Raw genomic sequence first — 106,649 nt, 5'->3', positions numbered from 1 at the left:
GGCGGCTGCGACGGGTGCGGGTGCTGCTGCCGGGGCTGCAGCGACCGGTTCTGGTTCTGCTGCAACGGGCGCTGGTGCAGCGACTGGTGCCGCGACGGGTGCGGGTGCGGGTGCTGCAACCGGTGCCGCAACGGGCTCGGGTGCTGCAACTGGTGCCGCGACGGGTGCGGGTGCTGCAACTGGTGCCGCGACGGGCTCGGGTGCTGCAACCGGCGCGGGTGCCTCGGCAACGGGCGCCTCAGCAACCGGCGCGGGTGCCTCGGCAACGGGCGCCTCAGCAACCGGCGCGGGTGCCTCGGCAACGGGCGCCTCAGCAACCGGCGCTTCTGCAGCCGGTGCCTCAGCGACGGGTGCGGCCGCGCCCGATCCGTCGCCGATGGTGACCAGGGGGGTGCCGACCTCGACGGTCTCATCTTCCTGCACCAGGATGGCTTCAATAATGCCGGCGACCGGAGACGGGATTTCCGTGTCCACCTTGTCGGTCGATACCTCGAGCAACGGCTCGTCGACCTCCACGCGGTCGCCCACGTTCTTGAGCCAGCGGGTGACCGTGCCCTCTGTGACACTCTCTCCGAGTGCCGGGAGGCTGACGGATTCGCTCATGCGTATGTCTCCTTCAAAACCGTTTACTTATCTGAAAAATCAATGAAAATTGTGGAATCCGACTACATCGCGTGAAGCGGTTTGCCGGCAAGAGCCAGGAAGGCCTCACCCATCGCTTCGCTCTGCGTCGGGTGCGCGTGCAGGAACGGAGCGATGTCCTCCGGGTACGCTTCCCAGTTCACCACGAGCTGGCCTTCGCCGATGAGCTCGCCGACGCGAGCACCGATCATGTGGATGCCCACGATGGGGCCATCCTTGACGCGCACCAACTTGACCGAACCGGCAGTTCCCAGAATCGAGCTCTTGCCGTTTCCGCCGAGGTTGTACTCGTAGGTGGAAATCTGGTCGGCACCGAACTTGTCGGCTGCCTTGGCTTCGCTGTAGCCGACGGAGGCAACCTCGGGGTCACAGTAGGTGACCTTGGGGATGTTCACGTCTTCGACGATGATCGGGTTCAGTCCGGCGATTTCTTCGGCGACGAAGATGCCCTGCTGGAAGCCGCGGTGGGCGAGCTGCAGGCCGGGAACGATGTCGCCAACGGCGTACACGCCGGGGATGTTCGTGGCGAGGCGCTCGTCGGTGATGACGAACCCGCGGTCCATGGTGACGCCGACTTCGTCGAAGCCGAGGCCCGCGGTGACCGGTCCGCGGCCGACGGCCACGAGCAGGAGGTCGGCCTCAACGGTCGCACCGTTCTCGAGAGTGACCACGACGCCCGAATCGGACTGCGTGACACTCTGGAAGCGGATGCCGAGGGAATACTCGATACCGCGCTTGCGGAACGCACGCTCGAGTTGCTTAGAGATGGACTCTTCCTCGTTGGGCACGAGGTGCGGTAGAGCCTCGATGATCGTGACGTCGGCGCCGAAAGACTTCCAGACGCTCGCGAACTCGACGCCGATGACGCCGCCACCGAGCACGGCGACCTTCTTGGGAACGTAGTCCAGGGCGAGAGCGGTTTCGCTCGTGATGACGCGGCCGCCGATCTCGAGCCCGGGCAGCGAGCGAGAGTAGGAGCCGGTAGCCAGAATGACGTTCTTGCCGACGATCATGTCTTCGCCGACCTGAACGGTCGTGGGGGAGACCAGGTGGCCTTCGCCCTCAATCACGGTGATTCCGCGAGCTTTTACCAGGCCCTGCAATCCCTTGTACTTGCTGGCCACGATGCCCTCGCGGAACGCGGTGACAGCAGCGATATCGATGCCCTCGAACGCGGTCTTGACGCCGTATTTGGCGGCTTCACGGCTGAAATCGGCAACTTCAGCCGAGTGCAGGAGGGCCTTGGTCGGAATGCAACCGACGTGCAGGCAGGTGCCGCCGAGTTTGCCCTTCTCGATCAGACCAACGGTGAATCCCAGCTGCACGGCACGCAGCGCTGCTGCGTATCCACCGCTTCCGCCACCGAGAACGACAATGTCAAAATTCTGTTCCGACACTCAGCTACTCCCTCGCGCATTACGCTTTGTCACGACGGCCGACAGATTATGCTGCTCGACCGCGTGGTTTGACAAGCTTTTTCTTGCCCCTACGACTGTACTACGGGCGTGAAAAGTCCTCGGCCAGTCGAATCAGCGCCCGAACGGACACCCCGGTCGGGCCGGCAGCGGTGAATCCCCAGCCCGTGCCGGAGTTCTCGGCCGGTCCGGCAATGTCGAGGTGAGCCCACGGGATGGTCTGGCCGGCCGCATCCGTTCCGATGAATTCTTTCAAAAAGACCCCGGCGAGCAGCATTCCGCCGGCCGAGCTGCCGATCTTCGCGTTGGCGATGTCAGCGACGTCCGAGTTGAGGGTGGCGCGCAATTCTTCCGGGAACGGCATCGGCCAGGCGTTCTCGCCGGCCGCAGCGCTGGCCGCGAGCACGTGTTGAACGAGAGCGTCATCGCCCATGGCGCCGAAATACCGGTTGCCCAGCGCGACGACCTGGGCCCCGGTCAGGGTCGCGACGTCGATGATGGCGTCCGGGTGTTCTTCGCCGGCCGCGACGAGGCCGTCGGCGAGTACCAGGCGGCCCTCGGCATCCGTGTTGAGCACCTCGACGGTGCGGCCACCGCGCATGCGCAGCACGTCGTTGGGGCGGATAGCCGAGCCCGACGGCATGTTTTCGGCGATGCACATCCACGCGGTGATTCGCACCGGCAGCTGCAGCCGGGCCGCGGCGACCACCACGGCCAGAACAGTGGCGGCACCTGTCATGTCGTACTTCATGCCCACCATGGATGCCGGCGGCTTGAGCGAGAGTCCGCCGGTGTCGAATGTGATGCCCTTGCCGACCAGGGCGAGGTGCTTGCCGGCCCCGCTCGGGGTGTAACTGAGTTTGACCAGGCGCGGCGGGCGGGTCGAGCCGGCTCCGACCCCGGCGATGCCGCCGAACCCGTCGGCAGCGAGCTGCTGCTCGTCCCAGACCGTCACCTCGAGCTGCAGTCCGCTGGCGGCCTCGATCGCCAGATCGGCCAGCGCTGCCGGGTACAGGTCGAGCGGCGGCATGTTCACCAGGTCCTTGACCAGGGCCATGGCCTCGGCGCTGACCTGGGCGCGCTCCACAGCGGATGCCGCCGGTGTCGTCGTGTGCACCACGACGTTTCGGGCCGGAAGTTTGGTGGCGGCCAGCGAGCTGTGGCGGTAGGCAGTGTAGGAGTAGCCACCGAGCGCGGCGCCCTCGAGCACGGCCTCGACCTGGTCGGCGTCGCCCAGGGTAATGGCGAAGGCGACCGAGGTCGCGCCGGTCAGCTGCCGAACGGCAGACCCGGCCGCGTGGCGAAGGGCTGCGGTGCTGAGCACGCGCCCCAGTCCGACGACGGCGATGCTGCGCGGAGTGCCGGCACTCGACACCAGACGCACGATCTCATCGCGTGCTCCGGTGGCGTTCAGGAGCGGCAGCTGAGCCGTCACCGACGCGATCAGGGCGTCACCGAGGGTGACGTCCGCGACTAGCTGCACCCCATCATCCGTTTGCAGCGCAGCGAGGATGAGAATGTCGGCGGGGGAGCCCAGCGCGGACTCGGTGGACAGGGACAGGGTGGGAACAGTCATAACTCGATGCTATCCGGGGCCGTTACCAGGCTGTTCGCTCTGGGCACGATGGTGAAAGCCCCAAAACACAGCACAAATGTGCCCCTCGGATTAGAGTTAAGGAATGTCAGACCCCGAGGAGCTCTACGAACTCACCGCCGACGCCGCTGGCGTCCCGCAGGGGTTGCACCTGATTATGGGCCTGACTGGCTTCGCGGATGCCGGTGGTGCGGTAGCCCAGTTCACCGACTATCTGCTGACCACCCTGGATCACACCGTCGTCGCGTCGTTCGACACCGACACTCTGCTCGACTATCGGGCCCGGCGCCCGATCATCTACTTCGACCAGGATCATCTCACCAACTATCAGCCGCCGACGTTGCAGCTGTACCTGGCCCGCGATGAGATCGGGCAGCCGTTCCTGTTCTTGACCGGTTTCGAACCCGACTTCCGCTGGGAACAGTTCACTGCCGCCGTGCTGCAGCTCGTCGACCGATTCACGGTCGCCGGGGCAACCTGGGTGCACGCCATCCCCATGCCCGTTCCGCACACCCGACCGATCGGTGTCACCGTCAGCGGCAACCGTTCCGATCTCATCGAGAACCGATCGGTCTGGCGGCCGCACACGCAGGTCGCGGCCAACGTTCTGCACCTCCTGGAGTTCCGCCTGCAGGAACGTGGCGCCTCCACGGTCGGCTACGTGCTGCTCATTCCGCACTACCTGGGTGACACCGAATTTCCGGCCGCAGCCCTCACCGCGCTAGAGAGCACGAGCGCGTCGACCGGATTGATCTTTCCGACCGATCGCCTGCGGGAAGCCAATCGAGAATTCGTGGCACGCATCGATGACCAGGTGCGGAACAACCCGGAGCTGGCCAAGCTGGTGGGCACACTGGAGCAGCGCTACGACGCCTACATGGAGGGAAGCCCGCTGCGGTCGCCGCTCACCGACGAAGATGGCGAGCTGCCGTCGGCCGATGAAATCGCCGCCGAACTCGAGAACTTCCTCGCCCTGCGGCGCAGCCGCGATGACGGTGCCGCCAGCTAACGCAGCTGGAAGTATCTGGTCGCCACGCCTGACCGGCTGGTCAGGAACGCGATAGGTTAGATCGAGTGAACTCGCGTCGATCCACCCTGATCTTTATCATCGGGTCGTTCGCGTACCTGTCGGCCGTACTCCAGCGCACCTCGATGGGAATCGCCGGGGTAGCCGCCACGGAGAAATTCGGCGGCTCGGCCGCCATCCTCTCGAGCCTGGCCGTCGTGCAGCTCGTCGTCTACGCCGCCGCGCAAATTCCGGTCGGGGTGTTGATCGATCGGTACGGCCCGCGAGTGCTCATGATCACCGGAACGGCGCTCATGGTCACCGGCCAGGTGACACTGGCGCTGGCACCGGATATCTCGGTCGCCGTCATCGGCCGCATCCTGGTCGGCGCCGGAGACGCGACCATCTTCATCTCGATGATCCGCCTGATCAGCTCCTGGTTCAGCGGTCGCATCGTCCCTCTGCTGTCCCAGTGGATGGGCAACATCGGTCAACTCGGCCAGGTACTCTCCGCGGTGCCCCTGGCTTGGCTTCTCCACACCAGCGGCTGGAAACCCGCCTTCCTCTCGGCGGCATCCGTGGCCGTAATCGCCCTGATCGTGGTCATCATTTTCGTGCAGGACCGACCCAGAGACGTCACCGAGCACGTGCGTGCCAACAGCCTTGGCATCGCGCTGACCCAGCTGCGACACAGTTTTCGGCGCCCGGGCACCCAGCTCGGATTCTGGTCGCACTACGTGACGCAGTCGTCCGGCACCGTCTTCAGTCTGCTTTGGGGCTATCCCTTCATGGTCTTCGGCCTCGGCTACGAACCGGCGTTCGCCGCCGGAATGCTGACCGTGTTGGTCGGCGCCGGCCTCGTGTTCGGGCCGATCCTCGGCCTGCTGACCGCACGCTACCCACTGCGCCGCAGCAATATCGTGCTTGGTATCGTGACCGGCATCGGAATCGCGTGGGCGATCGTGCTGCTCTGGCCCGGCGTTCCACCGCTGTGGAGCATTGTGCTGCTGCTGGTCGTGCTCGGCATCGGCGGGCCGGGCTCGCTGATCGGCTTCGACTTCGCGCGCACTTTTAATCCGCAGCGCAGCCTGGGCTCGGCCAACGGCGTCGTCAACGTCGGTGGCTTCACCGCGAGCTTCGTCATGATGTACCTGATCGGGCTGCTGCTCGACCTGCAGAACGGATGGCGCGTGGCCGGGGGAGCAGCGAGCGACCTGTACGCGCTCGACGCATTTCGGGTGGCATTCACGGTGCAATACCTGGTCGTCGGAATCGGCATCGGTTTTCTCGTGCACGCCCGGCGGCGCACCAGACGCCAGCTCTCTCGCGACGAGGGAATAGAAGTCGCACCTATCTGGGTTGCACTATCACGCGCCTGGAAACGGCGTAACGAATGATCGTAGTACGTGTCGTGGCTTGTCGTCCAGACAAACCGTGCAATAATTATTTCCAGGACCCGTTCTGGTCCGGGGCACACCGAAATCATTTCGGCGTGAGCATCCCGGGACTTGACATGGGTCCAAGTTCTGCCCAAAAACGCATCTGGCACCGTCACCGGTCGCACAGAAGCAGGTACGACTCCGCATGAGAGGTGTTCGAATGGCAACCACCGTCAAGACCGAGGTGACCGACGAGTCCGTCACGACTCCGGTAGTACCGCCGGTCAAGAAGACCGTCACCAAGGCTGCAGCCGCGAAGGCAGCAGCAGCCGAGGCCGCAGCGACCAAGAAGTCCGCGGCCGCCGGTTTGGCCGCCGAGAAGCCGGCCCCGAAGAAGCGCGCGACCAAGGCGAAGGTCGTCAAGAAAGACGACGAAGCCGACGTCGACGGTGGAACGGACGCCGATGACGACGAGTCAGACGAGGACAGCACCAAGCGCACGGCATCGACCGAGCCGCTCCCCAGCGGCGCCCTCGTACTCTCCCTGGTCGACGATGACGACGAGGTCCCGGTCTATTCCAGCGCCATCACCGGCGCCACGGCCGACCCGGTCAAGGACTATCTCAAGCAGATCGGTAAGGTCGCCCTGCTGAACGCGGCCGAAGAGGTCGAACTCGCGATGCGCATCGAAGCCGGCCTGTTCGCCGAAGACAAGCTGTCGGAGATGACGGATGTCGAGAAGAAGAACGCGCTCGGCCGTGAGCTGCAGTGGGTTGCCAAGGACGGCGCCCGAGCCAAGAGCCACCTCCTCGGTGCCAACCTGCGGCTCGTCGTGTCGCTCGCCAAGCGCTACACCGGTCGTGGAATGCAGTTCCTCGACCTGATCCAGGAGGGCAACCTGGGCCTCATTCGTGCGGTCGAGAAATTCGACTACACCAAGGGCTTCAAGTTCAGCACCTACGCCACCTGGTGGATTCGCCAGGCCATCACCCGGGCCATGGCCGACCAGGCTCGCACCATCCGTATTCCGGTGCACATGGTCGAGGTCATCAACAAGCTCGCCCGTGTGCAGCGCCAGATGCTGCAGGACCTCGGTCGCGAACCCACCCCTGAAGAGCTCAGCCGCGAACTCGACATGACGCCCGAAAAGGTCGTCGAGGTTCAGAAGTACGGTCGCGAACCCATTTCGCTGCACACCCCGCTCGGTGAAGACGGCGACAGCGAATTCGGTGACCTCATCGAAGACACCGAAGCCGTCGTGCCCGCCGATGCCGTGGGTTTCACCATGCTGCAGAAACAGCTGGAGAGCCTGCTCGACTCGCTGTCCGAACGTGAAGCCGGTGTGATTCGCATGCGCTTCGGCCTCGGTGACGGCATGCCGAAAACGCTCGACCAGATCGGCGACACCTTCGGGGTCACGCGCGAGCGCATCCGCCAGATCGAGTCCAAGACGATGGCCAAGCTTCGTCACCCGTCCCGGTCGCAGTCCCTGCGCGACTACCTCGAGTAAACGTGACAGTGACAGGTCCCACCCGGATTGCGTTGTGCGGTTCGTGAGTTCCCTTCGGTACGCCCCCGCGATTCTCATCGGTCGGGCCGTTCGTGTGCTCGCGCGCTGGCGCAAACCGGGCGGTGGCTCGGCCATTCCCGGCGTCGTCGTCAACCGCATCGCCCCGGGCTTTTTGGCCGCGGCGCTGAACGGGTTTCCGCTCGGCCTGGTAATCGTGACCGGGTCCAGTGGCAAATCAACCACGACCAAGATGCTCGTCGCCGTTCTGCGCGCGCACGGCCTGTCCGTATTCACCAACCAGTCGACGGCCAACATCAGCCAGGGGCTGACCAGCGCCCTTCTGGAACAGGTCAGCCTGTCCGGCACGATTGCCGGCGACGTTGCCGTGCTTGAAATGGATGAGGGACACGGCGCGTTCATCGCCGGCTCGCTGACTCCGCGGGTCGTCGCCCTGACCAACGTCATGGTTGACCAGATCGACCGGTTCCACGACTCCGAAATGGTCGCCGCCCTGCTGGCGAAAATCGCTGCACGGGCTACGGAGTCGGTCGTACTCAACGCTGACGACCGCTACCTGGCCGATCTCGGTCACGATCTCGAACCTGGCGTTTCGGTAGCCCGCTACGGTGTAACCGCCGAGGTTCTCGCTCAGTATCCACGCGGACTCGGTTACGCCGACACCGCACCGATTCGCCTGCCGAACGGAACCGGGCTCCAGCTCACCCGGGTGGCCGGCCTGGACGCCGACGTGCAGTTTGCCACGGGCGTTCACAGCATCCGCTTGCCGGCTCGCGGCATCCACTACGCCGTCGACGCGCTGACCGCGCTGAGCACGGCCCAGTCGACCCTGGGCGTACATTTTGATCCGGCGATCGCCTGCACGGCGCTGTCGGCCATGCCGGCCGTTTTCGGACGCGGCGAGGTCGTCACCGTTGGCGGCAAGACCGTTGAGTTTGTGCTCGTGCAAAACCCGTCGAGTTTTCAGCTCAACGTGGACAGTCTCGAACCGGGAACCGAGCAGATTCTGGTGATCATCGGCTCCGACGTGCGTGACCCGTCGTACTTCTGGCCGGTGGACACCTCTGGGCTCGGCCACGTACTCATCGCCTCCGGGCTCAAGGCGCACGACATCGCCCTGCAGCTGGCCTACGACGACGTCACCGTCGACCGCATCGAGCCCGATGTCCCGACCGCTCTCGACGCGTTCCTAGCCCTGCCCGATCCCGTCTCCGGGGTGAAAACCATCATCTTCTCCGCCGACGGAATGCGGCGCACCCGCGCGCACCTCGGCCTCGTCTCCAACTCTGAGGAGCCGGTATGACTGCCACTTCGCTGGACCGCCCGTTCACGGTCGTCTCGCTGCTGCCGCGCCTTCTGAACACGAACGGTGATGCCGGCAATGCTCGTGTGCTCGCGCAGCGCGTTCGGTGGAGCGGCCACGACGCGCGGGTGGTCGATGTGCATTCCCGGGCCGACCTGCCCGAGCACGTGGATGCCGTGTCGATCGGTTCGGGAACGGATGCTGCACTTCTGCCGGCCAGGGACAACCTTCGTACCCTGGTGGAGGAACTGCGCCTCTGGTCCAATTCCGGCGTGCCCATCCTGGCCGTCGGCACCGGGTGGGAACTGCTGAGCTGGGGAAGCGACCTCCCCGACGGCAGCGTGCTGGAAGGACTCGGCCTCGTAGCCGGCCACGCCGTGCCACGCGCCGCCCGCGCTACCGACGACATCATCGTCGCCTCAAAATACGGGCGGCTAATCGGGTTCGAAAACCATGCCCGCGACTACGTCGGTGCTGAAGCCAGCCCGCTCGGCCGGGTGCTGTACGGCACCGGCAACGCGGATGCTCCGGCGAGCGGACCTCAGATTGAGGGACTGACCATGGGTGAGGTGTTTTGCACCCACCTGCACGGGCCCGTTCTTGCTCGCAATCCCGCACTCGCCGACCACCTGCTGCAGGCAGCCTTTAGCCGCCACGATCTCGAATATGCGCGCGGCGCGACGGCCGAGTCCGTCGATGACACCGCGCGGACGGCCCGCAACCAAGTGGCCGTGCGGCTGGGCCAGAACGCCGAATAGGGGCTGCGGACTGAGCGCGGTTCCGGAGACCGAAAAGTCGCAGCGACGAAAAGACCGCGCCGGCAACTGGCCTTAGCCAGCCGCCGGCGCGGCATCCGTTTTGAGTGCCTACCAGCCCGCTAGGAGCGCTGGTCTTCGAGCAGACGGCTCGATTCGTCATGCCAGCTTTCGGCAATGGTTGCCAGCTTCTCCTGGTGCTTGCGGCCGTGGTGCGCGCAGAACAGCAGCTCACTGTTTTTCACGACGACACGGATGTAAGCCTGGGCACCGCACGCGTCGCAGCGGTCGGCTGCGGTGAGCTGGTGGGGGGCGCCCTGGTTGTCTACAGCACCATTTTCGGTGGCGATCTGGGACATATTCTCCTCCTCCAGACTGAATTACATGAACCCTCTTATCTAATGTAAACACGCCGCAGGGCCAATGACGAGATGATTGGCCGGTATTTCGCTCACCGCGTAGACGTGTCGTGGGGGGGGTTGCCTGCCGCGCCGTGCCTCCATAGCGCGAAAGATTCCCGGTCGGGGCCGGTATTCTTGGTTGTTGTGAGCTCTGACTATTCCGCGCGCCACCTGTCAGTCCTTGAGGGACTCGAGGCAGTGCGCAAACGCCCCGGCATGTATATCGGTTCCACCGACTCGCGTGGACTGATGCACTGCCTGTGGGAGATCATCGACAACTCCGTCGATGAGGCCCTGGGCGGGCACGGTGCCAGCATCAATATCGAGCTGCATCCCGACCAGAGCGTCGAGGTGCGCGACACCGCCCGCGGAATCCCGGTCGATATCGAACCCAAGACCGGCCTGACCGGTGTCGAGGTCGTCTTCACCAAACTGCACGCCGGCGGAAAGTTCGGCAGCGGTTCGTATGCGGCGTCGGGTGGTCTGCACGGGGTGGGGGCCTCCGTTGTCAACGCGCTGTCCGAACGTCTCGATGTCGAGGTCGACCGCGACGGCAAGACCTGGGCCATGTCGTTCCACCGCGGTGAACCTGGCCAGTTCGCGGATTCGGGGGAGAAGAGCCCCGACGCACCGTTCACTCCGTTCGAGAACCAGAGCGAGCTGCGCGTGATCGGCAAGGTCAAGCGCGGCGTCACGGGCACTCGCATCCGCTACTGGGCTGACCGGCAGATTTTTACCAAGGGTGCAGCGTTCCAGACCGACGAGGTGTTGAACCGAGCCCGCCAGACCGCGTTCCTCGTTCCCGGCCTCGCGATCGAGGTCGCCGACCGTCGCACCGAGGAGCCCGTCACTAGCCTGTTCCAGTTCGACGGCGGCATCAGCGAATTCGTCGAACACCTCGCGACGGATGCCCCGATCACCGATACCTGGCGGCTCACCGGCAACGGCACTTTCACTGAGACCGTGCCGGTGCTCACCGACAAGGGCGCCATGGTGCCGACCGAGCTCACGCGCGACTGCCAGGTGGACATCGCCCTGCGCTGGGGCACCGGCTACGACACGATCGTGCAGAGCTTCGTCAATATCATCGCTACTCCCAAGGGCGGCACCCACCAGGCCGGTTTCGACGCCGGACTGCTGAAGTTCCTGCGCGGCCAGGTCGAACTGAACGCCCGCCGGCTCAAGGTCGGCAGCGACAAGGTCGACAAAGACGACGTGATGGCCGGACTTACCGCCGTGCTCACGGTGCGCCTGCCGGAGCCGCAGTTCGAGGGCCAGACCAAGGAGGTGCTCGGCACACCGGCGGTGCGGGCGATCGTCGCCAACGTCGTCGCGAAGGCCATGGCGGAGCGGTATGCGTCGCCGAAACGCGATGACAAGACCCAGTCAGCGCTGCTGCTCGACAAGATCGTCGCCGAGATGAAGTCACGCATCTCAGCCCGCGCCCATAAAGAAACCCAGCGGCGCAAGAACGCCCTGGAAAGTTCGTCGCTGCCGGCCAAGCTGGTCGACTGCCGCAGTAACGACGTGTCCACGAGCGAGCTGTTTATCGTGGAGGGGGACTCGGCCCTCGGAACGGCGAAGCTCGCCCGCGACAGCGAGCACCAGGCGCTATTGCCGATCCGCGGCAAGATTCTGAACGTGCAGAAGGCATCCGTCGCCGACATGCTCTCCAACGCCGAGTGTGCGTCGATCATCCAGGTGATCGGGGCCGGCTCCGGTCGCAGCTTCGACCTGTCAGCGGCGCGCTACGGCAAAGTCATCATCATGAGCGATGCCGACGTCGACGGTGCCCACATTCGTACCCTGCTGCTCACCCTGTTCTTCCGCTACATGCGCCCCATGATCACCGAGGGCCGCGTCTTCGCCGCCGTGCCGCCGCTGCACCGGGTCGTCGTGATGAACCCGGGCTCGAAGCCCAACGAGACCATCTACACCTACTCCGAAACCGAGCTGCACGGGGTGCTGAGCGCCCTCGAGAAGAAGAATCGTCGTTATCAGGACCCGATCCAGCGCTACAAGGGCCTCGGCGAAATGGATGCCGACCAGCTCGCGACCACCACGATGGAACGTGCCCACCGCACCCTGCGGCGCGTGCGTGTCGACGACGCCGAAGCCGCCGGCAAGGTTTTCGAGCTGCTTATGGGCAATGACGTCGCCCCGCGCAAGGAGTTCATCATCGACAGCTCCGACAAGCTGTCCCGCGATCGCATCGACGTCTGAGGCATCCCAGCGCCCTCGTGGCACGTATTTGAGAAGCCGGCACGTGTTCAAACCAGTGCCGCGTTCTCCAACGCGTGCCACGAGGTGCGCGGGCTTAGATTTCGGTGCCGATTGCTCCGATTGACGCGTCGAGCATGACTCCGGAGGCGTCCCGGCGGGAGCCGGAGTCCGGCAGGGTGCGGGGAGTGCCGTCCGGACCGACGGCCCGGGCCGGAGCTCGCCCGACCCAGGCCACGGCGAGGGTGTCCTCACCCTTGAGGAAGCGCTGGGCGCGAACACCGCCGGTGGCGCGACCCTTGGCGGGATACTCCGAGAAATCGCTCTGCTTCGCGCTCCCCGGGTCGGTGCCCGGGAGGGTCTGACTGCTTGACGCCACGGTGGCCACAACGGCCGCCGCCACGTCCTCGGCTGACAGGCTGGTGAAGAACACGACGGTTTCCCCCGTCGTCAGCTTGATTCCGGCCATGCCGCCGGCTGCTCGGCCCTGCGGCCGTACACCGGCGGCGGTGAAGCGCAACAGTTGCGCATCCGTCGTGATGAAGACGAGGTCGTCGTCCTCTGCACCCTGCACCGCGCCGACCACCTCGTCCTTCGGCTTGAGCGCGATGATCTCCCAGGAGGGTTTGTTGGCCCAGTCGCCGGGAGTGACCCGCTTCACGACGCCCTGACGCGTGCCGAGCGCGATCGCCCGGTCGGAGTCCAGCGAGACGATCGCGAGCACTCGCTCCTTTTGGTCGGTGAGTAGCAGATATTCGCTGATGCGCACCCCGGCGGCGAGCTGAATGGACGTCGGCGGCATCACAGGCAGGTCGACGGGGGAGAAGCGGATGAGCCGCCCCCGGTTGGTCACCGCGCCCACCTCGGTGCGGCTGGTTGTGTCGAGCGTCGAGAGCACGGCATCGTGTTTGCTGCGGCGCTGCGGTGGCTGGATCCGCGGCGGCAGCGAATCGTCGACAGCGACCAGATCGACCCGGGCGATGCGCCCGGTCACGCTCAGAAACACGCGGGTGGGGATGTCCTGCACCTCGAGCACGGCCGCCTGGCGTTTGGCGGCAGCCACCGACAGGCCGGCAATGCTCGGCTTGGCCTCGGTCAGGACTGTGCGACGTGGCGTGCCGAACTTCTCGGCGACCGCGCCCAGTTCCTCTGACACCAGGGTGCGGATCGCGGCTTTCGAGGACAGTAGTTTCTCGAGTTTCGCGATTTCAGCGAGCAACTGGTCACGTTCGGATTCGAGCTCGATGCGGGAGAATTTGGTGAGGCGCCGCAGCCGCAGTTCGAGAATGTATTCGGCCTGAATCTGACTGAGGTCGAACACGTCGATCAGTTTTGCGCGGGCCTGCTCAGTGTCATCGCTCGCGCGAATCACCTGGATCACCTCGTCGATGTCAAGGATCGCCACCAACAGGCCAAGCACGAGGTGCAGGCGTTCCTTGCGCCGGGCCAGTCGATAGGCCGAGCGACGGGTGACGACCTCGATGCGGTGGTTGACGTAGACGTGCAGCAGTTCGAGCAGCCCAAGAGTCTGCGGGGCTCCATTGACGAGGGCGACAGCGTTGATGTTGAACGAGTCTTCCAGTGGGGTGTACCGGTAGAGCTGCTCGAGCACGGCATCGGGACTGAAACCGGTCTTGATACCGATGACCAGACGCAGTCCCTTGGTGCGGTCGGTGAGATCGGTGACGTCCGAGATGCCGCTCAGCTTCTTGGAGTTGACACCATCCTTGATCTTCTCGATCACCTTTTCCGGGCCGACCAGGTAGGGGAGTTCGGTCACGACGAGCCCGGTTTTTCGGGCGCTGATCGCCTCGACCGAGACGCGGGCGCGGGTCTTGAAGCTGCCGCGGCCGGTACTGTATGCGTCCTTGATGCCGGCCAATCCCACGATGGTACCGCCGGTCGGCAGGTCCGGCCCAGGCACGAATTCCATGACGTCATCGAGTGTTGCGTTCGGGTGGGCGAGCAGGTGCCGGGCGGCCCCGACGACCTCGATCAGGTTGTGCGGCGCCATGTTGGTGGCCATCCCGACGGCGATGCCACTCGTGCCGTTGACGAGCAGGTTGGGGTAGGCAGCTGGCAGCACGTCGGGCTGGGTGAGCTGGTTGTCGTAGTTCGGCACGAAGTCGACGACGTCTTCGTCGAGGTTTTCGGTCATTGCGAGAGCGGGCGCGGCTAGGCGGGCTTCGGTGTAGCGGGGCGCGGCCGGCCCATCGTCGAGCGAGCCGAAGTTGCCGTGCCCGTCGATGAGCGGAACCCGCAGGGAGAACGACTGGGCCATGCGCACCAGGGCGTCGTAGATCGCGGTATCGCCGTGCGGATGCAGCTTCCCCATCACCTCGCCCACAACCCGGGCGCTCTTCACGTGGCCCTTGTCGGGGCGCAATCCCATTTCGCTCATCTGATACAGGATGCGACGCTGCACCGGTTTGAGACCGTCGCGGGCGTCGGGCAGAGCCCGGGAGTAGATCACCGAATAGGCGTACTCGAGGAACGACCCCTGCATCTCCACCGATACATCGACGTCTTCGATGCGCTCGGTGCTGGCTGTGCTGGCGGCTGGTGCGGTGCTGTCTGAGCGGCTCATTGAAAAATTCTGCTTCAAGCGTGCCACGGCAACCGATCGAACGGTCACCGCTGCACTGCGTAGGGAGCGCTCTCGGGAGCGCTGGAGGGCTCGGGTTCGTCCCTGTGAAAGAATGAGACCCGATGCCCACCATGCTACCGGCCCGCCAATTCAGTGCTCTGCGCCTTGCCGATGTTCTCACCAGTTCCCTCGACGCCGTCTGCGCCCGGCCGAACACGCTGGGCCTGCCCGCCGTGCGCAAGGCGGTCGTGATTCTGGCCGATGGGCTCGGCGTCAGCTCGATCCGGGCACGCGCCGGGCACGCACGATTCCTGTCGTCCCGGCTCAACAAATCGAGCATCATCGACGGAGTGTTCCCGGCCACGACGGCCGCGGGAATCGCGACGCTCACCACCGGCGTGGAACCTGGCCAGCACGGACTGGTCGGCTACCAGGTGCTCGACGGGGCCAACGACCGCGTCGTGAATCAGCTCACCGGCTGGGATGACGGCATGCAGCCGGCGACCTGGCAACGGGCCCGTACCGTCTTCGACCTGGCCGCCGATGACAACGTGCCGAGCTTCGCCATTGGTCCCAAACGATTCGTGGCCTCCGGCTTCACCCAGGCGGTACTGCGCGGCGCCCAGTACGTGCCGGCCGAGAAGGTGGCCGATCGCTTTGCCGCCACGCGGAGCATCCTGAATGAGAATCCCACCGCCCTGATCTACCTCTACGTGGCCGAGCTCGACGTGGCAGCGCACGCGCACGGGTGGGAGTCTGATCGGTGGCTGGCCCAGCTGGAGAATCTTGACTCCGAGGTGACCCGGTTCGCTGCCACTCTGCGCTCCGACGAGGGCCTGCTGCTCACCGCCGACCACGGGGTGATCGACGTGCCGAGTACCAAACACGTGCTCTTTGACACCGAGCCAGCGCTCGTGGCCGGCGTGCGCCACATTGCGGGGGACCCGCGCTGCGTGCAGCTCTACCTCGAGCCGCAGTGGTCAGCGGTCGGGTCCGACTCGAACGCCGCCGACACGCTGGCGGATGCCTGGCGGGCGTCTCAGGGGGACCGCGCCTGGGTCTACACCCGCGATGAAGCCGTGGCGGCCGGCCTGTACGGCCGGGTAGCCGACGAGGTGTTGCCGCGCATCGGCGACGTGCTGGTCGCCGCGCGCAAGTCCATCGCGTATTACGACTCCCGCCCGGCGAACCAGAAGGCACGCGGCATGATCGGACAGCACGGTTCCCTCACTGATGAGGAAGTGCGTGTGCCGCTGATCCGAGCGGGCGCCTTCGCTCGGTAACCCGCCGAAGCCGCCCGCGGAGTACCCGGTGCTAAACCGGGTACTGGCGGCGCTTTACCTGCGGCTTGGGCAGCCGCATCGGCCGCAGCTGGAGCGCGCGCATAGCCGCGTACCAACGCACGCGTTCAGCCTTGTCAGAACCGAACTTGGCCTCGATCTTCTTAGTGAGTACGAAGCCGAGTACGACGCAGTCGACGACAGCGAAGATGAAGAACGCCCACAGGGCGATGATCGAGTAGCTCGAGATGCTCGGGATCGTGGTGAGGAGGATGACCAGGAACATGATCGGGATCATCAGCTCCCCGACGTTGAACCGGGCATCAACGTAGTCGCGGGCGTAGCGTTTCTGCAAGCCGCGTTCCCGCAGTGGCAGGTACTTGTCCACACCGGCAGCCATTCCGGCACGCGCGACGTCGCGCGCGGCGGTCGACTTAGCGCGCGCCTGCTTGGCTGCGAGTTTGCGGTCATCCGGAACCAGTGGGCGCTTGTTGGCCGCTTCCTGCTTTTTGCGGGTCGGGGTTGCCTGACCTTTGCCTGCTGTGTGCGAGAGGCCGAGGCGCGCTGCGGTCTCGTCGGAACTTTCAATCGACGGCTGGGCGTCGGGGTTTACGGGAGGCTTGGCCACATCAAATCCTTGCAATTGGGTGCCTTAAGATTACCGGTATGACTGGTAACCCACAGACGAATTCCCATTCCACTGGCCGAACGCCCGACGCTGTCGCCAATTCCGGCGACAATTCAGCCGCCGATTCGGTCACCAAGGCCGGCCTCCGGGGCGCGGTCGAACGGGGTCTCCCCAGCACGATCGCCGACCTGTGCGCGCTGGTGCGCATCCCGTCGGTGTCCTGGGCGGCCTTCGATCGTTCGCACGTCGCCGCGAGTGCCGACGCCGTCGCCGCGCTGGTGCGCGGGCTTGACGTGTTCGAGTCGGTCGACATCGTGCAGGCCGCCATTGCTCCCAGCAACTCGGGCGGCGCTGCCGAACTCGGGCAGCCAGCGATTCTGGCGTCGCGCGCGGCCCGCAACGGACGACCGACCGTCCTGCTCTATGCGCACCACGACGTGCAGCCTCCCGGCCAGGACGAGGATTGGGAGTCCGATCCGTTCACGCCCACCGTGCGCGGCGACCGACTCTATGGGCGGGGAGCTGCCGACGATAAGGCTGGCGTCATGGCGCACGTCGCGTCCATCCGCGCTCTCGTTGCGACCGTCGGCACCGATTTCGATCTGGGAATCGCGCTGTTCATCGAGGGCGAGGAAGAATTCGGCAGCCGCTCCTTCGCCACGTTCCTCGACGAGAACCGCGAGGCTCTGCGCGGGGATGTCATCGTGGTAGCCGACTCCAACAACTGGGACATCAACACGCCGGCAATCACCACGGCCCTGCGCGGAAACGTGACGCTTCGGTTGACCGTGCGCACGCTCGCCCACGCTTCACACTCGGGTATGTTCGGTGGAGCCGTCCCCGATGCGATGCTCGCCACCATCAAATTGCTGTCAACGTTGTACAACGAAGACGGGTCGGTGGCCGTCGACGGCCTCACCGCCATTGACGTTCCTACACCGGACTATTCAGAGGAACAGCTACGCGCAGAAACCGGCCTGCTGCCCGGCGTCAGCCCGATCGGCCACGGCTCGATCCTGAGCCGGATCTGGTCGCAACCAGCCCTCACTGTGACCGGAATTGACGCACCCACCGTCGACAACGCTTCCAACACTCTCACCCCCGCGGTGACGGTTCGGCTCAGCACTCGCATCGCTCCCGGCCAGTCCGCGGTTGAAGCCGCCGCAGCCATCGAGGCGCACTTGCACGAGCACGCGCCGTTCGGCGCGGTTCTCGAGATCGACGATGTGGATACCGGCGAGCCCTTCCTCGTCGATATCAGCGGCTGGGCCGTGACCGAAGCTCGTTCCGCCATGACGGCTGCCTGGGGCGTTCCCCCCGTCGACATCGGCGTCGGGGGGTCGATCCCGTTCATTGCCGAGCTGGTGCGGGTCTTTCCGACGGCTCAGATCCTGGTGACTGGAGTGGAAGACCCTGACTCCCGGGCCCACAGCCCAAATGAGTCTTTGCACCTCGGCGTGTTCAAACGCGCCGTACTCAGTGAGGCATTCCTGCTCGGAAGCCTGAACGAACGCAACGGACACTGAACAAACACCGGGTCAACTGCCGACGGCCAAAGAAATGTGAGAGCGTGGGAATGCCCGCGTCGACTTTCTGGTTGTCGAAGGTAGAATTTATGACATCGTCATCTATGAGACCGCACTGAGCGTGATTGCGTGAACCGAGGAGAAGCATGACCGACACCATGACAGAAACCGTCAGCGTTGCTGACACCGCGCCTACTGACACCGCACACGCTGCACACGGCGTCGGACTCACCGAGGCAGCGGCGCTCAAGGTCCGCAGCCTGTTGACTCAGGAAGGTCGCGAAGACCTGCGTCTGCGCGTTGCCGTGCAGCCCGGCGGCTGCTCCGGCCTCGTCTACCAGCTCTACTTCGACGAACGCGTACTCGACGGGGATGCGCTCGTCGATTTCGACGGTGTCGAGGTCGTTGTCGACAAGATGAGCGTTCCCTATCTCGACGGCGCCTCGATCAACTTCGAAGACACGATTGAGAAGCAGGGTTTCACCATTGACAACCCGAACGCTGGCGGCAGCTGCGCCTGCGGGGATTCCTTCCACTAAAAAAAGTTCCACCGGCGGGGACATCATCACTTTGATGGTGTCCCCGCTTTTTTTCTGCCCAATCTGCACCGGATTCGCCCGGAAATGCTCCATCAACAGGGTTTCACGCGCACAAATCGTGTGCGACCCGACCCGGAGTGCACTTCGTGTGCACTCTCGCGGAGTAAGCTAGGAATCGATCAAAACGCTTCCTGAGAAGCGTCCTCGAATCTCCCGAAAGGTCCCCGGTGCGCAATAATCACCGCCTTCGTTGGGCTGCCATTCCGCTCGCAGCGACGTTAGCCGTTGTACTGGCCGGATGCACGCAAGCCCAGCTCCATGGTTTCCTGCCCGGCTTTGAAGAAGAGGGCGAGACGGCGGTGACCAATCAGACCGATCGCATTGCGGGTCTCTGGACCACCTCGTGGATCGTGCTCCTGGTCGTGGGCCTCATCACCTGGGGCCTCATCATCTGGACGATCGTCGTTTATCGTCGACGAAAGGGCCAGACCGGGCTTCCGGTTCAGCTTCGGTACAACATGCCGATCGAGATCTTCTACACCGTCGTGCCGCTCATTCTCGTCGTCGGCTTCTTCGCGTTCACCGTGCGCGACCAGATCGCCATCGAGGCACGCTACGACAATCCCGATGTGACGATTGAAGTTCAGGCCAAGCAGTGGGCCTGGGACTTCAACTACGTCGACGAAGACGTGTACTCACCCGGAATCCAGGGCCAGCTTGATCCCAACGGCGAAACCGGCGCGATTAACCAGTCCGAGCTTCCCGTGCTGGTACTCCCGGTTGACAAGACCATCGAGATAGCACTGGAATCTCGGGACGTCATCCACTCGTTCTGGGTTATTGACTTCCTGTACAAGAAGGACGTCATTCCCGGCAAGACCAACTACATGTCGGTCACCCCTCAGCGCATCGGAACCTATGCGGGCAAGTGTGCTGAGCTCTGTGGCGAATACCACTCCCTCATGCTCTTCAACGTCAAAGTCGTCTCCCAAGCTGACTACGACACGTACATCGAGTCCCTGCGCACCGCGGGTAACGTCGGTCAGCTCGACAATGAGTTCGACCGCAATCAGAATCAGCCGGGCACCAGTGCCCCGACGGCTCCGGAGGGCAACTAAGCCATGACTACGACCATCGCACCAGTGGAGTCTCGCCCGGCCGCGCCGGTCTCCACGTCAGCGGAGCGCAAGGGCAACGTCCTTGTTCGGTGGATCACCTCCACCGACCACAAGGTCATCGGGTACATGTACCTGATCACCTCGTTCATCTACTTCTGCCTCGGCGGCGTCATGGCGCTGATCATTCGCGCCCAGCTGTTCGCCCCGGGCCTTGACGTCGTGCAGACGAAGGAACAGTACAACCAGCTGTTCACGATGCACGGCACGATCATGCTTTTGATGTTCGCGACGCCGCTCTTCTTCGGCTTCGCCAACTTTCTGGTTCCGCTGCAAATCGGCGCCCCTGACGTCGCGTTCCCTCGCCTGAACGCTCTCGCCTACTGGTTCTTCAACTTCGGCAGCCTCATCGCCGTCGCCGGGTTCCTCACCCCGCAGGGGGCGGCATCCTTCGGCTGGTTCGCCTATCAGCCCCTGGCCAGCACGACGTTCTCGCCGGGTGTTGGCGGCAACCTCTGGATGGTCGGCCTGGGTCTCTCCGGTTTCGGCACGATTCTCGGCTCAGTGAACTTCATCACCACCATCATCACCATGCGTGCCCCGGGCATGACGATGTGGCGCATGCCGGTCTTCACCTGGAACTCTCTCATCACGTCGCTCCTCGCGCTCATGGTCTTCCCGGTGCTCGCTGCAGCGATGCTCGCCGCAGCCTCGGACCGCATCTTCGGTTCGCACATCTATGATCCAGCCAACGGTGGTGCCATCCTCTGGCAACACTTGTTCTGGTTCTTCGGCCATCCCGAGGTGTACATCATCGCGCTGCCGTTCTTCGGCATCGTCTCCGAAGTGTTCCCGGTCTTCAGCCGCAAACCAATGTTCGGGTACAAGACCCTGATCTACGCGACCATCTCGATTGCCGCGTTGTCCGTCACCGTCTGGGCGCACCACATGTACGTCACCGGCTCGGTTCTGCTCCCGTTCTTCTCGCTCATGACGATGCTGATCGCGGTACCCACCGGGGTGAAGATTTTCAACTGGATCGGCACCATGTGGCGAGGGTCAATCACCTTCGAGACCCCCATGATCTGGGCCATCGGCTTTCTCGTCACGTTTACTTTCGGCGGCTTGACCGGTGTCATCCTGGCTTCGCCGCCGCTCGACTTCCACGTGTCTGATACCTACTTTGTTGTCGCCCACTTCCACTACGTGGTCTTCGGTACGGTGGTGTTCGCAATGTTCAGCGGGTTCTACTTCTGGTGGCCGAAGTGGACGGGCAAGATGCTCAACGAGAGCCTCGGGAAATGGCACTTCTGGTTGCTGTTCATCGGCTTCCACACCACCTTCCTGATCCAGCACTGGCTCGGTGTTATGGGCATGCCGCGCCGGTACGCGACCTACTCACCGGAAGACGGGTTCACCTGGATGAACCAGGTATCGACGATTGGCGCCATGATTCTCGCGGTGTCAATGATTCCGTTCTTCCTGAACGTGTACATCACGGCCCGCAAGGCTCCGATGGTGACCGTGAACGATCCGTGGGGTTACGGTTCGTCGCTCGAGTGGGCCACCTCGTGCCCGCCGCCGCGCCACAACTTCACTTCTATTCCCCGTATCCGCTCCGAGCGTCCGGCCTTCGACCTGAACCACCCCGAAGCCGGCCTGCCCGTCGGCATCGGCCCTGGCAAGGATGCGCCCGACGCCGCGGTCTACGACATCGATTCGAATCAGGTCAAGTAAATGAAGACCAACGTCAACATTCTTTGGGTCCTCACCGCCTTCTTCGGAATCGTCACGGTCGTCTACGTGGCGTGGAGCCTACTCGACCCAGCCCACGGAAAAGTGGAATGGGCGGGAACGTTCACGCTGGGGCTGTCAACCCTGCTGGTAGCGTTCATCGCCTTCTACCTGGACAAGGTCCATGCCGCCCAGGGCGCGGAACTGCCCGAAGACCGTCTGGATGGCAACATCGATGACGGTGACCCGGAGATGGGCTTTTTCAGCCCGTGGAGCTGGTGGCCGATCTTCCTGGCCGCTTCCACAGCGCTGCTCTTTCTCGGGCTCGCGGTCGGAATCTGGATCTGCTTCATCGGACTGGGGCTCGGCCTGGTGGCGCTGACCGGCTGGGTCTACGAGTACTACCGGGGCTTGTTCGCCCGCTAAGCACACGACGCGGACGATACCGATCTCCCTCACGGGGGGTCGGTGTTGTCGTTTAACGTGCCCGTTTCGCCGGGGCATCCAGCGGCCTGCTATCGACGCCGAAAGCCGAAGATATCGAAGGCAACCGTCACGAGTTGGTCGAGACCCGTGCTGTCCTCGCCGGCGGAAGAGCGCGAATGGTGCGAGGACGGTCCCATTCCGATGAGCGATGCCACCTCGAATGGTGACAGGTGCACTGTGCGGTCGAGTTGGTCGTGATGCTCGAGGCGGAACCAGGCGGCCAGGCTCGTGGTCAAATGGGCGGCTTTGTCGGCTTGCATCTCTACGGCTAGCCCCGACTCCCGAAGCTGACGCAGGTGCGTCGGCTGCGGCACTACGACGAGCAGTAGACCGTCGGGCCGCAGAACGCGTTGGAATTCCGCAGCGTTGCGCGGTGCGAACACGTTCAGAATCACGTCGGCGGCGCCGGCCCGAATGGGAAGGGGCGACCAGACATCCGCCACCAGCCCGTCAACGCGATCGTGCGAGCGGATGGTGCGACTCACGGCAGTGGGGGAGAGGTCCATTCCCAGCGCTCGCACGTCGGCTCCCGGGGGCAGCGCTGCGCCCAGGTAGTAGCCGGTTCCGCAACCCACGTCGAGAAGCCGCCGGGGGGACTCACCGGCGACGACAGTGTGGATGGCGTCTCGCAGTGGGTCGTACCACCCGGCGCGAAGGAATCGGTCCCTGGCCTCCAGCATGGCCGCGCTATCGCCGATGAATTTGCGTGGGCCGGTGAGCAGGTTGACGAACCCCCGTTTATTCACGTCAAAGGAATGACCCCGTTCACAGGCCAGCATGAGTTCGCCGCGGGGATGCAGGGGGAGAAAACAGTTCGGGCACCGAAGCCACTCCGATAAAGTCTGGAGTGACATCGATGCCCGTTCTGTTTGATTTCTGTCTACTTGTCGGTGATCTCCGCGGGGTGATCGCCGTGAGCCTGATTCAGCTCAGCCTGCGTGACCGGAGTAATCCGGTCCTCGAAGAACCAGCGGGATAGTCCGGCACGCACCTTCTCGGCCGGGCCGATCTTGCCCTGAGCGTTCGGGCGCAGCATGAGCGGCTTGAAGTCGCTGTAGCTGACCAGCTTCCAGCGTTCGTACTCGTCAACCGGCTGGTGTACCTCGACGAATTCGCCACCGGGCAGCCGAACGATGCGGCCGGATTCGTAGCCGTGCAGGACAATCTCGCGATCCTTCTTCTGCAGAGCGAGGCAGACCCGCTTGGCGATGAAGAACGCAAGGAACGGTCCGAGCAACGTAGTGGCCTGGAGCGTGTGAATGACGCCCTCCATGGTCAGGTGGAAATGCGTGGCCATGATATCCGACGACGCTGCCGCCCACAAGGACGCGTAGAACGTCACGCCGGCCGCGCCGATTGCGGTGCGGGTCGGAGCATTGCGCGGGCGATCGAGCACGTGGTGCTCACGCTTGTCGCCGGTGATCCATGCCTCGATGAACGGGTAGACCATGACTGTCACGATGAACAGTCCGACCACGATGAGCACCACAAGGATGTTAAGCGAGTAGGTGTGGTTGAGCCAGACGAACTCCCACCCGGTCGGGATCAGCCGCATTGCACCGTCGGCGAAGCCAATGTACCAGTCGGGCTGGGTACCGGCTGACACCGGTGACGGGTCGTATGGGCCATAGTTCCAGATCGGGTTGATCGTGAAGAGCGAGGCGATGAGCATGACCACGCCGAAGACGATGAAGAAGAATCCACCGGCCTTGGCGGCGTATACCGGCAGAACCGGGTAGCCGACCACGTTCTGGTTGGTGTGTCCGGCAGCCGGGTACTGGGTGTGCTTGTGCACGACGACGAACAGAAGGTGCATGGCGATCAACGCGACGATGATGGCCGGCAGCAGCAGAATATGCAGCGAGTACAGCCGTCCAACGATGTCGGTACCTGGAAATTCGCCACCGAAGAGCAGGAAGGAGACCCAGGTACCAACGACCGGGATGCCCTTGATCAGGCCGTCGATGATGCGCAGTCCGTTACCGGAGAGGAGGTCATCGGGGAGGGAGTAGCCGGTGAAGCCTTCGGCCATGGCCAGGATGAAGAGGATGAAACCGATGACCCAGTTGAGCTCACGCGGCTTGCGGAACGCACCCGTGAAGTAGATGCGCAGCATGTGCAGGCCGATGGCGGCCACGAACAGCAGGGCCGCCCAGTGGTGTACCTGACGCATGAGGAGGCCACCACGAACGTCGAACGAGATGTCCATCGTGGAGGACATTGCCGCCGACATGGGGATGCCCTTGAGCGGGGCATAGGAGCCGTTATAGACGACTTCTGCCATGGAGGCCTGGAAGAAGAAGGTCAGGAATGATCCCGAGAGCAGAATGATGACGAAGCTGTACAGCGCCACCTCACCGAGCAGGAACGACCAGTGGTCGGGGAAGATCTTGCGGCCCAACTCCTTGACTGCGCCCGAGATACTCGTACGTTCGTCAATGTAGTTGGCGGCGGAGGCGGTGAAGCCACCGGCTTTCTTCACCCCGACGCCCTGGTCCTCAGCGGATTCGCGGGTGATTATCGTGGTCATGCTCGCTCCCAGAAGCTCGGGCCGACTGGTTCAGTGAAATCGCTTTGCGCGATCAGGTATCCCTCAGCGTCCACGGCGATCGGGAGCTGGGGTAGTGCCCGTTTGGCCGGACCGAAGATGACCTTGCAGTGGTTCTCAACGTCGAACTGCGACTGGTGGCACGGGCAAAGCAGGTGGTGCGTGTGCTGTTCATAAAGGGCAACCGGGCATCCAACGTGGGTGCATATCTTAGAATATGCCACGATGCCGTCATAGGACCAGGACTTGCGGTCTTCCGTTTCGATCAGATCGTCCGGATCCATTCGGATGAGCAGAACGGCTGCTTTCGCCTTCTCTTCCAAACGGCCGTGGCCCATTTCGGACAGGCCTTCGGGAATGACGTGGAACGACGAGCCAAGCGTGACATCCGCTGCCTTGATCGGGGTTCCGCTCGGGTCCATGGTGAGGCGAACGCCCTTTTTCCACATGGTCTCATTGAGCAAGGCCACCGGATCCTGGTCCATCGGGCCGAGGCCACGAAACAGAACGACCGCCGGGAGCGGGAAGACGACGAGCGCGCCGATGAGGCTATTGCGAATGAGTGTGCGGCGGCCGAAGCCCGATTCCTCATTGGCCTGCTGGAAGATTTCTACGGCACGGGCCCGAACTGGCTCGGTCCCACGCACGGGGTGGCGTTCGTCAACACCCTCATGATCGCTCATGAGCGCCTTGCCCCAGTGAACAGCGCCGATACCGATGGCGAGCAACGCGAGGCTGAGGCCGAGACCAATGAAGAGGTTGTTCAGTCGAACCGACCCCGGATCCTCGGCCACGATCGGAAAGGCCATGTACGCGGCAATCGCGAAGACACTACCCACGATGGATACATAGAACAGCGTATAAACGGTGCGCTCAGCCTTGCGCTCTTCCTTGTGTTCAAGGTCGGTGATGCGCGGACGGTGCGGCGGGAATCCTGGGTTAGCCAGGGCATCCCGTGTAACGACGGCTGTGCTTGCGGCGGATGTCGCGAGCTGCGCGCCAGGCGAGTCGGCGGCGGTTACGTCCTCCGCGCCGTTATCGTCCTTGGCCATGGGTCTCCTTTGTGGGTGTAAATACTGTGCACTGTGGTGCTACGCGACGTTCAATCGGTACCGAATGAAGTGTCAAGACCGGATACCGACTCTTAGTTTGATTTTGCCGTGATCCACACGGTGAGGGCCACGATTGCGCCCAGTCCGAAGATCCAGATGAAGAGTCCTTCAGCTACCGGCCCCAGAGAACCGAGAGCTAGCCCGCCCGGTGACGGGTTGTCCTCGACGTACTTGAGATACGTGATGATGTCGCGCTTGTCTTCGGGCGAGATGTTCATGTCGTTGAAGACGGGCATGTTCTGCGGGCCGGTGATCATGGCCTCGTAGATGTGCTGGGCAGAAACGTTCTCGATGGCAGGAGCAAACTTGCCCTCGGTCAGTGCGCCACCGGCACCGGCGACGTTGTGGCACATAGCGCAGTTGATGCGGAACAGCTCAGCTCCGGTTGCGGCATCGCCGGCAGCGTCCAGCAGCTCGGCGGCGGGAATACCCGGACCGGGAGCCAGCGAGGCCACGTAGGCCGCCAGCGCTGCAGTCTGCTCGGCCGTGAACTGCACCGGCTTCTTCTGCGCTTGCGGACCCTGCATCTGCATCGGCATGCGGCCGGTGCCGACCTGGAAGTCGACCGAGGCAGCGCCGACTCCGATCAGGCTGGGACCTTCTGACGAGCCCTGAGCGCTGAGGCCGTGGCAGGTGGCGCAGTTTGCCGCAAAGAGTTTTTCACCCTGGGCGATTGTCTGCTGGGAGGAAGCATCCGTTGTCGCAACGGCAGTGCTGCTGCTGAAGGCGACATAGGCGCCTCCCGTAAAGAGCAGTCCGATGGCAATGAGCGCAACGCTGGCGAGTGGATGGCGACGCCCGGTCTTGCGTGGCCGGCGTGCGCGAGGGGTTTTGATCGTGGTCATGCTGAAGTAGTCCGCTCCCGTTTCTAGGTATGTACTTCTATTTGAGAACGTAGATGACCAGGAAGAGCCCGATCCAGACGACGTCGACGAAGTGCCAATAGTAGGAAACCACGATCGCGCTGGTGGCTTCTTTATGGCCGAAGTTCTTGACCGCGAAGCCGCGTCCAATCACAAGAAGGAAGGCCAGCAGGCCAGCGGTCACGTGAATGCCGTGGAAGCCGGTCGTGATGTAGAACGCTGAGCCGTAGGCGTTGGAGGAGAGTGAAATACCCTCGGACACCAAGGTGGCATATTCAAACACCTGGCCGGTGACGAAGATTGCGCCGAGAGCGTAGGTCAGGAAGAACCACTCAACCATGCCCCACTCACTCGGCTTCCAGCCGGTTGAACGAGCCTGCAGCCGTTCGGCGGCGAATACTCCGAACTGGCAGGTCACCGACGACGACACCAGCACCAGAGTATTGATCAATGCGAAGGTGAAGTTGTGCTTGTCGGCCTCAAAGAGCCACAGCTCGGGGGAGGTTGAACGGAGCGTGAAGTAGATTGCGAAGAGCCCCGCGAAAAACATCACCTCGCTGCCCAACCACACAATGGTGCCTACAGCCACGCTGTTGGGCCGGTTCACGACGGGCGCACTCGCCGTCTGAGTAATTGAGGTGCTGGTCACCCTTCTATTATGGCCGATATTCCCACAGTTTTTTCTCAAACAGGCGTGCAAGTGAGAGTTTCTACCCCGTCGGGGTGGGAAAATTCAGCACTCACAGGCCGTGAATTCGGGGGAGTTGGGCCCGTTCTCCTATGATCAGAATCATGCTTGAATCGCAGTCTTGGCCCAACATATTAAATTCTCTTCTTTCCGGCAGGGACCTGAGTGTGGCAGACGCCGCCTGGAGCATGGAACGCATCATGCTCGGCGAGGCCTCTCCTTCCCAACTGGGCGCTTTTCTCGTTGCCCTTCGCGCCAAAGGGGAAACCGTCGATGAGATTGTCGGATTCCGGGATGCGATTCTTGAACAGGCCATTGTGCTGCCGGTCAATCCGATGGCACTCGACATTGTCGGGACTGGTGGTGACCAGTTCGGCACCGTGAACATCTCGACGATGGCGTCTATAGTCTGCGCAGCGGCCGGTGTTCCGGTCGTCAAACACGGCAACCGGGCCGCCAGTTCCGCATCCGGGTCATCCGATGTACTCGGCGAATTGGGCATCGATCTGTCCCGAGACGCGACCCGGGTCGCCCAGGTCTTCAAAGAAACCGGGATCACTTTCGCCTTCGCGGCTGCTTTTCATCCCGGATTCCGCCACGCGGCCCTCACCCGCAAGGAGTTGGGGATCCCCACCGTGTTCAACTATCTCGGCCCGCTGTGCAACCCGGCGCGGCCGGAGGCATCCGCTGTGGGGGTCGCCGACCTCGATCGAGTGCCGCTCTTCGTCGGCGTCTTTCAGACCCGAGGCGCGACGGCACTAGTCTTTCGCGGGGATGATGGGCTCGATGAAATGACGACCACCGGGCACAGTCACGTCTGGGAGGTCTCGCGCGGCCTCGTGACCGAACACGACATCGACCCGCGGGATCTCGGCCTGAAGCGAGCGCACATCAGCGAGCTGGTGGGCGGTTCGCCCCAGCACAACGCGGATATCGTGCACGCCGTGCTCGCCGGCGAGCCGGGCCCGATTCGTGACATCGTGCTGCTGAACGCCGCGGCCGGACTGGTTGCGTTCGACCTGGCCAATGATGCGTCGCAGGTGCAGATCGCCATCCTGGACCGTTTTCGCAGCAAATTGGCGGTGGCTGCCGAGGCGATTGATTCCGGGGCGGCCACGGCCAAGCTGGCGTCGTGGATTGCGGCGACCCAGGTCTGAGATCGGGCCGCCGCAGTTTTGGGCTGTTCGTTAGAGGACGTCCTCGTCGACCCACCCGAAGGTCTTCGTGACCGCCTTCTTCCAGTTGCGCAGCTGGCGGCTGCGTTCGGCTTCGTCCATCTGCGGCGTCCACCGGCTGTCTTCCTGCCAGTTGGTGCGCAGCTCGTCCAGGCCGCTCCAGAAACCGACGGCGAGGCCGGCAGCGTAGGCTGCGCCCAGCGCCGTCGTTTCGGCGACGACCGGTCGGACCACTGGAACACCGAGGATGTCGGCCTGGAATTGCATGAGCAGATTGTTCGCGATCATGCCGCCGTCGACCTTGATCTCGGTGAGGGGGACACCCGAGTCGGCGTTGACCGCATCGATGACCTCCCGCGTTTGAAAAGCCGTCGCCTCGAGTGCCGCTCGCGCGATGTGCCCCTTGTTCACAAACCGGGTGAGCCCGACCAGGGCCCCGCGGGCGTCTGAACGCCAGTACGGCGCGAACAGTCCCGAGAATGCGGGAACGAAATACGCTCCGCCGTTGTCGTCGACTGTTTTCGCGAGGGCCTCAATTTCTGAGGCTGAGCTGATCATGCCGAGGTTGTCGCGCATCCACTGCACCAGCGCACCGGTCACCGCGATGGAACCCTCCAGGGCGTAGTGCGGGGCGTCATCGCCGAGCTTGTACCCAAGGGTGGTCAACAGGCCGTTCTTGGAGTGCACAATTTCGGTGCCGGTGTTGAAAATCAGGAAGTTTCCGGTGCCGTAGGTGTTCTTGGCCTCGCCCTGATCGAACGCTGCCTGACCGAAGGTCGCGGCCTGCTGGTCGCCGAGGATACCGGCGACGGGGACCTCGCGCAGCAGGCTCGAGGTGTGCGCAGTGCCATAGATCTCCGACGAGGAACGGATCGACGGCAGCATTGACTTCGGAACGTCAAAGATGGCTACGATCTCATCGTCCCATTGCAGGGTTTCAAGGTCCATGAATAGCGTGCGACTGGCGTTGGTGACGTCGGTGGCGTGCACTCCGCCGTCAACGCCGCCGGTGAGGTTCCACAGGACCCAGGAATCGGTGGTGCCGAACAAAAGGTCGCCGGCATCCGCTTTGGCGCGAGCGCCCTCGACGTTTTCGAGGATCCAGACGATCTTGGTGCCGGAGAAGTAAGTCGCCAGCGGCAGCCCGACCTTCTTCTTGAACCGTTCGACCCCACCGTCAGCGGCGAGGCGGTCGACGATGGGCTGGGTGCGGGTGTCCTGCCAGACGATGGCGTTGTAGACGGGGACTCCGGTTGTCTTGTCCCAGACCACCGCGGTTTCACGTTGGTTGGTTATTCCGATGGCTTTGATATCGTGCCGGGTGAGGTTGGCCTTGGAGAGCGCCTGCCCGATCACTTCGCGGGTGTTGTCCCAGATTTCCTTCGGGTTGTGCTCGACCCAGCCGGCTTGCGGGAAAATCTGCTCGTGTTCGAGCTGTCCGGTCGAAACGATCGATCCGGCCTTATCGAAGATGATGGCCCGGGAACTGGTAGTTCCCTGGTCGATGGCGAGAATGTAGTCAGTCATTGGTGCGTGTCCTCCTAGTGAGTGTGCTTGGCGTTTGCGCGTGTGCAGATCTGGTCGCACGACAACGGACCGGTCCGCGGGGACCGGCCCGTTTGTTCAGGTCAGGTGAGCAGGGGAAGGAGCGGGATAGCCACCCAGCCGGCGAGCAGACCGCCGATGACGGGCCCGACTACGGGTACCCAGGAGTAGGCCCAGTCGGAGCTGCCCTTGCCCTTGATCGGCAAGATGAAGTGCGCGATGCGCGGACCAAGGTCACGGGCCGGGTTGATGGCGTACCCGGTGGGCCCACCGAGCGAGGTACCGATGACGATGACCAACAGGGCCACGGGAAGCGCTCCGAGAGACGCCAGACCGCCGTTGGCGCCCTGCCGGTCTCCACCGAAGGCGATGACGACGAAGACCAGTACGAACGTGCCGATGATTTCCGTGACGAGGTTCCAGCCGTAGGAGCGGATGGCTGGCCCGGTGGAGAATACCCCGAGCTTGTTGGCCGGGTCGGGTTCGGCGTCGAAGTGCTGCTTGTAAGCGAGCCAGCAGGCGACAGCGCCCAGGATGGCTCCAATCAGCTGCGCCCCGATATACGCGAGCACGGACACCACGTTGACGGGGACTCCCATCCCGAATTCCTTGGCTCCGTTGGCGACGAGCCCCAGGGTAACGGCGGGGTTGAGGTGTGCCCCCGAACGGTAGGCGACCACGACTCCGGCAAACACTGCGAAGCCCCAGCCGATGGTCACCATAAGGAACCCACCGCCAAGGCCCTTATTCTTGGCCAGGGCGACGTTGGCGACGACGCCGGTTCCGAGGAGAACCAGCATTGCAGTGCCCACGACCTCCGAGACGAATACAGCTCCGATATTTTCCACGAGAACCTTTCTGATCAGGTCGGGGACGCCGAAGCTGCCCCTCTGCGGCGAGCGGTTGGCAATAACATAGCGCGCGGTGTCGTGGAGGGGAATGGGCTGGCGGGGTTCATTGGGCCCCTTTCCGGGCGTGGTTTCAGCGCGTATGGTAATTTTTGGAAGACGGCTGCCCCGGGCGGTGCTGCCCGGGCCTTGCCGTGGTCCTCTCTCTGTCGAACCGTGGCATCACCGAGTGAATGGATGGTCATGAAGAAGCTCATCAACGATCCCAAGAACGTGGTCAACGACGCCGTCGCCGGATTCGAGGCGGCGCACGGTGACATTGTGCGTATCTCGCACGATCCGGTCTACATTGTGCGTAACGATGCCCCGGTGCAGGGAAAGGTGGGAATCGTCAGCGGTGGTGGAAGCGGGCACGAACCGCTGCACGGCGGTTTCGTCGGCTACGGCATGCTGGATGCCGCGGTGCCCGGAGCTGTTTTCACCTCACCGACTCCCGACCCGATCCTCGCGGCAACCCAGGCCGTCGATGGCGGCGCCGGCGTGCTGCACATCGTGAAAAACTACACCGGGGACGTGTTGAACTTTGAGACGGCGGCCGATCTGGCATCCGCTGAGGGTATCGACGTGCGCGCGGTCATCATTAACGACGATGTCGCCGTCAAGGACTCGCTCTACACGGCAGGTCGCCGGGGCGTGGCGGGCACGGTTCTGGTCGAGAAGATCACCGGGGCCGCCGCCGAACGCGGCGATGACCTCGATGCCGTGGTTACCGTCGCCGAAAAGGTGAATTCCCGCGTGCGCACAATGGGAGTCGCGCTCACTCCCTGTGTGGTGCCGCACGCCGGGGAGCCGAGTTTCGTGCTCGCCGACGATGAGATCGAGATCGGCATTGGAATTCACGGCGAGCCGGGGCGGGAGCGGATCAAGCTCGAGCCCGCCGACGCGATCGTGGACCGGCTGCTCGGCCCGATCCTTGAAGACCTGCCCTTTGTAAGCGGCGACGAAGTACTCCTATTCGTCAACGGCATGGGCGGTACACCGCAGATCGAGCTCTACATCGTCTTCCGCCGGGCCGCCGAAGTGCTCAAAGAGAAGGGAATCACGGTCACCCGGAGCCTCGTCGGCAACTACACGACCAGCCTGGAGATGGCGGGAACGTCCATCTCCGTTCTGAAACTCGACGACGAGCTCACGGGGCTGTGGGACGCCCCGGTGCAGACTGCGGCGCTACGGTGGGGACGGTAGAAGGAGATTCGATGACCCTGAACGATCAACCAGACTCCGTTTTCGCTGACGCCGCGCCAACGCTGGACACCGCCTGGACTGTGCGCTGGATTCGCCGGAGCGCTGAGGTGCTCGCGGCCAACCGTGCCGCCCTGAATACCCTCGACCGGGAAATCGGCGATGGCGATCACGGTGAGAATATGGATCGCGGTTTTCAGGCGATCCTGCCGAAGCTCGACGCTCTGCCCGACGAGACAACGCCCGGAGCGGTGCTGAAACTGGTCGCCACGACGTTGATCTCAACGGTTGGCGGTGCTGCCGGTCCGTTGTACGGCACGGCTTTTCTGAAGGCCTCCGGTGCTGTCGGGGACGCCGAGTGGGTGGATGCGGCCGCTCTGGTTTCCCTTCTGGCTGCAGCCCGCGACGGCATCGTGCTGCGTGGCAAAGCGGATGAGGGCGACAAGACCATGATCGACGCCTGGACACCGGCCGTGAACGCGGCGTTGTCTGCGCAAGCGGCCGGTACCGGGGTCGACGTCGTCTTGCTGGCCGCAGCGGATGCCGCAGCGCGCGGCGCGCAAGCCACCGAGCCGTTGGTGGCACGCAAGGGACGGGCGAGCTATCTCGGTGAGCGGGCGATCGGCCACCGGGATCCGGGTTCTCAGTCGACGTCGCTGCTGCTCCGCGCCGCTTTCGACGTGCTGGCGACCGCGTGATGGTCCGCGAGTGAGCGCGGCGGTATCCGCTGACCGCGTTGGCCTGGTTTTTGTCTCGCACAGCGAGAAAATCGCGGCGGGGCTGGTTGAACTTGCGCGTCAGATGGCGCCGACGGTGCAACTGGTCGCTGCGGGAGGAACGGATACCGGGGGGATCGGTACCAGCTTTGAGAAGATCAGCGACGGCATCACCGCGGCGAACGGCGGCGTCGGCGTGGTGATTCTGTGTGATCTGGGTTCGGCGATTCTGACCGCGGAAACCGCGCGTGATTTTCTTGACGATGCCGAGCAAAACCAGGTGCGAATTGTGGACGCGCCGCTGGTCGAGGGCGGGGTGGCCGCAGCCGTGGCCGCAGAGATCGGGGGAGACCTCGATGCGGTCGTGGCGGCCGCGCAGTCAGCGCTGCACCCGTCGAGTAGCGCCCCAACGGCCGCTGAACAGCCCGCAGCGGCCGGGGTCTCGCGCACCGTGATCCTCGTCAACAAAGACGGATTGCATGCACGACCCGCCGCAGAATTCGTGAATCTGGTGAGCACGTTCTCGGTTCCGATCACCGTGAACGGCACGGACGCCAGCAGCCTGCTGAGCATCATGTCGCTCGGTCTGGCTCGGGGAAGCAGCGTGCAGCTGTCGTCGACTGACCAGTCGGCCGGCCCGGCGATCACCGCCCTCGCAGAACTGTTGGAATCAGGTTTCGGGGAAGAGTAGGCCAGACTCCAGAGGTTTGCCGCAAAGTCGCAGAGCGGTTACGTGCCTAATTGTCCAATTCGGCGTATCGTAATGGCATGATTCAGGACAGGAAGACCCCACGAGGCCCGGAACAGTGGGACGCGACCGATTTTCGGTCATGCCCGATCTGCTCACACGCCATGCGAGAACACGCCATCGACCATTCATCGCGAAATACCGTGGTCGACTGCCCGGTTCCGCACCCCGGAGCCTGGGACCGAGACGCTTTCGAGCCGGTCAATGAATTCGGAATGGTGATTCACCACTCGCACGCCTAAGTCGTCAGGGCGAAGTGGCGCTGAGTGGATGCTTCCGCATTCGCGGGTCTGGCCTGTGTGCACGGGGGTGCCCAGTGGGTCTGCTCATAGTCGAGGAGGCCGTGGAATGCGACCCCGGACGGTGGATCAGCCCCGGAGCACGACAAGACTGGCCGAGGAGTGACAGTCATGTCGTGGATCGTACTTATCGCGTCCGGAGTGCTGGAGGCCGTCTGGACGACCGCGCTCGGCAGGTCCGTGGGTTTCACCAAATTGTGGCCGACCGTCATTTTCGGTGCAGGGCTCGCGCTGAGCATGGGAGGCCTGGCCGGGGCAATGCGCGAAATCCTAATTGGGGAGGCTATGCCGTCGGGGTTGGCATCGGCGCACCTCTAACGGTGATCGGGGCGATGGTCAGCGGGACACCAGCATTTTCTGGCTGTAGATCGCTTTGCTTGTCGGGCTCATCGGCTGCGTCGTCGGCCTCAAGCTCGTGCACGCCCCTACCGAGGCTACAACCCTCGGGGACACATCTCGAGGCGCGTCGACGAGCTCGCGCTAACCGAGGAGCTCGTCAACGTAACACCAACGCCACAATTCCCTCGGCTCGGCGCTGCACATGATGGGGTGGCCGGACTCTTGGAAATGCCTGGTCGCGTGCTGACCGACGGATGAATCGCAGCACCCCACCTTGCCGCACAGTAGGCACATCCGAAGGTGTACCGGGGTAGTGCCTTCGCGTACACAGTCGTAGCATTCCGAGTCCGGTGGCACTGGATGCTCACCGACGGCCCGTAAATGCTCGCAGCCGCCGGCGCCCAGGGGGACTCCAGCGGTGTCGGGCCGGATCGCGGCAGGAGCTTCGGCACTGAAGGTGCTGCCCGCGTCGTCAGGCGAGGTGTCCAACATAGATTCTTCAACATCGAGCATCTCAAGCACTTCGCTGATTACCTCGTGGGCGTATTCTCCCGAGCGGCGCAGTTTCAGAACCCGGGCGCGCTCCGCATCGAGCATAGCCAGCCGCAACTGTACGTAGCGTTTACTGGGAGTGCGGTCAGCGAACTCCGATCGTCCGAGGCGTTCCCAGGCCGCCCGGTTGCGTTCCTGGGTGCGGCGTTCGAGCATGTCGAGCACCTCAGGCGGATCGTCGGGCCGAGTGTGCCGCCGCAAGTTTTCTATTCCCGCAGCGGTGGCCTGATCCATTAGCGCAGCCTGGCTGAGCGCATCCGCTTTGGTATCAGGACCACGTACCCCCAGCAGGCGAACGAGCCGCGGCAAGCTCAGGCCCTGCACAACCAGGGTTCCGGCCACCACTCCTAGGGCGGCGAGAACGAGGACTGGACGGTGGGCGACGCCTTCCGGTAGGGCGAACACCGCAGCCAGGGTGACGACACCGCGCATGCCAGCCCACGACACGATGGTGGGCAACTGCCAGGGCGGTGCGGGGTCGACCTGTCGAATTTTGGGTATCAGCCGAGGGAGATAAATCGCTGGGAACACCCAAATCGGGCGCAACAGGAGAACCGCAACGAGGATGACAGCGCAAGCACCCCAGATACGCCCGGCACCGAGCGAGTCGCCTGAGGTCGCCTCAATTATCGACCGTACCTGTAATCCGATCAGAAGAAAAACGGAGTTCTCGAGCAGAAACTGCGCCGTCGCCCAGTTGCTGCGCTGACTCAATCGCGACGCGCCGCCCGGCATAGCTGGCGTTCTTGTACCGATCACGAGGCCGGCGACAACGACAGCCAACACGCCAGATGCGTTGACTCCCTCAGCAGGAATATAGGCCACAAACGGGGCTGCAAGAGACATAGACGTGTTTATGGCCACGTTGCGAACCCGTTTTCGGATCTGCAGCAGGAGCCACGCCGCGACCAAGCCGATCACTACAGCCCCACCGGCAGCAAAAGCGAGGTCTGACGCCACTTGCCAGACGGTGACGCTCCCGCCAATGGCGACGATCGCCGTGCGAAGAAGCACCAGCGCGGTCGCATCATTGACCAGCGACTCACCCTCCAAAAGGCTCACAACCCGCCGCGGGAGCCCAACTCGGCGCGCGATCGTGGTCGCCGCGACTGCATCCGGCGGAGCCACCACCGCACCCAGGGCAAATGCAGCAGCCACGGGAATTTCTGGGATCAACCACCAGACGATCAGGCCGATCGCCACGGTGCCAAAAATGACATATCCGACCGACAGCAGGCCGATAGACCGCAGGTTCGTGCGAAATTCAACCAGGGAGGTACGGATAGCGGCCGCGTACAGCAGTGGAGGAAGAATTCCCACCAACACCAGTTCCGGATCCAACTTCACCGCTGGAATAAACGGCAGATATGAGCCGATGACACCGACCACAACGAGCAGCAGTGGAACAGACAGGTTCAAGCGTCTAGCGAGTGCGCTGGCCGCGCAGACGACAACGACGAGAGTGAGAAGACCGAGTGATACGTCCATCCTTTACCGCCAAGAGTTTAAGGTGCCTGACTACGGCAAGATATGTCCAGCGGCCGTGAAGAGTCGGTACCACTCTTCGCGCGTGAGGGCGATATCAGACCCCGCGGCCGAATCGATCAGATGGTGAACGCTGGTCGTGCCGAGTACAACCTGCATGTGGGCGGGATGACGAGTGATCCAGGCTACGGCGATGGCAGCCGGGGGAGCATCGTAGGTTCGAGCAAGGTCCTCGATGACGTTGTTCAACGCGGCATAGTTTTCTCGATCGTTCAGGAAAATACCGTCGAAGAAACCCTTCTGGAACGGCGACCATGCCTGCAGGGTGATGTTGTTCAGTCGGCAGTAATCGAGAATGCCGTTGTCCCGGTCGATGGACTGGTCCAGGCCAGCCATGTTGGCCGAGACGCCGGCGGCGATCAGGGGCGCATGCGTGATGCTCAACTGCACCTGGTTGACGATGAGCGGCTGGGCCACCGAGCTTTTCAATAGCTCTACCTGTCCCGGAGTGTGATTGGAGACGCCGAAATTGAGTACTTTTCCCGCATCGTGCAAAATGTTGAACGCCTCCGCGACCTCGTCGGGTTCCACCAGGGCGTCAGGGCGGTGCAGCAGCAGCATGTCGAGGTAATCGGTCTTCAACGCCGTGAGCGACTCGTCGACCGATCGAAGGATGTGCTCCCTGGAGAAGTCCCAGAAGCCCGATCGAATGCCGACCTTTGACTGGATGGCGACACGTGCCCGATCTTCTGCCGAAAACGATACGGCGTCGCCAAAACGCCGCTCACATTCGTGGGGTTCGCTGCCGTACACGTCGGCGTGATCAAAGAAATTTATGCCGGCCTCTCTGGACGCTTCAACCAAGGATCGGATCTCTTCGTCGGCCAGGGGAACGATCCGCATCAGCCCCAGAATGATGTTGGAGACCTCGAAGTGTGTATTCGGTAACGTCATTGTCTTCATACCTCCAGTCTGGGTGCAGACGGGCCAGAACAACACCCCGGTCTATTACTTTTGGAAGGGAACGCTTTCTGTGCGTCAGGCGGACCGGAGTAGGGGAAAAATCCTATATTCCGGACCTCTCATCGATCTGGGTTGCCCCGTCTCATCTAAAGTGAGGCAGAGATGGCCGGAATTTCGCCGCTACCTCATTTAGGGCAAAGGGCTGTTACGGTTGACGCCCGGTCATTGGGCATAATTTCGGGACAGTCAAACGGGCGCCGCCGCCTCCCAGCACGGTCAGAACCGCCAACTTTCGGGGGAGCGTCCGTAGGAGGTCCCACTAGCGGGCGCTCCCGTTTCGTCCCTCTGATCTCGCTCGGTGTCAGCTGAAAACATGCACCGGTAGCGACTGTCAACGATGTCTTCACGGCTCAGGAGATTGAGCGCCCAGCAGGGCACGCGTTTACACGTTGCTAGGGAGAGCGTCGCTGCCGATGAGGCAATCAGCGCAGCAGCTTTCGGGAAATAATCGGGTGGGGCGCGGCTCTCCGATATCGCTGGTGAGCGTGCCGCGAGATCGCAAGTTGAAGGTGCTGACGTTGACCACTTTTCGCGGCGTCGCTTGGAACACTTGTAGCCGAGCGCCGGTGTCAGTTAGATGGCTGGGTGCGAGTCATTCTGGTCTCGGAGCCCCTGCGCGGCACAGCCCTGACCGGCTGTCGCAGGCCGTGAATACGGCGCCATTGCAGATGCTTGTCCGCTCGGTTCACGGGGCAACCTAAACCGGGCGCGTGCTGCGCGCCGGGCGATGTGCCGCAGTGCGGCAAGCCCGTAAATCACAAAGATCACACACGTGACGGCCACGACGAGATCGCCGTAAGAAGTGCGCGCGAGGATCGACGTGAAATCCGCGAGTCCGTGAATGACTATCAGCGGCCAGATCCACGAGAAGCGGTATTGAAACGCGGCGAGAGCGAAGCCGTAGGTCGCTGAGGCGAGCACGTTCGTCAGGACGTCGTACGTTTCCCTGTCCGTGGTGGCGAAGGCGGACAGGTGTTGCATCCCGAATAGCGCTGCTGTTACCGCAACGGCAGGAATGGCGGTGAAGCTTCGGCTCAACCGACTGAGCACGACTCCACAGCTGATGAGTTCTTCATTGAATCCAACCAGGAGGAGCGTGAGAGTCCAGAGGCCGAAACCTGGTGGCTGATCCGTGAGACCGTTCGGCACTACCCGGAACACCGCCTCGGCAAACGGGACGGGAAACGGTTAACACAGTGCGCACGAAACGGCCCCAACATCGAAAAAGCTGCGGCTTGTTCAGGGCGCAGCGTGCGTATTTCGCAATACGCTCAACGTATGGACTCGCGAAGGCGGAGGAGGCCCCCGACGCGCCGATTGCTTGCAAGGTCCGTGTGATTTTGTTCGCATCAAAACTTCGCTGCTGGGAGTCTCCTCGTCGGCGTCAGTATGCAGAACACCGCCACCTCAGAGGGTTGTAAAGCTCCTGCATCGTTGGGAATACCATCAAGAATCTCGGCGATGTGAATTTCACGCCCCGGGCTCGTGTCATACCTCGGTATTGACATAATGCATATTATCGGTCATGCGCCCGGGCGTCCGAGAGGGGTGCCTGATGCGCCGTCCGCAGCTTCCACCCGGCCTGAACCTGGCTTGAATCAGCCAGGAGTCGCAGAGAACTCGCCTGACGGGGTGGGGACGAACAGCATGGTCGACCGCATCACCCCCGAACCACGGATGCCGACCGCGCCCTGGTCGCCGATACCATCTGCGTGTGCGACGCCTGGACCGTGGTCTGCGAACCCTTCTTCCAGTGGGTATCGCAGGACTCCTTCGCTGACGCACGCCCGCCCTACGAACGATTGCGCACCCAGCTCGTCGCCGATGTCGAGCCCTACGAGCTGATGAAACCACGGTTGTTGTATGCCAGCCACCAGGGCCTGTGCTATTTCGCACATTTGATGGGATACCGGCTCGTGCGCGATGCCGCGGTCCATCCGCTGAACGCCGCGTTCCTTCGGGCCTACATGGACGAGGAGGGCTCCCCCACACTCAAGCCGGTGCCCGGCATCGACCTCGACGCGTACAAGAGCGAGCTCATCGCGCGCTTCTCCAACCCGAGCGTGCGCGACACCGTCCCCAGGCTCTGCAACGAATCCTGCGACCGAATTCCCAAGTGGCTCGTGCCGGTGATCGTCGACCAACTCGCGGCCGGGCGTTCGATGGCCCTGTCGGCGGCCATCGTGGCGAACTGGGTCCGCTACGCCGAGGGCACGGATGAGCTGGGCCAGCCCATCGACGTCGCCGACCGTCTCAAATATCCCGTCATGCAGAACGCCGCCGGATTCGCCGCCGACCGGAATTCCTTCCTGCAGGACTGCGACCGGTTCGGCGACCTCGTCGACGAACCGACGTTTGCCCGGGCCTACGACCGGGCGCTCGAGTTGCTGCACACCGTCGGTGCGCGAGCGACTCTGGTCGAGTTGCTCGCGTAGCCAGCTGCCGGGTCAGGCGTCGACGTAGGCCGCGAGGTGTTGGCCGGTGAGTGTGGCTCGACTGGCCACGAGGTCGGCCGGCGTTCCCTCAAAGACGATTCGGCCGCCGTCGTGGCCGGCCCCTGGACCCAGGTCGATGATCCAGTCGGCGTGCGCCATCACCGCCTGATGGTGTTCAATCACGATGACCGACTTGCCCGAGTCGACGAGCCGGTCCAGCAGGCCGAGCAGATTCTCCACGTCGGCAAGGTGCAGACCGGCGGTCGGCTCATCCAGAACGTACACCTCACCCTTGTCGGCCATCTGGGTGGCGAGTTTGAGCCGCTGGCGCTCACCGCCTGACAGCGTCGGCAACGGCTGGCCGAGTCGGAGATAGCCGAGCCCCACATCGGACAGGCGCACCAGAATGGCATGAGCGGCCGGAATTCGAGACTCCCCCGCTCCGAAGAACTCCTCGGCTTCGGTCACCGACATCGCCAGCACCTCGCTGATGTCGCGTCCATTCAGGTGGAAGTCCAAAACGGATGCCTGGAACCGCTTCCCTTCGCAGACCTCGCAGGGAATGGCGACGCCGGCCATGATTCCAAGGTCGGTGTAGATGACGCCGGCGCCGTTGCAGCTCGGGCAGGCGCCCTCGGAATTAGAACTGAACAGGGCCGGTTTCACCCCGTTAACCTTCGCGAACGCCTTGCGGATCGGCTCGAGCATGCCCGTGTAGGTTGCGGGGTTGCTGCGCCTGGATCCCTTGATCGCACCCTGGTCGACTGATACCACGCCGTCCCGCCCCGAGACTGAGCCGGTGACCAGTGAGCTTTTCCCCGACCCGGCGACGCCGGTCAGCACCGTCAGCACGCCCAACGGGATATCGACGTCGACGTTGGTCAGGTTGTGTGCGCTCGCACCGCGCACTGGCAGGACACCCGTGGGTGCACGCACGCTCGGTTTCACGGTCGCGCGATCATCCAGGTGCCGACCGGTCAGCGTGCCGCTACTACGAAGCCCGGCGAGGGAACCCTCGAAGACCACCTCGCCGCCGTTCGTTCCCGCGCCGGGGCCGAGATCGATGATGTGGTCGGCGATCTGGATCATCTCCGGCTTGTGCTCGACAACGAGCACGGTATTGCCCTTGTCGCGCAGCTGTATCAACAGCGTGTTCATACGCTGGATATCGTGTGGGTGCAGCCCGATGGTCGGTTCGTCAAAGACATAGGTGACGTCGGTGAGCGAGGATCCGAGGTGACGGATCATCTTTGTGCGCTGCGACTCACCGCCGGAGAGAGTGCCGGAAGCACGGTCGAGGGACAGATACCCCAGCCCGATCTGCACAAAGGAGTCCAACAGCAGCCGCAAGGCAGTGAGCAGGGGCGCAACGGACGAATCGTTCAGGCCGGTGACCCATTCGGCGAGGTCGCTGATCTGCATGGCACAGGCATCCGCAATGCTGATCTCGTTGATTTGCGACGACCGGGCACCCTCATTGAGTCGGGTGCCGGTGCAGTCGGGGCAGACCGTGAACGTGACCGCCCGCTCGACAAACGCGCGAATATGCGGCTGCAGGGTGTCGACGTCCTTGCTGAGCATCGATTTCTGGATCTTCGGAATCAGGCCTTCGTAGGTGAGGTTGATTCCCTCGATTTTGATCTTGGTCGGCCCCTTGTGCAGAAGGTCGGCCAGTTCCTTCTTGGTGAAATCCCTGATCGGCTTGTCGGCGTCGAAGAAGCCACAACCGTTGAAAATGCGACCGTACCAGCCGTCCATGCTGTACCCGGGGATACTCAGGGCGCCACCGTTGATGGACTTGCGCTCGTCGTAAAGCGCGGTCAGGTCGATGTCGGTGACCGAACCCCGCCCCTCGCAGCGGGAACACATGCCCCCGGTGATGCTGAAGGTGCGGCGTTCCCTCACGGTCGTTCCGCCGCGTTCGATCGAGACCGCGCCCGCTCCGCTGATCGAGGCGACGTTGAACGAATAGGCCTGCGGCGAGCCGAGGTACGGCTGACCGAGTCGGCTGAAGAGGACGCGCAGCAGCGCGTTCGCGTCGGTGGCCGTGCCGACGGTGGAACGCGCGTTGGCGCCCATCCGCTCCTGGTCGACGATGATAGCCGTCGTCAGCCCGTCGAGCACATCGACATCCGGCCTGGCCAGTGTGGGCATGAAACCCTGCACAAACGTGCTGTAGGTTTCGTTGATCATGCGCTGGGATTCGGCAGCGATGGTGCCGAACACGAGGGAGCTCTTTCCGGACCCGGACACGCCAGTGAACAGGGTCAGCCGGCGCTTGGGAATCTGAACGCTGACATTCTTGAGATTGTTTTCGCGGGCGCCCTGCACGCGGATCAGGTCATGGCTGTCTGCGACCTGGCGTTCAGCTGACGGGATGTTCGTGGTGAGGGTCTCGCTCATCTTTGCTCCTGTGATTAGTGGCACTGGGCAGGTGTCGGGCCCACCAGTCCAGAATAATCTCGAACCGTTGCAAACGGTGGCGGGGGTGACCGGTGCGGCTGAGGTCGTGGTTCTCCCCCGGAAAAACGACCAGTTCGGACTCCACTCCCCCACGTTTGAGCGCAGCGTAGTAGCGCTCGCCCTGCGACAGCGGGCAGCGCAGGTCCTGCGCTGAGTGCAGCACCAGGGTCGGGGTCGTCACCCGGCCGACCAGAAACTGTGGGCTCTGTGCCTGCAGCAGGGCGGCATCTGTACCGGCGTATTCGTCGCCGAAGAAGTCGCCGATGTCGCTCGTCCCGACGAACCCTTGCGGATCCAGAAAGCCGCGTTCCACGATGGCCGCCGCGAACCGGTGTTCGTGCGCGATCGTCCACGCGGTCAGATAGCCGCCGTAGGATCCGCCCATGATACCGACACGGTGGGCGTCGAGGGTGGGCTCGGCGCTGAGAGCGCCAGCGAGAAAGTCCAGCACGTCGGCCAGGTCGAGGGTGCCCATGCGCTGGCGGATGGCGCGCCCGTGGGCCAGGCCATAACCGGATGACCCGCGCGGGTTGCAGAGAACCACCGCGTAGCCCGCGTCGACGTAGACCTGGGTCTCATCGAGGAGCGCACCGGTGTATTGAGCGAACGGTCCTCCGTGAATGGTCAGAAGCACCGGATGCGGTCCCGGCCCTGCCGGAGTGTGCACCCAGCCGTGCACCGGATAGCCGTCTCGTCCGGTGACCGTGAGCTCGATTCCGGGGATCAGTCCGGTGGCGCGCAGGGCCAAGGAAAAATCGGTGAGGCGTTTCGGCGGGGTCTCCGAAGCGTGACTGCCGGTGAGGCCCGGGTGGATGAGAACGAGGTCACCTGTCGTGCGGGCGGACTGCACCGCGACAACGACGGCGTCGCCGCAGGCATCCATTGAGGCGGCGACGGTGGCTCCGCAGTCGAGTGACTGCACCCGCCCCTCGCGCTCCACCCGTACCAGCTCGACCCGGCCACGACGACCCGTGAGCACGAGCACGGAGCCGTCCGTCAACGGACAGATTCCCCCGGTGGCATCGAGGTCGAGCAGATCCTGGTCGGTCTGGTTCGGGTCGGTCACCCGAATGGGTGCTGAACCGTCAAGCGAGACACCACTTCGGTAAAGAGCGGTCACCCGGCCGACGAAGTCTCGCCCGCTCGCACCCACGTCGGTTGCGAGCAGCCAGAGGGTACCGTCCTCGGCAGAGGCCAGCGCCGAGATACTGAGGTTTTGGGCCGCAGGCACGAAGGTGCGAAGCGGCGCGATGGTCTCGTTTGAAGCGGTATCGGTGCTGTCGCGGAGTGTGAGTTCGACCACCTCACTGCGGAGGTCGGTGTACCGTTCGGCCTGACGGGCCGAGATGGTCAGGAGCCTGGAACCGTCGGGCGAGAAGGCCAGCCCGGAATGATCGAAGTCTCCCTCGGTCAGCTGGCGGGCGACCGGTACTCCACTCGCGAAGCTGGCCGGATCCAAAAGGTCCGGTGTTGGCGCGCTACCCGGCGGGTTGCCGGACGGCGCCTGCGGTGCGTCGGTCACGGACGGCGCTACGGCGGGGGTCGGTTCGCCCCAGACATCGGGCACGACGGCGAGAAACACGTGTACGCGACGGTCACTGGTGTAGCCGACGCCGTTCGAACGATAACGCAGGGTATCGAAGCGGCGGGCCGGTTCCGAGTCGGCCGACAGACCCGCAACCGTGCCATAACGACCCTGCTCGGGGACCCGGGCCAGGAAGGCAATCCGGTCACCGTCCGGATGCCAGCGAAAGTCGCTCACGCCGAGAACCGCGTCGGTGACCGCCACGGGCTCGCCGCCGGCCGCATCAACGACGTGCAGCTGCGCGGCGCCGCCGGCATCGGCGCGCAGAAACCCGATTAGGCTGCCATCCGGAGAAAACCGGGGCGCCGAGTCACGAAAGCCGCGCGTGATGCGGCGCGGAGCCGGCTCCCCTGCCAGCGCGACGGTAAAGAGCTGGCCGACGTAATCATCCGCTGAAAAGTCGGCGTGTACCTGGGAGAACACCGCCCGCGACCCATCGGGATGGATCGTCGGGCGTGACAGCGACCCGAGTAAGGGAAGATCGGCAGCCTTCATCGCTTGGTCGCCCGCTATTCGCCGGCGAACCCGGACGTGTCGCCGACCAGGCGAGTGTTGCCGGCCGGGACCGGCGAGGTCGCGGCCAGGACGATTTCCGCTGCGAACTCGCTCACGTTGTACAGGCGACCGGCCGCCTCCTTGCGGGCACTCAGAGCGCCAGGGTTGGACCGTTCGAGCAGCGTCGCCGTGATGGTGCCCTCGATCATGTCACCGGACACCACGACGAATCCGATACCGGACTCTTCGAGCTGGGGAATGACGGCGCGCAGGGCGTCTTCGCCGGCGCGCTTACTGCGGGCGACCGGCTCATACTCCGGCATGGTAGGTGTGGTCTTGATGAAGTGTGCCTGGTGGCTGGTGACGTAGACCACCCGGGAATCGTCACCGAGCAGGGGTACGGCGCCGTTGAGTAGATTGACCTGTGCGTCACGATTGAGCTTGATGGCGTAGTCCGCCGCCATGCCGCTCTCCATGCCGCCAGATGCGTTCATCACAAGAATGTCGAGGCCACCGAATTCGCTCGTGATGGTCGCGAACATCGCGGCGACCGATGCCGGATCGGTCAGGTCGGCACCGACGGTGATGGCGTCTCCCCCGGCGGCGCGAATGGCGTCGCGAAGCTTGTTCGCGCGTGCCTCTTTATTGCGGTAGTTGATGACGACGCGCGCTCCGGCCTCGGCGAAATAGCCGACAGTGTCGGCGCCGATGCCACGGGACGAGCCAGTGACGAGTACACGCTTGCCCTCGAGTGATCCTGCTGCAAGTGGATTGGTCACGCGTGCTCCTCAAGAATTCGGTCTGTTTGTGTCCGTGATGAAGTGTGCCCTGATCGGCCACTACCTACGCTTTCGACCTTATCAACAAGCCTCGGCCGCTCCCCCGGCGTGTTGTCGTCGGTACCTGCTAGTTTCGAGGTGAACGAAATGTGGAAGGTGTCACGCATGGTCGACCTGACCGATTATCTCTGGATTTTGTGGCTCGTGTTCATTCTCGTGGCCATCATCATCGAATTACTGAGCCTGGAATTCACGTTCCTGATGATCTCCATCGGCAGCCTGGGCGGTTTGGCCGCCAATTTGCTCGGCCTGGACTGGTGGCTTCAGATCGTCGTTGCCGGCGGCTTGTCGGTGCTGCTGTTGCTGACGATTCGGCCGTTTTTGCTGCGCGCCCTGCGCAAGGGCGGCGATCCGGCGCTTTCCAATATCGATGCCCTGATCGGCATGAGTGGTCGTGTTCTCTCGACCGTCACCGAGACCGGCGGACTGGTGAAGCTGGCCAACGGCGAAACCTGGACTGCTCGTCTGGTGCTGCCGGGTGGCGGCACCGCAGCACCCGCTGAACCGGGCGAGCGCATCACCGTGCATCTCATCGAAGGCTCCACCGCCATCGTCATCCCCGCCGAAAGGACCCAGAACAATGCTTGACCCCGCAGCTTTCATCGGTCAGATCTTCGTGATCGCCCTGCTCGCCGTGTTGGCGGTGTTCGTCATCGTCATTCTCGTGCGCGCCATTCGCATCATTCCGCAGGGTAACGCCGGGGTGGTCGAGCGCCTCGGCAAGTACCATAAGACGCTGCTGCCCGGTCTGAACCTGCTCGTGCCGTTCGTCGACCGGGTGCGGCCGCTGCTCGATATTCGCGAGCAGGTCGTCTCGTTTCCGCCGCAGCCCGTGATCACCGAGGACAACCTCGTCGTCTCCATCGACACCGTCGTTTATTTTCAGGTGACGGATGCCCGCGCCGCCACCTACGAGATCAACAACTACCTCGGCGCGGTCGAGCAGCTCACCACGACCACCCTTCGTAACGTGGTCGGCGGGTTGAACCTGGAAGAAGCGCTGACCAGTCGCGACAATATCAACAGCCAGCTGCGCATCGTGCTCGACGAGGCCACCGGCAAATGGGGTATCCGCGTGGGCCGAGTCGAGCTCAAGGCCATCGAGCCGCCCCACTCAATCCAGGACTCCATGGAGAAGCAGATGCGCGCCGAACGTGACCGTCGTGCGCTGATCCTCACCGCCGAGGGCACCAAACAGTCCGCCATTCTCACCGCTGAGGGCGCTCGCCAGGCGGCGATCCTCGAAGCCGAGGGTGATGCCAAAGCTGCCGTCCTGCGCGCGCAGGGTGAGGCGGAAGCCATCACCACGGTGTTCAAGGCCATTCACGATGGAGACCCCGACCCGAAGCTGCTCGCCTACCAGTACCTGCTCACACTTCCCAAGCTGGCCGAGGGCAGCGCTAACAAGCTGTGGATCGTGCCGAGCGAACTGACCGAGGCCATGAAGGGTATCGGCAGCGCCTTCGGCGCGAACGCCCACAAACCGGCAGCCGCGCCTGCCGCCTCCGCAACGCCCGGAACGCCCGCAACGCCCGCAACTCCGCAGGCCTAGGCGGTGGCCGAGAACGCCCCGTCAGTATTTCTGGACGCACCGCATCCCCGGGTCTTCGCCCACCGCGGTCTGGCGCATGAAGCGCCGGAAAACACCCTACTCGCCTTCGTGAAAGCGCTGGCGGGCGGGGCCACCCACCTCGAGACCGACGTGCACGTATCGCTCGACGGTGTGGCCGTGATCAGCCACGACCCCGATCTCACCGCCCTCGAACGGGACGTGCGCATCGACCAACTGACTATGACCGAACTGAAACGCATCAACCTGGGCTTCGGGCAATCGTTCACGTCCCTCGCCGATGCCCTTGAGGCCTTTCCGACGGCGCGGTTCAATATCGATATCAAAACGGATGCCGCCGCCGAGCCCGCCGCTCGGGCCATTCGTGACCAGCGAGCCACTCCCCGGGTTCTCGTGACCTCGTTCAACGAACCGCGCCGCCAACGGATCGTGGATCTGCTGCCCGGTGTGGTGTCGTCCGCCTCGTCACCGCTCGTGGCCCGGGCCTTAGCGGCGGCGAATTTGGGCCTTCCTGCGCTCGTTCGCCGTACCCTGGCGGGCTGCGTTGCCGTGCAGGTACCCGAGCGTGCCGGAATGATTCGTATCGTGACACCCCGTTTCATCGCGATGATGCACCGGGTGAATGTCGAGGTGCACGTGTGGACGGTGAACGACCCGGCAGACATGATTCGACTGCTTGATCTGGGTGTCGACGGCATTGTCACGGATCGCACCGATCTGGCTGTGGCGGCCCTTACTCGCCGAACCTGAGAATTACCTCCCAGAACGGGGGGTTCGGGAAGGTTAACACCCAGCTTGATGGTTTACAAATGTGAAGGCATCGTGATCGATCTGTGATCGCGAGCGAGAGGAGACCACACTATGGCTGACCGCAGTTTGCGTGGCATGAGATTAGGCGCACAAAGCCTACAGAGCGAAGAAGGCGTCACCTTCTCCCCCCGGGTACAGCACACCTACCGGTGTGAAACATGTGGGCGCGAGACGGTAATGATTTTTTCGGCCGAAGCCGAGGCACCGGACGAATGGGAATGCAAATACTGCGCACGGACGGCGACCCGACTGGTCGATTCCTTGCCGGTGATCGTTGACCACTCCGACGAGAAGATTCCTCGGACCCACTGGGACATGCTGCTGGAACGTCGCACCAGGGATGAACTCGAAGAGTTGCTCGAAGAGCGCCTCTCCGTGTTGCGCCTGCGCCGTGGTGGCCAGCAGAAGATCGGCGCTTAACCGCCGGTTCCACCCCAGACGACCCCGCACGTGTGTGCCGGGGTCGTTGTTGGTTAACGCTGTGTTCGCGCAGCGGTGCGCGCCAAGCGGCGACGTTGGCCTCCGGCGGCGCCGAAACAGAGCGCCAGACCGGCCAGACCCAACCCGGAGACAAACCATTCAATGCCTCGCCCAGCCACCATCGCCGGCGTAATGATGTCGCTGAGCGGCACCGTTTGCACCATCGCGCCAGCCGTGAAGGTCGGCAGGCTGTCCTGAGTGTGCCCGTCGGGAGTGATGATGGCGCTCGAACCGACCGTGGAGATGTTCACCACCGTACGACCCGTCTCGATCGCGCGCAGCCGGGCGATCGCGAGCTGCTGCACGCTCTCATCGGTGTGACCGAAATCGGCATTGTTGGTTTGAGCGAGGATGATCTGGGCCTTGTCGTCGATCATCTCGTGCACGAGTTGATCGTCGGCGATGTCGAAACAGATCGCGATCCCGGCCAGGATCCCGTTGATGTCGAAGGTATTGTCCCGGGTACCGATGCCGTAGTCCCGGCCGATGAGGTCGATCAGCTCCGGGGCGAACGGACGCCAGAAGGCGCGATCCGGCATATATTCCGCGAAGGGCACCGGGTGCACCTTGTCGTACACGTCAACGGCTCCGCGCCCGGCCTCCCAGAGCAGCGAGCTGTTGTAGAAGGTGTCTCCCGGCTTCGTGATGGTGCCGGTGATGAGCGGGGCATCCATTTCGGTGCTGATGTAGTCGAGCACCTGCGCGGCCGCTTCCGACCGGGCGGGGTCGATATCGCTCGCGTTCTCCGGCCAGACCACGAAATCGATTTTCTGGCCGATCAGCGGCAGCGTGGCCGAAACGTGGTCCTGCAGGATCTGGCCCGGAGAATATTCAGCAAAGAGCCCGGCGTCAGCGTTGCCCTGCACTGCGGCGAGGCGAACCTCACCGCTGGGGATGGTCGGCCACGCGGGCACGGCGAGCACCAGCGCAACGGCACCGACAGCGATGCCGGTGCGCAGCCTGCGCTTCAGTTCGGGTTCGCGGAGCAACTGTACGGCCAAGGCGCTTAGCCAGACCATAATGAAGCTGAGGCCCGACAGTCCCACCCAGGCCACGAGCGGGCCGAACGGACTCTCGGACTGGGAGAGCGCAACGCGGCCCCAGGCGAAGCCGCCGTAGGGCCAGACGGCGCTGATTGCCTCCCTGGCCGTCCACAACCCGGCGACGATAACCGGCACCACACCGAGGCGACCCCAGATGCTCGGCCAGACCCGAGGACCGTGCCGTAGCACGACCGCGGTGAGCCCGAGCCCAACGGCGAAGAACAGGCTCTCCAGCCCGCCGAGCGCGAACCACGGCACGAGACCGAGATACAGGGTGATCCAGTAGATGTGAATCAGCCAGAACGACAGGCCGGCGACCAGGCCAACGAGCAGTCCGGTCGCGAGGTTTCGACCGAGTAGCGCCAGGAGCATGAGCGCGACCCCGACCGGCGCGAGAAACCACCAGTCGCGATCCGGGAAACCGGCATCGAGAACCGCTCCCGCACCGGCGGCGACCAGAACGGATGCCCACAACGGCAGGCTGAACGCACGCTCACTCGCCCACATGGCGGGTTCAGGCCACCGAAGAGTAGGCGACAATGCCGCGACGGATGGCGTCCATGGCGCTCCGAGCGGTTGATCCGACCTGGGCGTCGCCGGCGATGGACAGTTGGTCAAGCAGATCGATGGTCTGTTTGGTCCAGCGCACGAAATCGCCGGCCGCCATCTCGGCCTCGTCGAGCACGTCGGCGAGCGACGCGCCGCGGGCCCACTTCCACATGGCGAGGCTGAGGCCAACGGCGAGCGGATTAGTGCCGGGGAGCTTGTGGTCACGCTCGAGGTCGTCGATGCGATTCCACAGCTCATGGGTGTCGTCCAACGCCGGGCGAAAAGGCCCCTTCGGCAGGTAGCGGGCATCGATGAGGCCCTCTTCACGTCGCGGCTCGAAGACGAGCGCGCAGGCCATCGCAGCGAGACTCGCGGCGTCGAGTTCGTTCCACAGGCCGCGGCGCAGGGATTCAGCAACCAGCAGGTCCCGTTCGGCGTAGATGCGGCGCAGAATCCGTCCGCTTTCGCTGAGCGCGATCGCACCGCTGGCATCGGATTCGAGATAGCCGTAGCCGAGCAGCACGTCGGTCACCCGGTCGAAAACGCGGGCGATCGCCCCAGTGCGTTGCGAGATTTGCTGGTTGAGGGCATCCGTCTGGCGTTTGAGCTTGAACCAGCGTTCCGCCCAGCGGGAGTGTGCCTCGCGATCTGCGCAGTGGTGGCAACCGTGGGCACGCATCTGTTTGCGGAGGCTGGCGACCTCACGCTGGCGTTTGTCGCGTTCCCCTCGCTGGGAGTTGTCGGCCTTGGTGCCCTCGCGCTCCACCTCGGTGAGACGCCGACGAATGGCCGAGTACTGCTCAAAATCTCCGAGGTGGCAGGTCATGCTGGTCTTGAACCCGGCCAGAGATTCCTCCTGCTGGCGCACGGAGCGGGCCAAATCGACGACGGCGCGGTCGGCCTGGAATTGGGCGAACGACGACTCGAGCACGCCGCGCGTTCGCGTGACCCCGAACTGGTCGATCAGATTGACGGCCATGTTGTAGGTCGGTTTGAAACTCGAATTCAGCGGATAGGTGCGCCGAGAGGCGAGCGAGGCGACGGCCTGCGGGTCGAGTCCCTGGGCCCACTGGATGACCGAGTGCCCAAGGGTGTCGATTCCGCGGCGACCGGCCCGACCGGTCAGCTGGGTGTACTCCCCCGGTGTGATCGGCACGCGCGCCTCACCGTTGAACTTCTCCAGTTTGTCGAGCACGACCGTGCGGGCAGGCATGTTGATGCCGAGGGCAAGCGTTTCGGTGGCAAAGACGGCCTTGACCAGCTTCTTCTGGAAGAGCTCCTCGACGACCTCCTTGAAGGCCGGCAGCAGACCAGCGTGGTGGGCCGCGACTCCGCGTTCGAGCCCGTCCAGCCACTCGAAGTAGCCAAGCACGCCGAGGTCTTCGTCCAGTAGGGTACGGCATCGATCGTCGACGATCTGGCGGATTTCTTCACGCTCGTGTTCCTGGGTCAGGCGTACCCCCGAACGGAGCACCTGTCGCACGGCCTGATCGCAGCCGACCCGGCTGAAGATGAAAAAGATGGCCGGCAGCAGATGTTTACCGTCGAGCATACGCACGATGTCGCCGCGGTCCATCCGGCCGGCATCGAACTGAGGACGCTGCTTGTCATGACCCCGGTAGCCCCCGGATTGGCCGCCCTGACGACCGGAACCTCGGCCGCGCCCGCCGGCCGAACGTCCGCCGGCGTGTGCCAGACGCACGAGTTCAGGATTGACCCGATGCGTACCGATCAGTCCGGTGGAGTCGAACAGATCGAGCATATTGTTCTTGACCAGCACGTGCTGCTCGAGCGGAACTGGTCGCTCCTCAGACACGATCACGTCGGTCTCACCGCGCACTGCCTGCAGCCAATCGCCGAATTCTTCCGCGTTCGACACCGTCGCGCTGAGCGACACCATGCGCACCTGCTGTGGCAGATGGATGATCACTTCTTCCCAGACAGCTCCGCGAAAGCGGTCAGCGAGGTAGTGCACCTCGTCCATCACCACGAAGGCCAAGTCGGTCAGCAGATCGGAATCGGCGTAGAGCATGTTGCGCAGCACTTCTGTGGTCATGACCACGATGCGCGCCCCCGGGTTGACGTTGCTGTCTCCGGTAAGCAACCCGACCTGGTCAGCGCCGTACTCGGCCGCGAATTCCTGGAACTTCTGGTTGCTGAGCGCCTTCATCGGGGCCGTGTAGAACACCTTTGCACGGGACCGCTGCATCGCCAGGTAGATCGCGAATTCGGCCACGATCGTCTTGCCGGCTCCGGTCGGCGCCGCAACGAGCACGCTGTTGCCCGCCTCCAGGCACGCGCAGGCTTCACGCTGGAACGGGTCGAGGTCGAAGCCCAGGCCGCGCTCGAACCCCTGCAAGAGTGGCTGGGCGGCCCGGATGCGCGCAGCCGAGTACCGTTCGGCCGGCGATTGCGTGTGAGTCACGTGATCCTAACAATTACTGCAACGAGTCTCAGGTGAGACTAAAGCGCGAATTCTTTTTCGAAGGCGAGCACTTTTCTGGCCGCGCGCCGATCGTGCAGCCAAGCGATACCGTAGGCGGCAAAATACAACATGACCATGGGAATGGCCAGCAGGAACATTGACACCACGTCGGCGGCCGGGGTGGCGATCGCCGTGAACAGCACAATGACCAGAATCGCGATCCGCCAGGACTTGATGATCGACGCTGCGCTGATGACCCCGGCGAAGTTGAGCAGCACGATGAACACGGGCAGCACGAACGCGATACCGATCGCCACGACGAGCTTGAGCACAAAATCGAAGTAGCCCTGAGCGTTGATGAACGCCGAATCCTCCGTGGGGGCGAAACTCGTCATGAGCTCGACTACGTGCGGCAGGACGATCCAACCCGCGGCGCAGCCGGCCAGGAACAGCGGAATGGCCGTGAAGAGAAACCCGAAGGTGTATTTTTTCTCGGTTCGGGTGAGCCCCGGTACCAGAAAAGCGAAGACCTGATAGAGCCATACCGGGCTGGACACAATCAGACCGACGTAGAGCGAAATCTTCAGTTTGAGGTCGAAAGCGCTCGTGATGTCGGGGTAGTTGATCTGGGCGTTACGATGCTGGGCGTTGATGATGGCGTAAATGGGTTCACGCAGCTGATCCCAGACGAAGTCGGAGAGGAACCAACCCGCAATGGCCCCGATGAGGAGCCCGGCAGCAGCCAGGTAGAGGCGCTTGCGCAGTTCGATCAGGTGCTGCCCCAACGACATCTTTCCCGCTTTGGTCGCACTCCGCTCGGCGCGGACCATGCGGCGCTAAGGCTTCGCGGCGGGGTCGGTGGGGCCGACCGCGGTGGAGCCGGACGTCGTCGACGCGTCGTCGCCCGTGGTGCTCGTTGAGCGAGCAGGCGCGTTCGGATCGGGGTCGACCGCGTCGCTCTTGATCTCACTCTTGAAAATTTTCATCGACTGCCCCAGGCTGCGGGCGAGTCCCGGAAGCTTGGGCGCACCGAAAAGAAGCAGGACGACGACAAGGATGATCAGGAAGTGCCATCCGGTCAGGTTTTGCAGCATGAGGGTGTGTCCTCTGTGTCAGCGAGTATTGCAGCGGGCGTGGCGGTTAACGGGCGTGCCGCATCAGTTTACCCCGCACGATCCGCGCGTCGCGACGCACCTGGTTTCGGTGGGTGCGTTCTGCACGCAGTTGCTCGACCCTTCCCAGCAGCACGGCCGAATCTGCGAACACGGCCGGGATACCGACAGCAGAAGCCGCCAGCCCATCGAATTCGCCCGTGGGCAACTGACCGCGGAGCGATTCCAGCGCCTGCAGGGTGCCGCGAGCCTGCCGAAACAGCGAGAGGGCAAACCAGCTGAGCAGAGCGAGCAGTCCCAGTGTTAGACCAGTCCAGATGAGCAGCCACGACCACCACGGCATCGGCTACTCCTCCTCCGTCGGGCGCTGGCGGTCGGCGGCGTACTGGGCGAACCCGGCTGCGGCCCAGTCAGCGACCGCCTGGCGTGATTCGGCAGGTTCGAGAACGGTGACGATGCCGGCCAGGCCGGTGACCAGACGCTTGAGCGCGTGGGAATGGGCGACGCGCAGTGTGGTGCGAGTGCGTTCGCCCGATCCGACCGGCTCTGCGCGTTCGGGGCGGTAATCCGCCAGCAACGGCAGCGCCGTGGTCGGGAGCTCGAGTCGCACATCGACGTCTGTGGTCGACGCCTGAAACAGGGTATCGGGCAGAACCAGGTCGGTCGGGTGCGTGCTGCGTGGCACGTCCGTCACGCGCGGTTCGCTCATGCGGTCCAGTCGGAACGTTCGGACGGCTTCGCGGAGGTGGCACCAGCCGCGCAAGTACCAGTCGTTGTCGACGGACTCTATGCGCAGCGGGTCGACAAGCCGGTGTTCCTGGCCCCCGCGAGCGTTCAGATAGTCGAACTCAACCTGCATCTGCGTGCTGAGCGCCGTCTGGACGATGTCGCGGGTGGTGCCGGCATCGCGCTGGGCGACGGCCACCTGGGTCGGGGGCGCCGATGCGCTGCGGGTCAGCTTGGCCATCAGCGATGCGATGGCGTCGGTATCGGCATTGTCGGGCAGCGCCGACAGGTATTGTAAACCGGCGATCAACGCCGCGGCCTCGCGGGCGGAGAATCGCGGGGAATCGTCGATGGCGACCTGATGCGTGAGCACGATCCGATCGTTTGTTTCGAATTCGTCCCAGAGGATGTCAAACAGGTCGCCGTGCAGGTACTGGCGGGTCTCCCCGGGGATGCCGGACAGGGCAATGAGGCTGACCAGACCACGAACCCGTTCCGCCGACAGATCGAAGTGCTTCGCCACCTCGGTGACACTGACGCGCCCCTGATCGATAAGGTACGGAACGAGGGACAGCAGCAGCGTGAGCTGGTCGCCGGCTACCCGTGGTTGGGAAGCTGCACCCGACCGCGCGCGCAGCGACTGTGTTCGGCGGCGAGGCGTACTTCCGGACGATCCGGCGGGCCGGGGGCCCGCATGCGCGTCCCTGACGGCGAGCAGCCGATTCTCCACCGCGGTGCGCAGGGCGAGCGGACTCTCGACGACTACTTCCGGGCCAAATCCGGCCAGTTCGTCGGCGAGGATATTCAGGTCGGTGAAGTGCAGGAGGCGCTCGACTCCGGCGGACTGCTGGCCTGGGGGTACCGGGTGCTGCGCCGCCTGGCGCGCGCCGAGACGAACAGCGGCGTCGGACCCGGGCACGACGGCGATGCGGGCGATATTACCGGCCCAGAGAGCCTCGAGTTCGGCCAGGGCTCGAGCACTGTCGGTCGCACAATCGATAACCGGACCCGGAGTCGCGTTGGCGACCGCAGCCGCTGTGCTGACGACTGCGACAGCGCCGACGATGCGAGACAGCAGAAACGTGCGTGGGGCGTGAACGGCCTCATCCGTGGCGTACAGGTGCCAGCGGCCTTCGTGCTGCACGAGCGCGCGCGGAGCAACCACACGACGCGCCGGTGTGGTTTCCCCCGGCTTGAGGTACAGAAAAACCACGACCTGCGCACGGTCAAGCGCCTTGCTGAGTGGTTCGAAACTCGCATCGCGCGTGCGCAGTAAGGGCGCGTAGCCGAGTACCGGTTCGCTCGGTTCAATGCCGAGCGAGTTCAACTTCATCAGGGCACGGCGAGACTCCCCCGACAGGGATCCTTCGCGCCACACCGTGCCTGCCAGTTTCAGGAGGGACACCTCGCTGGGAGTGAAGGTCACGTCGGCGGGCAGGTCGTAGAGACCCTTCGGAATTCGATAGCGCAGAAAGTGGTTACTTCCCGGATCGTCCGGGGGCTCAATCGTCTCGAGCGGAATGCCCAGCTCACGGAGGTCGTCCTTGTCGCGTTCAAACTGGCGCTCCAGGCTCTCGTTCGAACCGGCGGGTACATAGCGCTGCCGGTAGCCCTGCACGTTCTGGAGGATGTCTGCCTTGGTCAACCCCGAATCCGTCGCCACGAGGGCCAGGACCAGGCTGAACAGTCGCTCAGGAGCCGTGATCGCCGATGGTTTGGGACCGGTTCCCTCGGTCGAATCGGGATGCAGAGGCGTCGAAGTCACTGTGTGATCCTATCGCCCGAACCAGGCGTCAGACGCGGTGGCACGGGCGCGGTGGGAACGCCACAATCAGTTGATGCCTAGAATATCGACCGAGTACACCAGCGTTGAACCAGCCGGGACCTGGCCCTGCGCCGCTGGGCCAAAGCCCAGCGCTGGCGGAACGACAACGACCAGCTGGGAGCCAACGGTTTGACCAGAAATCGCGGTGGCCAGGCCCTGCGGAAGGTCAGAAAGTGGCACTACCCGAGGCGTTCTCGTCGCCCACGTGGACTCGAAGACCTTGTCACTCGCCCACAAGAGGCCGGTGTAGTGGATCACCACGGTAGCGTCTGACGCGACCTTCTCGCCGGTTCCCTTCTTGAGCACGCCGAATTCCAGCGCTTTCGGCACATCACCGGAGGGAAGGACGATTCCAGGGGTGCCGTCGGCATCGAGGACGACGGCAGGAAGACCGTTCGCGACGGCCTGGTCGGCTCCATCTGCTCGCGGCAGGAAGGCCTTCACGATGTCAACGACGAGCACGAGAGAATCCGTCGCGCTGACGCGCAGTTGATCGTTGACGCCGATGCCGTCGTCCGGCGCGATGACGACCGCGATGCGCTCACCCACGCGCGCACAGACCAGACCGGCGACAAATCCGGGATTGGTAGCATCGCCCAGTCCGAACTCCACGGCGGTACTGCCGTCGAAAGCGCTCAGCTGCAGAGGCTCGCCGGTCGTGCCGTTGTACAGGTTCGACTCGACGGAGACCATCTGGCCGGGAACGACCTGCGGCCCTGAACCCGCGATGATTTCGGTGCGCTGCGTAGTGGATGACTTCAAGGGTGTCGGAAAGCTGATGTCCGGAACAGCGCCGAAATCACCGGTCACCGAGACCAGTTTCGACGCGGCGCCCGAGGGCGCCCCAGCGTCACAGGATGCCTGAGCAGTGCCGGGGCCGGCACACGCGGTCAGTGCCGTCATCACGAGGCCGGCGGTGATGATCAGCGCGGATGCTTTGCGCACAGGTCCTTCTTTCAGTACAGGGTGGTGCGCAGCGTGGATCTGTTGCGCGGGTGTGAGGGGTGCGGGTGCTACGGGGGCGCAGGCTTCGGCGTGGTACAACCAGAAGGGCCGGGACTCATCCTAACCGGCGTCGAGGCCTCGGGCCTTGGAAAGCTCCGCGCTGGATCCCGCGGCGCGCACGCGCTTGCGCATGACCTTCGCGCTGACGTTGCGCTCACCGAGCGCTCCCGGCGTCCAGGCTTCGACATCGGCGTCGCTGAAGTCCGTCTTCGACGGACGCCGCTTCAATTCGGGCAGGATCGTGTCGGGCGCGAGGCGACGAGCCGTGATCAGAAAACCGGTGTGGCCGATCATGCGGTGGTCGGGTCGTACCGCGAGACCTTCCACATGCCATCCGCGAATCATCGTTTCGTTGGAATCCGGATTGGTGTAAAAACCGGTACCGCGGATGGCCTCGGCCACGCGGGACAGCTGCGTCACCGTGGCGACGTAGCAGAGCAGCACTCCCCCGGGCTTGAGAGCTTCGGAGACTGCGCCCAGGCATTCCCAGGGCGCCAGCATGTCCAGGACCACCCGGTCGACGCTGTGCGACGGCATGGTGTCGGGCAGCGTCTCGGCGAGGTCGCCGAGCGTGATGGTCCAGTTCTGCGGATCGTTTCCGAGGAAGGTGGCGATGTTGTCGCGGGCGACATCGGCGAATTCTTCACGCCGTTCAAAGGATGCGAGACGGCCGGCCGGTCCGATTGCGCGAAGCAGCCAGAGAGACAGTGCCCCGGAACCGACTCCGGCCTCGACGACAGTGGCACCGGGAAAGATGTCCGCCTGCGCCAGAATCTGGGCAGCGTCCTTGGGATAGATGATGGCGGCACCGCGCGGCATGCTCATCACGAAGTCCACCAGCAGCGGGCGCAGCGCGAGGTGTTCAACGCCGACGTTGTTGGTGACGACCGAGCCGTCGGGCTGCCCGATGATGTCGTCGTGCGCGAGAATGCCGCGATGGGTGTGAAAGGTCAGACCTTCCTGAAGGGTGATGGTGTTCATGCGCCCTTTGGGCCCGGTGAGTTGCACCCGGTCGCCAATGCGAAAGAGTCCACTGTTTTGAATAACCTGGTTGCTGCTCATGCGAGTGGTGCGCTTTCGTTGCGGGCGAACCCGGTGGGGGGCGAGAGAATGAACGGGAGCGGCCGAATCGGAACGCTCCGAGGAGTGGAACAACGCCGCAATGTCGTGGATCGTTCGCCCTTCGAGCGTCGACCAGCGCGTGTACAGGGCGCTCTCCGGCAGGTCGATCTGGTGGGGAACGGCGATGGTGATGGTGCCGGCAGCGACGGCGGATTCGACACCGGGCCCGGAATCCTCGATCGCGATGCATTCCGCCGGGTTGACGCCGAGTTGCCGGGCGGCGACCAGGTAGGGATCCGGATGCGGCTTGCTGTTTTCGACCATGTCGCCGGCGACGACAACGTCGAAGGCTGCAAAGTCGATGAGGTCGATGATCTGGCGGGCCATCCGCTCCACCGACATGGTGACGAGCGCAGTCGGCACGCCGGCCACCTTCAGCTGCTGCAGGAGCTCACGAGAACCGGGACGCCAGGGAATGCCGTGTTCGGCCAGCTGCTCCTGCACGCGGTCGGTGAGGCGCGCGACGATGGCATCCGGGGTGAGGTCCACCCCGCGCGATTGCAGGATCGCTGCCGAGTTCCACAGTCCGGACCCGACCAGCAGCATGCCGTCGTCGTGGGTCCAGACACCGCCGAATTCGGCTACCAGCTCGGTTTCCGCGCGCATCCAGTACGGTTCGGTGTCAACGATCGTGCCGTCCATGTCCCAGAGGACAGCGGCGGGGAGGGAAGCGGGCGTGGGCAGCGGCAGAGGAAAAACATTCACGGGGTTCAAGTGTAGGGCCACCGCCTATCCTTGACTGAAGGCCCTCCACGCGGAAGGCACGAGGAATTGAGGACAAACACGGTGGCTGACGGTAATGGGTTTCTGGGCGGACGGCTGCTGGTCGTTGCTTTCGAAGGCTGGAATGACGCCGGCGAGGCCGCAACGGGCGCGGTTCGCGCGCTGAAGGAACTCCTCGACGTCGAGATGATCACCGAGGTCGATCCGGAGTTGTACTTCGATTACCAGTTCAATCGGCCGACCGTGTCAACCAATGAAGATGGCGTGCGCTCGCTCGGCTGGCCGAGCGCGATCATGTACGGCCCGACGAATCCCGGTGTGGCCGGTGTGCCGCTGGCCGACGACGCGCAGCTGCGCGTCAGTGGAACGAATGCTGGCAACATCTACCTGCTGATCGGTACGGAGCCGTCGCGCAGTTGGAAGAGTTTTGCCGCGGAGATTCTCGACGCCGCCCTCGCCGCTGACGTGAGCGGCGTCGTGTTCCTCGGGGCGATGCTCGCCGATGTTCCGCATACCCGGCCCATTTCGATCTTCGTGTCGAGCGATAACGCCCAGGTGCGCGCCGAACTGCAGATCGAACGCAGTAATTACGAGGGTCCGGTTGGCATTCTCAGCGTTCTGTCGGACGCCGCGGAGACGGTGGGAATTCCCACCCTGTCGATTTGGGCATCCGTTCCCCACTACGTGCACAACGCACCGTCGCCCAAGGCGATGCTCGCTTTGATCGACAAGCTGGAAGAGGTCATCGACGTGGTGATCCCCAGGGGCGTGCTGGTAACCGAGGCCGCCGATTGGGAGAGCGGTATCGATGTGCTGGCCGGTGAGGATGAGGAGATGGCCGCGTACATCGCCCAGCTGGAGCAGGCCCGCGACACGGTCGACTCGCCGGAGGCGAGCGGCGAGGCCATCGCGCAGGAATTCGAGAAGTACCTGCGCAAGCGCGGTACCGACGGACGCGACGGACGTGCCGATGGTCGGCCAGACGGCCGCTCCGACGGGCCCGGCACCAGGCCCGACGGGCCACGGCACTAGGCCTTACAGAGCGACGCCGAGGAGAGCGCTGATGGCCTGATTGACCAGTGCGACGTCATCGAGCTCACTGGCGACCGCGTCGTCAATGAGCTGCAGGGCCTGTGGTGTGTCCAGGTCGTGGCGCAGTGCGAGGCGGAGGGCGTCGACCAGAGCGGCAGCCGAACCAGGTGTTGCTGTACTGGCGGCACCCTCGGAGGCGTTCACGGCGACCGTGCCGAGCGACGCAGCACCGAACGCCGCCGACCAGGCGGACAGGCGCGCGACGGCCTCGTCCAGGAGCGCGGCGGTCCATTCCCAGTCGGTTCGGTAGTGCCGGGCCAGCAGAGCCAGCCGGATCGCGCGCGGGTCAAAATTCTGGGCACGAAGTCTCGAGACCAGTACAAGGTTGCCGAGGGACTTGCTCATCTTCTCGCCCCGGTAGGCGACCATGCCGGTGTGGCTGTAGACCCCGGCGAGCGGATGCCCGGACAGCGCCTCCGCGTGCCCGGCGCTCATATCGTGGTGCGGGAAGATCAGGTCTGATCCGCCACCCTGCACGGTGAAGTCGGTCCCGAGCTCTTTGAGGGCGATGACCGAACATTCGATGTGCCAACCGGGGCGCCCGGCGCCGACGGGCGATTCCCAGACGGGTTCGCCGGCGCGCGCCGCCTTCCAGAGCAGGGGGTCGAGGCGATCGCGCTTGCCTGCCCGGTCGGGGTCTCCCCCGCGCTCGGCGAAGAGGCGGAGCATGCTGACCGGGTCGAGGTTGCTCTCGTCGCCCAGGGTCCAGTCCGTGCTGGCTTCGGCGGCCTGAATATCGAAATAGAGGTCGGCGGCGATCGTTCCGTCGGCGCCGGCGATGGCGTCGTCGGTCGGTACCGGGTAGGCCAGTCCGGCTTGCTGCAGCAGCGCTACGGCAGCGGCGACCTCGTCAATGACCTCGGTCACGGCGACGAAGTCGTTGGGCGGAATGATGCCGAGGGCCTGCATGTCGGTGCGGAACAGATCAACCTGGGACTCGGCCAGGTCGCGCCAGTTGACGCCGGTGGCGCTCGCCCGCTCCAGGAGCGGGTCGTCGACATCCGTCACGTTTTGGGCGTAGTGCACGCGAAACCCGGCGTCGATCCAGACCCGCTGCAGGGTGTCGAAGGCGAGGTAAGTGTTTGCGTGGCCGATGTGGGTGGCGTCGTACGGCGTGATGCCGCAGACGTAGAGCCGGGCTGCATCGCGTGGCTGGGCCAGCACCAGGCTGTCAGTTTTCGTATCATGGAGCCAGGGTGCACCCGACTCGCCGGGGACGGAGACAATTTCGGGTCGTTCCCATGCACGCATTGAACCAGCCTAGCTTTGATGCGGCAGTGGTTTCGCGCCCCGGCCGATCGGGCCGGGGCGTTATGGCTAGGCCGAGATGACGTTGGTGCCGAGAAGCACGAACAGCACGATGCCCAGCACGATGCGATAGATCACGAACGGCAGAAAACTCCGCTTAGAAATGTAGTTCATGAAGAACGCGATGACTCCGAGGGCGACGATGAAGGCAATGACCGTCGCGACCAATATTTCGAGCGGTCCGAAAATCTCCGGAGTGCACGTCGTCGCGCCGGCCAGGCAGGGATCGGCGATGGACTTGTAGACCTGGTAGAAGCCACTACCAAGCACGGCGGGAATCGCCAGCAGGAAGGCGTAGCGGGCCGCTGCGGCGCGCTCGTAGCCGAGGAACAGCCCGGCGGTGATGGTTCCCCCCGAGCGGGACACGCCGGGGATGAGCGCGAGTGCCTGGGCGAAACCATAGATTGCGCCGTGCCCGAAGGTAATGTCTCGCAGTTGGCGCCTCTTGGCACCGACGTGGTCGGCGATGCCAAGCAGGATTCCAAAGACGATGAGCATGGTTGCGGTGATCCAGAGCGAGCGCAGCACGGTCTCGATCTGGTTTTGAAACAGCAGGCCGAGCACGATGATCGGCAGCGAGCCGAGGATGATCAGCCAGCCCATGCGGGCATCCGGATCCTTGCGGGAAACCCGGCCGGTGAGGGACTTGGCCCACTGGCCGATGATGCGCACGATGTCACGCCAGAAGAAAATGACGACGGCAGCCTCGGTGCCGATCTGGGTGATGGCCGTGAACCGAGCCCCAGGGTCTTCACCGGTGCCGAGAAACTGGCCGACGATCGTGATGTGGGCACTCGACGACACCGGAAGAAATTCGGTCAACCCCTGAACGAGGCCCAGGATGATCGCATTCAGAAAGTCCACGCGCTTCGCTTTCTCAGATTTTTTTCAGCTGACGCCGACTGAGCTCAAACCCGTTGGGATCGAACCTGGTGCTAGTAACTAGAGAACAGGTCGGTCAGAACCTGCCTGCCAAACACTAATGCGTCCAGCGGCACCCGCTCATCCACTCCGTGGAACATCGCAGGAAAGTCCAAGTCGGCCGGGAGGCGAAGTGGTGCAAAACCGTAGCCCTTGATGCCGAGCGTGCTGAGCGCCTTGTTGTCGGTTCCCGCCGACAACAGGTAGGGCAACACCGGGGCTCCGGGGTCGTGGCGCTCCAGAGTGCCCACGACGGCCTCGATCAGCGGTCCGCTGAATTCGGTCTCCAAACCGATATCGCGGTGCATCGTGACGATCTCCATGTCGGAACCGACAATCTCCTGAATCTGGGCGAGTACGAGGTCTTCCTCGCCCGGCAGTGATCGAATGTCGATGAGGGCTTCGGCCATGTCCGGGATGACGTTGTGCTTGTAGCCGGCGGTCAGGCCGGTGGGGTTGGCCGTCGTGCGCAGGCTGGCCTGGATGAAACCGGAAGCCGTACCGGTTGCCAGGGCGAGTTCGTCGGGGCCGACCCGCTGCGGATCGACATCGAGAATGCGAGCGATTTCGCCGAGCAGCTGCTCGGTCGTATCGGTCAGGCGAATCGGCCACTCGTGCCGACCGAGTTTCGCCACGGCGCCTGCAAGGCGGGTGATGGCGTTGTTCGGGTGCATGCGGGAGCCGTGTCCGGCCTCGCCGCGCGCGACGAGCTTGACCCAGATCAGCGCCTTCTCCCCGGTTTGCAGCAGGTAGGCGCGTTTGCCACCGAGCGTGATCGAGTAGCCACCGACCTCGCTGATGGCTTCGGCGGCTCCGTCGAACAGGTGCGGGTGTTCCTTGACCAGAAAGTGCGAACCAAGCACGCCGCCGGCCTCTTCGTCGGCGAAGAACGCGATGACGAGGTCACGCTCCGGTGCGCCCTGGGCGGCGATCACGTCTTGCAGGGACGCCAGGATCATGGCGTCCATGTTCTTCATGTCGACGGCACCACGACCCCAGAGCAGTCCGTCCTTGATGACGCCGGCGAACGGATCAACGCTCCAGTTGGCCGCGTCGGCCGGCACAACGTCGAGGTGACCGTGCACGACCAGGGCGCTCCGCGACGCGTCGCGGCCCTTCACCCTGGCCACCACGCTGGTTCGGCCCGGTTCGGAATCGAACAGCTCGGGCTTCAGGCCGAGGCCGCGCAGCTTCTCGGCCACGTACTCGGCAGCATCCGTTTCGCCGTTGGAGCGACCCTCACCGTAGTTCGTGGTGTCGAAGCGGATGAGATCCCGCGCGATTTCGGCGGTCAGGTCGAGTTTCTGGGCGACCGCTGCGGGCGGGCTACCCACTGAATCAGCGGAAGTTGCGGCCGGGGGCACGTTCGAAAGGGAAGCCATGGTCAAACGCTACCCGTCGGCGCCGGCGCCGGTGACACGACGGGTGTTCTAATCCGTGCTAAGTTGTTACCTCGGCAGCCGGTTCATCCGGAGGCCGTTTCACCCAGTCCGGGTGGCGGAATTGGTAGACGCGCTGGCTTGAGGTGCCAGTGCCCGTTAAGGGCGTGTGGGTTCAATTCCCATCTCGGACACGGAGATTTCTTTCGAGAAATCAACGAGGACTGGTTGAGACAGTTCACAGGGCCGGATCCATTGGATTCGGCCCTGTCTCGTTAACTCCGTCAGGACAGGATGTCCTTGGTCACGAAACGGCTGTAGGCCAGCGCCCCGAAAACGGCCAGGTAACCCAGCTGCACGATCGCATTCTGACCGAACGAGCCGAGGTCGAGAGGCTGCCGCAGCAGGTCGGCGAAACCGAGCCAGTAGTGGCTGAACAGCCACGGGTGCAGCCAGGACAGCTGCGGAATCACATCGAGGATCTGCGCGACCACCGAGACCACGATCGTCGCCGCCATGGCCCCGACGGGAACGTCGGTGAGCGTGGAAATGAACAGCCCGATCATCGACAGGCCCAGCAGGGACACCGTGACATAGGCCGCCACCAGCAGTGAGCGCGCGAGCGACTCGCTGACGCTGATGGTGTCGCCGGAGAGCAGCGTGACCGGGCCGACCGGGAAGAGCGCGGCCCCGATAATCGCTCCGGACACCGTGAGGGTCAGCGTCGCCACGAGGCAGAACAGGGCAGCTCCGGCATATTTGACGAGCAGGAGCCGCACACGGCCGGCCGGCGCCACCAGCAGGTAGCGCAGGGTGCCGAGGCCGGCTTCCCCGGCGATGGTATCCCCGGCGACCACACCGATGGTCAGCGGCAGGAACAGCGGGATAGCGACGACCATGGCGGTGAAGCCCACGAAAAGACCGTTCTGGGTCACTCGATCCAGAAACGGCGGTCCCTCCCCCGGGGCCAGCGCCTCCGACGACAGACGCACGGCCACAGCGAGCAGAATGGGGATGAGCGCCACGGCGACCAGCATGGCCCAGGTGCGGCGCCGACGAAACAGTACCGAGATTTCGGAGCCGAGCAGCGACCATCCGCTGCCGCGGCGCGCCGACACTACGCTCGGGCGTTCGCCCGGCAGAACCTCACTGGACGACATCGAAACCCTCCCCGGTCAGTGCGACGAAGCGTTCTTCGAGGCTCGGTTCCTCGATCGCGAAGCCGCGAATGCGCACTTCGCTGGCCACGAGAGCCGTCACGATCGCCTCCGGCAGCCAGCTCGTGCCGACGAGCGGCGCGGTTACGATCGAGTCACCATCATCAGGCGATCCCGCCTGCGGCATCAGACCGAGGTGGGTGAGCACGCGCACCGCGCCCGCGGTATCCGGGGTACGCACGCGGATCCGGGTCTCGCCGACCGCACGCAGAGCGGCCAGGGTGCCCTGGGCGACGATGCTGCCGGCGCTCATCACGGCGGCGTGCGTGCACATCTGTTCGACCTCGGCCAGCAGATGGCTGGAAACGAACACGGTCGTGCCCTCGGCGGCCAGTGAGCGCACCAAGCTGCGGACTTCCCGGGTGCCCTGAGGGTCGAGTCCGTTCGTGGGCTCATCGAGGATGAGCAGCTCCCTGGGTAGCAGCAAGGCGTTAGCGATGCCCAGCCGTTGCTTCATGCCAAGTGAATAGGCGTGCACCTTCTTGTCGGCGGCGTGGGTGAGGCCCACGCGTTCCAGGGCCAGCTGCACCCGAGCCCGGCGGGTCGCTCCTGGCGCGTACTGATCGGCGGTGTCCAGCCGCCGCAAGTTGGCCGCCCCGGAGAGAAAGGGATAGAAGGCGGGACCTTCAACCAGGGCGCCCACGCGGGGCAGAACATCGTGCAGCCCGGCCGGCATGGTCCGACCGAGCACGGTGATCGTTCCGCTGCTGGCCTGGCTGAGGGCCAACAGCATGCGAATCGTGGTGGTCTTACCGGAACCGTTCGGACCGAGAAAACCGAAGACGGAACCGCGGGGAACGGCGAGGTCGATGCCGTTCACCGCGGTTTGGCTGCCAAACCGTTTGGTCAGCCCCCGACTCTCGATGGCGAGGCTTGGGGCGGGCGGGGTGAGCGCCGGGGTCACTCGGCGGCGGCCTGGAGCTGCGCCAATGGAACTGCCCCGGCGAAGACGCGACCGTCGGTGGCCAGGAATACCGTCAGGAGTGACGTGGTCAGTGTACGACCACCGGCGACGGGTTCGGTGAGCTGCTCGAGCATGGGATTATCGCCCAACTCGGCCGGTACGGCGAGGGCGGGCACCTCGATGATGCTGGACCAGCCGGTGCCCGTGATGACCGGGGACCCTCCCGCTGCCGGGCTGTGGTCGCCCGTGTCGCTGGCGGCAGAGCCGTCGGGCGTGGTCGGGAAGGCCGGGGTCGTCACCGTGGCGGTAACCGGCGGCACGAAGTCGAATAGGTCAGCGTTTGGAGCGGAGAAGTCAATGGTGGTGAAGCCCACCTGCAGCGCGGGTGCGCTCTGGCCCCGGGCCTCGACGGTCACTTGCAGCGGCAGGCCGGTCTCGGAGTCCACCGCGATTGAAACGGATGCGACGAGGGTGTCGGTCGCTTTCGGCGTCAGGACCAGCTGATAGACGTTACGGCCGGCGACCCGGGCGTCGGTGCCCACCGAGACCGCTGTGCTCGGGTCAAGGTTGGCGAGGAAACGTTCGGCGAGCTGAGCCGGAGATGACAGGTCGGCCGGGAGCTGTGACTCGAGTTCGGCGGCCTTCGCCTGGGCGGTGGCGGCAAGATCGGCCGGAATGCTCAGGTGAGTCGCCGCGTTCGTGCTCGAGTCGTACAACCAAACGTCGCTGCCGTTGTGCACGACATCGCGCTCAGCCATCCGGTCCTTGATCTGCACGCGGGACTGGCTCTCGCCACCGACGTACACACGAAACTCGTGGGAGCCGCTGAGCAATTCGAGGGCCGTGCTCACGGCAGCGGCCGACGACGTGCCGGGCATTCCCGCGCCCAGGTCAAGACTGGGCAGGCCCAGATCAGTGGTTTGGGCGACCGTTCCGGAGAAGGTCGACACGGTGCTGTCGTTGACCAGGAGCAGAACCTGCTCGGCCGTCTTGTCGGGCAGATCGACGGCAGCACCGGCCGCAAGCGGCGCGGCGATGACCGCTGCGACGACAACGGCCGGCACGACGATGGCAGGGAGCCACTTCAATGAATTGCGGGACATGATCAACGGCCCGATGCGTTCAGATTCATATCGTGATCGTACGCCCTGCGCGGTGCCCATCGGCCACGCGATCAGCGTACTTTCAGCAGGGTCAGGTCGGTTCGGGCGGGCTCAGCGCCTCATCGGTGATGCCGATGAACTGGCTGCCGATGCCGTCACACTCGGTGCGGCCAAAACCGGCGGCCGGTTCGGGCAACTCATCGAAGCCGTGGTTGGAGCAGCTGATGTAGGTGAACGTCGGCCACCATTTCTTGGGGCGAACAGCTTCGGTGTACCCGCAGATCGTGCAGGTCAGCTGCGCCCAGACGGGCTTTTTGCCGGTGCGATTGGCTCGCGACTGCACCAGCCAGGCCGGCGGTTCGGCCTCTAGTTTGGCGAGCTGGCCCTCGCTGAGGCGTGAGGGAATTCCGTGGCGTGCCGCCATTTCCAACGGTATGTCCAGGCGCAGTGCTACTTCTCGTCGCGTAATCATCTTTGGACAACGATAGGCGCTCGGCTGGGCCCGCGCAGCATCCGCTCCCCCCTGCGGATCCGATTTCGACCGGTATGGGACAATGGCGAAATGTCTACACCCCTCTCCTCGCCCGGACTGCCCGCATCCCCGCTGGGACTGCTTCTTGACGTCGACGGTCCGATTGCGAGCCCGATCACGCGCACCATCGCAACGCCGAGCATCCTGACCGATCTGATCACCCTCGCGGCCGGACACGTGCCGATCGCGTTCATCACGGGCCGGTCAGCCGATTTTATTCGCGCGCAGGTTGTCGCGCCGCTCGTCGCGGCCGGGCTGCCGGATTCCTTTCGCATGTACGGCGTCTGCGAGAAGGGCGCGGTGTGGTTTCCGATCGGGGTGGAAGGCATGGGAGACGTGGTCATCGATCAGAGTGTTGCCCTGCCGACCGCGGTCATCGACGAGGTGCGCCAGCTCGTCGCCGACTCGTTCTCGGCCGAGATGTTCTTTGATGAGACCAAGCAGGCGATGATCTCGGTCGAACAACGTACGGACGTGAGCCACGCGAATTATCTCGCCCGCCAATCCGGCTTCAACGAGGCCGCTTTTGCCCTCCTGGTGAAACACGGGCTCGGCGTTCGCTTCGACGATCGAGAGTCGCCAGACCAATCCGGTCAGGTTCCGTTTCGGCTGGATGCCACCATCATCTCCACCGACATCGAGTCGGTCACACTCGACAAAGACCATGCCGCCAAGCGAGCCCTCGCCTACTTTGCCGAGACCGGGCCGTTGCCCCGACTCTGGCGGTCGGTGGGCGATTCCCGCAGCGACTATCGCATGGCCGATCACCTGCACGAGGCCGGCTACGACGTGTCCCACGTTGACGTGCGGCCGTCCGACGGCATTTTGGACCGGCCTTATCCGGTGATCGTGATCGGCGACCAGATCCACGATGAAGCCGGGGCGACGTTTCTGCGCTACTGGGTCGAGAAGCTGGCCCTGCCCGCCTAAGTATTCACAAAACGGATGCCGTTTTGCAGGGTACTGCGCAGCTCGAACACTTTCTCGAAGCTGCCGCGTTCCATGCCGGCCAGTCCCTCGCGGAGCACGCCAACCACGCGCGACCGCGGGATGATGATGATCATCGGCCGTCTGCCGCGCTTCGGCAGTGAGACCGGTTCGTCGAGCGCACCATCGGGGAGAACGACGATGAGCGCGGTGAAGCGCACCTTGAGCGCTCGGCTGATGGAGCGAGCGGCGTCCTCGAACTGGTGGATCGGGCTATCCTCCTCCGGTACTTCTTCGCCGACCAGTTCGCCGCGGCGCAACTGCACCGCGCCGCCCCAGTCTTCGGAGAGCAGGCCGAACAGTCCGGCCGGGCCGAGGATGATGTGGTCGAGTTTGTCGGTCTGGCCGCCGGTGTCGATGTCATGCCAGGCGGTGAAACCGATACCGAGATTGGCCACGAGCTGGGCCGTGGCCTCCTCAGCCAGGGCCTTGGCCAGGCAGTGCCGCACGAATTTCGGGGCACTGCGAATCAACGCGGGGGCGTACGGGTCGTCAATGACCGTGCCTCGGCCGGCCCATTCGCGTACTAGATCGAGGTATCTCAGGCGAGCCTGGCCGCCTGGGTGACCGTGCATGCGGGTTTTCAGGCTGGACTTGGTGGCCGGGCCGCGGGCGGACGGGGCGGCGTAGGCATCCGCTGGAGCGGTCGGGTCTGCATCACCGAAGCGGCGGCGATCGTAGGCGGCCCGGTTCTCGGGGCTGCCGATACGTTCCCAGGCGAGCTGTACGGCATGGAATTTGGTGGCACTTCCGCCGACGTCGGGGTGGGTCTGGCGCAGCAGCAGCCGATAGGCGCGACGCAACTCATCCTCGGTCGCGGTCGGACTCACTCCCAGGACCTCGTAGGGGGTGGATGCGGCCGGGCTGTCTTGCATCCTGGGCGGGACCTTTCGTGTTCGACGACAATCGATGCGAAGTCGATCGGAAACTTACAATACCGTGCGATTCTGACACCGCGCCGAGGGTGCGCTGTACGGGTGACCGGGCCATTCTGTGCCACGATCAGCCTGTGACCATTTCCCTAGCGTCAGTGCACCGGTACAGCACCCGACTGGTCGTCATGCTCATCGTCGGAGTCGTCGTTGGCCTCGTCGCTGGCGTACCCGGCGATTGGGCCCTTGCGGTGATCCTCGGCTGGGCGGCCGCCTGCGTGACCTACATCGGTTGGGTCTGGATCGTCATCGGGCGACAGGATGCCGCGTCGACGGCCCGCCACGCGACCCGCGAAGACCCCTCGAGGGGAGCGTCGGAATTTCTCATCCTGCTGGCCGGACTCGCGAGCCTCGGCGCCATAGTCGTGTTGCTGCTGGGGACTTCGGCGACCTCGGGGACGCAGCGCGGGCTTCTGGCCGGTGTCGCCATTGCCAGCGTCGCGCTGTCCTGGGTTCTCGTACACACCCTCTTTACGCTGCGCTACGCCTCCCTGTATTACAGCGACTCCCCCGGCGGCATTGACTTCAATCAGACCGAACCGCCAGGGTACAGCGACTTCGCCTACCTGGCATTCACCATCGGCATGACCTATCAGGTGTCAGACACGAGCATTCAGAGCCACGCGCTGCGGATGACGACGCTGCGGCACGCGCTACTGTCGTTTCCGTTCGGATCAGTGATTCTAGCCACGCTCATCAACCTGGTGGCTGGCTTACTGCACTGAACCGGCAGCGACCGTGGTTTAGTTGCGTAATAGGTGGAACGGGATCGCCATGGCGAGGGCCACACACAGGATTCCGCCGATAAAAATCGGCACCATCAGCGAGGTGACCGAGAAGGCCAGGCCGAACAGCCAAAAACCGAAGACGAAGATCGCAAACGCGACGACGAAGGCGACAATGTTCATGGGTGTTCCTTTCAGGGCAGCGCCCGCGCAATTGTGCAGCCACTGATGTGAACGTACTGAGTATTCGTACTGATTCGAGCGTACCGGTTAGGGCAGAGCGCAATTACACCGAATCGTTGTCGACCGGCTCGATCAATTCGGGGCCGTTACCCGATATCGGCGCAACCTGGTAGAAGTTGAGTGATTCCACCACCTCGCGGGAGGCCGCCACGGCGGCATCGACCAGGGTCTGATCGCCCTCGGTGGCGGGATCCAGCCACTGGTCCCACCACTCCTCCGGTAGGGCGACGGGGGCGCGGTCATGGATCTGCGCGAGCGGGCCCCGCGCATCCGTTGTCAAAATAGTCGCGGACAGCACCCACCGCGCCGGATCGGTGTCAGCGGCAGCCGGATTCTTCCACCAGGAATACAGGCCGGCGAATGCGAGCGGCAGGCCATCGTCGGAGTGAATGAAATAGGGAGTTTTCACGGTGCCCTCGGTGTGCCACTCGAAGTAGCCGGTCGCCGGAACCAGGGCACGCCGCGACTTGACGCTGGTCTTGAACGTCGGTTTCTCGGCGGCGGTTTCTGCCCGAGCGTTGAAGGTGGGAAATTTCGACGTCGGTTCGGTCGCAAAAGACGGGATCAGCGACCAGCGTGCCGATTCCAGCCGGCGCACGGCCGGGTCGGTGCGTTTGGACTCGAGCACGATCGGGATCTGCTCGGTCGGCCGGATATTCCACGACGGCTCAGGAAGATTTTCCCCCTCATGCTCGACATCGAACATGGCAGCCAGATCCGGCGCCGTATCGGTAATGATGAATCGACCACACATGCCTTCAGAATACCGCGTCATGCCGGAGCGGAGAGCGTCGTCGACTAGCGTCGATGCCATGGACGATCGATACAGTGCAGACGTGCTCTCCTCCGGCTGGCGCGACGCCGGCCGCATTATCATTCCGACCCAGGAAGCCATCCGTGACCTGGTGGTGGAGGAGGTCGCCACCGGGTTCTGCGGTGCCGTCATCCGCGTGGAGAAGAAGATCGTCACCCTGGAGGATCGGCACGGCAAGCTGAGACTGTTTCCGCTCGGTTCCGGCTTTCTGATTGACGGTCGCCCCGTCACCCTAATTGCTCCGACGATGGCCGCGGCCCTGGGCCGAGTGCGCACCGCCTCGGGCTCGACCGCTGTGCCGGATGCCCCGGCCCGGGTCGCTCGCGCCAGCCGCATCTTCGTCGAGGGCCGGCACGATGCCGAACTGGTCGAAAAGGTCTGGGGTGCCGACCTGCGGATCGAGGGAGTGGTCGTTGAGTGCATTGAGGGTGTCGATAACCTCGACGAGATCCTTCGAGAATTTCGTCCGGGGTCCGGGCGTCGGGTGGGCGTGCTGGTGGATCACCTCGTGCCGGGCTCGAAGGAGAGCCGCATCGCGGAAGCCGTGGCGCGCGGCCCGTATGCGGCGAGCGTGCTGGTGGTGGGGCATCCGTTCGTCGACGTCTGGCAATCGGTGAAGCCGGCCCGGGTGGGCCTCACGGTGTGGCCCGATATTCCGCGCAGCATTGAGTGGAAGCACGGTATCTGCGACGCGCTCGGTTGGCCGCACGAGGAGCAGGCTGACATAGCCAGGGCCTGGCAGCGCATTCTCGGCCAGGTGCGCACGTTTGCCGACCTGGAACCGCAACTTCTCGGCCGAGTGGAACATCTGATCGACTTTGTGACAGCCGAATGACACGCCGGGATTAGTTTTTCGGAATGCTCCCGGAGCGCTGACTACCAGTGGTAGACCCGGAGTTCACCCGTTTTTTCCGGTAAACGTAACGCTTTCGTGTTAAAAAGGCAGGGAATTCCGAAACCATCCAGACATGTGGGCTAGTGTTGGACTCGAAGTTGTAGTGCTTGCACGTCTTAAACGCATTGATCGTGATTCATCTGGATCGCAGTTAGTGCGCCACATTCCTTTCGGAAGCGGACGACGAATACCGCGACGAACGGTCCCGACAGTCGGGGCCGGTCTAACACTCCTGGAGGAGTTTTACAAATGGCAACAGGTACCGTGAAATGGTTCAACGCTGAAAAGGGCTTCGGCTTTATCGCACCCGACGACGGAAGCGCCGATGTTTTCGCGCACTACTCCGCGATCGCGTCGAATGGCTACAAGTCCCTCGATGAGAACCAGAAGGTCGAGTTCGAGGTAACCCAGGGCCCCAAGGGTCCTCAGGCCGAGAACATCCGCGCCCTCTAAATAGAGCTTGCGAAGAACGCCTTCCGCTTCGGCGGGGGGCGTTCTTGTTTTAACCGGATACGGGGCCGGGCAGCTGCTGCGACCTGCCGCCCGTTACTTCACCAGGTCCTGCCAGCCGTCGCCGTCGACATACTCAAAGATGAGGTTGGTCTCGGTGTGGGCGACCGCCGGATGTTCCGCGAGGTGCTCGAGCACGAAGTCCCGCAGGTGGGACGCATCCGCTGCGGCCACGTGCAGCAGGTAGTCGTCGGCACCCGCGGTGTGGAACAACCCGATCACGCCGGGCCAGTGCGGGGCCGCGTTCCGAAAGTCGTCGATCTGCACGCGAGCGTGCTTGGCCAGCCGCACCGAGATGAGAGCCTGCAAGCTGGCACCGAGGGCAGCCAGGTCAATATTGGCCCGATAGCCACGAATGTGGCCGAGCTGCTGCAGACGACGCAGGCGCAGCGACACGGTGGACTCGGCAACGCCGATTTCACTGGCCAGGGCTGCCCCGGAAGCCCTGGCATTGACCGACAGGGCGCGCAACAGCGCGCGGTCAACCCGATCGAGTTCTGGCTTCTTCGATTCCATCAACAGACTCCCTTATTACTAAGGAGTTTATGCGATTCCTGTCTTGGAATTGCAAGGGTCTGCAGGCTGACTTGCGCGACCGCACAGAATCTGTTTCTGTGAGGGCATGCTGCCACCGATGTCACATATTGAAACCCTCGCCGTGCATGCCGGAATGGACGGCCTCACCGAGGCGGGCGTTCACGTTCCCGGTATCGACCTGTCCACCACTAATCCGCTGCGCGGTGTGGAATCCGGCGGTGAGTCGTACGAGAATCTCGCGACCGGCGGAACCCCGGAACCCGGGGACTCAGCCGTGTACCAGCGGCTCTGGCAGCCCGGCGTCGCCCGTTTCGAAAGCGCCCTCGCAGCGTTGGAGCGGGCGGAGGGCACGGTGGCCTTCGCCACCGGAATGGCCGCTCTCACCGCGACCCTGATCGCCACGGTCACTGCCGGAAAACCGCACATCGTGGCCCTGCGACCACTGTATGGCGGGACCGATCATGTCCTGGCCAGCGGGCTGCTCAGAACGACCGTCACCTGGACAGATCTGGCCGGAGTGACCGCCGCCATCCGCTCGGATACCGGCCTGGTCATTCTGGAGACACCGGCCAACCCGACCCTCGAACTGACCGATATTCGGGCGGTCGTCGACGCGGCCGGAGACGTGCCGGTACTGGTCGACAACACCTTCGCGACGCCCGTACTGCAGCGTCCGATCGAGTCGGGAGCAACCCTGGTGCTGCACAGCGCGACCAAATTTCTCGGCGGACACGGCGACGCGATGGGCGGGACGGTCTCCGGGTCCGAGGAGTGGATGGTGCGCCTGCGGCAGGTGCGGGCGCTCACCGGCGGCCTGCTGACCCCGTTCAATGCCTACCTCCTGCATCGCGGTTTGCGCACCCTCCCGGTGCGGGTACACGCCCAGCAGGCGACGGCGGCGGAAGTGGCGACTCGGCTGGCCGGACACCCGGCCCTGGTGCGGGTGCTCTACCCCGGGCTCCCCGGCCAGGACCCGCAGGGACTGATCGGGCGGCAGTGCTCGGGCGCCGGATCGCTCCTCGCCCTGGATCTCGGCGGCTACGCGGCGGCCCTGCGTTTCACCGAGGCGCTCGGCCTGATCACCCACGCCGTGTCGCTCGGCGGCGTCGATTCCCTGGTGCAGCATCCGGCGTCGCTCACCCACCGACCGGTCGCGCCCGACGCCCGGCCCCCCGGCGGGATCGTGCGCATCTCCATTGGGCTGGAGCACGTCGATGACCTCATGGACGACATTCTGACCGCCCTGCTGGTGGCCCGGGTGCCGGTGGGCGCGAGCAACACCTACGGTGCGGCCATCTAGATCGGCGCAGCAGCCGCGTGACTAGCTGCGGCCGAGGCGGCGGCGCAGCAGGTCGATGCGCATCTGCAGCTGGGTGACGCTGGCCTGGGCGACGGCGGGCCCGCCACAGATGCGCCGCATCTCGGCGTGGATCATGCCGTGCGGTTCATTGGCGAGCTTCGACCACATGCCGACCAGGCTTGACAACAGCGTGCGCTGTTCCTTGAGTGTGCGGTACAGGGGCGGCGGCTCGAGCGGGGCGATTTCACCGGTCACCGGGTCTTTGCGTTTGTCGGTTGACCGTTTGGACTGTCGGGATTGGCGCTGCCGCAGCAGCTCGGAGACCTGCTCGGGCTCGAGCAGACCCGGAATGCCGATGAAGTCGAACTCCTCGTCGGTGCCCGGCTCGGCCAGCTCACCGAATTCGTCACCGTCGAACATGACCATGTCGAAGGTGGCCTGGGAATCGAGGGCCTGCCAGGTGAAATCGTCCAAGCCGAGGTCATCAGACGCTTTCTCCTCCTTGTTGGCCGCGGCGACCATGGCGTCTTCGGGGTTGTACATTCCATCGTCGCCGTCCTCCCGATTGCTGCGGTCGAGGGCATGGTCGCGTTCCAGTTCGAGCGCGTTCGCAAGGCTGAGCAGCCCGGGAACGTTCGGCAGAAAAATGGATGCCGTCTCACCGCGTCGCCGCGCCCGCACGAACCGGCCGATCGCCTGGGCGAAGTACAGCGGCGTGGCCGCGCTCGTCGCGTAGACGCCGACGGCGAGGCGCGGAACGTCGACGCCCTCCGACACCATGCGCACAGCGACCATCCAGCGGCGGGTGTTCTTGGAGAACTCGTCGATGCGGTCGCTGGCCTCCTTCTCGTCGGAGAGCACGATGGTGACCGGCTCGCCACAGATGTCCTCGAGGATGACGGCGTAGGCACGTGCGGTGGTCTGGTCGGTGGCGATAACGAGACCACCGGCATCCGGTATGCCGTGTCGCACTTCGGTCAAGCGAGAGTTGGCCGCGCGCAGCACGGACGGAATCCACTGGCCGCTCGGCTCGAGCGCGGTGCGCCAGGCCTGGCTGGTGATGTCCTTGGTGTTGCCCTCGCCGAGCTTCGCTTCCATCTCGTCGCCGGCCCTGGTACGCCACTTCATGTGCCCGGCGTAGACCATGAACATCACCGGACGAACGACGCCGTCGGCCAGGGCGCGGCCGTAGCCGTAGGCGTAGTCGCTCTGCGACATGCGGATGCCGTGTTTATCGGGCAGGTAGCTGACGAACGGGATCGGTGACGTGTCAGAGCGGAACGGGGTTCCGGTGAGGGAGAGTCGCCGGGTGGCCGGCCCGAACGCCTCGCGGATGGCGTCGCCCCAGCTGAGGGCGTCTCCCCCGTGGTGGATTTCGTCGAGAATGACGAGGGTGCGGCTGGATTCGGTGAGCTGCTTGTGCAGGGCGGCCCGGGCGGCAACCTGCGCGTAGGTCACGACGACGCCGTGGTAGTGGCTGCCGTAGCTGCGGTCAGCGTTCTTGAACATGGGATCCAGACGGATGCCCGCGCGCGCCGCGGCATCCGCCCACTGGTTCTTGAGATGCTCAGTCGGCGCCACGACGGTGATGCGATCGATGGTGCGCCGGGATCGAAGTTCGGCAGCGAGTCGCAGGGCAAACGTGGTCTTGCCGGCACCCGGCGTGGCTGCGGCCAGAAAATCGCGCGGTTCGTGCACGAAATAGGCTTCCAGTGCTTCGGCCTGCCAGGCGCGCAGCTTGCCTGCGGTGCCCCAGGCCGCGCGTTCGGGGAAGGACGGCGACAGGTGTTCGGCTGCACTCGTTCCCTGTGCGGGACCGAAAACGGATGGAGTATTCACTTCCGACAAATCTACCAAAGCCCACCGACGTTCGCGTCCGCACTCAGGTTCGACGAGCGCGACAATGTTCAGACACAATGGTCTGATGACGAAGCAACAGCATCCATGGTCGCGCTACGTCGCGCTCGGCGATTCATTTACCGAGGGCATCGGCGATCCGGAACAGCAGAGCCCCGGCGGGCACCGAGGCTGGGCCGACCGGGTCGCCGAGATTCTCAGCGACGGCACGGAGGACTTCGCTTACGCCAACCTCGCCGTGCGCGGCAAACTGATTCGGCAGATTGCGGATGAGCAGATCGAGCCGGCTCTGGCGCTGCGCCCCGATCTGATCACCATCTCGGCCGGCGGCAACGACGTAATTCGCCCGGGAACCGACCCGGACGCCATCGCGGCGCGCTGTGACGACGCTATTTCCCGGTTGACCAGCGACGGCGCGACTGTCGTGCTGTTCACCGGCGCCGATGTGGGCTTCTCCCCCGTGTTTCGCAGTATCCGCGGCAAGGTCGCCATCTATAACGAAAACATTCGCGCGGTCGCCACGAAGTACGACTGCATCGTGGCCGACATGTGGCAGCTCACCGAGATTCAGGACCCACGCATGTGGGCACCCGACCGGTTGCACCTGAACGCGCTCGGGCACCACACGGTCGCTCGTATGGTATTGCAGACCCTCAACGTGAAGAATTCTCTTGCACCGAGCGAACCCGAGCCGATGCCGGGCACCACCTGGCGTCAGGCTCGCACGGAAGACCTCGCCTGGGCCAGGGAATACCTCGTTCCGTGGGTGCTGCGCCGGGTGCGCCACCAGTCCTCCGGCGACCACGTGCTGCCCAAGCGGCCCGACGCCGGCCCGTTCACGCTCCCCCCGGTCTGAGCGCCCGGGTCAGCCGGCGGCGAGTTTGCCGGGGTGCCCCATGCGCCAGGCCGGACCGGGATCGGCCAGAGTCTGGTGGAGTTCGAGCGGCACCGATACGGTCGTCGGCGTTGCCCCACCGATCGTGAACGACACCGTACCGACCTCGTCCCCGGCCCGGCCGAGCTGCACATCCTCTGCCGTCACCCCTCCGGTGATCGGCGAGTCCGACCAGACCAGCACGGATGCTGCCCGCTCGGCCACGATGTCGCTCTCGTCACCCCACTGGGTCGTATAACTGCCGAACACGGCGCCTTCCTCGGCGAGGATGACGTCGTGAAAACCGGGTTGCACGCTCTCGATCAGCGCGGCGATCGCCGAGTTGAGTTCGGAGTGCGTGTCACCGCCGAGCACCACCCCGACCAGGGTGACCGTGCTGGTGCCGACGGTGAAGTCGGTTGAGAATAACAGGCAGGCGCCGGCGACATCCGTTGTCCCGGTCTTGATACCGTCGACGCCATCGCGCCCCAGCAGCTTGTTGGTGTTGGTGATGGTTCCGATGACCGGCAAGACCGCCGAGGGGAGGGCCACGATTTCGGCGAGGGCGGGGTGGCCGACGACGAGTTTGCCGATCTCGACGAGGTCGGCCGGGCTGCTCACGCTCGACGTGGACAGGCCGCTGGTGTCGGTCACACTGGTCTGGGTCAGGGCGTTGGCGGCGAGCCAGGTCTTCGCTGCCGCCAGGTAGCCGTCGATCGATCCGAAGGCCCATACCGCGAGGGAGGCCGCGTAATTGTTGGCCGATGGCAGCAGCATCGCTTCGAAGGACTCGCGCTGGGTGAGCACCATTCCGGAGACGACCGGAGCGACCGAGCCGTTCTCGGCGATCACGTCGTAGTAGATGTCCACGTCGGCATCGGTGAACGTGATGTCCGGCCCGGCCTCGCTGGCTCCGAGCGGTTTCGCGTCCAGGATGACGAGGGCGGTGACCATTTTGGTGATGCTCGCGATCGGTACCGTGTCCTGAGCGCCGCTCGAGGCCAGAACGCCCGGGAAGCCGACCGCACCGATGGCGCTCTCGCCAAAAGCCGGCCAGGTCGGGGCAGCTACCGGCTGGGTGAGCGCTGCCGGTTGAACGAGATCGGCTGCGCTCGCCGGTACGGGGGCCAGGTTGGTGGCACCGACGTAGCCGATACCGCCCACGACTACGAGGAGAATGCTGAAGACGGCGAGCCTGCGGCGCCGGAGGAGGACACGCCGGGAGGGAGACATCCGTTCAGCCTAACTTCTTCGCTGGGTGAAACCGGTCCGGTCGCCCCCGGTGTTCACGCACGAACGCGCAGGGCGTAGAGTGCGACCGCGCTTGCCGAGGCGACGTTGAGCGAGTCGACGCCGTGCAGCATGGGAATTGTCACGACCGTGTCGGCGGCGGCCAGCGCGTGCTGGCTGAGCCCGTCGCCCTCGGCGCCGAGGATGATGGCGAGCCGTTCGGGTGTCGTCTCGGCGAACACGTCGAGCGGGACCGCGTTGTCCGCTAGCGCCAGTGCTGCCAGGCGGAAGCCGGCGGCGTGCAGCAGCGGGGTGGCCACGCTCCACTCCGGCAGTCGGGTCCACGGGACCTGCAGCACAGTGCCCATGCTCACGCGCACGCTGCGTCGATACAGTGGATCGGCACAGCGCGGCGTGATCAGCACGGCGTCGGCGCCGAGCCCGGCCACCGAACGAAAGATGGCACCGACGTTGGTGTGGTCGACGATGTCCTCGAGAATCACGATTCGGCGGGCCGTCTTGATCAGTGCTTCGACCGGTTGCAGTGCCGGCCGGTGCATGGCGGCGAGGGCTCCGCGGTGCAGGTTGTAGCCGGTGAGCTGCTCGAGCACGCTGGCCTCACCCACGTAGACGGGCACGTCAGGCCAGTCGGCCAGAAGCCGCTCGGCGTCGGGCATCCACTGTTCCTGAATCAGCAACGACCGTGGTCGGTGTCCGGCGTTCAACGCCCGGGCGATCACCTTGGGTGACTCAGCGATATACAGGCCGCCGGCCGGTTCGAGAACACGCCGGAGGGCGACATCGGTCAAACGCGAATAGTCGGCGAGACCCGGGCTGGACAGGTCGGTGATGCGGGTGATCTGCACGAAGAAGTGCCTTCCGAGATGAGTGGTTGAGCTCAAGCCTGACAGGTGGGTAGTCAAACCGGAAAACAGACGAGTTTAGACTCAAGGGACGGGCAGCTGTTTCTGCTCGCCCTGGTACGAAAGGAGCGCCGATGACCGCCGATTCGGCCCAGCCCAGCGACACGGCTGCGCACGGCACAGCAGCGGACGGCACGGTGTTGGTCGACGCGCTTGAGCCCGCTGACGCCCCCGACACCGCCGCAGCGCTGGCCTCCGCTCTCGCGCTCGATTCGGAACGGGCAGTGGATGCTGTCGCCGCTCTGCTGCGCGGCAAACGCGCCGCCGTTCTCACCGGCGCCGGCCTCAGTACCGATTCCGGAATTCCGGACTATCGCGGCGCGGGCGCACCGACGCGAACCCCGATGAACTTTCAGACCTTCGTCGCCAATGAACGGTCCCGCAAACGCTACTGGGCCGGCAGCCACCTGGGCTGGAGGGTGTTTCACCAGGCCGAACCGAACCTGGGACACCGCTCGCTCGTTCAGCTTGAGAGCGCCGGCGCCATTGCCGGAGTGATCACCCAGAATGTCGACGGCCTGCACACCCGCGCCGGTTCACGCCATGTGGTCGAGTTGCACGGTTCCCTCGACCGGGTGATCTGTCTGGCCTGCGGTCAGGCCTTCGGCCGTGACAGCATCGCGGCGCGGCTGGAAAAGGACAACCCCGTACTCCGCGACCCGGAGAGCATTCGGATCGCTCCCGACGGCGATGCCGATGTGGGGAATATCGACGACTTCGTGGTTCCGGCGTGCACGGTTTGCGGGGGAATGCTCAAGCCGAACGTCGTGTTCTTCGGCGAACTCGTTCCGACGGAAACGTTTCTGGAGGCATCCGCTTTGATCCAGAGCGCTGACGCCCTCATCGTGGCCGGGTCCTCGCTGGCGGTGAATTCCGGCATCCGCTTGGTCGAACAGGCACGCCGGCGCAAGCTGCCGATCATCGTCATCAACCGTGGCGTGACCAAGGGTGACGGGCGTGCCCTGCACAAGCTCGAGGCCGGTACCTCGGAAACCCTCGCCGCACTCGCCGAACGTCTGCTGGGCTGACCGCGCGTGTCTGCCCAGCGAAGTCCCGATCCGTCGGGTGAATCCGCGACGACCACGTTCTCGATCGTGCGGCATGGCCAGACGGACTGGAACCTGCATCACCGCATCCAGGGCAGCACGGATATCCCCCTCAACGCGACCGGGCGAGCCGAGGCCGCTGCTGCTGCCGAGCGGTTGCAGTCGCGGCGCTGGGACGCCATCGTGAGCAGCCCGCTCCTTCGCGCTTCTGAGTCCGCCCACATCATCGCGGCCGAGCTCGGACTGAGCGAACCACTCATCGTTCCCGCCCTCACCGAACGCCACCACGGGGCCATCGAAGGGCTCACCTTCGCCGAGCGTCAGCATCGCTTTCCCGATGGTGTCGTTGTTCCGGGATTAGAGACTCGGCGCGATGTCGTTGATCGGGTGCTCGCCGCCCTCGCGACCCTGGCGGCCGGGCGAGCCGGGCAGCGTGTGCTCGTGCTCAGCCACGGCGGCATCATCGGCACGCTGTTGCGCCATGTCACCGAGGGTGAGCGACCCCGGCACGGCGAATTCATCGCGAACGGGTCCGTGCACGATTTTCGGTGGCAGAACGACCAGCTGCTGCTGACCCACTTCGACGCGACCACCCGGTCTCCCGGCGACCGCGGTGAGGCCGCAGCCTCCCCGGTGCTCTGACCTGTTCCTAACCGCACGGATGCCACGTGTCACGCTGGACTTGCGCCAGTGCGCGGGAGAACAGGTCTGGCCACAACTCCAGCGCTACGCGAGACGCTCGACCTGCGCCGCTGCGCGCGGGTTGCGCCTCCCGCGCAACTGCGCAGCTCCCGTGCGGCGTGAAATGCAGCTACGGAGTAGTCGGAACGGTTCCCTCGAGCACGTCGAGCAGGGTACGGGCCGACGCCGCCCAGGTAAAGCGGGCCGCCTGTTCGATCGACAGCGCGGAGCGCGTTGCCCACTCCCCCGGCTCCGCGAGATTCCGAACGGCCGCAGTAATGGCATCGGCACTGCGCGGGTCGAAGTACAGCGCCGCGTCGCCGCCGATCTCGCGAAAGATCGGAATGTCACTGACCACGACGGGGATACCCAAACTCATCGCCTCGACCAGGGGAATACCGAAGCCCTCATCGAGCGACGCGGTGACGAGGGCGGTAGCCGAGCGCACCAGGGCGTGGTAATCCTCATCGGTCACCCCGTCGTGAAAGAGCAGCCGGGCTTGCGGAGCCAGGCGGGTCAGCCGGTTTCGCTCGGTCGCCGACACCCGGCTGAGCAGGTGCAGTTCGTACTCGGGCAGGTCGGCCAGGGCCAGCACGAGAGTGTCGAGGTTCTTGTACGGCATGAAGGAGCCCATATAGATCAGGCGGGTGGTTTCCGCGATGCTCCGATGACTCGGGATGCCCGGAACGGTGTCGGCGGCGTTCGGCACCACGGTGACCGGACGCCGGGTGAGATGGTGCTCATTGATCAGTGAACGGGTGGTCTCGGACACCGTCACGATGCCGTCGGCGCCGTTCAGCAGCATCCGTTGTGGCCACCAGGAGAGGTGGTAGACCCGCCAGAGCAGCCTGATAAACGGCGACAGGTCACGCGGGGGCGTGCGATTGCGATAGTAGATAAGGTCGTGCACGGTCAGGAATAACCGGTACTTGCGGCCCCAGGAACCCATAGTCTGCATCGGGCTGAACACGACGTCGGGCTTCAGCCGGTTGACCGACAGCGCGACGAGTGGTTCGAGCAGGCTGGTCGGGGCGCGCACCAGCTGCCACGGCAGCGCAGGCAACATGTCGAGTTGACGATGGTCGCTGATGAGCATCATGAGCGGATGCAGGCGGCCCAGTTCGGTCACAAGCCCCGCCGTGTAGCGGCTGATGCCGTCGTGGTGGTCGAAGCGAACGTAACGGCAGTCGACGACAATTCTCATAGCGCCAGCTCCTCAGCCATGAATTTCCGGATGAACAGTGCGGCCGGTTGTGGCTGTTCGTAGTGGATGAGGTGCCCGACGTTGTTGATAACCCGCAACCTGGCATTGGGAAAGAGCGTCTGCAGTCGATATTGCGCCGCGAGTGGCGTGATGTCGTCCTTGTCGGCCGCGATCAGCAGAGTCGGCTGAAGGATGCGGGCAGCGAACTCGCTCACGTCGTGACTGACCGAGGCCGTGAACGCATTCATGACGACCCGGCGGTTGGCAAAGGCACTGAAATAGCGGTCGTGCTGATTGTGGATCCAGCGACGCAGAGCCGGATCGTGCGTCTTGGCCATGCTGACACTCATGATGCGCACGATGGCACGGTTCTGCAAGAGCGCGTAGCCCCAGCGCTCCGGCAATTTCGCCGCTGCCCAGTAGTAGAACACAGCAAGCCGGGTCAGCACTCCGCGCGGCCCCGACAGGGCCGGCGCGGCGATCGGATTGACCAGGATGATCTCGTCGGCGGTCAGCCCCGCTGCGGCTGCCGCCGCGACCACAATCGAACCGAAAGAATGGCCCAGTACCACTAGCCGCCCGGTCGGGGCGAGCACGCCGAGGAATTCCTCGAGCCAGCGGGCATACGCCGCGAGGGAATGAACCCCGTCGTGGAGCGGGGCCGAGTCGCCGAAACCCGGCAGGTCGGGTGCCAGGATGCGCAGCGCCGGCGAGTGTGGGTCGCCGCTGAGCAACTCGGCCACGACCAGCTGCAGACCGTGGTGGTCGCCACGAAAGCCATGCACCAGCACGAGCGTTGTGGGCGCGGTGGGGTCGCCGTAGTCCCAGTACCGCGTGTCACTGCTCTGCCCGTCGGTGCCGGGAACGGATGCGGTGCGCGCGAGTACCGGGAGGCTCTGCAGACGCTTGTCGTAGGGAGAAGAAACGATCATCGGCCCTAGTTTAGGCGCGTGACTTACGCAAGGCTGGACGTGCACCGGGATGGTCGATCTAGACTCTAGCCACCACTTGCATCGAGAGAGCCCTTTGCCGGGACGGAAGGAAAGCCGTGAGCTTTACCGCACCCATTCAGTTGCCCGGTTTGGCCCTCGATCCGCGGTGGTATCGCCGCGCCGTCTTCTACGAGGTGATGGTGCGTTCGTTTGTCGACAGCAATGCCGACGGCTCCGGCGATCTGTCCGGCCTGGTGTCGAAGCTTGATTACCTGCAATGGCTGGGAATCGACGCCCTGTGGATTCCGCCGTTCTTCAATTCCCCGCTGAAAGACGGCGGCTACGACGTTTCCGATTACCGAACCATTCTTCCGGAATTCGGCACCCTCGAGGAGTTCAAGGACCTCGTCACCAAAGCGCACGAACGCAATATGCGCATCGTGATCGATTTTCCGCTCAATCACACCTCCGACCAGCACGAGTGGTTTCAGCAGTCCCGCGAGAATCCCGACGGGCCGTACGGGGACTTCTACGTCTGGAGCGACACCGACGAGCGGTACCCGAATATTCGCATCATCTTCACCGACACTGAAGAATCGAACTGGGCCTTCGATCCGGTGCGGCGCCAGTTCTTCTTCCACCGGTTCTTCTCGCACCAGCCCGACCTCAACTTCGAACTCCCGGCCGTGCAGGATGCCATCTTCGATGTCATTCGCTTCTGGCTCGATCTCGGTGTCGACGGCTTTCGGCTGGACGCGATCCCGTACCTGTTTGAATCCGAGGAGGGCAACGGCGAGGGCGAACCGCCGACGCACGAATTCGTCAAGCGGCTCCGCGCCATGGTCGATCGTGAATATCCCGGCCGGGTCATGATCGCCGAGGCCAATCAGTGGCCGCGCGAAGTCGCCGCTTTCTTCGGCACCGAGGACGAACCGGAATGCCATATGGCGTTCGACTTTCCGGTGATGCCGCGCATCTTCTATTCCCTGCGCTCGCAGCAGGCCAACGAACTCGTGCGGGTGCTCTCCGAGACCACCGACATTCCCGACGGCGCCGGCTGGGGCGTGTTTCTCCGCAACCACGACGAGCTCACCCTTGAAATGGTCAGCGAGGAATACCGGCAGGCCATGTACGGCTGGTACGCCTACGACCCACGGATGCGCGCCAATATCGGCATTCGCAGGCGGCTGGCACCGTTGCTCGACAACTCGCGCGCCGAACTGGAGCTCGCCCACGCCCTGTTGTTCGCCCTACCCGGCAGCCCGTTTCTGTACTACGGCGACGAGATCGGCATGGGCGACAACATCTGGCTTCCCGACCGGGACAGTTCCCGTACACCGATGCAGTGGACCCCCGACCGCAACGCCGGCTTTTCCGATGCCGACCCGGGCAAACTGTTCCTGCCAATCGTGCAGTCTCTCGTCTACAACTTCACGCAGACCAACGTGGAATCCCAGCTGGCCCAGTCCGGTTCGCTGCTGCACTGGATTCGCAATGTCATCCACGTGCGCAAGGCCCATCCCACCTTTGGACTCGGCAAGATTCGTGTTCTCAAGACCACCCACGAATCGGTCCTCGTGTTCACCCGCAGCTACGCCGGCTCGGGCTCCATGTTCGGCGACCAGCCGGAAACGGTGATGTGCGTGTTCAGCTTCTCGCACAACCCGGTCGCCTTTACCATCGAGGATGTCGACATGGCCGGAACCCGGCTGTACGACCTGTTCGGCGGTGCGGTGTTTCCCAGCTTCAACGAGGAAGGTTCGCTCACACTCACCCTCGGCGCCCAGAGCTTCTATTGGTTGCACTGCGGCTGAGGGCGTGGGTCATTCGGCATCGTGACGAACTTCGCGTGAACTGTCATTGTCGCGCTCGCGCGCGCGACGTAGGCTTGGTATAAGCAATCTGTCGCAAACGCTCTGGAGGCCGGTCGTGGCTGAATGGTCTAGTTCAGAAGGCGGAGTCGAGGACAGAGCCCTGTGCGCCCATTTTCTTGACCTTTTACCCGTGAATGGTGCTGCTGTCTCTGTTTTCGGCGGTGCGGTGCCCGAATCGATCGTGTGTGCCACCGATCGCCTCGCTGCTCGCCTCGACGAGCTGCAGTTCGATCTCGGGGAAGGTCCCCGTTGGGAGGCGGCTCGCACCCGGCTGCCCGTTTTGGAGCCTCGAGTACGTGAGGCGGAGCATCCGCTGTGGCCGGTTTTTCACACCGCGCTGATGGAGACGACGGTCGAGGCCCTGTACGTTTTCCCGCTCACTCTCGGAGCGCTCAACGTCGGTATCGTCGAGCTGTACAGCACGACAGCAGGAGTACTGGATCGCGCGGACCGCGCCAAGGCGCTGGTCCTGGCCACCGAGACCGCCTGGAACCTGCTCGACCACTTGCTGCGGGTGCAGTCGGCCGAAGCAGGCGAAACTTCCGTGACGTCAACGGCATCCCAGGCCTCCACGGGGTCGCCCCTGTCGCGACGGGAAATTCATCAGGCCACCGGCATGGTGCTGGTGCAGATGAACGTCACACCGACGGATGCCCTGTTGCTGCTTCGCGCGCACGCCTTCGCCCACGGAACAACGGTGCGCGCCGTCGCGGGAGACGTGGTCGCAAGGCGGTTGCAATTCAGCCAGGAATCTGACTAGGTAAAAACTGACGACATACCACAAAAGGTCATAGGATTTCTTCATGGTCACTATGAATCGCGCCTCACTGGTGAGCGCCGCCTTCGTGAAGTTGACGGACACCCTCGTGGGCGAATATGACGTTCTCGAAGTACTGCACACACTGGTCGAGGAGTGCGTAGAACTGCTCGACGCGACCGCGGCCGGGCTCCTGCTCGCCGATCCGAGCGGGGAACTCCAAGTCGTTGCCTCCACGAGCGAGGAAAGCTATCTCGTCGAGGTTCTCCAACAGCAAGCTGGCGCCGGTCCCTGTGTGGACTGCTATCTCACCGGCAAGGTCGTCACCCTCGGTGACATCGCCGCCTTCAGCAAGACGTACCCGGATTTCGTGGCTGCCGCGCTGTCGCAGGGGTTTCATTCGGTGCATGCCATTCCGATGCGGGTACGAAACCGGACCATCGGCGCCCTCAACCTGTTCCGCGAGGTCACCGGCGACGTCACCCCCGAGGACGCCGCGATCGGGCAGGCCATGGCCGATGTCGCGACCATCAGCATCCTGCAGGAACGCACGGTGCGCGAGGACGCCGTCGTCAACGAGCAATTGATGGGGGCGCTAAACAGTCGCATTTTGATTGAGCAGGCCAAGGGCGTCATCGCGCAGATCAGCACGGTTGACATGGACGAAGCCTTCAAGCGTCTCCGAGCGGATGCTCGGGCCCGCAACCAGACAATGCGTGAGAGCGCTGAGAACGTCATCAATCGGCGTATTCAACTCTGATTTCGCGCGCGGGACCCCGCCGTTCCTCACAGCACGGCCCGCACCGTTGGGTGGCGCGGAAGAGTGTCGGTGGTCGCCCCTAGGGTGGAAGTATGAGCACCTGGAGCGATCACCTCGCCGTATTCGACCTTGAAACCACCGGAATCGACGTGGAAACCTGCCGCATCGTGTCGGCCACCGTCGCCGTTCTCGACGCGAGCGGTACCGCCGTGGAACGCATCGATTGGCTGGTCGATCCGGGCATTGACATTCCGGCCGGAGCGACCAGCGTTCACGGCATCACGACAGAGCAGGCCGTAGAGCACGGTCGGGTCGCCGCGGAGGCTGTAGCCGAGATCGTCACAGCCCTGCGCGGGCATCTGAGCGACGGCCTGCCCATCGTGGCCTACAACGCCCCCTACGACCTCACCCTGCTCGATCGTGAAGCCCTGCGCTACGGCATCGTCCCGCTGGACTCCCCCAGTCCCGTCGTCGATCCCCTGGTCATCGACAAGGCCGTCGATAAGTATCGCAAGGGCAAGCGCACCCTCGAGGTCACCAGCGCGTTCTATGGTGTCTCACTGGACGATGCCCATGATGCCGGAGCCGATGCGATCGCCGCCGGTCGTGTCGCCCAGGCCATTCACCGGGCCCACGAGGGTGCTCTGCCCGCCACTCTCGACGAGATGCACGCGCTGCAGGTCACTTGGTACCGCCAGCAGGCCGAAAGTTTTCAGGAGTACATGCGGCGCGGTCGCGACCCCGAATTTCTAGCGGACACCGCCTGGCCCCAGCGCTGACGCAGATCGGAACAGACACAAAAAAGCGACCAGCCTGGGCTGGTCGCTTTTCTTGCAGTACCTAGTGCTTGCAGTACCTGGTGCTATTTGCCGAAGCCCTTGTAGCGCGAGTTGAACTTCTCCACGCGGCCGGCGGAGTCCATGATGCGCTGCTTGCCCGTGTAGAACGGGTGAGACTCGGAGGAGATTTCCACGTCGATGACCGGGTACGTGGTTCCGTCTTCCCACTCGATGGTCTTCTTGCTGGAGACCGTCGAACGGGTCAGGAAGGTCGCGCCGGAGGCGAGGTCGCGGAACACGACCGCAGCGTACTCGGGGTGGATGTCAGACTTCATGAAGATTTCCTTTTGCACTTCTGGTGAACAGACTTGTAACTGGTCACAGTGCTGTTCGATTGTTGGGCCCCGCCGTCTGGGACGACGACAAGCTGGTTGGCCAGATGGCCAGCCACTTACTTTAGCAGAAAGAGCGCGTGATCGACCGCCTTTGCCGGGAGTCTGAGCTCAGACCGCACGCGCAGAGTAGCGGCCGTCGGTCTCGGACAGTTCGACCGCGAGGCCGAAAGTCTCGGTCAGGGCTTCGGCGGTCAGCGCTTCGGCAATAGGCCCGGCTGAGACGACCTTGCCGCCCGACAGCAACAGCACGTGGGTAAATCCGAGCGGAATCTCTTCGACGTGGTGGGTGACCATGATGATGGCCGGGGAGTTGGGTTCCTGGGCAAAACCGCTGAGCAGCTGAAGAAGCGATTCCCGGGCGCCGAGATCGAGGCTCGCAGCGGGCTCGTCCAGCAAAAGAATTTCGGGGTCGGTCATGACCGAGCGGGCAATCTGCACCCGCTTCTGTTCGCCGTCACTCAGCGTGCCGAACTTGCGGTCAGCGAGGTGGTCGAGATTCCACTCCTGCAGCACGCGCTGGGCACGTCGCTCGTCGATGGTTTCGTATTCCTCGTTCCACCGGCCGGTGACCGAATAGGCCGCCGTCATGACAACGTCGAGGACCTTTTCTTGGACCGGGACCTTGCGCGCCATGGCGGTCGAGGCGAACCCGATGCGGGGCCGCAACTCGAAGACATCCGTTCCACCGAGCGTCTCATCGAGCACTTCGGCCTGACCGGTCGACGGGTGCATGAAAGCCGCGGCGATCTGCAGCAACGTGGTCTTGCCGGCTCCGTTCGGGCCGAGAATGACCCACCGTTGGTCGTCATCGACGCTCCAATTCACTGAGTCGAGGATGATGGTGCCACCCCGGACGACCGAGACGTCGGTGAAATGCAGAACGTTGACCATACAGCCATGTTATCGGGCGGGGCCAGTGCAGAAAGACGTCGGGCCCGCCCCAATGGCGAGCCCGACCCCCCTACGGCCCGTCAGAGCAGCGAGGCGTAGATCTCCCGAGTGCGGGTGGCGATCTGGCTCCAGCCAAATTCCCGCTCGGCGCGCAGACGACCGGCGCGTCCCATTTCGGCGGCGCGGGCCGGGTCGCTCACAACTTCGGTGAGTGTTCGGGCGAGGTCGGCGACGAACTGATCGGGGTGCAGCGGGGTGCCGGTGCCGTCGGTGAGCTGCTCGATCGGTACCAGCCGCCCGGTCTGGCCGTCGGCGACGACCTCGGGGATACCGCCGGTTGCGGTACCGACGACTGCGAGTGAGCAGGCCATGGCTTCGAGGTTGACGATTCCGAGGGGTTCGTAGATGGACGGGCAAACGAAGACCGTGCCGTGGGTGAGTACCGCAGCAAGCTCGGGCTGGGCGAGGAGCCGGTTGATCCAGACCACACCGGACCGCTCGCGTTGCAGGGCCACGACACCAGCCGACACTTCAGCCAGGATCCCCGGGGTGTCGGGCGCACCGGCGCACAGCACGAGCTGCACCTCGGGCGGCAGCAGGGCGGCGGCGCGCAAGAGGTAGGGCAGCCCTTTCTGCCGGGTGATGCGACCGACGAAGACAACGGATGGCCGGTTAGGGTCAATCCCCAGGCTCCGCACAAAATCTTCGTTCGGGGTCGGTTTCCAACGCTCGAGGTCGATGCCGTTGTAGACGGTGTGCACCCGTCTCGCATCGAGTGCCGGATAGCTACGTAGGATGTCGCGACGCATGCCGTCGCTGACGGCGATGACGGCATCCGCTGCTTCAAAGGCTGTTTTTTCGATCCAGCTCGACACTCGGTAGCCGCCGCCGAGTTGCTCCGCTTTCCACGGGCGCAGCGGTTCAAGACTGTGGGCGGTGACGACGTGCGGAATACCGTGCAGCATCTTCGCGAGGTGTCCGGCCGCATTGGCGTACCAGGTGTGAGAGTGCACCAGATCGGCTCCAGCGGCGTCCTGGGCCATTTGCAGGTCGACGCCGAGGGTACTCAGGGTGGCGTTGGCGTCTACCAGCTGCGCGGGTACCGCATAGGCAAAGGTGTCGATATCCGAGCGCGGCGCGCCAAAGCACCGCACCGACACGGCAATGTCTTCACGGAGCGCTCGCACGAGCTCTGTGACGTGCACGCCCGCTCCCCCGTAGATCTCCGGGGGGTATTCCTTGGTCATCAGATCCACTCGCATGGAGCAAAGGTAGCGCAGCCGGGCCCGACCCACACCCCGCGGTGCTAGTCGACCTGCCCGGTTGGCCCTACTCTGTACACATGAAGGCCAAGAAGATCTTTGGAATCGTTCTCGCCGGTGGCGAGGGAAAACGGCTAATGCCGCTGACCGAGGACCGGGCCAAGCCCGCCGTCCCCTTTGGCGGGCATTACCGCCTGGTGGACTTTGCCCTGTCCAATCTGATCAATTCCGGCGTCACCCAGATCGTAGTGTTGACCCAGTACAAGTCACACAGCCTCGACCGCCACGTCTCCCAGACCTGGCACGTCTCCGGCGGGTTGTTCAACTCGTACATAGCCTCCGTGCCGGCGCAGCAGCGCCTTGGCAAACGCTGGTTCAGCGGATCGGCCGATGCCATTTTGCAGAGCCTGAACCTCATTCATGATGAAAAACCCGACATCGTCGTCGTCGTCGGTGCCGATCACGTCTACCGCATGGACTTCAGTCAGATGATCGACGCCCACATCGCGTCGGGATTGGCAGCCACGGTCGCCGCCATTCGCCAGCCGATCGGCCTGGCCGACCAGTTCGGCGTCATCGAAGTGAATGCCGCCACTCCCGATCGCATCCTGGACTTTCGCGAGAAGCCCAAGGACGCCGTCGGGCTCGCCGACGCCCCGCACGAAGTGTTCGCTTCGATGGGCAACTATGTCTTCAACACCGATGCCTTGATCGAGGCGGTGCTGCGCGATGGTGAGCGTACCGACTCGAGTCACGACATGGGCGGCGATATCATTCCCGATTTCGTTTCTCGCGGGGATGCCGGCGTGTACGATCTGCAGCGCAATGAGGTCCCCGGTTCCACCGATCGCGACCGGTACTATTGGCGCGATGTCGGAACCATTGATTCGTTCTTCGAAGCCCACCAGGACCTCATCTCGGCCCTTCCGGTATTCAACCTGTATAATCAGCAGTGGCCGATCTTCAGCATGCAGCTGAACTCTCCGCCGGCGAAATTCGTCCGCGACGGACGGGGCGCCCTCGGCACCATGATCGACTCGATCGTTTCCCTCGGCTGCGTCATCTCGGGCGCACACATCGAGCGCAGCGTTCTCGGCCCGTGGACCTCGATCGGTTCGGCCTGCGAAGTCGTCGACTCCATCGTGTTCGACCGCGTGCAGATCCGCCCGGGAGCGATCGTGCGCCGGGCAATCCTCGACAAGGAAGTCATCGTCGAGCCCGGTGCCACGGTCGGTGTCGATCGCGATCGTGACCTGGCACGCGGCTTCAGCGTGACCGAATCCGGCATCACCGTCGTCGGTAAGGGCGTGCTCGTTACTCCGTGATCCTTAGCTCCGCATCAACTTTTCTGGTCGTGCTCGACGCCGACTCCACCCTGATCCAGGACGAAGTGATCGAACTGCTGGCGGATGCCGCCGGCTCACGTGAACTCGTCGCCGACGTCACCGAGCGCGCGATGCGCGGCGAACTCGACTTCGCCGACAGCCTACGCGAACGGGTTTTGACCCTGGCGGGGCTTCCGGACACCGTTTTCGCCGAGGTGGGGCGGCGCATCCGCCCGACCGAGGGAGTGCACGAACTGATCGCCGGCATTCACGCCGCCGGGGGCGTCGTGGGGGTGGTCTCCGGCGGTTTTCATGAGCTGCTCGACCCGCTCGCGGCCGACCTGGGCCTGGACCACTGGCGGGCCAACCGACTCGAAGTGGAAGGCGGCTACCTGACCGGACGGGTGCTCGGCCCGATCATCGACGCCGAGGCGAAAGCCGTCGCCCTGCGTGAATGGGCCGCCCAGCGCCGCATCATTCTGTCGCAGACGATCGCCGTCGGCGACGGCGCGAACGACCTGCGAATGATGGACGCGGCCGGACTCGCCGTCGCGTTCAATGCCAAGCCGCGGGTGAAGCGTGAGGCCGACCTCGTAATCGAGAACTGCAATCTCAGCCAGGTACTGCCGCTGCTCGGTCTGCGCGGCTGACGCGACCCCCGCCGTGCATGGGCTGGGCCTAGTGGCCCATGCCCAGGCCGCCATCCACAGGAATGACGGCACCCGAAATGTACGCGGCGTCATCGCCGGCCAGCCAGGTGACGACGCGAGCGACTTCTAACGGAGTGGCAAAACGGCCGGCCGGAATATTGCGCTTGTAGTCGGCCTGCTGTGCTTCGGGCAGGGCGGCGGTCATGTCGGTCTCGATGAAACCGGGAGCGACGACGTTGGCCGTGATCCCACGGGCACCGAGCTCTCGGGTGACCGAGCGGGCCAGGCCAACCAGGCCGCTCTTCGACGCCGAGTAGTTCACCTGCCCGGCAGAGCCATAGAGACCGACAACGCTCGAGATGAGAACGATGCGTCCGAAGCGAGCCTTCAGCATCCCCTTGCTGGCACGCTTGACGACGCGGAATGCGCCACTGAGGTTGGTGTCGATGACCGAGGTGAAGTCATCCTCCGACATGCGCATGAGCAGGGTGTCGCGGGTGATCCCGGCGTTGGCCACGACGACCTCGACCGGGCCGTAGGTCGCTTCGATCTGGGTGAACGCGGCATCGATCGACGCGGCATCCGTTACGTCGGCACGTACGGTGAGGCTGCCGGCCGGTCCGTGCCCGGACCGCGAAGTGACGGCCACGCGGTGTCCCTGGGCGAGGAATTCTTCCGCGATGGCAAATCCGATGCCGCGGTTGCCGCCGGTGACGAGCACTGTTCGAGCCGTTGTCATGAAGTTCCAAGTCTGTTGATTGCTGTGATGTGGGGGTTGCAGGGTGCAACACTACGAAATACCCGGCAGATTCAAGTTTAAGGCGTGCGACAATCCGGCCGTACAGACGTAGGCTTATTGAGGTGGATTTTCCCCCAGTGAAGAAACCGACGACGAACCCGATGGACCTATGAAGCAGCAGTCGATCACCTCGCTCCCCGCCTCCCCGGAGGTCGAACGACGCAACCGGATGATCAAATATTCCATTGCAATGGGCGTGCGTGTCATTTGCATTGTGCTGATGCTTTTTGTGCAGGGCTGGTGGCTGGTGATCTGCGCACTCGGTGCCATTCTTCTTCCGTACTTCGCCGTCGTGGTCGCGAACGTGAAGATTGCGCCCCGCGGAGCCGAAGTATTGCGGCCTGGTGGCGTCGAGATCTATACCGGCACCGACACCCGTTCCTCCGACGACGAGGTCAAGTGAGTGCTCGCGCGGCTGCTTCACCCGGCCCCATGATCGGGCTGGGCGCGCCCCTGCAATCCTCAACCTGCTCGCGGGCCGACTGTCGCAATACGGGAACGTGGCGGCTGGACTGGCGCAACCCGCGCATCCACTCGAGCGATCGGGTCAAAACCTGGCTGGCCTGCGATGAGCACGTCGACTACCTGCGGGAATTTCTGGCCGCGCGCGATTTTCCCCTCACTGTGAGCCCGCTTGACACCTCACCAGAGCCCGCCGGAGATGCGCGATGACGGGCTGGAAGTTCGCCTTCAGCCGCCGCTGGGCCGGGTATCTCGCGCTCACCATACTCTTTGCGGCGGTGTGTTCCGGCCTCGGCGCGTGGCAGCTTGCCCGGCGCGACGAGGCCCTCACCGAACTGTTCAAGATCGACTCCAACTTCGACTCAAACCCGGTCCCAGTCACCGAGGCGCTGCCCGACCTGACCGCCTTTGACGAATCCCAAAAGTGGATGCCGGTGGAACTGAAAGGCATTTACCTCACCGCCGACGAGATGCTCGCGCGCAACCGCCCGCTCAACGTCAATCCGGGCTTTGAGGTGCTGACCCCGCTGCTGCTCACCGACGGCACCATCTTCATCGTCGACCGCGGCTGGCTGCCCACCGGGCAGGAACAGGACGCACCCGACACGGTGTCGGCTCCGCCGAGCGGAACGGTGACCGTTGTCGCCCGGCTCAAGGCCAGCGAACCCGACCTCCCAGGCCGTACCGCCAACGGCGACCAGGTCGCGACGATCAATCTCACCACCATTGCCGCGCGGCTCGACCAGCCCACCTATACCGGCGCTTATGGCCTGATGGACACCGAGAGCCCGGCCGCTACCGAGAAGCGCCCGGCCGCCGTCGTGAAGCCGATCCGCGACGAAGGCCCGCACCTCTCGTATGCGTTCCAGTGGTTCGTTTTCGGCCTCCTCGCCTTCATCGGCCTCGGTTGGGCGCTGCGCGAGGAATATCGCAGTGTGAACGCCGAAGATCCCGACGAACGCGAACGCGCCGATGAGCGTGCCCGCAAACGGGCGGCGAAACCGCGCAATGACGCCGAGATCGAGGATGAGCTGCTCGACCGGCAGCTGACCTAGAGCACTTCAGGCGACTGCACGGTCGTGCTGCCGGGCCTCGATCGGCTCATCGAGGAGTGCACGGTAGACCCGGACCAGAGACGCTGCCGAGCGAGTCCAGTCCAGCCGAAGCGCATGCTCGCGAGCGGCCTGGGCCAGTTCGCCCGCCCGCGTCGGGTCGGTTAGGATCTGCGCCATCGCATCGGCCCAAACCTGCGGATCGCGGGAGTCCAGAACGAGTCCGGTGATTCCGTCGACGACCGCCTCGCGCAATCCCCCGGCCGCCGAAGCAACGACCGGTACGCCGCTCGCGGCCGCTTCCAGTGCCACCAGACCGTAGGTCTCCGAGTGCGACGGTACGAGCACCAGGCGGGCACCGCGAAACAGTTCTGCCAGGTTCGCGTGGGACTGTGCACCGACAAATCGAATGTCGGACAGGCCGGCCCCTTCAGCGAGCTGGCGGAGCTCCTCAACGTAACCGGCATAGTCGACCGAGGCATCGCCGGCAATTACCAGCTCGGGTCGGCGGTCCTGTGGAAGCGCTGCGATGGCGTGAATGGCCAGATCAAGGCCTTTCAGCGGCTGTAGCCGTGCCGCGACGACGACGTAGCCATCGGTGGTCGCACTGGCCGGTGGCTGGCGAAGACGCGCTGGTGAAAACAGCCGGCTGTCCACTCCCGGGAGCACAGTGCTGGTTCGGTTAGCCCGGCCCCCGAGCCGCACGGAAATCGTAGCGGCCTCGGCCGCACTGATCGCGACCAGGGAATCCGATTCGCGAGCGAGCCAGGCCTCGCCGAGCATCCGTCCCGGCGATTCGGCTCGTTCGCCGGCCGACAGCGGGCTACCGTCCTCGGCGGCGATGCTGTGAAAGCTTTGCACGTGCGGAATGCCCCAGGTTCGCGCGACCGGCAGCGCGGCCATGCCGGAGAACCAGTGATGCGAGTGGATGATGTCGTACGGTTCGAGGGCGGCCAGTTCGGCCGAGAAATCACCGATGAACGCTTCGTGCTCGCCCTTGCTCACCGGAACGGCCGGGCCAGCATCGAGAAACTGCAGGGTCACGCGCGGCGCAAGCCGCTGCCGGTGGGGCTGCGCGGCGGACGACCGTCGGGTGAGGATAGTCACCGTGTGACCGAGCGCTCCGAGAGCCTCGGCCTGGTGACGCACCACCACGTTCATTCCGCCGGCGTCGCCCGCGCCCGGATCGGTACCCGGCGAGGTGTGCAGGCAGACCAGCGCGATGCGCAATGGTTTTTCGAGCGGGAACACGCACGGGTCCTTTTCTTCAGGCGAACCGGCACCACCCATGCCGAATCAGTGTGGGTGGTTAGGACAGCTCGATCAGGTCGAGGTAGTCCTTGTTCCAGTGGTCCTCCGTGCCCTCGGGCATGATCAGCACGCGCTCGGGGTTGAGAGCCTGTACGGCACCCTCATCGTGGCTGACCAGAACGACGGCGCCGGCATAGTGCGCGAGGGCGTCGAGGATCTCTTCGCGGCTGGCCGGGTCGAGGTTGTTAGTGGGCTCGTCGAGCAGCAGCACGTTGGCGCCGGAGACCACGATCATGGCCAGGGCCAGTCGGGTCTTCTCGCCACCGGACAGCACACCGGCGGGCTTGTTGGAGTCGTCACCGGTGAACAGGAACGAACCGAGTACCCGGCGGGCTTCCATCTCGGTGATGCTGGGCGAGGACGAGACCATGTTCTCCAGCACGCTGCGCTTGACGTCGATGGTCTCGTGTTCCTGCGCGTAGTAGCCGATGCGCAGGCCGTGGCCGGGTTCGATCGAGCCAGTATCGGACTCGTCGACACCGGCGAGCATGCGCAGCAGCGTGGTCTTGCCTGCACCGTTGAGGCCGAGGATGACCACCTTGGAGCCACGGTCGATCGCGAGGTCGACGGCCGTGAAGATCTCGAGCGAACCATAGCTTTTCGACAGGTCCTTGGCCATGAGCGGTGTACGACCACAGGGTGCCGGCTCTGGAAAGCGCAGCTTGGCGACGCGTTCGACGGCACGCACGGCGTCCAGCCCGGAAAGGAGCTTCTCGGCGCGCGCCACCATCTGGTGGGCGGCGGCGGCCTTGCTGGCCTTTGCGCCGAACTTAGCGGCCTGAAGTTGCAGGGTCGAGGCCTTCTTCTCCGCGTTGGAGCGTTCCTTCTTGCGACGGTCGGCATCCGCTGTGCGCTGGAGCAGGTAGTTCTTCCAGTTCATGTTGTAGATGTCAATCATCATGCGGTTGGCATCGAGGTAGAACACTCGGTTGACCGTTTCGCCGACGAGCTCGATGTCGTGGCTGATGATGATGCAGCCGCCCTTGTAGTTCTTGACGAATTCGCGCAGCCAGGCCACCGAGTCGGCGTCGAGGTGGTTGGTCGGTTCGTCGAGGATCATCATCTCGGCGGCCGAGAACAGAATGCGGGCGAGCTCAATACGACGACGCTGACCACCAGAGAGAGTGCTGAGGGCCTGGTCGAGAATGTGGTCCGGCAGTTTCAAGTTGCTGGCGATCGAGGCGGCTTCGGCCTCAGCGGAGTAGCCGCCCAGTCCGTTGAACTCGTCGGTCAGCCGACCATACTTCTTCATGGCGGCTGCGGCGATCTTGGGATCGGGGTCGGCCATGGCCATGCTGGACTCGTGCATGCCGAGGGCGATGGTACCGAGGCCACGGGCATCCAGAATTCGGGTGCGGGCGAGCATGGACGGGTCGCCGGCGCGCGGGTCCTGGGGCAGGTAGCCGATCTCCCCCGAGTGACTGATCGAACCCTTGGTCGGGTTCGTCTCCCCCGCGAGCGTCTTCGTCAGGGTCGTCTTTCCGGCGCCGTTACGGCCGACGAGGCCGATCTTGTCGCCGCTCGCGACGCGGAAGTTGACGCCCTCCATGAGCACGCGGGCTCCAACGCGGATTTCGAGATCTTGCACGTTGAGCACAGCAATAGTCCATTCGAAGTGTTTGTACGGGTGTGAAGTGTGAGTTGGCCGAAGCGGTCCAACTCACTAGTATATTTGCCTTCAGGCTGTGCTCGGCACACGGGCGCCTACAGCAGGGCAGCCAGGAGCGATTTTTCCAGCCAGTTCAGGTAGGCCTCGGTCGACCAGCCGAGCGACAGAACGAGCGAGCGATAAGTGTGCGGATGGGCCAGCGCCCACATCGTCGCCGCGGCTTCGTGATCGCTCAGCCCTCCTCGCAGGCCGCGCTTCTCGCGCAGTGCTGCCGCCACCTCGCCGAAGCCGTGCAGCCGTGCAGCATCGCGCTTCTGCTCGAATTCCCCCACATCCGGATCGACCACGGCAGCTTCGCTGACGATGCGCAGAATGCCCGAGGTGCGCTCATTCACGAGTGCGCTCGACCGCGCCAGAATACGGATGACCTCGGTCGCGGTACGCGCTTCGGCCATGCGTTCCCGGGTCGCTCCCGACAGCAGCGCCGGCGCCCCCGGCTCAGCGGCGACCCGGTCGAGAACCGCGGCCAGCAGTTCGGCCTTGGACCCCACCGAGTTGTAGATCGTCTGCACGACCACGCCAGCCTCCCCCGCAATCGCCGCCACAGACGTACCGACATAGCCGCGCTCGAGCATGAGGCGCCCGGCCGCCATGACGATCTCCGCCCGCGTACTGGCCGCATGGGCCGCGCGCCGCCGTATCGCTCCGTTTTCCCCTGTATTCATACAACTAGCATACCGTTCTAGTCACTAGATCCAGCTGCCAGTAGGGATACTGTGTTGGGAATTCGTCGTATGGTGGAGCGGCCCGATACTCTTACCGCGCTCCGCACTGGGGACATCTCCCTCCGCCACGCCCGCCGGCTGCTCGACCAGCTCGGTTCCGTGCCGCGGCCCGCCCGCGACGCGCTGGAGGCGGTGCTGCTGCCGCACGCCAAACGCCTCACTCCCACGCAGTTCGAGGGCAAGGCCCGCAAAGTGCGGGAACGGTTCCACCCCGACAGCATCACCGTGCGCCGTGCCAAGTGCCTCTCCGACCGCAAGGTGCTGTTCTTCCCCGACAAGGACGGCATGGCCACCCTCTGGCTGCGCGGTGCGGGTGATGACCTGCAGGGCATCTACACCCGCGTCACCGACGCCGCCCTCAGCCTGCAGTGCCCGGGCGAAGAGCGCACCCTCAGCCAGCTGCGCGCCGACGTCGCCGTCGACCTGCTCCAGCAGGGCGTCACCGGCAGCGGCCTCGGCGCCGGACTCACCGCCAACGTCAACATCACCGTGCCGGTGCTCACCCTCATGGGCAAAAGCGAAGAACCCGCCGAGCTTGAAGGGTACGGGCCGATCGACCCGGAGACCGCCCGCCGCCTGGCTGGCACGGCGACGAGTTTCCTGCGCATCCTCACCCACCCGCACACCGGAATCGTGTTCGACGTCAGCCAAGACCCCTTCCGCGTGCCGGCCAGCTTGAAGAAGTACCTGCGACTGCGCGATGGAACCTGCCGGTTCCCCGGCTGCAACCGCTCCGCCGGGCACAGCGACCTCGACCACACCATCGACAAACAATTCAGCGGCCCGGGTGGCCATGCTCAGGGGCGCGTGATCTTGCGACCGAAGGCCGCGAACGCGCCCAGTCCAGCACCGATGGCGGCGAGCACGTGTGCCGAAATGCTGAGACCGAGGGCCAGCCCGCGGTCCTCGACGACCTCGCTGTGATCAGCGCCAAGCCACGGGTGCATGAGACGCAGCCGCAACAGGCATCAATAGACTGGCGGCTACCGTTGCCTGAAGGAAGGACCCCGTGCTCGTCACCGTCACCTCGACCGCGCCCGCCGCATCCAATCTGAGCCACCTGCTTCGCAAGCACCCGGATCGAGCGCAGGCATTTCCGCTGAGTGTCGGAACAGCGCACGTTTTCTACCCTGAGGTGTCCGATGAACGTTGCACGGTAGCGCTGATCCTCGAAGTCGACCCCATCGGTCTGGTGCGCGACAAGCGCTTCCGGGGAAGCGACGCGGCCACACTCGCCCGTTACGTGAACGACCGTCCATATGCGTCCTCCTCCATGGTCGCCGTCGCGCTGGGCCAGGTCTTCCGCACGGCCATGAACGGGACGAGCGAGTCGTTTCCCGAGCTCGCAGCATCCGCGCTACCCCTCGAGATCACCGTGGCGGCCGTGCCGGCCAGGGGCCGCGACACCGCCGGCCTCGTCACGCGACTGTTCGAACCGCTCGGCTGGTCCGTCACTGAGACGCCGATCCCGCTGGACCCGGCGTTCCCGGAGTGGGGCGATTCCGTCTACGTTGACCTCGTGCTGCGCGGTGAGGTCCGGCTCAGCGACGCGCTCCGGCACCTTTATGTGCTGCTGCCCGTGCTCGACGACGCCAAGCACTATTGGGTGTCGGACGACGAAATCGGCAAGCTCCTGCGCGCAGGCGTTGGCTGGCTGCCTCACCACCCCGAGCGCGAACTCATCACGCGCCGCTACCTGGCGCATCAGCCGTCGATGGTCAACGAGGCCACAGCACGGCTTTCCGCGGACACCCGGTTGAACGACCTAGACGACTTGCCTGCGCCCGAGCTGGCAGAGCCGAGCGAGCAGTCCGGCTCGGCACCGCTGGCCCAGCAGCGCGCCGAGGCCGTGCTCACGGCCCTGCACGACGTCGGAGCGCACACGGTAGCCGATGTCGGATGCGGCGAAGGCACGCTGCTGAAGCGCCTGAGCGCGGAAGCTGCGTTCACGACGATCATCGGCTGCGATGTCTCGGCGAGCGTTCTGGTCAAGGCTGCGCGAACGCTCAACTTGCGTGAGGCCAGTGATAGACAGCACGAGAGGGTGCACCTCGCGCAGTCGTCGGTGACGTACCAGGACGACCGCATCGCCGGCCTCGACGCGATCGTGCTGATGGAGGTGATCGAGCACCTCGACCTGGAGCGGCTCCCGGCGCTCGAGTCGGCCGTGTTCGGAGCAGCCGCTCCCGGCGCGGTTATCGTGACAACGCCGAACGCCGACTTCAATGCCCGGTATGAGTCCTTGCCCGCCGGCTCGTTCCGGCACCGCGATCACCGATTCGAGTGGTCCAGGGCCGAATTCGCTGCCTGGGCGGCTGAAGTCGCGGCTCGCCGCGGCTACTCGGTCGAGTACCGCACGGTCGGCGACGTCGACGTCGAACTCGGCTCCCCGACCCAGCTCGCCCTGTTCCGCAAGGCCACCAACCTATGACACGCCTACCTCTTCCCAACCTGTCGCTCGTGGTGCTCGTCGGTGCCTCCGGCTCCGGAAAGTCGACCTTCGCCGCCACCCACTTCGGACAGTTCGAGACACTATCGAGCGACTTCTTCCGCGGGCTCGTCTCCAACGACGAAAACGACCAGGTTGCGACGTCCGCAGCGTTCGAGGCGCTCCGGTTCGTCGCGGGAAAACGCCTCGACGCTGGGCTCCTGACCGTTATCGACGCCACCAACGTGCAAGCGGATGCTCGCCGCTCACTCGTAGCGCTCGCGCGAGCACACGACGTCCTACCGGTCGCCGTCGTGCTCGACGTGCCGCAGAGCGTCTGCGTCGAGCGCAACGCCGCGCGCGCCGACCGCACGTTCGGGGCATCCGTCATCAAGCGTCAGCACGATCAGCTTCGACGTTCCCTTAAACAGCTCGGCAAGGAGGGCTTCCGGCGGGTCCACATGCTATCCGGGCTGGACGAAATCGCGGCCGCGGAGTTCGTTCGGGAACCCCTTCTCAACGACCGTTCCGACGAAAGCGGCCCGTTCGACGCCATTGGCGACGTGCACGGCTGCCGCAGTGAGCTCGAGGCGCTATTGGGCAAGCTCGGCTACGAGCTCATGCGCGATGACGAGGATCGCCCCATTGACGCCGTGCACCCTCAAGGGCGCCGCGCGATCTTCCTGGGCGACCTCATCGACCGCGGCCCCGATACCCCCGGAGTACTGCGACTCGCCATGGGCATGGTCGCGGCCGGCCACGCCCTGGCCGTGCCGGGCAACCACGAGGCGAAGCTCGTGCGCGCGCTAGACGGAAAGAAGGTGCAGACGAGCCACGGCCTCGCCGAGACACTGGCACAGCTGTCGAGCGAGACCGAGGAGTTTCGCCATGAGGTTTTGCACTTCTGCCGCGATCTGGTGTCGCACCTCGTCTTGGACGAGGGCCGTCTAGTCGTCGCGCACGCCGGTCTGATCGAGAAATACCACGGACGAGCCTCGAGCCGCGTGCGAGCATTCTCGTTGTTTGGCGACACGACGGGCGAGACCGACGACTATGGCTTGCCGGTACGGCTGCCCTGGGCCGAGGATTACCGCGGAAAAGCCACCGTGCTTTACGGCCACGTCCCCACCCTCGAAGCGGAGTGGGTCAACGGCACTATGTGCCTCGACACTGGCTGCGTGTTCGGTGGAAAGCTCAGCGCCCTCCGCTATCCCGAGAAGGAAATAGTGGACGTACCGGCCGAAAGCGTCTGGTATGAGCCGGTCGCGCCCATGGGCGCTCGCGAATCCAGCGGCGGAGTGGCCGCAGGAGCCGTGACACGTGATCCTGGGCTCCTCAGAATAGATGACGTGCTCGGCAAGCAGATCGTCGAGACTCGGGTTTTCGGCAAGGTCGGAATCCGTGAGGATAATGCTGCCGGGGCGCTCGAGGTCATGAGCCGGTTCGCCACCGACCCCCGGCGCCTCGTCTACCTGCCCCCGACCATGAGCCCGCCGCACGTGTCGGATCGCGACGGCATCCTGGAGCACCCGGCCGAGGCGTTCGCGGCTTACCGCCGTGAGGGCCTCGATCGTCTGATCTGCGAGGAGAAGCACATGGGCTCCCGCGCGGTCGTGCTGCTGACCCGAGACGCCACCCGTTTTGGCGCGCCCGAGGGGTGGCGCGGAGCAGTCCACACCCGCACGGGCCGGCCGTTCTTCGACGAGTCGACGACCGACGACTTTCTCTCGCGTCTCGACCGAGCCGCCGAGACGGCCGGGCTGTGGTCGGAATTCAAGACATCCTGGTTGCTCTTCGATGCCGAGCTGCTTCCTTGGTCGCTCAAAGCGGGGCCAATGATCCGAGAGCAGTACGCGAGCGTCGCAGCCGCGGCAACGAGCGCCCTGCCGGCCGCGTCGCGGGTTCTCCAGGCCGCCGTCGACCGGGGTGTCGACGTGACCGACCTGCTCGCCCGCACGCAGCACCGCGCGTCTAACGCCGAGGCCTACCGAGACTCCTACCGGCGTTACAGCCAGCCGGTGTCTGGGGTGGACGGCGTGCAGCTTGCCCCGTTCCAGCTGCTCGCCTCAGAAGGAGCAAGCCAACTGGGGCAGGATCACTCCTGGCACCTCGCCATCGCCGACCGTCTCGCCGCCGCAGACGAGGAGTTCATCCGTCGCACCCGGCACATCGACGTCGACCTGACCTCGGCTGAATCGGAGGCCGCGGCCACGACCTGGTGGGAAGATCTGACCAATGCCGGTGGTGAAGGCATGGTGGTGAAGCCGGTCGCCGGCCTCGTTCGCGGAACGCGATCGCTCGCGCAGCCGGGCATCAAGGTGCGCGGGGACGAATACCTGCGGATCATCTACGGACCTGATTACCTCGATCCAACCAACCTGGCGCGCCTGCGCGACCGGGATGTCGGGCACAAACGCTCAATGGCGCTCCGCGAGTACGCACTCGGCGTCGAAGCGGTCGAACGTTTTGTCGCCGATGAGCAGCTCTGGCGGGTGCACCAAGCCGTCTTTGGCGTGCTTGCTATGGAATCAGAACCGGTCGACCCCCGGCTCTAAACCAAAACCAAAGGCCCCGCCAGCGTGTGCTGGCGGGACCTTCAGGACGAACACGTGCTACATGGCGAAGCCGAGGGCTCGCATCATGTCGCGACCGTCGTCGGTGATCTTCTCCGGACCCCACGGCGGCATCCAGACCCAGTTGATGCGGAACTGGTCGACGACACCATCGAGGGCCTCAGCCGTCTGCTCCTCGAGCACATCGGTCAGCGGGCAGCCGGCCGAGGTGAGGGTCATGTGGATGATGAGCGCGTTGTTCTCGTCGTCCCAGCCGAGGTCGTAAATGAGCCCGAGGTCGACGACGTTGATGCCGAGTTCCGGGTCCATGACGTCTTTGAGGGCCTCTTCGATTTCGTCGAAGCGAGCCGGACTGAGTGTTGAGGCCATAGGACTAGCCTACGTTCGACGGGACAAGAAAGCGATCGTAGCCCTCGTCCTCGAGGCGGTCGGCGAGCTCGGAGCCGCCCTGTTCGGCGATGCGTCCGTTGACGAACACGTGCACGAAGTCGGGGTGGATGTAGCGCAGGATGCGCGTGTAGTGCGTGATGAGCAGAAGTCCGAGGCCGGTGTTGGCCTTGGCGCGGTTGACGCCCTCGGAGACGATCTTGAGTGCGTCGACGTCGAGTCCGGAGTCGGTCTCGTCGAGCACGGCGAACTTGGGCTTGAGGAGTTCGAGCTGCAGAATCTCGTTGCGCTTCTTCTCGCCACCGGAGAAGCCCTCGTTGACGTTGCGCTCGGCGAAGGTCTTGTCCATGCGCAAGTTGGTCATCGACTGGCGAACATCCTTGATCCAGGTGCGGATCGGTGGGGCTTCACCCTCAATGGCCGTCTTGGCCGTACGCAGGAAGTTCGTGACGGTCACTCCGGGAATCTCGACCGGGTACTGCATGGCGAGGAAGAGACCGGCACGGGCGCGGGCATCCACTGTCATTTTGAGTACTTCGGCGCCGTCGAGCAGGATGGAGCCGCTCTCGACGTGATACTTGGGGTGGCCGGCGATCGTGTAGGCGAGGGTGGACTTGCCGGAGCCGTTCGGGCCCATGATGGCGTGGATTTCGCCCTCGTTGATGGTGAGGTTGACGCCGCGCAGAATCTGCTTGGTGCCCTGGTCGGTCTCGACGCTGACGTGCAGGTCTTTGATTTCAAGAACAGACATGAATGTCTAATCCCTTTCTAAATTCTTTAAGTTGGTGGGGGCGGTACTGCCTGAGCAGGCCTATACCGCGACGGTGACGGACGGATCGACGAAGACGAACCCGTCGATGAGTTCAACGTTGTAAACCGGGACCGGATCATACGCCGGCAGGGACAGCGGCTTGCCCGTGGTCAGGGAGAACATCGAGCCGTGGGCCCAGCATTCGAGCGTCTGGCCTTCCACGAATCCCTCGGACAGGGAGATGTCACCGTGCGTGCAGGTATCACCGATGGCGAACACGTCGCCGGCGGCGTCACGCACGAGGGCGATAGCCACCCCGTCGATTTCGACCTTGACAGCCTGGTTTACTTCGAGCTCATCGAGAGCGCAGATCTTCGTTGCGGCCATGCTTACTTGTCGTCCGTTCCAATAAGTTCGGCTTCGATTGCGAGCTGCAACCGAGCTTCAAGTTCGGGGGAACCAATCTGCTGCACGACCTCGGTGAGGAATCCGCGCACGACCAGGCGCCGCGCTTCTTTCTCGGTGATACCGCGAGACTGAAGGTAGAACAACTGCTCGTCGTCGAAACGTCCGGTGGCACTGGCGTGACCGGCTCCGACGATGTCGCCGGTTTCAATCTCCAGGTTGGGGATGGAATCGGCGCGGGTGCCCTCGCTGAGTACGAGGTTGCGGTTCTGCTCGTAGCTGTCGGTGCCGGCAGCTTTGTTGCCGATCAGCACATCGCCGATCCAGACTGTGCGGGCGTCCTGGCCCTGCAACGCGCCCTTGTAGTTGACCCGGCTGCGGCTCTTCGGTGCGTCGTGGAAGACGTACACCTGCTGTTCCAGGTGCTGGCCGGCATCCGCGAAGTACAGGCCGAGGAGCAACGTGTCCGAGCCGGGTCCGGCGAGACGTACCGACGGGTTGACCCGCACGATACTGCCGCCGAGCGAGACGACGACGTGCTTGAGCCGCGCGTCACGACCGATGGATGCGAAATGGTTAGCCAGGTGCACCGCCGAGTCGTCCCATTCCTGCAGGGAAACGACCGTGAGGTTCGCGGACTCGCCGAGGATGATCTCAACGTTTTCGCTGAGCCGGGCGTCACCCGTGTTCGCCAGGATGACCGTGGCCTGGCTGAACGGCTTGGCCTCGATGATCGTGTGGGCGCCGCGGGCAGTGTTACCGAGGGCCGATCGGGTGACCGTGATCTCCTTGGCTTCCTCGCCGCTGACCGTGATGGCGAGGGCGTCGTCGAAGACGCCCCAGGCGTTGGCTGCGGCGCGTTCTTCCGGCAGACCGGCAGTCCCGATGCGGGCATCCGTTCTGGGCACCCACTCAACCGAGATAGCGGCCGACGGGGTTAACTCGATGAGGTAACGCGAGCCGTCGAGATCGCCGGCGGTGAGGTCGGTGAATTTGGCGACGGGCGAGTGCTTCCAGACGGCTTCGCGGCCGGTGACGGCCTGGAAGTCGGCAACGTTGACGCTTTTGAAACGGTCGGAACGGGTTTGCACCGGCACGTAGCCGAAACGTCCGTCGGAGTGTTCTTTGATTCCGTGCTGGCCGACCGGAAGAGTCGACGCGCTTGTAGCGGGTGTGGATGGTTCGGGCACAGTTTTTGAAGCGCTCTTCGAAAGCGCTGAAGCGGCGGACATTTAGCCGACGGATCCTTCCATGCCCATTTCAATGAGCTTGTTGAGTTCGAGGGCGTACTCCATCGGGAGCTCCCGGGCGATCGGTTCGATAAATCCGCGAACGATCATGGCCATGGCCTCGTCTTCGGGCATACCACGGCTCATCAGGTAGAACAGCTGCTCTTCGCTGACGCGGGAGACGGTGGCCTCGTGGCCGAGCTGCACGTCATCTACACGGATGTCGATGGACGGGTAGGTGTCGGAACGCGACTGGGTGTCGACCAAGAGAGCGTCGCAGCGCACGGTGTTGGCGGAGTGGTGCGCGGAGGCATCCACTCGAACCTCACCGCGGTACCCGCTGCGCCCGCCGCCACGGGCGATGGACTTGGAGACGATCGACGACTGCGTGTACGGAGCCATGTGGATCATCTTCGCGCCGGCATCCTGGTGCTGGCCGGGACCGGCGAAGGCCACCGAGAGCGTCTCGCCCTTGGCGTGCTCGCCCATCAGGTAGATGGACGGGTACTTCATGGTGACCTTGGAACCGATGTTGCCGTCGATCCATTCCATCGTGGCGCCTTCGCCGGCCGTGGCCCGCTTGGTGACGAGGTTGTAGACGTTGTTCGACCAGTTCTGGATGGTCGTGTAGCGAACGCGAGCGTTCTTCTTCACGACGATCTCGACCACGGCGGAGTGCAGCGAGTCAGACTTGTAGATCGGGGCGGTGCAGCCCTCGATGTAGTGCACGTAACTGCCCTCGTCGGCAATGATGAGCGTGCGCTCGAACTGACCCATGTTCTCCGTGTTGATGCGGAAGTAGGCCTGCAGCGGAATCTCGACGTGCACGCCGGGAGGCACGTAGACGAACGATCCCCCTGACCAGACGGCCGTGTTGAGCGCGGCGAACTTGTTGTCGCCGGAGGGGATGATGGTGCCGAAATACTCTTCGAAGAACTCCGGGTGCTCCTTGAGCGCCGTGTCGGTGTCCATGAAGATGACGCCCTGGGCTTCGAGCTCCTCGTTGATCTGGTGGTAGACCACTTCAGACTCGTACTGGGCTGCAACGCCGGAGACGAGGCGCTGACGCTCAGCTTCTGGAATTCCGAGCTTCTCGTAGGTGTTCTTGATGTCGTCGGGCAGGTCTTCCCAGGTCTGGGCCTGCTTCTCCGTTGAGCGCACGAAGTACTTGATGTTGTCGAAATCGATCTCGGAAAGATCGGCGCCCCAGGTGGGCATGGGCTTGCGTTCGAACAGCTGCAGAGCCTTGAGCCGTCGCTGCAGCATCCAGTCCGGCTCGGATTTCAGGTTCGAGATGTCAGTGACAACCTCGGGGGAAATACCACGGCGAGCGGATGCTCCGGCCTTGTCTGAATCGGCCCACCCGAATTCGTAGGTGCCAATCCCCTCAAGGTCGGGACGGTCTAGCAGGACATCCGACATTATTACCTCTTCTCTACCCATCACAACCCGGATATTAGTCCGGTCATTCCCGCACGGCCGCCGTACTGA

Annotated in this window: 97 protein-coding genes, 1 tRNA gene and 2 pseudogenes; 44 read left to right on the top strand and 56 right to left on the bottom strand. The window is 64.2% G+C overall.

Annotated elements, in window-relative coordinates; genetic code table 11:
- The 3 genes from BLS91_RS08035 to BLS91_RS08025 all read right to left on the bottom strand — a co-directional run.
- Positions 1–603, bottom strand: a 603-nt coding sequence (locus BLS91_RS08035; protein ID WP_338061552.1) for a biotin/lipoyl-containing protein, incomplete at its 3' end; no start/stop codon positions are given.
- Positions 604–665: 62 nt separating this feature from the next.
- Complete coding sequence (lpdA, locus tag BLS91_RS08030; protein WP_092340189.1) at positions 666–2,039, bottom strand: dihydrolipoyl dehydrogenase; 1,374 nt, start codon at positions 2,037–2,039, stop codon at positions 666–668.
- A gap of 100 nt (positions 2,040–2,139) precedes the next feature.
- Positions 2,140–3,633 (bottom strand): leucyl aminopeptidase, encoded by a 1,494-nt coding sequence (locus BLS91_RS08025; RefSeq protein WP_092340188.1) that lies wholly within the window; start codon positions 3,631–3,633, stop codon positions 2,140–2,142.
- Between the two features lie 103 nt (positions 3,634–3,736).
- Here BLS91_RS08025 and BLS91_RS08020 point away from each other — a divergent pair, with 103 nt between their 5' ends.
- The 5 genes from BLS91_RS08020 (at position 3,737) to BLS91_RS08000 (ending at position 9,625) form a co-directional block, all read left to right on the top strand.
- Positions 3,737–4,660, top strand: a complete 924-nt coding sequence (locus BLS91_RS08020; RefSeq protein ID WP_092340187.1) for a proteasome assembly chaperone family protein — start codon at positions 3,737–3,739, stop codon at positions 4,658–4,660.
- 65 nt (positions 4,661–4,725) lie between these two features.
- On the top strand, positions 4,726–6,054 hold the full coding sequence (locus BLS91_RS08015; protein WP_092340186.1) for an MFS transporter: 1,329 nt from the start codon (positions 4,726–4,728) through the stop codon (positions 6,052–6,054).
- A gap of 202 nt (positions 6,055–6,256) precedes the next feature.
- The gene (locus tag BLS91_RS08010; RefSeq protein ID WP_092340185.1) at positions 6,257–7,546 is read left to right on the top strand and encodes an RNA polymerase sigma factor; all 1,290 of its coding nucleotides are present in this window, start codon (positions 6,257–6,259) and stop codon (positions 7,544–7,546) included.
- A 43-nt stretch (positions 7,547–7,589) separates the two neighbouring features.
- Positions 7,590–8,867, top strand: a complete 1,278-nt coding sequence (locus tag BLS91_RS08005; protein WP_134505311.1) for a MurT ligase domain-containing protein — start codon at positions 7,590–7,592, stop codon at positions 8,865–8,867.
- Positions 8,864–9,625, top strand: a complete 762-nt coding sequence (locus BLS91_RS08000) for a type 1 glutamine amidotransferase (protein WP_092340183.1) — start codon at positions 8,864–8,866, stop codon at positions 9,623–9,625. The genes BLS91_RS08005 and BLS91_RS08000 overlap by 4 nt, the downstream gene beginning before the upstream one ends.
- 119 nt (positions 9,626–9,744) lie before the next feature.
- Here BLS91_RS08000 and BLS91_RS07995 read toward each other — a convergent pair whose 3' ends face one another.
- Positions 9,745–9,981, bottom strand: coding sequence for a DUF7455 domain-containing protein (locus BLS91_RS07995; RefSeq protein ID WP_092340182.1), 237 nt, complete (start codon positions 9,979–9,981; stop codon positions 9,745–9,747).
- A 186-nt stretch (positions 9,982–10,167) separates the two neighbouring features.
- Between BLS91_RS07995 and BLS91_RS07990 the strand changes: the two genes are divergently transcribed.
- Positions 10,168–12,246, top strand: a complete 2,079-nt coding sequence (locus BLS91_RS07990; protein ID WP_241983139.1) for a DNA gyrase/topoisomerase IV subunit B — start codon at positions 10,168–10,170, stop codon at positions 12,244–12,246.
- Between the two features lie 94 nt (positions 12,247–12,340).
- Here BLS91_RS07990 and BLS91_RS07985 read toward each other — a convergent pair whose 3' ends face one another.
- The gene (locus BLS91_RS07985) at positions 12,341–14,830 is read right to left on the bottom strand and encodes a DNA gyrase/topoisomerase IV subunit A (RefSeq protein ID WP_092340180.1); all 2,490 of its coding nucleotides are present in this window, start codon (positions 14,828–14,830) and stop codon (positions 12,341–12,343) included.
- A gap of 122 nt (positions 14,831–14,952) precedes the next feature.
- Here BLS91_RS07985 and BLS91_RS07980 point away from each other — a divergent pair, with 122 nt between their 5' ends.
- Entirely contained in the window at positions 14,953–16,113 is a 1,161-nt protein-coding gene (locus BLS91_RS07980) for an alkaline phosphatase family protein (protein WP_241983138.1), read from the top strand.
- A gap of 31 nt (positions 16,114–16,144) precedes the next feature.
- Here BLS91_RS07980 and BLS91_RS07975 read toward each other — a convergent pair whose 3' ends face one another.
- Positions 16,145–16,738 carry a DUF3043 domain-containing protein gene (locus tag BLS91_RS07975; protein ID WP_092340179.1) on the bottom strand — a complete coding sequence of 198 codons (594 nt, stop codon included), beginning with the start codon at positions 16,736–16,738 and terminating at the stop codon, positions 16,145–16,147.
- A 38-nt stretch (positions 16,739–16,776) separates the two neighbouring features.
- Here BLS91_RS07975 and BLS91_RS07970 point away from each other — a divergent pair, with 38 nt between their 5' ends.
- The 5 genes from BLS91_RS07970 (at position 16,777) to BLS91_RS07950 (ending at position 22,078) form a co-directional block, all read left to right on the top strand.
- Positions 16,777–18,264 carry a dipeptidase gene (locus BLS91_RS07970; protein WP_092340178.1) on the top strand — a complete coding sequence of 496 codons (1,488 nt, stop codon included), beginning with the start codon at positions 16,777–16,779 and terminating at the stop codon, positions 18,262–18,264.
- Between the two features lie 158 nt (positions 18,265–18,422).
- The gene (locus tag BLS91_RS07965) at positions 18,423–18,803 is read left to right on the top strand and encodes a HesB/IscA family protein (RefSeq protein WP_092340224.1); all 381 of its coding nucleotides are present in this window, start codon (positions 18,423–18,425) and stop codon (positions 18,801–18,803) included.
- Positions 18,804–19,030: 227 nt separating this feature from the next.
- Complete coding sequence (gene ctaC / locus BLS91_RS07960; protein WP_092340177.1) at positions 19,031–19,921, top strand: aa3-type cytochrome oxidase subunit II; 891 nt, start codon at positions 19,031–19,033, stop codon at positions 19,919–19,921.
- 3 nt (positions 19,922–19,924) lie between these two features.
- Positions 19,925–21,655, top strand: a complete 1,731-nt coding sequence (ctaD, locus tag BLS91_RS07955) for an aa3-type cytochrome oxidase subunit I (protein ID WP_092340176.1) — start codon at positions 19,925–19,927, stop codon at positions 21,653–21,655.
- A complete protein-coding gene (locus BLS91_RS07950) occupies positions 21,656–22,078 on the top strand; it encodes a cytochrome c oxidase subunit 4 (protein ID WP_092340175.1) in 423 nt (140 codons plus the stop codon).
- Between the two features lie 89 nt (positions 22,079–22,167).
- On the opposite strand, the gene BLS91_RS07945 is transcribed toward BLS91_RS07950, so the two are convergent.
- From BLS91_RS07945 to ctaE, 5 genes are all read right to left on the bottom strand, one after another.
- Positions 22,168–22,992 (bottom strand): putative RNA methyltransferase, encoded by an 825-nt coding sequence (locus BLS91_RS07945; RefSeq protein ID WP_092340174.1) that lies wholly within the window; start codon positions 22,990–22,992, stop codon positions 22,168–22,170.
- Between the two features lie 26 nt (positions 22,993–23,018).
- Positions 23,019–24,668, bottom strand: coding sequence for a cytochrome bc1 complex cytochrome b subunit (qcrB, locus tag BLS91_RS07940; protein WP_092340173.1), 1,650 nt, complete (start codon positions 24,666–24,668; stop codon positions 23,019–23,021).
- A complete protein-coding gene (qcrA, locus tag BLS91_RS07935) occupies positions 24,665–25,738 on the bottom strand; it encodes a cytochrome bc1 complex Rieske iron-sulfur subunit (RefSeq protein WP_092340172.1) in 1,074 nt (357 codons plus the stop codon). Before qcrA ends, qcrB begins: the two co-directional genes overlap by 4 nt.
- Before the next feature lie 92 nt (positions 25,739–25,830).
- Positions 25,831–26,643: a cytochrome bc1 complex diheme cytochrome c subunit gene (qcrC, locus tag BLS91_RS07930; protein ID WP_092340171.1), complete on the bottom strand. Its 813-nt coding sequence runs from the start codon at positions 26,641–26,643 to the stop codon at positions 25,831–25,833.
- A 37-nt stretch (positions 26,644–26,680) separates the two neighbouring features.
- Positions 26,681–27,310: an aa3-type cytochrome oxidase subunit III gene (gene ctaE, locus BLS91_RS07925; protein ID WP_233197528.1), complete on the bottom strand. Its 630-nt coding sequence runs from the start codon at positions 27,308–27,310 to the stop codon at positions 26,681–26,683.
- Between the two features lie 143 nt (positions 27,311–27,453).
- Between ctaE and trpD the strand changes: the two genes are divergently transcribed.
- Positions 27,454–28,506, top strand: a complete 1,053-nt coding sequence (gene trpD, locus BLS91_RS07920; RefSeq protein ID WP_092340222.1) for an anthranilate phosphoribosyltransferase — start codon at positions 27,454–27,456, stop codon at positions 28,504–28,506.
- Between the two features lie 30 nt (positions 28,507–28,536).
- On the opposite strand, the gene glpK is transcribed toward trpD, so the two are convergent.
- On the bottom strand, positions 28,537–30,051 hold the full coding sequence (gene glpK / locus BLS91_RS07915; RefSeq protein ID WP_092340170.1) for a glycerol kinase GlpK: 1,515 nt from the start codon (positions 30,049–30,051) through the stop codon (positions 28,537–28,539).
- A 101-nt stretch (positions 30,052–30,152) separates the two neighbouring features.
- Entirely contained in the window at positions 30,153–30,917 is a 765-nt protein-coding gene (locus tag BLS91_RS07910; protein ID WP_092340169.1) for an MIP/aquaporin family protein, read from the bottom strand.
- 243 nt (positions 30,918–31,160) lie between these two features.
- Here BLS91_RS07910 and dhaK point away from each other — a divergent pair, with 243 nt between their 5' ends.
- The 4 genes and pseudogenes from dhaK to BLS91_RS21155 all read left to right on the top strand — a co-directional run bounded on the left by dhaK (position 31,161) and on the right by BLS91_RS21155 (position 34,406).
- Positions 31,161–32,162 carry a dihydroxyacetone kinase subunit DhaK gene (gene dhaK, locus BLS91_RS07905; RefSeq protein WP_092340221.1) on the top strand — a complete coding sequence of 334 codons (1,002 nt, stop codon included), beginning with the start codon at positions 31,161–31,163 and terminating at the stop codon, positions 32,160–32,162.
- Positions 32,163–32,173: 11 nt separating this feature from the next.
- Entirely contained in the window at positions 32,174–32,857 is a 684-nt protein-coding gene (gene dhaL / locus BLS91_RS20555; protein WP_092340168.1) for a dihydroxyacetone kinase subunit DhaL, read from the top strand.
- A 10-nt stretch (positions 32,858–32,867) separates the two neighbouring features.
- Positions 32,868–33,566, top strand: a complete 699-nt coding sequence (gene dhaM / locus BLS91_RS07895; protein WP_233206220.1) for a dihydroxyacetone kinase phosphoryl donor subunit DhaM — start codon at positions 32,868–32,870, stop codon at positions 33,564–33,566.
- A 467-nt stretch (positions 33,567–34,033) separates the two neighbouring features.
- A pseudogene (locus BLS91_RS21155) lies at positions 34,034–34,406 on the top strand (DMT family transporter).
- Here BLS91_RS21155 and BLS91_RS07885 read toward each other — a convergent pair.
- From BLS91_RS07885 to BLS91_RS07875, 3 genes are all read right to left on the bottom strand, one after another.
- Positions 34,403–36,301, bottom strand: a complete 1,899-nt coding sequence (locus BLS91_RS07885; RefSeq protein WP_092340167.1) for a Na+/H+ antiporter — start codon at positions 36,299–36,301, stop codon at positions 34,403–34,405. The pseudogene BLS91_RS21155 and the gene BLS91_RS07885 sit on opposite strands and share 4 nt — an antisense overlap.
- A 30-nt stretch (positions 36,302–36,331) precedes the next feature.
- Positions 36,332–37,261: an aldo/keto reductase gene (locus tag BLS91_RS07880; protein ID WP_092340166.1), complete on the bottom strand. Its 930-nt coding sequence runs from the start codon at positions 37,259–37,261 to the stop codon at positions 36,332–36,334.
- Between the two features lie 633 nt (positions 37,262–37,894).
- Entirely contained in the window at positions 37,895–38,470 is a 576-nt protein-coding gene (locus tag BLS91_RS07875) for a CPBP family intramembrane glutamic endopeptidase (protein ID WP_159433833.1), read from the bottom strand.
- Positions 38,471–39,033: 563 nt separating this feature from the next.
- Here BLS91_RS07875 and BLS91_RS07870 point away from each other — a divergent pair.
- Positions 39,034–39,756 (top strand): mannitol dehydrogenase family protein, encoded by a 723-nt coding sequence (locus tag BLS91_RS07870; protein WP_241983137.1) that lies wholly within the window; start codon positions 39,034–39,036, stop codon positions 39,754–39,756.
- A gap of 12 nt (positions 39,757–39,768) precedes the next feature.
- On the opposite strand, the gene BLS91_RS07865 is transcribed toward BLS91_RS07870, so the two are convergent.
- From BLS91_RS07865 to BLS91_RS07855, 3 genes are read right to left on the bottom strand one after another with little or no spacing between them, the layout of a single operon-like run.
- A complete protein-coding gene (locus tag BLS91_RS07865) occupies positions 39,769–42,159 on the bottom strand; it encodes an ATP-binding cassette domain-containing protein (protein WP_092340163.1) in 2,391 nt (796 codons plus the stop codon).
- Entirely contained in the window at positions 42,122–44,299 is a 2,178-nt protein-coding gene (locus tag BLS91_RS07860) for a S9 family peptidase (RefSeq protein ID WP_092340162.1), read from the bottom strand. The genes BLS91_RS07865 and BLS91_RS07860 overlap by 38 nt, the downstream gene beginning before the upstream one ends.
- A 14-nt stretch (positions 44,300–44,313) precedes the next feature.
- Positions 44,314–45,078 (bottom strand): SDR family oxidoreductase, encoded by a 765-nt coding sequence (locus BLS91_RS07855; protein ID WP_092340161.1) that lies wholly within the window; start codon positions 45,076–45,078, stop codon positions 44,314–44,316.
- Between the two features lie 165 nt (positions 45,079–45,243).
- Here BLS91_RS07855 and BLS91_RS07850 point away from each other — a divergent pair, with 165 nt between their 5' ends.
- The 4 genes from BLS91_RS07850 to BLS91_RS07835 all read left to right on the top strand — a co-directional run bounded on the left by BLS91_RS07850 (position 45,244) and on the right by BLS91_RS07835 (position 47,938).
- Positions 45,244–45,726, top strand: coding sequence for an NfeD family protein (locus BLS91_RS07850; RefSeq protein WP_092340220.1), 483 nt, complete (start codon positions 45,244–45,246; stop codon positions 45,724–45,726).
- Positions 45,719–46,690, top strand: coding sequence for an SPFH domain-containing protein (locus tag BLS91_RS07845; protein WP_092340160.1), 972 nt, complete (start codon positions 45,719–45,721; stop codon positions 46,688–46,690). Before BLS91_RS07850 ends, BLS91_RS07845 begins: the two co-directional genes overlap by 8 nt.
- Before the next feature lie 3 nt (positions 46,691–46,693).
- Positions 46,694–47,458 (top strand): glycerophosphodiester phosphodiesterase family protein, encoded by a 765-nt coding sequence (locus BLS91_RS07840; protein WP_241983136.1) that lies wholly within the window; start codon positions 46,694–46,696, stop codon positions 47,456–47,458.
- 111 nt (positions 47,459–47,569) lie between these two features.
- Complete coding sequence (locus BLS91_RS07835; protein ID WP_092340159.1) at positions 47,570–47,938, top strand: RNA polymerase-binding protein RbpA; 369 nt, start codon at positions 47,570–47,572, stop codon at positions 47,936–47,938.
- A gap of 53 nt (positions 47,939–47,991) precedes the next feature.
- Here BLS91_RS07835 and lnt read toward each other — a convergent pair whose 3' ends face one another.
- The 9 genes and pseudogenes from lnt to BLS91_RS20540 form a co-directional block, all read right to left on the bottom strand.
- Entirely contained in the window at positions 47,992–49,548 is a 1,557-nt protein-coding gene (gene lnt, locus BLS91_RS07830; RefSeq protein WP_092340158.1) for an apolipoprotein N-acyltransferase, read from the bottom strand.
- 7 nt (positions 49,549–49,555) lie between these two features.
- Positions 49,556–52,015: a DEAD/DEAH box helicase gene (locus BLS91_RS07825; protein ID WP_092340157.1), complete on the bottom strand. Its 2,460-nt coding sequence runs from the start codon at positions 52,013–52,015 to the stop codon at positions 49,556–49,558.
- 38 nt (positions 52,016–52,053) lie between these two features.
- On the bottom strand, positions 52,054–52,806 hold the full coding sequence (tatC, locus tag BLS91_RS07820; RefSeq protein ID WP_092340218.1) for a twin-arginine translocase subunit TatC: 753 nt from the start codon (positions 52,804–52,806) through the stop codon (positions 52,054–52,056).
- A gap of 45 nt (positions 52,807–52,851) precedes the next feature.
- Positions 52,852–53,109, bottom strand: a complete 258-nt coding sequence (tatA, locus tag BLS91_RS20945; RefSeq protein WP_092340156.1) for a twin-arginine translocase TatA/TatE family subunit — start codon at positions 53,107–53,109, stop codon at positions 52,852–52,854.
- Positions 53,110–53,155: 46 nt separating this feature from the next.
- Positions 53,156–53,470, bottom strand: coding sequence for a hypothetical protein (locus BLS91_RS07810; RefSeq protein ID WP_092340155.1), 315 nt, complete (start codon positions 53,468–53,470; stop codon positions 53,156–53,158).
- Between the two features lie 3 nt (positions 53,471–53,473).
- Positions 53,474–55,618, bottom strand: a complete 2,145-nt coding sequence (locus tag BLS91_RS21040; protein ID WP_338061549.1) for a helix-turn-helix transcriptional regulator — start codon at positions 55,616–55,618, stop codon at positions 53,474–53,476.
- 66 nt (positions 55,619–55,684) lie between these two features.
- The gene (locus tag BLS91_RS07795; RefSeq protein ID WP_092340154.1) at positions 55,685–56,623 is read right to left on the bottom strand and encodes an FKBP-type peptidyl-prolyl cis-trans isomerase; all 939 of its coding nucleotides are present in this window, start codon (positions 56,621–56,623) and stop codon (positions 55,685–55,687) included.
- A gap of 120 nt (positions 56,624–56,743) precedes the next feature.
- On the bottom strand, positions 56,744–57,745 hold the full coding sequence (locus tag BLS91_RS20545; RefSeq protein WP_167552425.1) for a tRNA (adenine-N1)-methyltransferase: 1,002 nt from the start codon (positions 57,743–57,745) through the stop codon (positions 56,744–56,746).
- Between the two features lie 189 nt (positions 57,746–57,934).
- Positions 57,935–58,510: pseudogene (locus BLS91_RS20540) on the bottom strand (HAD family hydrolase); the annotation flags it as partial.
- An 81-nt stretch (positions 58,511–58,591) separates the two neighbouring features.
- Here BLS91_RS20540 and BLS91_RS07785 point away from each other — a divergent pair.
- The gene (locus tag BLS91_RS07785; RefSeq protein WP_092340152.1) at positions 58,592–59,560 is read left to right on the top strand and encodes a PAC2 family protein; all 969 of its coding nucleotides are present in this window, start codon (positions 58,592–58,594) and stop codon (positions 59,558–59,560) included.
- A 3-nt stretch (positions 59,561–59,563) separates the two neighbouring features.
- On the opposite strand, the gene mshC is transcribed toward BLS91_RS07785, so the two are convergent.
- The 3 genes from mshC to BLS91_RS07770 all read right to left on the bottom strand — a co-directional run bounded on the left by mshC (position 59,564) and on the right by BLS91_RS07770 (position 63,231).
- Positions 59,564–60,871: a cysteine--1-D-myo-inosityl 2-amino-2-deoxy-alpha-D-glucopyranoside ligase gene (gene mshC / locus BLS91_RS07780; protein ID WP_092340151.1), complete on the bottom strand. Its 1,308-nt coding sequence runs from the start codon at positions 60,869–60,871 to the stop codon at positions 59,564–59,566.
- Positions 60,872–60,937: 66 nt separating this feature from the next.
- Complete coding sequence (locus tag BLS91_RS07775; RefSeq protein WP_092340150.1) at positions 60,938–61,792, bottom strand: undecaprenyl-diphosphate phosphatase; 855 nt, start codon at positions 61,790–61,792, stop codon at positions 60,938–60,940.
- A 71-nt stretch (positions 61,793–61,863) separates the two neighbouring features.
- Positions 61,864–63,231: a M20/M25/M40 family metallo-hydrolase gene (locus BLS91_RS07770; RefSeq protein ID WP_092340149.1), complete on the bottom strand. Its 1,368-nt coding sequence runs from the start codon at positions 63,229–63,231 to the stop codon at positions 61,864–61,866.
- A gap of 106 nt (positions 63,232–63,337) precedes the next feature.
- On the opposite strand from BLS91_RS07770, the gene BLS91_RS07765 reads away from it, so the two are divergent.
- Positions 63,338–63,422, top strand: a tRNA-Leu gene (locus BLS91_RS07765).
- Positions 63,423–63,512: 90 nt separating this feature from the next.
- Here the strand turns inward: BLS91_RS07765 and BLS91_RS07760 are convergent.
- From BLS91_RS07760 to BLS91_RS07745, 4 genes are all read right to left on the bottom strand, one after another.
- Entirely contained in the window at positions 63,513–64,388 is an 876-nt protein-coding gene (locus BLS91_RS07760; protein WP_092340148.1) for an ABC transporter permease, read from the bottom strand.
- Complete coding sequence (locus tag BLS91_RS07755) at positions 64,375–65,349, bottom strand: ABC transporter ATP-binding protein (RefSeq protein WP_092340147.1); 975 nt, start codon at positions 65,347–65,349, stop codon at positions 64,375–64,377. The genes BLS91_RS07760 and BLS91_RS07755 overlap by 14 nt, the downstream gene beginning before the upstream one ends.
- Entirely contained in the window at positions 65,346–66,452 is a 1,107-nt protein-coding gene (locus BLS91_RS07750; RefSeq protein ID WP_092340216.1) for a LolA family protein, read from the bottom strand. Before BLS91_RS07750 ends, BLS91_RS07755 begins: the two co-directional genes overlap by 4 nt.
- A gap of 91 nt (positions 66,453–66,543) precedes the next feature.
- Positions 66,544–66,924 carry a hypothetical protein gene (locus BLS91_RS07745; protein WP_092340146.1) on the bottom strand — a complete coding sequence of 127 codons (381 nt, stop codon included), beginning with the start codon at positions 66,922–66,924 and terminating at the stop codon, positions 66,544–66,546.
- Between the two features lie 90 nt (positions 66,925–67,014).
- Between BLS91_RS07745 and BLS91_RS07740 the strand changes: the two genes are divergently transcribed.
- Positions 67,015–67,914, top strand: coding sequence for a hypothetical protein (locus BLS91_RS07740; protein WP_092340145.1), 900 nt, complete (start codon positions 67,015–67,017; stop codon positions 67,912–67,914).
- On the opposite strand, the gene BLS91_RS07735 is transcribed toward BLS91_RS07740, so the two are convergent.
- Complete coding sequence (locus tag BLS91_RS07735) at positions 67,911–68,846, bottom strand: DnaJ domain-containing protein (protein ID WP_092340144.1); 936 nt, start codon at positions 68,844–68,846, stop codon at positions 67,911–67,913. The genes BLS91_RS07740 and BLS91_RS07735 overlap by 4 nt on opposite strands.
- A 134-nt stretch (positions 68,847–68,980) precedes the next feature.
- Between BLS91_RS07735 and BLS91_RS07730 the strand changes: the two genes are divergently transcribed.
- Positions 68,981–69,628, top strand: a complete 648-nt coding sequence (locus tag BLS91_RS07730) for a DUF1345 domain-containing protein (protein ID WP_241983135.1) — start codon at positions 68,981–68,983, stop codon at positions 69,626–69,628.
- A gap of 18 nt (positions 69,629–69,646) precedes the next feature.
- Here the strand turns inward: BLS91_RS07730 and BLS91_RS20170 are convergent, their stop codons facing one another.
- Together BLS91_RS20170 and BLS91_RS07725 are read right to left on the bottom strand one after the other, a co-directional pair.
- Positions 69,647–69,811, bottom strand: a complete 165-nt coding sequence (locus tag BLS91_RS20170; protein WP_167552421.1) for a hypothetical protein — start codon at positions 69,809–69,811, stop codon at positions 69,647–69,649.
- Between the two features lie 103 nt (positions 69,812–69,914).
- Positions 69,915–70,685 carry an SOS response-associated peptidase gene (locus tag BLS91_RS07725; protein ID WP_233197533.1) on the bottom strand — a complete coding sequence of 257 codons (771 nt, stop codon included), beginning with the start codon at positions 70,683–70,685 and terminating at the stop codon, positions 69,915–69,917.
- Here BLS91_RS07725 and BLS91_RS07720 point away from each other — a divergent pair.
- Both BLS91_RS07720 and cspE read left to right on the top strand, forming a co-directional pair.
- Complete coding sequence (locus tag BLS91_RS07720) at positions 70,684–71,520, top strand: DUF3097 domain-containing protein (protein WP_092340142.1); 837 nt, start codon at positions 70,684–70,686, stop codon at positions 71,518–71,520. The genes BLS91_RS07725 and BLS91_RS07720 overlap by 2 nt on opposite strands.
- 309 nt (positions 71,521–71,829) lie before the next feature.
- Positions 71,830–72,033, top strand: coding sequence for a transcription antiterminator/RNA stability regulator CspE (gene cspE, locus BLS91_RS07715; protein WP_035840308.1), 204 nt, complete (start codon positions 71,830–71,832; stop codon positions 72,031–72,033).
- Positions 72,034–72,126: 93 nt separating this feature from the next.
- Here the strand turns inward: cspE and BLS91_RS07710 are convergent, their stop codons facing one another.
- Positions 72,127–72,606: an Lrp/AsnC family transcriptional regulator gene (locus BLS91_RS07710; RefSeq protein ID WP_092107921.1), complete on the bottom strand. Its 480-nt coding sequence runs from the start codon at positions 72,604–72,606 to the stop codon at positions 72,127–72,129.
- Between the two features lie 118 nt (positions 72,607–72,724).
- Here BLS91_RS07710 and BLS91_RS07705 point away from each other — a divergent pair, with 118 nt between their 5' ends.
- A complete protein-coding gene (locus tag BLS91_RS07705) occupies positions 72,725–73,927 on the top strand; it encodes a trans-sulfuration enzyme family protein (RefSeq protein ID WP_198412812.1) in 1,203 nt (400 codons plus the stop codon).
- A 21-nt stretch (positions 73,928–73,948) separates the two neighbouring features.
- On the opposite strand, the gene BLS91_RS07700 is transcribed toward BLS91_RS07705, so the two are convergent.
- Positions 73,949–75,766, bottom strand: a complete 1,818-nt coding sequence (locus BLS91_RS07700) for a DEAD/DEAH box helicase (RefSeq protein ID WP_092340139.1) — start codon at positions 75,764–75,766, stop codon at positions 73,949–73,951.
- 85 nt (positions 75,767–75,851) lie between these two features.
- On the opposite strand from BLS91_RS07700, the gene BLS91_RS07695 reads away from it, so the two are divergent.
- Positions 75,852–76,640 (top strand): SGNH/GDSL hydrolase family protein, encoded by a 789-nt coding sequence (locus BLS91_RS07695; RefSeq protein ID WP_092340138.1) that lies wholly within the window; start codon positions 75,852–75,854, stop codon positions 76,638–76,640.
- A gap of 9 nt (positions 76,641–76,649) precedes the next feature.
- Here BLS91_RS07695 and BLS91_RS07690 read toward each other — a convergent pair whose 3' ends face one another.
- Entirely contained in the window at positions 76,650–77,891 is a 1,242-nt protein-coding gene (locus tag BLS91_RS07690; protein WP_092340137.1) for a D-alanyl-D-alanine carboxypeptidase family protein, read from the bottom strand.
- Positions 77,892–77,944: 53 nt separating this feature from the next.
- The gene (locus tag BLS91_RS07685; protein ID WP_092340136.1) at positions 77,945–78,754 is read right to left on the bottom strand and encodes a TrmH family RNA methyltransferase; all 810 of its coding nucleotides are present in this window, start codon (positions 78,752–78,754) and stop codon (positions 77,945–77,947) included.
- Positions 78,755–78,885: 131 nt separating this feature from the next.
- Between BLS91_RS07685 and BLS91_RS07680 the strand changes: the two genes are divergently transcribed.
- Together BLS91_RS07680 and BLS91_RS07675 are read left to right on the top strand one after the other, a co-directional pair.
- Positions 78,886–79,839, top strand: a complete 954-nt coding sequence (locus tag BLS91_RS07680) for a Sir2 family NAD-dependent protein deacetylase (RefSeq protein WP_092340135.1) — start codon at positions 78,886–78,888, stop codon at positions 79,837–79,839.
- A 6-nt stretch (positions 79,840–79,845) separates the two neighbouring features.
- Positions 79,846–80,499, top strand: coding sequence for a histidine phosphatase family protein (locus tag BLS91_RS07675; RefSeq protein WP_092340134.1), 654 nt, complete (start codon positions 79,846–79,848; stop codon positions 80,497–80,499).
- Between the two features lie 169 nt (positions 80,500–80,668).
- Here BLS91_RS07675 and BLS91_RS07670 read toward each other — a convergent pair whose 3' ends face one another.
- Entirely contained in the window at positions 80,669–81,742 is a 1,074-nt protein-coding gene (locus BLS91_RS07670; RefSeq protein ID WP_092340133.1) for a glycosyltransferase family 4 protein, read from the bottom strand.
- Positions 81,739–82,674 carry an alpha/beta fold hydrolase gene (locus BLS91_RS07665; RefSeq protein WP_092340132.1) on the bottom strand — a complete coding sequence of 312 codons (936 nt, stop codon included), beginning with the start codon at positions 82,672–82,674 and terminating at the stop codon, positions 81,739–81,741. The genes BLS91_RS07670 and BLS91_RS07665 overlap by 4 nt, the downstream gene beginning before the upstream one ends.
- A 116-nt stretch (positions 82,675–82,790) precedes the next feature.
- Here BLS91_RS07665 and treS point away from each other — a divergent pair, with 116 nt between their 5' ends.
- From treS to BLS91_RS07645, 4 genes are all read left to right on the top strand, one after another.
- Complete coding sequence (treS, locus tag BLS91_RS07660) at positions 82,791–84,488, top strand: maltose alpha-D-glucosyltransferase (protein WP_092340131.1); 1,698 nt, start codon at positions 82,791–82,793, stop codon at positions 84,486–84,488.
- A 190-nt stretch (positions 84,489–84,678) separates the two neighbouring features.
- Entirely contained in the window at positions 84,679–85,308 is a 630-nt protein-coding gene (locus tag BLS91_RS07655) for a GAF and ANTAR domain-containing protein (RefSeq protein ID WP_244288009.1), read from the top strand.
- 43 nt (positions 85,309–85,351) lie between these two features.
- Positions 85,352–86,065, top strand: coding sequence for a GAF and ANTAR domain-containing protein (locus BLS91_RS07650; protein WP_092340129.1), 714 nt, complete (start codon positions 85,352–85,354; stop codon positions 86,063–86,065).
- 92 nt (positions 86,066–86,157) lie between these two features.
- Positions 86,158–86,844, top strand: coding sequence for an exonuclease domain-containing protein (locus tag BLS91_RS07645; RefSeq protein WP_092340128.1), 687 nt, complete (start codon positions 86,158–86,160; stop codon positions 86,842–86,844).
- 83 nt (positions 86,845–86,927) lie between these two features.
- Here the strand turns inward: BLS91_RS07645 and BLS91_RS07640 are convergent, their stop codons facing one another.
- The 3 genes from BLS91_RS07640 to glgA form a co-directional block, all read right to left on the bottom strand.
- Entirely contained in the window at positions 86,928–87,179 is a 252-nt protein-coding gene (locus BLS91_RS07640; protein WP_092107894.1) for a type B 50S ribosomal protein L31, read from the bottom strand.
- A 168-nt stretch (positions 87,180–87,347) separates the two neighbouring features.
- Positions 87,348–88,130 (bottom strand): ABC transporter ATP-binding protein, encoded by a 783-nt coding sequence (locus tag BLS91_RS07635; protein WP_092340127.1) that lies wholly within the window; start codon positions 88,128–88,130, stop codon positions 87,348–87,350.
- Between the two features lie 80 nt (positions 88,131–88,210).
- Positions 88,211–89,392: a glycogen synthase gene (gene glgA / locus BLS91_RS07630; RefSeq protein WP_092340214.1), complete on the bottom strand. Its 1,182-nt coding sequence runs from the start codon at positions 89,390–89,392 to the stop codon at positions 88,211–88,213.
- 80 nt (positions 89,393–89,472) lie between these two features.
- Here glgA and BLS91_RS07625 point away from each other — a divergent pair, with 80 nt between their 5' ends.
- Both BLS91_RS07625 and serB read left to right on the top strand, forming a co-directional pair.
- Positions 89,473–90,717, top strand: coding sequence for a glucose-1-phosphate adenylyltransferase (locus BLS91_RS07625; RefSeq protein ID WP_092340126.1), 1,245 nt, complete (start codon positions 89,473–89,475; stop codon positions 90,715–90,717).
- The gene (serB, locus tag BLS91_RS07620) at positions 90,714–91,367 is read left to right on the top strand and encodes a phosphoserine phosphatase SerB (RefSeq protein ID WP_233206223.1); all 654 of its coding nucleotides are present in this window, start codon (positions 90,714–90,716) and stop codon (positions 91,365–91,367) included. The genes BLS91_RS07625 and serB overlap by 4 nt, the downstream gene beginning before the upstream one ends.
- A 28-nt stretch (positions 91,368–91,395) precedes the next feature.
- Here serB and fabG read toward each other — a convergent pair whose 3' ends face one another.
- Positions 91,396–92,106 (bottom strand): 3-oxoacyl-ACP reductase FabG, encoded by a 711-nt coding sequence (gene fabG, locus BLS91_RS07615; protein ID WP_092340124.1) that lies wholly within the window; start codon positions 92,104–92,106, stop codon positions 91,396–91,398.
- A gap of 169 nt (positions 92,107–92,275) precedes the next feature.
- Here fabG and BLS91_RS07610 point away from each other — a divergent pair, with 169 nt between their 5' ends.
- The 3 genes from BLS91_RS07610 to BLS91_RS07600 are packed head-to-tail and all read left to right on the top strand — an operon-like array spanning position 92,276 to position 93,683.
- Positions 92,276–92,569 carry a DUF3099 domain-containing protein gene (locus BLS91_RS07610; protein ID WP_092340123.1) on the top strand — a complete coding sequence of 98 codons (294 nt, stop codon included), beginning with the start codon at positions 92,276–92,278 and terminating at the stop codon, positions 92,567–92,569.
- A gap of 29 nt (positions 92,570–92,598) precedes the next feature.
- Positions 92,599–92,838, top strand: coding sequence for a hypothetical protein (locus tag BLS91_RS07605; protein WP_092340122.1), 240 nt, complete (start codon positions 92,599–92,601; stop codon positions 92,836–92,838).
- The gene (locus BLS91_RS07600) at positions 92,835–93,683 is read left to right on the top strand and encodes an SURF1 family cytochrome oxidase biogenesis protein (RefSeq protein ID WP_092340121.1); all 849 of its coding nucleotides are present in this window, start codon (positions 92,835–92,837) and stop codon (positions 93,681–93,683) included. Before BLS91_RS07605 ends, BLS91_RS07600 begins: the two co-directional genes overlap by 4 nt.
- A 6-nt stretch (positions 93,684–93,689) precedes the next feature.
- On the opposite strand, the gene BLS91_RS07595 is transcribed toward BLS91_RS07600, so the two are convergent.
- The 3 genes from BLS91_RS07595 to BLS91_RS07585 form a co-directional block, all read right to left on the bottom strand.
- Entirely contained in the window at positions 93,690–94,931 is a 1,242-nt protein-coding gene (locus BLS91_RS07595) for a glycosyltransferase (RefSeq protein WP_241983133.1), read from the bottom strand.
- A gap of 58 nt (positions 94,932–94,989) precedes the next feature.
- Positions 94,990–96,588, bottom strand: a complete 1,599-nt coding sequence (locus BLS91_RS07590; RefSeq protein ID WP_092340119.1) for an ABC-F family ATP-binding cassette domain-containing protein — start codon at positions 96,586–96,588, stop codon at positions 94,990–94,992.
- Positions 96,589–96,695: 107 nt separating this feature from the next.
- Positions 96,696–97,325, bottom strand: coding sequence for a TetR/AcrR family transcriptional regulator (locus tag BLS91_RS07585; protein ID WP_092340118.1), 630 nt, complete (start codon positions 97,323–97,325; stop codon positions 96,696–96,698).
- A 54-nt stretch (positions 97,326–97,379) separates the two neighbouring features.
- Between BLS91_RS07585 and BLS91_RS07580 the strand changes: the two genes are divergently transcribed.
- The 3 genes from BLS91_RS07580 to BLS91_RS07570 all read left to right on the top strand — a co-directional run bounded on the left by BLS91_RS07580 (position 97,380) and on the right by BLS91_RS07570 (position 102,368).
- The gene (locus BLS91_RS07580; RefSeq protein WP_134505310.1) at positions 97,380–98,309 is read left to right on the top strand and encodes a DUF222 domain-containing protein; all 930 of its coding nucleotides are present in this window, start codon (positions 97,380–97,382) and stop codon (positions 98,307–98,309) included.
- 85 nt (positions 98,310–98,394) lie between these two features.
- The gene (locus BLS91_RS07575; protein ID WP_092340116.1) at positions 98,395–99,816 is read left to right on the top strand and encodes a 3' terminal RNA ribose 2'-O-methyltransferase Hen1; all 1,422 of its coding nucleotides are present in this window, start codon (positions 98,395–98,397) and stop codon (positions 99,814–99,816) included.
- On the top strand, positions 99,813–102,368 hold the full coding sequence (locus tag BLS91_RS07570) for a polynucleotide kinase-phosphatase (protein WP_092340115.1): 2,556 nt from the start codon (positions 99,813–99,815) through the stop codon (positions 102,366–102,368). The genes BLS91_RS07575 and BLS91_RS07570 overlap by 4 nt, the downstream gene beginning before the upstream one ends.
- A gap of 57 nt (positions 102,369–102,425) precedes the next feature.
- Here the strand turns inward: BLS91_RS07570 and BLS91_RS07565 are convergent, their stop codons facing one another.
- Genes BLS91_RS07565 through sufB form a run of 5 tightly spaced genes read right to left on the bottom strand, consistent with a single transcriptional unit; the run spans position 102,426 to position 106,580 of the window.
- Positions 102,426–102,755: a metal-sulfur cluster assembly factor gene (locus BLS91_RS07565; protein ID WP_092107875.1), complete on the bottom strand. Its 330-nt coding sequence runs from the start codon at positions 102,753–102,755 to the stop codon at positions 102,426–102,428.
- A 4-nt stretch (positions 102,756–102,759) separates the two neighbouring features.
- Positions 102,760–103,524, bottom strand: a complete 765-nt coding sequence (gene sufC / locus BLS91_RS07560) for a Fe-S cluster assembly ATPase SufC (RefSeq protein ID WP_092340114.1) — start codon at positions 103,522–103,524, stop codon at positions 102,760–102,762.
- Between the two features lie 60 nt (positions 103,525–103,584).
- A complete protein-coding gene (locus BLS91_RS07555) occupies positions 103,585–103,911 on the bottom strand; it encodes a non-heme iron oxygenase ferredoxin subunit (protein WP_092340113.1) in 327 nt (108 codons plus the stop codon).
- A gap of 2 nt (positions 103,912–103,913) precedes the next feature.
- Positions 103,914–105,161: a Fe-S cluster assembly protein SufD gene (gene sufD / locus BLS91_RS07550; RefSeq protein WP_092340112.1), complete on the bottom strand. Its 1,248-nt coding sequence runs from the start codon at positions 105,159–105,161 to the stop codon at positions 103,914–103,916.
- Positions 105,162–106,580 (bottom strand): Fe-S cluster assembly protein SufB, encoded by a 1,419-nt coding sequence (gene sufB, locus BLS91_RS07545; RefSeq protein ID WP_092340111.1) that lies wholly within the window; start codon positions 106,578–106,580, stop codon positions 105,162–105,164.
- Positions 106,581–106,649 lie beyond the last annotated feature (69 nt).

This window comes from Cryobacterium flavum, assembly GCF_900103805.1.
GTDB classification, from domain to species: domain Bacteria; phylum Actinomycetota; class Actinomycetes; order Actinomycetales; family Microbacteriaceae; genus Cryobacterium; species Cryobacterium flavum.
Note: the sequence above shows the minus strand (reverse complement) of the source record. Positions and strands in the feature narration are given on the sequence as shown.

Excerpts from the sequence above, each read along its gene's own strand:
- BLS91_RS08025 (WP_092340188.1), bottom strand. The coding sequence starts at position 3,633 with ATGACTGTTCCCACCCTGTCCCTGTCCACCGAGTCCGCGCTGGGCTCC.
- BLS91_RS08020 (WP_092340187.1), top strand. The coding sequence starts at position 3,737 with ATGTCAGACCCCGAGGAGCTCTACGAACTCACCGCCGACGCCGCTGGC.
- BLS91_RS08010 (WP_092340185.1), top strand. The coding sequence starts at position 6,257 with ATGGCAACCACCGTCAAGACCGAGGTGACCGACGAGTCCGTCACGACT.
- BLS91_RS08000 (WP_092340183.1), top strand. The coding sequence starts at position 8,864 with ATGACTGCCACTTCGCTGGACCGCCCGTTCACGGTCGTCTCGCTGCTG.
- BLS91_RS07995 (WP_092340182.1), bottom strand. The coding sequence starts at position 9,981 with ATGTCCCAGATCGCCACCGAAAATGGTGCTGTAGACAACCAGGGCGCC.
- BLS91_RS07985 (WP_092340180.1), bottom strand. The coding sequence starts at position 14,830 with ATGAGCCGCTCAGACAGCACCGCACCAGCCGCCAGCACAGCCAGCACC.
- BLS91_RS07980 (WP_241983138.1), top strand. The coding sequence starts at position 14,953 with ATGCCCACCATGCTACCGGCCCGCCAATTCAGTGCTCTGCGCCTTGCC.
- BLS91_RS07970 (WP_092340178.1), top strand. The coding sequence starts at position 16,777 with ATGACTGGTAACCCACAGACGAATTCCCATTCCACTGGCCGAACGCCC.
- BLS91_RS07965 (WP_092340224.1), top strand. The coding sequence starts at position 18,423 with ATGACAGAAACCGTCAGCGTTGCTGACACCGCGCCTACTGACACCGCA.
- ctaD (WP_092340176.1), top strand. The coding sequence starts at position 19,925 with ATGACTACGACCATCGCACCAGTGGAGTCTCGCCCGGCCGCGCCGGTC.
- BLS91_RS07950 (WP_092340175.1), top strand. The coding sequence starts at position 21,656 with ATGAAGACCAACGTCAACATTCTTTGGGTCCTCACCGCCTTCTTCGGA.
- BLS91_RS07945 (WP_092340174.1), bottom strand. The coding sequence starts at position 22,992 with ATGTCACTCCAGACTTTATCGGAGTGGCTTCGGTGCCCGAACTGTTTT.
- qcrB (WP_092340173.1), bottom strand. The coding sequence starts at position 24,668 with ATGACCACGATAATCACCCGCGAATCCGCTGAGGACCAGGGCGTCGGG.
- qcrA (WP_092340172.1), bottom strand. The coding sequence starts at position 25,738 with ATGGCCAAGGACGATAACGGCGCGGAGGACGTAACCGCCGCCGACTCG.
- qcrC (WP_092340171.1), bottom strand. The coding sequence starts at position 26,643 with ATGACCACGATCAAAACCCCTCGCGCACGCCGGCCACGCAAGACCGGG.
- trpD (WP_092340222.1), top strand. The coding sequence starts at position 27,454 with ATGCTTGAATCGCAGTCTTGGCCCAACATATTAAATTCTCTTCTTTCC.
- glpK (WP_092340170.1), bottom strand. The coding sequence starts at position 30,051 with ATGACTGACTACATTCTCGCCATCGACCAGGGAACTACCAGTTCCCGG.
- dhaK (WP_092340221.1), top strand. The coding sequence starts at position 31,161 with ATGAAGAAGCTCATCAACGATCCCAAGAACGTGGTCAACGACGCCGTC.
- dhaL (WP_092340168.1), top strand. The coding sequence starts at position 32,174 with ATGACCCTGAACGATCAACCAGACTCCGTTTTCGCTGACGCCGCGCCA.
- BLS91_RS07885 (WP_092340167.1), bottom strand. The coding sequence starts at position 36,301 with ATGGACGTATCACTCGGTCTTCTCACTCTCGTCGTTGTCGTCTGCGCG.
- BLS91_RS07880 (WP_092340166.1), bottom strand. The coding sequence starts at position 37,261 with ATGAAGACAATGACGTTACCGAATACACACTTCGAGGTCTCCAACATC.
- BLS91_RS07865 (WP_092340163.1), bottom strand. The coding sequence starts at position 42,159 with ATGAGCGAGACCCTCACCACGAACATCCCGTCAGCTGAACGCCAGGTC.
- BLS91_RS07860 (WP_092340162.1), bottom strand. The coding sequence starts at position 44,299 with ATGAAGGCTGCCGATCTTCCCTTACTCGGGTCGCTGTCACGCCCGACG.
- BLS91_RS07850 (WP_092340220.1), top strand. The coding sequence starts at position 45,244 with ATGGTCGACCTGACCGATTATCTCTGGATTTTGTGGCTCGTGTTCATT.
- BLS91_RS07845 (WP_092340160.1), top strand. The coding sequence starts at position 45,719 with ATGCTTGACCCCGCAGCTTTCATCGGTCAGATCTTCGTGATCGCCCTG.
- BLS91_RS07835 (WP_092340159.1), top strand. The coding sequence starts at position 47,570 with ATGGCTGACCGCAGTTTGCGTGGCATGAGATTAGGCGCACAAAGCCTA.
- lnt (WP_092340158.1), bottom strand. The coding sequence starts at position 49,548 with ATGTGGGCGAGTGAGCGTGCGTTCAGCCTGCCGTTGTGGGCATCCGTT.
- tatC (WP_092340218.1), bottom strand. The coding sequence starts at position 52,806 with ATGTCGTTGGGGCAGCACCTGATCGAACTGCGCAAGCGCCTCTACCTG.
- tatA (WP_092340156.1), bottom strand. The coding sequence starts at position 53,109 with ATGCTGCAAAACCTGACCGGATGGCACTTCCTGATCATCCTTGTCGTC.
- BLS91_RS07810 (WP_092340155.1), bottom strand. The coding sequence starts at position 53,470 with ATGCCGTGGTGGTCGTGGCTGCTCATCTGGACTGGTCTAACACTGGGA.
- BLS91_RS20545 (WP_167552425.1), bottom strand. The coding sequence starts at position 57,745 with ATGAGCAGCAACCAGGTTATTCAAAACAGTGGACTCTTTCGCATTGGC.
- mshC (WP_092340151.1), bottom strand. The coding sequence starts at position 60,871 with ATGCGTGCATGGGAACGACCCGAAATTGTCTCCGTCCCCGGCGAGTCG.
- BLS91_RS07770 (WP_092340149.1), bottom strand. The coding sequence starts at position 63,231 with ATGGCTTCCCTTTCGAACGTGCCCCCGGCCGCAACTTCCGCTGATTCA.
- BLS91_RS07760 (WP_092340148.1), bottom strand. The coding sequence starts at position 64,388 with ATGTCGTCCAGTGAGGTTCTGCCGGGCGAACGCCCGAGCGTAGTGTCG.
- BLS91_RS07750 (WP_092340216.1), bottom strand. The coding sequence starts at position 66,452 with ATGTCCCGCAATTCATTGAAGTGGCTCCCTGCCATCGTCGTGCCGGCC.
- BLS91_RS07745 (WP_092340146.1), bottom strand. The coding sequence starts at position 66,924 with ATGATTACGCGACGAGAAGTAGCACTGCGCCTGGACATACCGTTGGAA.
- BLS91_RS07740 (WP_092340145.1), top strand. The coding sequence starts at position 67,015 with ATGTCTACACCCCTCTCCTCGCCCGGACTGCCCGCATCCCCGCTGGGA.
- BLS91_RS07735 (WP_092340144.1), bottom strand. The coding sequence starts at position 68,846 with ATGCAAGACAGCCCGGCCGCATCCACCCCCTACGAGGTCCTGGGAGTG.
- BLS91_RS20170 (WP_167552421.1), bottom strand. The coding sequence starts at position 69,811 with ATGAACATTGTCGCCTTCGTCGTCGCGTTTGCGATCTTCGTCTTCGGT.
- BLS91_RS07720 (WP_092340142.1), top strand. The coding sequence starts at position 70,684 with ATGGACGATCGATACAGTGCAGACGTGCTCTCCTCCGGCTGGCGCGAC.
- BLS91_RS07725 (WP_233197533.1), bottom strand. The coding sequence starts at position 70,685 with ATGGCATCGACGCTAGTCGACGACGCTCTCCGCTCCGGCATGACGCGG.
- cspE (WP_035840308.1), top strand. The coding sequence starts at position 71,830 with ATGGCAACAGGTACCGTGAAATGGTTCAACGCTGAAAAGGGCTTCGGC.
- BLS91_RS07710 (WP_092107921.1), bottom strand. The coding sequence starts at position 72,606 with ATGGAATCGAAGAAGCCAGAACTCGATCGGGTTGACCGCGCGCTGTTG.
- BLS91_RS07705 (WP_198412812.1), top strand. The coding sequence starts at position 72,725 with ATGTCACATATTGAAACCCTCGCCGTGCATGCCGGAATGGACGGCCTC.
- BLS91_RS07695 (WP_092340138.1), top strand. The coding sequence starts at position 75,852 with ATGACGAAGCAACAGCATCCATGGTCGCGCTACGTCGCGCTCGGCGAT.
- BLS91_RS07690 (WP_092340137.1), bottom strand. The coding sequence starts at position 77,891 with ATGTCTCCCTCCCGGCGTGTCCTCCTCCGGCGCCGCAGGCTCGCCGTC.
- BLS91_RS07680 (WP_092340135.1), top strand. The coding sequence starts at position 78,886 with ATGACCGCCGATTCGGCCCAGCCCAGCGACACGGCTGCGCACGGCACA.
- BLS91_RS07670 (WP_092340133.1), bottom strand. The coding sequence starts at position 81,742 with ATGAGAATTGTCGTCGACTGCCGTTACGTTCGCTTCGACCACCACGAC.
- BLS91_RS07665 (WP_092340132.1), bottom strand. The coding sequence starts at position 82,674 with ATGATCGTTTCTTCTCCCTACGACAAGCGTCTGCAGAGCCTCCCGGTA.
- BLS91_RS07650 (WP_092340129.1), top strand. The coding sequence starts at position 85,352 with ATGGTCACTATGAATCGCGCCTCACTGGTGAGCGCCGCCTTCGTGAAG.
- BLS91_RS07645 (WP_092340128.1), top strand. The coding sequence starts at position 86,158 with ATGAGCACCTGGAGCGATCACCTCGCCGTATTCGACCTTGAAACCACC.
- BLS91_RS07640 (WP_092107894.1), bottom strand. The coding sequence starts at position 87,179 with ATGAAGTCTGACATCCACCCCGAGTACGCTGCGGTCGTGTTCCGCGAC.
- BLS91_RS07635 (WP_092340127.1), bottom strand. The coding sequence starts at position 88,130 with ATGGTCAACGTTCTGCATTTCACCGACGTCTCGGTCGTCCGGGGTGGC.
- glgA (WP_092340214.1), bottom strand. The coding sequence starts at position 89,392 with ATGCGAGTGGATCTGATGACCAAGGAATACCCCCCGGAGATCTACGGG.
- BLS91_RS07625 (WP_092340126.1), top strand. The coding sequence starts at position 89,473 with ATGAAGGCCAAGAAGATCTTTGGAATCGTTCTCGCCGGTGGCGAGGGA.
- fabG (WP_092340124.1), bottom strand. The coding sequence starts at position 92,106 with ATGACAACGGCTCGAACAGTGCTCGTCACCGGCGGCAACCGCGGCATC.
- BLS91_RS07610 (WP_092340123.1), top strand. The coding sequence starts at position 92,276 with ATGAAGCAGCAGTCGATCACCTCGCTCCCCGCCTCCCCGGAGGTCGAA.
- BLS91_RS07605 (WP_092340122.1), top strand. The coding sequence starts at position 92,599 with ATGATCGGGCTGGGCGCGCCCCTGCAATCCTCAACCTGCTCGCGGGCC.
- BLS91_RS07600 (WP_092340121.1), top strand. The coding sequence starts at position 92,835 with ATGACGGGCTGGAAGTTCGCCTTCAGCCGCCGCTGGGCCGGGTATCTC.
- BLS91_RS07585 (WP_092340118.1), bottom strand. The coding sequence starts at position 97,325 with ATGAATACAGGGGAAAACGGAGCGATACGGCGGCGCGCGGCCCATGCG.
- BLS91_RS07570 (WP_092340115.1), top strand. The coding sequence starts at position 99,813 with ATGACACGCCTACCTCTTCCCAACCTGTCGCTCGTGGTGCTCGTCGGT.
- BLS91_RS07565 (WP_092107875.1), bottom strand. The coding sequence starts at position 102,755 with ATGGCCTCAACACTCAGTCCGGCTCGCTTCGACGAAATCGAAGAGGCC.
- sufC (WP_092340114.1), bottom strand. The coding sequence starts at position 103,524 with ATGTCTGTTCTTGAAATCAAAGACCTGCACGTCAGCGTCGAGACCGAC.
- BLS91_RS07555 (WP_092340113.1), bottom strand. The coding sequence starts at position 103,911 with ATGGCCGCAACGAAGATCTGCGCTCTCGATGAGCTCGAAGTAAACCAG.
- sufD (WP_092340112.1), bottom strand. The coding sequence starts at position 105,161 with ATGTCCGCCGCTTCAGCGCTTTCGAAGAGCGCTTCAAAAACTGTGCCC.
- sufB (WP_092340111.1), bottom strand. The coding sequence starts at position 106,580 with ATGTCGGATGTCCTGCTAGACCGTCCCGACCTTGAGGGGATTGGCACC.